At 51.1% G+C, this 114,388-nt stretch carries 109 protein-coding genes, 2 tRNA genes, 1 other RNA gene and 2 pseudogenes (1 of these 114 running past the window's edge); 55 read left to right on the top strand and 59 right to left on the bottom strand.

The window, feature by feature from the left end:
- The 7 genes from pyrC to J4645_RS04000 form a co-directional block, all read left to right on the top strand.
- Positions 1–981, top strand: the 3' portion of a protein-coding gene (gene pyrC, locus J4645_RS04030) for a dihydroorotase (protein WP_000126607.1). It extends 66 nt beyond the left edge of the window; the window shows 981 of its 1,047 coding nt (coding positions 67–1,047); the start codon falls outside the window, past its left edge; its stop codon occupies positions 979–981.
- Positions 982–1,054: 73 nt separating this feature from the next.
- Positions 1,055–1,300: a DNA damage-inducible protein I gene (gene dinI / locus J4645_RS04025; RefSeq protein WP_001217764.1), complete on the top strand. Its 246-nt coding sequence runs from the start codon at positions 1,055–1,057 to the stop codon at positions 1,298–1,300.
- A gap of 289 nt (positions 1,301–1,589) precedes the next feature.
- On the top strand, positions 1,590–1,844 hold the full coding sequence (gene bssS / locus J4645_RS04020; protein WP_000414441.1) for a biofilm formation regulator BssS: 255 nt from the start codon (positions 1,590–1,592) through the stop codon (positions 1,842–1,844).
- 112 nt (positions 1,845–1,956) lie between these two features.
- On the top strand, positions 1,957–3,075 hold the full coding sequence (gene solA / locus J4645_RS04015; protein WP_023214771.1) for an N-methyl-L-tryptophan oxidase: 1,119 nt from the start codon (positions 1,957–1,959) through the stop codon (positions 3,073–3,075).
- A gap of 40 nt (positions 3,076–3,115) precedes the next feature.
- A complete protein-coding gene (locus tag J4645_RS04010) occupies positions 3,116–3,229 on the top strand; it encodes a YceO family protein (RefSeq protein ID WP_001253282.1) in 114 nt (37 codons plus the stop codon).
- 261 nt (positions 3,230–3,490) lie between these two features.
- Positions 3,491–4,063, top strand: coding sequence for a cytochrome b (locus tag J4645_RS04005; RefSeq protein ID WP_001159782.1), 573 nt, complete (start codon positions 3,491–3,493; stop codon positions 4,061–4,063).
- Complete coding sequence (locus J4645_RS04000; RefSeq protein ID WP_000739886.1) at positions 4,060–4,635, top strand: YceI family protein; 576 nt, start codon at positions 4,060–4,062, stop codon at positions 4,633–4,635. Before J4645_RS04005 ends, J4645_RS04000 begins: the two co-directional genes overlap by 4 nt.
- Positions 4,636–4,686: 51 nt before the next feature.
- Here J4645_RS04000 and J4645_RS03995 read toward each other — a convergent pair whose 3' ends face one another.
- On the bottom strand, positions 4,687–5,739 hold the full coding sequence (locus J4645_RS03995) for a rhodanese-related sulfurtransferase (protein WP_001144628.1): 1,053 nt from the start codon (positions 5,737–5,739) through the stop codon (positions 4,687–4,689).
- A gap of 219 nt (positions 5,740–5,958) precedes the next feature.
- Between J4645_RS03995 and J4645_RS03990 the strand changes: the two genes are divergently transcribed.
- The 3 genes from J4645_RS03990 (at position 5,959) to J4645_RS03980 (ending at position 8,704) form a co-directional block, all read left to right on the top strand.
- The gene (locus J4645_RS03990; RefSeq protein ID WP_000163973.1) at positions 5,959–6,879 is read left to right on the top strand and encodes a Kdo(2)-lipid IV(A) acyltransferase; all 921 of its coding nucleotides are present in this window, start codon (positions 5,959–5,961) and stop codon (positions 6,877–6,879) included.
- A 154-nt stretch (positions 6,880–7,033) separates the two neighbouring features.
- A complete protein-coding gene (gene mdtG, locus J4645_RS03985) occupies positions 7,034–8,248 on the top strand; it encodes a multidrug efflux MFS transporter MdtG (RefSeq protein WP_000075053.1) in 1,215 nt (404 codons plus the stop codon).
- An 81-nt stretch (positions 8,249–8,329) separates the two neighbouring features.
- Entirely contained in the window at positions 8,330–8,704 is a 375-nt protein-coding gene (locus J4645_RS03980; protein ID WP_000180050.1) for a MysB family protein, read from the top strand.
- On the opposite strand, the gene J4645_RS03975 is transcribed toward J4645_RS03980, so the two are convergent.
- The 3 genes from J4645_RS03975 to mdoG form a co-directional block, all read right to left on the bottom strand.
- A complete protein-coding gene (locus tag J4645_RS03975) occupies positions 8,705–8,932 on the bottom strand; it encodes a YceK/YidQ family lipoprotein (protein WP_001217832.1) in 228 nt (75 codons plus the stop codon).
- 73 nt (positions 8,933–9,005) lie between these two features.
- Positions 9,006–11,549, bottom strand: coding sequence for a glucans biosynthesis glucosyltransferase MdoH (gene mdoH, locus J4645_RS03970; protein WP_001044607.1), 2,544 nt, complete (start codon positions 11,547–11,549; stop codon positions 9,006–9,008).
- Entirely contained in the window at positions 11,542–13,077 is a 1,536-nt protein-coding gene (gene mdoG, locus J4645_RS03965; protein ID WP_001562609.1) for a glucans biosynthesis protein MdoG, read from the bottom strand. The genes mdoH and mdoG overlap by 8 nt, the downstream gene beginning before the upstream one ends.
- Before the next feature lie 271 nt (positions 13,078–13,348).
- Between mdoG and mdoC the strand changes: the two genes are divergently transcribed.
- On the top strand, positions 13,349–14,503 hold the full coding sequence (mdoC, locus tag J4645_RS03960) for a glucans biosynthesis protein MdoC (RefSeq protein WP_023376851.1): 1,155 nt from the start codon (positions 13,349–13,351) through the stop codon (positions 14,501–14,503).
- A gap of 16 nt (positions 14,504–14,519) precedes the next feature.
- Here the strand turns inward: mdoC and J4645_RS03955 are convergent, their stop codons facing one another.
- The 6 genes from J4645_RS03955 to csgB form a co-directional block, all read right to left on the bottom strand.
- Positions 14,520–16,007, bottom strand: a complete 1,488-nt coding sequence (locus J4645_RS03955; RefSeq protein ID WP_000976323.1) for a phospholipase D family protein — start codon at positions 16,005–16,007, stop codon at positions 14,520–14,522.
- Entirely contained in the window at positions 15,943–16,482 is a 540-nt protein-coding gene (gene ymdB, locus J4645_RS03950; protein WP_000203944.1) for an O-acetyl-ADP-ribose deacetylase, read from the bottom strand. The genes J4645_RS03955 and ymdB overlap by 65 nt, the downstream gene beginning before the upstream one ends.
- An 85-nt stretch (positions 16,483–16,567) precedes the next feature.
- Positions 16,568–16,888, bottom strand: a complete 321-nt coding sequence (locus J4645_RS03945) for a type 1 fimbrial protein (protein ID WP_000111254.1) — start codon at positions 16,886–16,888, stop codon at positions 16,568–16,570.
- 130 nt (positions 16,889–17,018) lie between these two features.
- Positions 17,019–17,345 (bottom strand): curli assembly chaperone CsgC, encoded by a 327-nt coding sequence (gene csgC, locus J4645_RS03940; protein ID WP_000557256.1) that lies wholly within the window; start codon positions 17,343–17,345, stop codon positions 17,019–17,021.
- Positions 17,346–17,406: 61 nt separating this feature from the next.
- Entirely contained in the window at positions 17,407–17,862 is a 456-nt protein-coding gene (csgA, locus tag J4645_RS03935) for a curli major subunit CsgA (RefSeq protein ID WP_000771416.1), read from the bottom strand.
- Positions 17,863–17,903: 41 nt separating this feature from the next.
- On the bottom strand, positions 17,904–18,359 hold the full coding sequence (gene csgB, locus J4645_RS03930; protein ID WP_000791656.1) for a curli minor subunit CsgB: 456 nt from the start codon (positions 18,357–18,359) through the stop codon (positions 17,904–17,906).
- A gap of 754 nt (positions 18,360–19,113) precedes the next feature.
- Between csgB and csgD the strand changes: the two genes are divergently transcribed.
- Genes csgD through csgG form a run of 4 tightly spaced genes read left to right on the top strand, consistent with a single transcriptional unit; the run spans position 19,114 to position 21,467 of the window.
- Complete coding sequence (csgD, locus tag J4645_RS03925) at positions 19,114–19,764, top strand: biofilm master transcriptional regulator CsgD (protein ID WP_000481517.1); 651 nt, start codon at positions 19,114–19,116, stop codon at positions 19,762–19,764.
- Between the two features lie 4 nt (positions 19,765–19,768).
- A complete protein-coding gene (gene csgE, locus J4645_RS03920) occupies positions 19,769–20,164 on the top strand; it encodes a curli production assembly/transport protein CsgE (RefSeq protein ID WP_000833305.1) in 396 nt (131 codons plus the stop codon).
- A 26-nt stretch (positions 20,165–20,190) separates the two neighbouring features.
- Positions 20,191–20,607 (top strand): curli production assembly/transport protein CsgF, encoded by a 417-nt coding sequence (gene csgF, locus J4645_RS03915; RefSeq protein ID WP_001264073.1) that lies wholly within the window; start codon positions 20,191–20,193, stop codon positions 20,605–20,607.
- Positions 20,608–20,633: 26 nt separating this feature from the next.
- Entirely contained in the window at positions 20,634–21,467 is an 834-nt protein-coding gene (csgG, locus tag J4645_RS03910) for a curli production assembly/transport protein CsgG (protein WP_001137620.1), read from the top strand.
- 38 nt (positions 21,468–21,505) lie between these two features.
- Here csgG and J4645_RS03905 read toward each other — a convergent pair whose 3' ends face one another.
- The 4 genes from J4645_RS03905 to ghrA all read right to left on the bottom strand — a co-directional run bounded on the left by J4645_RS03905 (position 21,506) and on the right by ghrA (position 24,427).
- Entirely contained in the window at positions 21,506–21,988 is a 483-nt protein-coding gene (locus J4645_RS03905; RefSeq protein ID WP_001546652.1) for a DUF1097 domain-containing protein, read from the bottom strand.
- A 100-nt stretch (positions 21,989–22,088) separates the two neighbouring features.
- Entirely contained in the window at positions 22,089–22,643 is a 555-nt protein-coding gene (locus tag J4645_RS03900) for a molecular chaperone (RefSeq protein WP_023214769.1), read from the bottom strand.
- A gap of 23 nt (positions 22,644–22,666) precedes the next feature.
- Positions 22,667–23,404 (bottom strand): phosphatase, encoded by a 738-nt coding sequence (locus J4645_RS03895; protein ID WP_023214768.1) that lies wholly within the window; start codon positions 23,402–23,404, stop codon positions 22,667–22,669.
- A gap of 84 nt (positions 23,405–23,488) precedes the next feature.
- On the bottom strand, positions 23,489–24,427 hold the full coding sequence (ghrA, locus tag J4645_RS03890) for a glyoxylate/hydroxypyruvate reductase GhrA (RefSeq protein WP_023214767.1): 939 nt from the start codon (positions 24,425–24,427) through the stop codon (positions 23,489–23,491).
- Between the two features lie 235 nt (positions 24,428–24,662).
- On the opposite strand from ghrA, the gene J4645_RS03885 reads away from it, so the two are divergent.
- Positions 24,663–24,750: transfer RNA gene (locus J4645_RS03885), tRNA-Ser, on the top strand.
- Between the two features lie 48 nt (positions 24,751–24,798).
- A non-coding RNA gene (locus J4645_RS03880) (RtT sRNA) lies at positions 24,799–24,934 on the top strand.
- 149 nt (positions 24,935–25,083) lie between these two features.
- On the opposite strand, the gene J4645_RS03875 is transcribed toward J4645_RS03880, so the two are convergent.
- The 4 genes from J4645_RS03875 to J4645_RS03860 form a co-directional block, all read right to left on the bottom strand.
- Positions 25,084–26,190 carry a Gfo/Idh/MocA family oxidoreductase gene (locus J4645_RS03875; protein WP_077911093.1) on the bottom strand — a complete coding sequence of 369 codons (1,107 nt, stop codon included), beginning with the start codon at positions 26,188–26,190 and terminating at the stop codon, positions 25,084–25,086.
- 10 nt (positions 26,191–26,200) lie between these two features.
- A complete protein-coding gene (locus J4645_RS03870; protein WP_023214765.1) occupies positions 26,201–27,481 on the bottom strand; it encodes an MFS transporter in 1,281 nt (426 codons plus the stop codon).
- Positions 27,482–27,763: 282 nt separating this feature from the next.
- Entirely contained in the window at positions 27,764–28,456 is a 693-nt protein-coding gene (locus J4645_RS03865) for an oligogalacturonate-specific porin KdgM family protein (RefSeq protein ID WP_023215386.1), read from the bottom strand.
- A 44-nt stretch (positions 28,457–28,500) separates the two neighbouring features.
- Positions 28,501–29,661, bottom strand: a complete 1,161-nt coding sequence (locus J4645_RS03860; protein WP_000525757.1) for an N-acetylneuraminate epimerase — start codon at positions 29,659–29,661, stop codon at positions 28,501–28,503.
- A 506-nt stretch (positions 29,662–30,167) separates the two neighbouring features.
- Here J4645_RS03860 and J4645_RS03855 point away from each other — a divergent pair.
- From J4645_RS03855 to J4645_RS03845, 3 genes are all read left to right on the top strand, one after another.
- A complete protein-coding gene (locus J4645_RS03855) occupies positions 30,168–30,848 on the top strand; it encodes an N-acetylmannosamine-6-phosphate 2-epimerase (RefSeq protein WP_023214761.1) in 681 nt (226 codons plus the stop codon).
- A gap of 336 nt (positions 30,849–31,184) precedes the next feature.
- Positions 31,185–32,681, top strand: coding sequence for a sodium:solute symporter (locus tag J4645_RS03850; protein WP_000628085.1), 1,497 nt, complete (start codon positions 31,185–31,187; stop codon positions 32,679–32,681).
- Positions 32,682–32,966: 285 nt separating this feature from the next.
- Positions 32,967–33,848 carry a MurR/RpiR family transcriptional regulator gene (locus J4645_RS03845; protein WP_000433674.1) on the top strand — a complete coding sequence of 294 codons (882 nt, stop codon included), beginning with the start codon at positions 32,967–32,969 and terminating at the stop codon, positions 33,846–33,848.
- 105 nt (positions 33,849–33,953) lie between these two features.
- Here the strand turns inward: J4645_RS03845 and phoH are convergent, their stop codons facing one another.
- Both phoH and putP read right to left on the bottom strand, forming a co-directional pair.
- Positions 33,954–34,742: a phosphate starvation-inducible protein PhoH gene (gene phoH, locus J4645_RS03840; protein WP_000533527.1), complete on the bottom strand. Its 789-nt coding sequence runs from the start codon at positions 34,740–34,742 to the stop codon at positions 33,954–33,956.
- Positions 34,743–35,634: 892 nt separating this feature from the next.
- Positions 35,635–37,143: a sodium/proline symporter PutP gene (gene putP, locus J4645_RS03835; protein WP_001018467.1), complete on the bottom strand. Its 1,509-nt coding sequence runs from the start codon at positions 37,141–37,143 to the stop codon at positions 35,635–35,637.
- 421 nt (positions 37,144–37,564) lie between these two features.
- Between putP and putA the strand changes: the two genes are divergently transcribed.
- Both putA and J4645_RS03825 read left to right on the top strand, forming a co-directional pair.
- Complete coding sequence (putA, locus tag J4645_RS03830) at positions 37,565–41,527, top strand: trifunctional transcriptional regulator/proline dehydrogenase/L-glutamate gamma-semialdehyde dehydrogenase (RefSeq protein ID WP_023204328.1); 3,963 nt, start codon at positions 37,565–37,567, stop codon at positions 41,525–41,527.
- A gap of 58 nt (positions 41,528–41,585) precedes the next feature.
- The gene (locus tag J4645_RS03825; RefSeq protein ID WP_000821064.1) at positions 41,586–41,981 is read left to right on the top strand and encodes a lysozyme inhibitor LprI family protein; all 396 of its coding nucleotides are present in this window, start codon (positions 41,586–41,588) and stop codon (positions 41,979–41,981) included.
- On the opposite strand, the gene rutR is transcribed toward J4645_RS03825, so the two are convergent.
- Positions 41,978–42,616 (bottom strand): HTH-type transcriptional regulator RutR, encoded by a 639-nt coding sequence (rutR, locus tag J4645_RS03820; RefSeq protein WP_000083128.1) that lies wholly within the window; start codon positions 42,614–42,616, stop codon positions 41,978–41,980. The genes J4645_RS03825 and rutR overlap by 4 nt on opposite strands.
- A 136-nt stretch (positions 42,617–42,752) precedes the next feature.
- A complete protein-coding gene (locus tag J4645_RS03815) occupies positions 42,753–42,920 on the bottom strand; it encodes a general stress protein (protein ID WP_001273663.1) in 168 nt (55 codons plus the stop codon).
- Positions 42,921–43,304: 384 nt separating this feature from the next.
- Here J4645_RS03815 and wrbA point away from each other — a divergent pair, with 384 nt between their 5' ends.
- Positions 43,305–43,901: an NAD(P)H:quinone oxidoreductase gene (gene wrbA, locus J4645_RS03810; protein ID WP_001062898.1), complete on the top strand. Its 597-nt coding sequence runs from the start codon at positions 43,305–43,307 to the stop codon at positions 43,899–43,901.
- Between the two features lie 20 nt (positions 43,902–43,921).
- Positions 43,922–44,149, top strand: a complete 228-nt coding sequence (locus tag J4645_RS03805; RefSeq protein ID WP_001143125.1) for a YccJ family protein — start codon at positions 43,922–43,924, stop codon at positions 44,147–44,149.
- Between the two features lie 33 nt (positions 44,150–44,182).
- On the opposite strand, the gene agp is transcribed toward J4645_RS03805, so the two are convergent.
- The 5 genes from agp to J4645_RS03780 form a co-directional block, all read right to left on the bottom strand.
- The gene (gene agp, locus J4645_RS03800) at positions 44,183–45,424 is read right to left on the bottom strand and encodes a bifunctional glucose-1-phosphatase/inositol phosphatase (protein ID WP_017440948.1); all 1,242 of its coding nucleotides are present in this window, start codon (positions 45,422–45,424) and stop codon (positions 44,183–44,185) included.
- Between the two features lie 132 nt (positions 45,425–45,556).
- Positions 45,557–46,063: a protein disulfide oxidoreductase gene (locus tag J4645_RS03795; protein ID WP_000907523.1), complete on the bottom strand. Its 507-nt coding sequence runs from the start codon at positions 46,061–46,063 to the stop codon at positions 45,557–45,559.
- On the bottom strand, positions 46,053–46,676 hold the full coding sequence (locus tag J4645_RS03790; RefSeq protein WP_000876690.1) for a DsbA family protein: 624 nt from the start codon (positions 46,674–46,676) through the stop codon (positions 46,053–46,055). Before J4645_RS03790 ends, J4645_RS03795 begins: the two co-directional genes overlap by 11 nt.
- Positions 46,673–48,559 carry a protein-disulfide reductase DsbD domain-containing protein gene (locus J4645_RS03785; RefSeq protein WP_023214759.1) on the bottom strand — a complete coding sequence of 629 codons (1,887 nt, stop codon included), beginning with the start codon at positions 48,557–48,559 and terminating at the stop codon, positions 46,673–46,675. The genes J4645_RS03790 and J4645_RS03785 overlap by 4 nt, the downstream gene beginning before the upstream one ends.
- Before the next feature lie 48 nt (positions 48,560–48,607).
- A complete protein-coding gene (locus J4645_RS03780; RefSeq protein WP_001118902.1) occupies positions 48,608–48,970 on the bottom strand; it encodes a copper resistance protein in 363 nt (120 codons plus the stop codon).
- A gap of 235 nt (positions 48,971–49,205) precedes the next feature.
- Here J4645_RS03780 and cbpA point away from each other — a divergent pair, with 235 nt between their 5' ends.
- The 3 genes from cbpA (at position 49,206) to J4645_RS03765 (ending at position 51,447) form a co-directional block, all read left to right on the top strand.
- Positions 49,206–50,126, top strand: a complete 921-nt coding sequence (gene cbpA, locus J4645_RS03775) for a curved DNA-binding protein (protein WP_000420603.1) — start codon at positions 49,206–49,208, stop codon at positions 50,124–50,126.
- Positions 50,126–50,431: a chaperone modulator CbpM gene (cbpM, locus tag J4645_RS03770; protein WP_023214758.1), complete on the top strand. Its 306-nt coding sequence runs from the start codon at positions 50,126–50,128 to the stop codon at positions 50,429–50,431. Before cbpA ends, cbpM begins: the two co-directional genes overlap by 1 nt.
- 653 nt (positions 50,432–51,084) lie before the next feature.
- A complete protein-coding gene (locus tag J4645_RS03765; protein WP_001537781.1) occupies positions 51,085–51,447 on the top strand; it encodes an anti-adapter protein IraM in 363 nt (120 codons plus the stop codon).
- Between the two features lie 407 nt (positions 51,448–51,854).
- Here J4645_RS03765 and J4645_RS03760 read toward each other — a convergent pair whose 3' ends face one another.
- From J4645_RS03760 to hpaG, 9 genes are all read right to left on the bottom strand, one after another.
- Complete coding sequence (locus J4645_RS03760) at positions 51,855–52,793, bottom strand: MBL fold metallo-hydrolase (RefSeq protein WP_000976558.1); 939 nt, start codon at positions 52,791–52,793, stop codon at positions 51,855–51,857.
- Between the two features lie 13 nt (positions 52,794–52,806).
- Entirely contained in the window at positions 52,807–53,703 is an 897-nt protein-coding gene (hpaA, locus tag J4645_RS03755) for a 4-hydroxyphenylacetate catabolism regulatory protein HpaA (RefSeq protein ID WP_000336602.1), read from the bottom strand.
- A 9-nt stretch (positions 53,704–53,712) separates the two neighbouring features.
- On the bottom strand, positions 53,713–55,089 hold the full coding sequence (gene hpaX, locus J4645_RS03750; RefSeq protein ID WP_001285803.1) for a 4-hydroxyphenylacetate permease: 1,377 nt from the start codon (positions 55,087–55,089) through the stop codon (positions 53,713–53,715).
- Between the two features lie 72 nt (positions 55,090–55,161).
- Positions 55,162–55,953: a 4-hydroxy-2-oxoheptanedioate aldolase gene (gene hpaI / locus J4645_RS03745; RefSeq protein ID WP_000785061.1), complete on the bottom strand. Its 792-nt coding sequence runs from the start codon at positions 55,951–55,953 to the stop codon at positions 55,162–55,164.
- A 10-nt stretch (positions 55,954–55,963) separates the two neighbouring features.
- Entirely contained in the window at positions 55,964–56,767 is an 804-nt protein-coding gene (hpaH, locus tag J4645_RS03740) for a 2-oxo-hept-4-ene-1,7-dioate hydratase (RefSeq protein ID WP_000884795.1), read from the bottom strand.
- A gap of 144 nt (positions 56,768–56,911) precedes the next feature.
- The gene (locus J4645_RS03735) at positions 56,912–57,292 is read right to left on the bottom strand and encodes a 5-carboxymethyl-2-hydroxymuconate Delta-isomerase (RefSeq protein WP_001119849.1); all 381 of its coding nucleotides are present in this window, start codon (positions 57,290–57,292) and stop codon (positions 56,912–56,914) included.
- Between the two features lie 9 nt (positions 57,293–57,301).
- A complete protein-coding gene (gene hpaD / locus J4645_RS03730; protein ID WP_000516978.1) occupies positions 57,302–58,153 on the bottom strand; it encodes a 3,4-dihydroxyphenylacetate 2,3-dioxygenase in 852 nt (283 codons plus the stop codon).
- A gap of 1 nt (position 58,154) precedes the next feature.
- Positions 58,155–59,621 (bottom strand): 5-carboxymethyl-2-hydroxymuconate semialdehyde dehydrogenase, encoded by a 1,467-nt coding sequence (gene hpaE, locus J4645_RS03725; RefSeq protein ID WP_000723524.1) that lies wholly within the window; start codon positions 59,619–59,621, stop codon positions 58,155–58,157.
- Complete coding sequence (gene hpaG, locus J4645_RS03720; RefSeq protein ID WP_000679210.1) at positions 59,618–60,907, bottom strand: 4-hydroxyphenylacetate degradation bifunctional isomerase/decarboxylase; 1,290 nt, start codon at positions 60,905–60,907, stop codon at positions 59,618–59,620. The genes hpaE and hpaG overlap by 4 nt, the downstream gene beginning before the upstream one ends.
- 274 nt (positions 60,908–61,181) lie before the next feature.
- Between hpaG and hpaR the strand changes: the two genes are divergently transcribed.
- From hpaR to J4645_RS03705, 3 genes are all read left to right on the top strand, one after another.
- Positions 61,182–61,622, top strand: coding sequence for a homoprotocatechuate degradation operon regulator HpaR (gene hpaR, locus J4645_RS03715; RefSeq protein WP_000543922.1), 441 nt, complete (start codon positions 61,182–61,184; stop codon positions 61,620–61,622).
- A gap of 217 nt (positions 61,623–61,839) precedes the next feature.
- A complete protein-coding gene (hpaB, locus tag J4645_RS03710) occupies positions 61,840–63,402 on the top strand; it encodes a 4-hydroxyphenylacetate 3-monooxygenase, oxygenase component (RefSeq protein ID WP_000801496.1) in 1,563 nt (520 codons plus the stop codon).
- A 17-nt stretch (positions 63,403–63,419) separates the two neighbouring features.
- Positions 63,420–63,932: a 4-hydroxyphenylacetate 3-monooxygenase reductase subunit gene (locus J4645_RS03705; protein ID WP_001195556.1), complete on the top strand. Its 513-nt coding sequence runs from the start codon at positions 63,420–63,422 to the stop codon at positions 63,930–63,932.
- Between the two features lie 332 nt (positions 63,933–64,264).
- Here the strand turns inward: J4645_RS03705 and hiuH are convergent, their stop codons facing one another.
- Positions 64,265–64,675, bottom strand: a complete 411-nt coding sequence (gene hiuH, locus J4645_RS03700; RefSeq protein WP_000833182.1) for a hydroxyisourate hydrolase — start codon at positions 64,673–64,675, stop codon at positions 64,265–64,267.
- A 135-nt stretch (positions 64,676–64,810) separates the two neighbouring features.
- Between hiuH and hprR the strand changes: the two genes are divergently transcribed.
- From hprR to J4645_RS03680, 4 genes are all read left to right on the top strand, one after another.
- Positions 64,811–65,491: a response regulator transcription factor HprR gene (hprR, locus tag J4645_RS03695; protein WP_000698217.1), complete on the top strand. Its 681-nt coding sequence runs from the start codon at positions 64,811–64,813 to the stop codon at positions 65,489–65,491.
- Complete coding sequence (locus J4645_RS03690; RefSeq protein ID WP_001529185.1) at positions 65,484–66,848, top strand: heavy metal sensor histidine kinase; 1,365 nt, start codon at positions 65,484–65,486, stop codon at positions 66,846–66,848. The genes hprR and J4645_RS03690 overlap by 8 nt, the downstream gene beginning before the upstream one ends.
- 172 nt (positions 66,849–67,020) lie before the next feature.
- Positions 67,021–68,490 carry a C69 family dipeptidase gene (locus J4645_RS03685; protein ID WP_000760232.1) on the top strand — a complete coding sequence of 490 codons (1,470 nt, stop codon included), beginning with the start codon at positions 67,021–67,023 and terminating at the stop codon, positions 68,488–68,490.
- Positions 68,491–68,598: 108 nt separating this feature from the next.
- Positions 68,599–68,709, top strand: coding sequence for a hypothetical protein (locus J4645_RS03680; protein WP_000174814.1), 111 nt, complete (start codon positions 68,599–68,601; stop codon positions 68,707–68,709).
- Here J4645_RS03680 and J4645_RS03675 read toward each other — a convergent pair whose 3' ends face one another.
- Positions 68,710–68,880: a YlcI/YnfO family protein gene (locus J4645_RS03675; protein ID WP_001111006.1), complete on the bottom strand. Its 171-nt coding sequence runs from the start codon at positions 68,878–68,880 to the stop codon at positions 68,710–68,712.
- Between the two features lie 331 nt (positions 68,881–69,211).
- Between J4645_RS03675 and sopB the strand changes: the two genes are divergently transcribed.
- On the top strand, positions 69,212–70,897 hold the full coding sequence (sopB, locus tag J4645_RS03670) for an SPI-1 type III secretion system effector inositol phosphate phosphatase SopB (protein ID WP_001166958.1): 1,686 nt from the start codon (positions 69,212–69,214) through the stop codon (positions 70,895–70,897).
- 16 nt (positions 70,898–70,913) lie between these two features.
- Positions 70,914–71,255 (top strand): type III secretion system chaperone SigE, encoded by a 342-nt coding sequence (gene sigE, locus J4645_RS03665; RefSeq protein ID WP_000444724.1) that lies wholly within the window; start codon positions 70,914–70,916, stop codon positions 71,253–71,255.
- A gap of 9 nt (positions 71,256–71,264) precedes the next feature.
- On the opposite strand, the pseudogene J4645_RS22155 reads toward sigE, so the two are convergent.
- Positions 71,265–71,586: pseudogene (locus J4645_RS22155) on the bottom strand (hypothetical protein).
- Between the two features lie 217 nt (positions 71,587–71,803).
- Here J4645_RS22155 and pipB point away from each other — a divergent pair.
- Both pipB and J4645_RS03655 read left to right on the top strand, forming a co-directional pair.
- A complete protein-coding gene (pipB, locus tag J4645_RS03660; protein WP_001629034.1) occupies positions 71,804–72,679 on the top strand; it encodes an SPI-2 type III secretion system effector PipB in 876 nt (291 codons plus the stop codon).
- Between the two features lie 169 nt (positions 72,680–72,848).
- Positions 72,849–73,349 (top strand): annotated as a pseudogene (locus J4645_RS03655) (PipA/GogA/GtgA family type III secretion system effector); the annotation flags it as partial.
- 135 nt (positions 73,350–73,484) lie between these two features.
- Here J4645_RS03655 and J4645_RS03650 read toward each other — a convergent pair.
- Positions 73,485–73,572: transfer RNA gene (locus J4645_RS03650), tRNA-Ser, on the bottom strand.
- A gap of 394 nt (positions 73,573–73,966) precedes the next feature.
- On the opposite strand from J4645_RS03650, the gene yccA reads away from it, so the two are divergent.
- The gene (gene yccA / locus J4645_RS03645; protein WP_000374046.1) at positions 73,967–74,626 is read left to right on the top strand and encodes an FtsH protease modulator YccA; all 660 of its coding nucleotides are present in this window, start codon (positions 73,967–73,969) and stop codon (positions 74,624–74,626) included.
- 86 nt (positions 74,627–74,712) lie between these two features.
- Positions 74,713–75,042, top strand: a complete 330-nt coding sequence (gene tusE / locus J4645_RS03640) for a sulfurtransferase TusE (protein WP_000904446.1) — start codon at positions 74,713–74,715, stop codon at positions 75,040–75,042.
- On the opposite strand, the gene yccX is transcribed toward tusE, so the two are convergent.
- The 3 genes from yccX to J4645_RS03625 are packed head-to-tail and all read right to left on the bottom strand — an operon-like array spanning position 75,039 to position 76,722.
- The gene (gene yccX, locus J4645_RS03635) at positions 75,039–75,320 is read right to left on the bottom strand and encodes an acylphosphatase (RefSeq protein ID WP_000072884.1); all 282 of its coding nucleotides are present in this window, start codon (positions 75,318–75,320) and stop codon (positions 75,039–75,041) included. The genes tusE and yccX overlap by 4 nt on opposite strands.
- Before the next feature lie 48 nt (positions 75,321–75,368).
- Positions 75,369–76,148, bottom strand: coding sequence for an AraC family transcriptional regulator (locus J4645_RS03630; RefSeq protein ID WP_000548087.1), 780 nt, complete (start codon positions 76,146–76,148; stop codon positions 75,369–75,371).
- A gap of 25 nt (positions 76,149–76,173) precedes the next feature.
- Positions 76,174–76,722 carry a YbhB/YbcL family Raf kinase inhibitor-like protein gene (locus J4645_RS03625; protein WP_000859426.1) on the bottom strand — a complete coding sequence of 183 codons (549 nt, stop codon included), beginning with the start codon at positions 76,720–76,722 and terminating at the stop codon, positions 76,174–76,176.
- A gap of 214 nt (positions 76,723–76,936) precedes the next feature.
- Here J4645_RS03625 and rlmI point away from each other — a divergent pair, with 214 nt between their 5' ends.
- Both rlmI and hspQ read left to right on the top strand, forming a co-directional pair.
- A complete protein-coding gene (gene rlmI / locus J4645_RS03620; protein ID WP_000140480.1) occupies positions 76,937–78,148 on the top strand; it encodes a 23S rRNA (cytosine(1962)-C(5))-methyltransferase RlmI in 1,212 nt (403 codons plus the stop codon).
- 57 nt (positions 78,149–78,205) lie between these two features.
- Positions 78,206–78,523 carry a heat shock protein HspQ gene (gene hspQ, locus J4645_RS03615; RefSeq protein WP_000561983.1) on the top strand — a complete coding sequence of 106 codons (318 nt, stop codon included), beginning with the start codon at positions 78,206–78,208 and terminating at the stop codon, positions 78,521–78,523.
- A 44-nt stretch (positions 78,524–78,567) separates the two neighbouring features.
- Here the strand turns inward: hspQ and J4645_RS03610 are convergent, their stop codons facing one another.
- Entirely contained in the window at positions 78,568–78,981 is a 414-nt protein-coding gene (locus tag J4645_RS03610; protein ID WP_023207201.1) for a CoA-binding protein, read from the bottom strand.
- 173 nt (positions 78,982–79,154) lie between these two features.
- On the opposite strand from J4645_RS03610, the gene J4645_RS03605 reads away from it, so the two are divergent.
- Together J4645_RS03605 and mgsA are read left to right on the top strand one after the other, a co-directional pair.
- Positions 79,155–79,817 carry a DUF2057 family protein gene (locus tag J4645_RS03605; protein ID WP_000847729.1) on the top strand — a complete coding sequence of 221 codons (663 nt, stop codon included), beginning with the start codon at positions 79,155–79,157 and terminating at the stop codon, positions 79,815–79,817.
- 94 nt (positions 79,818–79,911) lie between these two features.
- Positions 79,912–80,370, top strand: a complete 459-nt coding sequence (gene mgsA, locus J4645_RS03600; protein WP_000424187.1) for a methylglyoxal synthase — start codon at positions 79,912–79,914, stop codon at positions 80,368–80,370.
- Positions 80,371–80,405: 35 nt separating this feature from the next.
- Here the strand turns inward: mgsA and helD are convergent, their stop codons facing one another.
- On the bottom strand, positions 80,406–82,460 hold the full coding sequence (helD, locus tag J4645_RS03595) for a DNA helicase IV (RefSeq protein WP_023215049.1): 2,055 nt from the start codon (positions 82,458–82,460) through the stop codon (positions 80,406–80,408).
- A gap of 123 nt (positions 82,461–82,583) precedes the next feature.
- Here helD and J4645_RS03590 point away from each other — a divergent pair, with 123 nt between their 5' ends.
- Together J4645_RS03590 and yccS are read left to right on the top strand one after the other, a co-directional pair.
- Positions 82,584–83,030: a YccF domain-containing protein gene (locus tag J4645_RS03590; RefSeq protein WP_001261222.1), complete on the top strand. Its 447-nt coding sequence runs from the start codon at positions 82,584–82,586 to the stop codon at positions 83,028–83,030.
- 18 nt (positions 83,031–83,048) lie between these two features.
- Positions 83,049–85,202, top strand: coding sequence for a YccS family putative transporter (gene yccS / locus J4645_RS03585; RefSeq protein ID WP_023215050.1), 2,154 nt, complete (start codon positions 83,049–83,051; stop codon positions 85,200–85,202).
- Here yccS and J4645_RS03580 read toward each other — a convergent pair.
- The gene (locus J4645_RS03580; RefSeq protein WP_001202375.1) at positions 85,189–85,794 is read right to left on the bottom strand and encodes a TfoX/Sxy family DNA transformation protein; all 606 of its coding nucleotides are present in this window, start codon (positions 85,792–85,794) and stop codon (positions 85,189–85,191) included. The two genes, yccS and J4645_RS03580, sit on opposite strands and share 14 nt — an antisense overlap.
- Positions 85,795–86,010: 216 nt before the next feature.
- Here J4645_RS03580 and sulA point away from each other — a divergent pair, with 216 nt between their 5' ends.
- Positions 86,011–86,520, top strand: a complete 510-nt coding sequence (sulA, locus tag J4645_RS03575; RefSeq protein WP_000288730.1) for an SOS-induced cell division inhibitor SulA — start codon at positions 86,011–86,013, stop codon at positions 86,518–86,520.
- Between the two features lie 356 nt (positions 86,521–86,876).
- Positions 86,877–87,929, top strand: coding sequence for a porin OmpA (gene ompA / locus J4645_RS03570; RefSeq protein WP_001562588.1), 1,053 nt, complete (start codon positions 86,877–86,879; stop codon positions 87,927–87,929).
- A gap of 71 nt (positions 87,930–88,000) precedes the next feature.
- On the opposite strand, the gene matP is transcribed toward ompA, so the two are convergent.
- Positions 88,001–88,453, bottom strand: coding sequence for a macrodomain Ter protein MatP (gene matP / locus J4645_RS03565; protein WP_000877172.1), 453 nt, complete (start codon positions 88,451–88,453; stop codon positions 88,001–88,003).
- Between the two features lie 185 nt (positions 88,454–88,638).
- Between matP and J4645_RS03560 the strand changes: the two genes are divergently transcribed.
- On the top strand, positions 88,639–90,399 hold the full coding sequence (locus tag J4645_RS03560; protein ID WP_000156458.1) for a Lon protease family protein: 1,761 nt from the start codon (positions 88,639–88,641) through the stop codon (positions 90,397–90,399).
- Positions 90,400–90,467: 68 nt separating this feature from the next.
- Complete coding sequence (gene fabA, locus J4645_RS03555) at positions 90,468–90,986, top strand: bifunctional 3-hydroxydecanoyl-ACP dehydratase/trans-2-decenoyl-ACP isomerase (protein WP_000227928.1); 519 nt, start codon at positions 90,468–90,470, stop codon at positions 90,984–90,986.
- Positions 90,987–91,085: 99 nt separating this feature from the next.
- Here the strand turns inward: fabA and rmf are convergent, their stop codons facing one another.
- The 6 genes from rmf to rlmKL form a co-directional block, all read right to left on the bottom strand.
- Positions 91,086–91,253, bottom strand: coding sequence for a ribosome modulation factor (gene rmf / locus J4645_RS03550; protein ID WP_001537784.1), 168 nt, complete (start codon positions 91,251–91,253; stop codon positions 91,086–91,088).
- A gap of 255 nt (positions 91,254–91,508) precedes the next feature.
- Positions 91,509–92,072, bottom strand: coding sequence for a membrane integrity-associated transporter subunit PqiC (gene pqiC / locus J4645_RS03545; RefSeq protein ID WP_000759136.1), 564 nt, complete (start codon positions 92,070–92,072; stop codon positions 91,509–91,511).
- Entirely contained in the window at positions 92,069–93,709 is a 1,641-nt protein-coding gene (gene pqiB, locus J4645_RS03540) for an intermembrane transport protein PqiB (RefSeq protein WP_000433412.1), read from the bottom strand. The genes pqiC and pqiB overlap by 4 nt, the downstream gene beginning before the upstream one ends.
- 4 nt (positions 93,710–93,713) lie before the next feature.
- Positions 93,714–94,967 (bottom strand): membrane integrity-associated transporter subunit PqiA, encoded by a 1,254-nt coding sequence (gene pqiA, locus J4645_RS03535; RefSeq protein ID WP_024147082.1) that lies wholly within the window; start codon positions 94,965–94,967, stop codon positions 93,714–93,716.
- A gap of 14 nt (positions 94,968–94,981) precedes the next feature.
- Positions 94,982–96,889 carry an ABC transporter ATP-binding protein gene (locus J4645_RS03530; protein ID WP_023215390.1) on the bottom strand — a complete coding sequence of 636 codons (1,908 nt, stop codon included), beginning with the start codon at positions 96,887–96,889 and terminating at the stop codon, positions 94,982–94,984.
- Positions 96,890–96,901: 12 nt separating this feature from the next.
- Positions 96,902–99,010, bottom strand: coding sequence for a bifunctional 23S rRNA (guanine(2069)-N(7))-methyltransferase RlmK/23S rRNA (guanine(2445)-N(2))-methyltransferase RlmL (gene rlmKL / locus J4645_RS03525; protein ID WP_001086481.1), 2,109 nt, complete (start codon positions 99,008–99,010; stop codon positions 96,902–96,904).
- Positions 99,011–99,108: 98 nt separating this feature from the next.
- Here rlmKL and J4645_RS03520 point away from each other — a divergent pair, with 98 nt between their 5' ends.
- Positions 99,109–100,218 carry a YcbX family protein gene (locus tag J4645_RS03520; RefSeq protein ID WP_000224062.1) on the top strand — a complete coding sequence of 370 codons (1,110 nt, stop codon included), beginning with the start codon at positions 99,109–99,111 and terminating at the stop codon, positions 100,216–100,218.
- Here J4645_RS03520 and zapC read toward each other — a convergent pair.
- From zapC to pepN, 3 genes are all read right to left on the bottom strand, one after another.
- A complete protein-coding gene (gene zapC, locus J4645_RS03515) occupies positions 100,215–100,757 on the bottom strand; it encodes a cell division protein ZapC (RefSeq protein ID WP_001220671.1) in 543 nt (180 codons plus the stop codon). The two genes, J4645_RS03520 and zapC, sit on opposite strands and share 4 nt — an antisense overlap.
- A 165-nt stretch (positions 100,758–100,922) precedes the next feature.
- Entirely contained in the window at positions 100,923–101,933 is a 1,011-nt protein-coding gene (pyrD, locus tag J4645_RS03510) for a quinone-dependent dihydroorotate dehydrogenase (protein WP_000291723.1), read from the bottom strand.
- Between the two features lie 207 nt (positions 101,934–102,140).
- Complete coding sequence (gene pepN, locus J4645_RS03505; protein WP_023215054.1) at positions 102,141–104,753, bottom strand: aminopeptidase N; 2,613 nt, start codon at positions 104,751–104,753, stop codon at positions 102,141–102,143.
- Positions 104,754–105,019: 266 nt separating this feature from the next.
- Between pepN and pncB the strand changes: the two genes are divergently transcribed.
- The 4 genes from pncB to aspC all read left to right on the top strand — a co-directional run bounded on the left by pncB (position 105,020) and on the right by aspC (position 110,864).
- A complete protein-coding gene (pncB, locus tag J4645_RS03500; RefSeq protein WP_000191405.1) occupies positions 105,020–106,222 on the top strand; it encodes a nicotinate phosphoribosyltransferase in 1,203 nt (400 codons plus the stop codon).
- A gap of 168 nt (positions 106,223–106,390) precedes the next feature.
- Complete coding sequence (asnS, locus tag J4645_RS03495) at positions 106,391–107,791, top strand: asparagine--tRNA ligase (RefSeq protein WP_000117870.1); 1,401 nt, start codon at positions 106,391–106,393, stop codon at positions 107,789–107,791.
- 606 nt (positions 107,792–108,397) lie between these two features.
- On the top strand, positions 108,398–109,489 hold the full coding sequence (gene ompF, locus J4645_RS03490; protein ID WP_023215055.1) for a porin OmpF: 1,092 nt from the start codon (positions 108,398–108,400) through the stop codon (positions 109,487–109,489).
- 184 nt (positions 109,490–109,673) lie between these two features.
- The gene (aspC, locus tag J4645_RS03485; RefSeq protein ID WP_000462656.1) at positions 109,674–110,864 is read left to right on the top strand and encodes an aspartate transaminase; all 1,191 of its coding nucleotides are present in this window, start codon (positions 109,674–109,676) and stop codon (positions 110,862–110,864) included.
- Between the two features lie 61 nt (positions 110,865–110,925).
- Here aspC and J4645_RS03480 read toward each other — a convergent pair whose 3' ends face one another.
- The 3 genes from J4645_RS03480 to ldtD all read right to left on the bottom strand — a co-directional run bounded on the left by J4645_RS03480 (position 110,926) and on the right by ldtD (position 114,257).
- Positions 110,926–111,573 (bottom strand): MBL fold metallo-hydrolase, encoded by a 648-nt coding sequence (locus J4645_RS03480; RefSeq protein WP_001109471.1) that lies wholly within the window; start codon positions 111,571–111,573, stop codon positions 110,926–110,928.
- Between the two features lie 27 nt (positions 111,574–111,600).
- Positions 111,601–112,149, bottom strand: coding sequence for a YcbK family protein (locus J4645_RS03475; protein ID WP_000357052.1), 549 nt, complete (start codon positions 112,147–112,149; stop codon positions 111,601–111,603).
- Between the two features lie 260 nt (positions 112,150–112,409).
- Positions 112,410–114,257: a L,D-transpeptidase gene (ldtD, locus tag J4645_RS03470; protein ID WP_023215057.1), complete on the bottom strand. Its 1,848-nt coding sequence runs from the start codon at positions 114,255–114,257 to the stop codon at positions 112,410–112,412.
- Positions 114,258–114,388: the final 131 nt, after the last annotated feature.

Here is a 114,388-nt window from a genome sequence, read left to right as displayed (position 1 = left end):
GGCGACATGTTAAAAACGGTCGTACCCTATACCAGCGAAATTTATGGTCGCGCTATCGTGATGCCGAACCTGGCGTCCCCCATCACGACCGTTGATGCAGCGATCGCCTACCGCCAGCGTATTCTCGATGCGGTGCCCGCCGGGCATGATTTCACGCCGTTAATGACCTGCTATTTAACGGATTCGCTCGATGCCGATGAACTGGAGCGTGGTTTCCATGAAGGCGTATTTACTGCGGCTAAGCTTTACCCGGCCAATGCCACCACTAACTCCAGTCATGGCGTAACGTCAGTCGACGCTATCATGCCGGTACTGGAGCGGATGGAAAAACTCGGAATGCCATTGCTGGTCCACGGTGAGGTGACCCATGCGGAGGTTGATATCTTCGATCGCGAAGCGCGTTTTATCGACACCGTAATGGAACCGCTACGCCAGCGTCTGACCACGCTTAAAGTGGTCTTTGAACACATCACGACCAAAGATGCCGCGCAATATGTCCGTGACGGCAACGACTACCTGGCGGCTACCATTACGCCTCAACATTTAATGTTTAACCGTAATGATATGCTGGTTGGCGGCATTCGTCCTCACCTGTACTGTCTGCCGATTCTGAAACGCAATATTCACCAGCAGGCGTTACGCGACCTGGTCGCCAGTGGTTTTACGCGCGCCTTCCTGGGGACGGATTCAGCGCCGCATTCACGTCATCGTAAAGAGACCAGTTGCGGCTGCGCCGGTTGTTTCAACGCACCCTCCGCCCTTGGCAGTTATGCCGCCGTGTTTGAGGAAATGAACGCGCTGGCGCACTTTGAAGCGTTCTGTTCACTGAATGGCCCGCAATTCTATGGCCTGCCGGTGAATACGGGGTGGGTGGAACTGGTTCGCGATGAACAACAGGTACCGGAAAATATCGCGCTGGCTGATGATTCGCTGGTGCCTTTTTTAGCGGGTGAAACAGTACGCTGGTCAGTAAAAAAATAAAAAATGCACTTACCTGTTGCTATATATTGGATTCAACTGTATATATATCCAGTATATTCAACAGGGGGCCATTATGCGTATTGAAGTCACTATAGCCAAAACGTCACCTCTGCCTGCCGGTGCGATTGATGCGCTGGCGGGCGAACTCTCCCGTCGTATTAGCCATCATTTTCCTGAGAACTTGGGTAACGTCACCGTGCGTTACGCTACCGCCAACAACTTGTCCGTCATTGGCGCATCAAAAGAGGAAAAAGAACGCATTAGCGAGATTCTCCAGGAGACCTGGGAGAGCGCTGATGACTGGTTCATCAATGAATAAAAAATGATATGCAGTGATGTATGTTTGCCGGGTCGCCCCGGCTTTTTTATTTGCGCAACTGATGAATATTTCGCCTGACCCTCAAAATAATTGCACAACATCCTAAAAAAATATGAATGAACTGCCGCTTTATTGTTCATATAATTCTTAAAAAGAGAAATTTATCCTCCGGTCTCTTTAAAAACGCAGTGAATAGCCTTATTAATTGGTATACTGAAGTTGCTTCAGAAGAAAAACACGCATTGAACCTCGAGAACCGTTGTCTTATAACACGTACCAGGGGGGCATGATGGAAAAGAATAATGAAGTCATTCAGACCCATCCGCTTGTAGGATGGGACATCAGCACCGTCGATAGCTATGATGCGCTGATGCTGCGTTTGCACTACCAGACCCCAAATCGTCCGGAACCGGAAGGGACTGAAGTTGGTCAAACGCTCTGGTTAACGACAGATGTAGCCAGGCAATTTATTTCAATATTAGAAGCCGGCATCGCCAAAATAGAATCAGGTGATTACCAGGAAAACGAGTATCGTCGCCATTAGCGTGACGCGCTCCCCCTCTCTCAGGCACCGTAAGGTGCCTCACTTATTTCTGGCTTGTATATCTCAGCGCAGTTATTTACCCTGAAATCATCGCGATAGCAGAGAGAAGCTGATGAAATACGACCTTATTATTATCGGCAGCGGTTCGGTTGGCGCCGCCGCTGGTTATTACGCCACCCGCGCCGGGCTAAAGGTCCTGATGACCGATGCGCATATGCCGCCTCATCAACAGGGCAGCCATCACGGCGATACCCGACTTATCCGCCACGCTTATGGTGAAGGCGAAAAATATGTCCCACTGGTGCTTCGCGCCCAGGCGCTTTGGGATGAACTCTCCACACACAATGAAGAGCCTATTTTTGTCCGCTCCGGCGTCGTTAACCTCGGCCCGGCCGACTCCGCTTTCTTAGCCAACGTCGCACGAAGCGCGCAACAGTGGCAATTAAACGTCGAGCGCCTGGACGCGACGGCCCTCGTGACGCGCTGGCCGGAAATTCGCGTGCCCGATAATTATATCGGGCTGTTTGAAGCTGACTCCGGTTTCCTGCGCAGCGAATTAGCCATTACCACATGGCTTCGTCTGGCCCGAGAAGCAGGCTGCGCACAGCTATTCAACAGCCCGGTAAGCCATATTCACCATGATGATAACGGTGTGACGATAGAGACGAGTGAAGGCTGCTACCACGCCAGCAAAGCGCTGATTAGCGCGGGCACCTGGGTCAAAGCGCTGGTACCGGAGCTGCCCGTTCAGCCCGTACGTAAAGTTTTTGCCTGGTTTAAGGCGGATGGACGTTACAGCACTAAAAACCGCTTTCCGGCCTTTACCGGCGAAATGCCCAACGGCGATCAATATTACGGTTTCCCGGCGGAGAACGACGAGTTAAAAATCGGCAAACACAATGGCGGACAGCTAATACAGGCTCCGGAAGAGCGCAAGCCCTTTGCCGCCGTTGCCAGCGATGGCGCGGAAGCATTTCCTTTCTTGCGTAATGTACTGCCGGGTATCGGCGGTTGTTTACATGGGGCGGCATGTACCTATGATTATTCGCCGGACGAGGATTTTATTATCGATACGCTGCCTGGCCATGAGAATACGCTTGTCATCACTGGACTCAGCGGACATGGTTTTAAATTCGCCCCGGTGTTAGGAGAAATCGCTGCGGATTTTGCGTTGGGAAAAACGCCCTCCTTTGATCTGACGCCGTTCCGGCTTTCCCGTTTTAGCCAATAATTTGTCGGCCCCGTAAAGGGGCTGTTTATTAAGGTAAGCTATGCGTCGTCTCTTTCATTTTCTGATGAATAATATTCGCGAACATTTCATGCTTTACGTTATTCTTTGGTCGCTGCTGGCGGTGATGGATATTGTTTATCTCCTTTTCTTTTGATTGCTTTTCATTGACGTTAACTGACACTTCCTGAAAGTTCCTCGCTTTTTATTTCATAACGTTAAGCACGGCAATAATGCCAGTTCCTGCCGTTGCGCGGTTATCAGGGGGAAATATCTCGAAACTTCTGAAGCTGAACCGCAAACAACATCAAAATTATTGAAATAAAAATAAATATCATTCAAATTCTTATTTATAAGTTGCATTCGGCGCTTTTCCACGCCATTTTCATTCTCTCGTGAAATATTGATTGGTGTGTTTATGCAATTTAAAAATACTCCACAGCGTTATGGCGTGGTTTCCGCCGCGCTCCACTGGCTGACCGCCCTGGTGGTCTATGGCATGTTTGCGTTGGGTTTATGGATGGTCACGCTCAGTTATTACGACGGCTGGTATCACCAGGCACCGGAAATACATAAAAGTATTGGCATATTACTGATGATGGCGCTGATCGTGCGTATTATCTGGCGGCTTTATTCTCCGCCGCCCATTGCGTTGACCAGCTATTCCCGTTTAACGCGCGCTGGCGCCGCCGCAGGTCATCTCCTCCTGTATCTCCTGCTCTTTGCGATAATCATTAGCGGCTACCTGATTTCCACCGCCGACGGTAAACCGATTAGCGTCTTTGGCTGGTTTGAGATTCCGGCCACGCTTACGGACGCGGGCGCGCAGGCTGACATCGCCGGAACGCTGCATCTGTGGTTTGCCTGGTCGCTGGTCATTATCTCGCTCTCGCATGGGGTTATGGCGCTAAAACACCATTTCATCGATAAAGACGACACACTGAAACGTATGACAGGAATGTCGTCATCTGACTATGGAGCTCAAAAATGAAAAAAAACCTGCTGGGATTCACCCTCGCATCCTTGTTATTCACGACCGGTTCCGCCGTGGCGGCGGAGTATAAAATTGATAAAGAAGGCCAACATGCGTTCGTCAATTTCCGCATCCAGCATCTGGGCTACAGCTGGCTGTACGGCACCTTTAAAGATTTCGACGGCACGTTTACTTTTGATGAAAAAAATCCGTCGGCAGACAAAGTGAACGTGACCATTAACACCAATAGCGTCGACACTAACCATGCCGAACGTGACAAACACCTGCGTAGCGCGGAATTTCTTAATGTTGCGAAATTCCCGCAGGCAACCTTCACCTCTACCAGCGTGAAAAAAGAGGGCGATGAACTGGATATTACCGGCAATCTGACGCTCAATGGCGTGACTAAACCGGTGACGCTGGAAGCAAAGCTGATGGGCCAGGGCGACGATCCGTGGGGCGGTAAGCGCGCGGGCTTTGAGGCCGAAGGAAAAATTAAGCTGAAGGACTTCAATATAACTACCGATCTCGGCCCGGCCTCACAAGAGGTTGAGCTTATCATCTCAGTAGAAGGCGTTCAGCAGAAGTAACGCCTGGCGAAATGCCGGATAGCGGCCTTTACGCTGCTATCCGGCAAAATATTACTCAGCCGGATCGGGAATGCTCAGTTTGCTATTAAGCCGACCACGCGATTTATTAAAAATTTTGTTGCCGTTCTCGCGACCCGCGCGACGTCGGCGCTGTTCTTCCTCCGGCAAGGCCAACTCTTCACAGCATTGTTCACTACAGCAGCCGTTAAATTTACTGGCGCACTGCGGACACTGAATAAACAGCAGATGGCAACCGTCGTTTTTGCAGTTGGTATGGCTATCGCAGGGCGCGCCGCACTGATGGCAATGCGCGATAATATCATCCGAGATTCGTTCGCCCATTCGTTCATCAAATACAAAGTTTTTGCCGATAAAGCGAACGGGAAGCCCCTGCTCGCGCGCGCGACGGGCGTACTCAATGATGCCACCCTCAATATGCCAGACTTTATTGAAACCGTTGTGTTTCATCCAGGCGCTGGCTTTCTCACAACGAATACCGCCGGTACAGTACATCACTATCTTTTTATCTGCATGTTCCCGCAGCATTTCAACCGCTTTTGGCAACTGTTCACGAAACGTATCCGCCGGGATTTCCAGAGCATTTTCGAAATGGCCGACTTCATACTCATAGTGGTTGCGCATATCAATAAAGACCGCGTCAGGATCGTCCAGCATCGCATTCACATCTGCCGCCTTCAGATAATCGCCGACATTACTGGCGTCAAAAGTCGGATCGTCAATACCGTCAGCGACGATACGGTCGCGAACTTTCATACGCAGCACCCAAAATGACTTTCCGTCATCCTCCAGCGCGATATTTAAACGCAGCCCGTCCAGCGCGGGGTCGAACGTATAAAGCTGTTGACGAAACGTCTCGAGCTTGCTTTGCGGCACGCTGATTTGCGCATTGATGCCTTCATGCGCCAGGTAAACGCGACCAAAAACGTCCAACGCCGTAAACACCTGATACAACGCGTCCCGCGTCTGTTGCGGCGAGGCGATAGTGAAATATTTATAAAAAGAAATTGTCGTACGCGGCTCGCTTTCCGCCAGCATTTTGGCTTTCAGCTCGTCATTAGAGATGCGGTTGTGTAACACTGGCATGGTGTACGTATCCTGCAATCAGCAAAAAATAAAGTGGGCAGGCATGATAAGGCAAGTCTCGCCAATTTACATCCACACATTTTGCGCTACATTTCCTGCTTTACACTAAATAATTAACAACAATTGTCGATTTAATCGCCACTCTCCTGCTACATATTTTTGCTCAACGCAAAAAGATGCGAGAATACGGGGAATTGTTCGTTGAAAGACAGGATAGAAATGACGAAGTTGCCTAAGTTCTCCGTGGCCTTACTGCACCCGCGCTATTGGTTAACCTGGTTGGGTATAGGCGCGCTTTGGTTGGTCGTGCAACTCCCCTACCCGGTCATCTATAAATTGGGTTGCGCATTGGGCCACCTGGCGCGACGCGTAATGAAACGCCGCGCAAAAATCGCCTATCGCAACCTTGAATTATGCTTTCCGGAAATGAGCGCGCAGGAACGCCACACCATGGTGGTCAAAAACTTTGAATCCGTCGGTATGGGCGTGATGGAAACCGGCATGGCCTGGTTCTGGCCCGATCGGCGAGTGAACCGCTGGATGGAAGCGAGCGGTCTGGAGCATATCCGTGAAGTTAAGGCGCAGGGACTGGGGTTCATTCTGGTAGGAATACATTTCCTTACCCTTGAGTTTGGCGCCCGCATGTTTGGTATGCATAACCCGGGTATTGGAGTTTATCGCCCGAATGATAATCCGTTGCTCGACTGGTTACAGACCTGGGGACGCTTACGCTCCAATAAATCGATGTTGGATCGCAAAGATCTGAAAGGCATGGTTAAGGCATTGAAAAGCGGCGAATTGATCTGGTATGCGCCGGATCACGATTATGGCCCGCGCGCCAGCGTTTTTGTACCATTATTCGCTGTCGACCAGGCTGCCACGACCTCCGGTACCTGGATGCTCGCGCGCATGTCTAAAGCCTGTATTATCCCCTTCGTGCCTCGCCGTAAACCCGATGGGAAAGGCTACGAACTGATCATTCTTCCTGCGGAATATTCGCCTCCGCTGGAGAGCGCAGAAGCGACTGCCGCATGGATGAATAAAATTGTCGAGCAGTGCATTATGATGGCACCAGAGCAGTATATGTGGCTGCATCGCCGCTTTAAAACTCGCCCTGAAGGCGTACCATCGCGCTATTGACAGGATTGCAGCCGTCAGGCTGCAATTTTTCCCCTCTTTTAGCTTTAAAAGCTCCCCACATTGCGAGGCTGGTAAGGTCGGCGCATAATTATAATTAGTACGCTCATAATTAAATTGATGATAGCGCAAACCGCGCATCATACTGTGGAACGCTATGTCACCCTCTGATGTCCCCATAAACTGGAAACGCAATCTAACCGTTACCTGGCTGGGCTGTTTTTTAACCGGCGCGGCATTCAGTCTGGTCATGCCTTTTCTCCCTCTCTACGTTGAGCAACTCGGCGTAACAGGCCATAGCGCGCTCAACATGTGGTCCGGGCTGGTCTTTAGTATTACGTTCCTCTTTTCAGCTATCGCTTCCCCTTTTTGGGGCGGTCTGGCGGATCGTAAAGGGCGTAAGATTATGCTGTTGCGTTCCGCTCTCGGCATGGCCATTGTGATGCTGTTAATGGGCATGGCGCAAAATATCTGGCAATTTCTGATCCTCCGCGCGTTATTAGGCCTGCTGGGCGGATTTATTCCCAACGCCAATGCGCTCATCGCCACTCAGGTGCCGCGCCATAAAAGCGGCTGGGCGTTAGGGACGCTCTCTACTGGCGGCGTCAGCGGCGCTCTGCTTGGCCCACTTGCGGGCGGTCTGCTCGCCGACCATTACGGCCTTCGCCCGGTCTTTTTTATTACCGCCAGCGTGTTGTTTATCTGTTTTCTGCTCACCTTCTTTTTTATTCGCGAGAATTTCCTGCCGGTGAGCAAAAAAGAGATGCTTCACGTTCGGGAAGTGGTCGCCTCGTTAAAAAATCCCCGCCTGGTGTTAAGCCTGTTTGTCACCACGCTGATTATTCAGGTGGCGACGGGGTCTATTGCGCCCATCCTGACGCTCTATGTGCGCGAACTCGCGGGAAATGTCAGTAATATTGCGTTCATTAGCGGGATGATAGCGTCCGTTCCCGGCGTGGCGGCATTACTTAGCGCCCCCCGACTAGGCAAGCTCGGCGACAGAATTGGCCCGGAAAAGATCCTTATCGTCGCGCTGATTATTTCCGTACTGCTGCTGATTCCAATGTCTTTTGTGCAAACGCCGTGGCAGCTCGCGCTATTGCGGTTTCTGCTTGGCGCGGCGGATGGCGCGCTGCTGCCAGCCGTCCAAACTCTGCTGGTTTACAACTCTACCAACCAGATAGCCGGGCGCATATTCAGTTACAACCAATCTTTCCGCGATATCGGCAACGTCACCGGCCCTCTCATGGGCGCCGCAATTTCCGCGAGCTATGGCTTCCGCGCCGTCTTCTGCGTCACGGCAGGCGTGGTATTGTTCAATGCTATCTATTCATGGAACAGCTTACGACGGCGCAGACTGGCAATAGAATGATTTTTGCGCTTTCATACTTGCAATATCACAGAATCAGCTATTCTTTCCCTAAATACCTCGTCAAATCAAAGGGAGACACTGATGACCATGTATGCCACGCTGGAAGAAGCTATCGATGCAGCCCGGGAAGAATTTCTGGCTGACCATCCAGGCCTCGAACAAGATGAAGCGAATGTGCAGCAGTTCAACGTTCAGAAATATGTACTGCAGGATGGGGACATCATGTGGCAGGTCGAATTTTTCGCCGATGAAGGTGAAGATGGCGAATGTCTGCCGATGCTGAGTGGTGAAGCCGCGCAGAGCGTGTTTGACGGCGATTATGATGAGATAGAGATCCGCCAGGAATGGCAGGAAGAGAATACCTTGCATGAATGGGATGAAGGGGAATTCCAGCTTGAACCCCCGCTTGATACCGAGGAAGGCCGTACTGCGGCAGACGAATGGGATGAGCGTTAATTACTCATAAGGCCCGTGGTGAATATCGAGCGGCAGCAGCAATGTATCGAAGATCAGTGAGAAGGGCAGATCGAGGATCGTGATATAGCGCCATGCGGAATCACGCATATCCCACTGCACGCCAGGGTAATACTGGTTGCCGTGTCCTTGTCCGGGGATCGTTCTGCTGATAATACTGCCGCAGCCGCTCAGGGTAATCACCATTATGCTCACCGCGAATATACGCACCTGATACCTCATTTCACTATAAAAATACCGGCATCACGCCGGTATTTTTCACCTCACTCCAGACCTGAAGACCTTATCCCGCTGACGATGCTCGTCCCTGCAACGCCTGCGGATTCAGGACGAGAGACTGATAATGGTTTACCCAGGAAGAGTATCTCTCTGGCGCATTCCAGACCCGATAGTGTAAACGCGCCATCGTCACCGGATCGCTGAGCAAAACCAGACGCCGATCGCGGTTCAGTTTCTCCGGCGTTTCGTTTAGCGCCTGCTCCACATGACGATCGCGGGCTATTTCCAGCACCTTACTGGCGCGGTGACGCGCGGTGGCCATCGCGGTCGCCAGCGCATTCAGCGACGGGTTAAATACCGCATGCATAAAGCCATCGTCCAGAATACGGCGGCGATTCATCTCCAGATATTTATCGGTATCGACCAACACCTGAGGCGGCGAATACTCTTCCGGGATCAGGAACAGCTTCCAGCGTTTGGTGCGTAATCCTACCGTTGAACGACTGGAGATCACCGAAACAAATGGCGACAGAATCAGCGAAAAGACAATCGGCGCCAGCCAGAACAGAAAGCGTAAATCCAGCCACGCCATACCCACCGCCCAGACCAGCCCCAGCAGCAGTTGAGAGCCGTGACGCATAAAGGCTTCTCCCCACGGCGTAGAATCATCGTCGCGTTGCGGTGAGTTCCAGACCACTTCCCAGCCGAGAAACGCACTGACCACAAACACGGTATGAAACAGCATACGCACCGGCGCCAGCAACACGGAGAACAGCACTTCCAGCAACAGCGACAGCGTAACGCGCCAGAAACCGCCATACTCTTTGGTGCCTTTACACCAGATCAGCATAATACTGAGCAGCTTCGGCAGGAACAGCAGCACCATCGTTGACGCAAACAGCGCGATTGCCAGTTCCGGACGCCACTGCGGCCAGACCGGAAAAAGCTGGCGCGGCTGAAGGAAATATTGCGGCTCTGTTAACGCATGAACGACCTGCAGCGCGGTAGAAAGCGCGAGGAACATAAACCATAACGGCGCGGACAGGTATGACATTACCCCGGTCAGGAACACGGCGCGATGCACCGGGTGCATTCCTTTCACCAGGAACAGACGAAAGTTCATCAGGTTGCCGTGACACCAGCGGCGGTCGCGTTTAAGCTCATCCAGCAGGTTTGGCGGCAGTTCTTCATAGGAGCCGGGGAGATCGTAGGCAATCCAGACGCCCCACCCTGCCCGACGCATTAGCGCCGCCTCCACAAAGTCGTGGGAAAGAATCGATCCGGCGAACGAACCTTCTCCCGGCAGCGGCGCCAGCGCGCAGTGCTCGATAAACGGTTTCACGCGGATAATGGCATTGTGCCCCCAGTAGTGCGACTCTCCCAACTGCCAGAAGTGCAGCCCGGCGGTAAACAGCGGCCCATAAACACGGGTCGCGAACTGTTGGCAGCGGGCATACAGAGTATCCATCCCCGACGCTTTCGGCGAAGACTGGATAATTCCGGCGTTAGGGTTCGCTTCCATCAGGCGCACCAGACCGCTCAGACACTCGCCGCTCATCACTGAGTCCGCGTCCAGCACCACCATATAGCTGTACTGATTGCCCCAGCGGCGGCAAAAATCGTCAATATTGCCGCTTTTGCGTTTCATACGGCGGCGGCGGCGGCGGTAAAAAATTTGGCCTTCGCCCTGCACTTCCGCGATAAGCTCCATCCACGCCTTTTGCTCCGCCACGCAGATATCCGGGTTATAACTGTCGCTAAGGATATAGACGTCAAAATGCGCGGCGTTGCCTGTGGCTTTAACGGACTCCCAGGTCGCGCGCAGACCGGCGAAAACGCGGCTAACGTCTTCATTACAGATAGGCATGATCAGCGCCGTCCGGTGTTCCGGATTGAGGGGTTCATCGCCAACCGTAGACGCGGAGATGCTGTACTTATCGCGCCCGATAAGCAGTTGCAGGAAGCCCATCAGCGCCGTCCAGAATCCGGCTGACACCCAGCAGAACAGCACGGCAAACAGAATCAGGATACCGGTTTGCAGCATGTAGGGCAGGAGCTGCATAAAAGAGACCCAAATATCCTGCCCCACCATATCCATAGGATTGATGAGCGCCCATCCCTGATAAGGCAGAATGGTCTTCATATACCAGGTCGCGACGACGGTTTGCGCCAGAGTCAAAATTAACAAAATATAGCGGCGTATAGTGCCGACGGTACGCCATTTTTGCTCGCTCGCCTGCTCTTCTTTTGTCAGACGAGAAACATAGCGCGGCGTTACATCCCGCCCACGCAGGCGATCCCAGAAACGGCCAACCGGGTTGGTTCGCCAGGGATCGGGAAACATCGAAGAGCGCGTCGCTTTTGGCATAGCCTGCAACTGATCACGCCCTTCATCATCTTTAATTAACTGCCCCTTCGCCAATGAATCCGGCCAGGCGTGTTCAAGGCGGGCTTTTACGGAACCCTGCGGTGAATCGTCTTCTCGCGAGTAAGTCCGATGCTCGGCATCCAGCGCCTGATGTACGGCGCGGATGTCAGTTTTCGGCAATGCCGCTTTCTCACGTTCAGAAAGCAGCAGTGCGTCAATATACTCAGTTGTTTTATTCATTGGCAGGTAACTGGTAGCTCCAGGTTTCACTTAGCGTCTGATCGGCATTCACCAATGCGGCACGCATTTCCGTGGTTTTCTTCGCGTCTTTGACTTTCACGCGCAGCATTAAACGCCAGCCTTTAGTGACTGGGTTATAGCGTACATTACTGTCAACGATTTCACCGTTATCGCCAATGCTGGTTTGCGCAGCGACAGGCGTATCCGGCGGCAGTTTTTTCATGTCGGCGCCAACGAAATCCACCACAAAGGCAATAGTGCCGTCGGGCTGGCGAATCAGATTTGACTGTTTAACGTCGCCCGTTGAGCGGCGTGTTTGCAGCACCCAGGCATTATCCGGCGCATGAAGTTTATCTTCATCGCGGCTGAAGGTCAGAGTGTACTTGAAGTTCATCTCTTTACCCGGTTCCGGCAGTTGATCCGGAGTCCAGTAAGCGACAATGTTATCGTTGGTTTCATCATTGGTCGGAATTTCAACCAGTTCAACCTTACCTTTGCCCCAGTCGCCTTTCGGGGTAATCCAGGCGCTTGGACGCAGGTCGTAGCGATCGTCTAAATCTTCAAAGCGCGAGAACTCGCGACCACGCTGCAACAGGCCGAATCCCTGAGGGTTTTCCATCGCATAACTGCTCACCGCGAGGTGTTTTGGATTGTTCAGCGGACGCCAAATCCACTCGCCATTACCCGCATGAATGGATAAGCCGTTCGAGTCATGCAGTTCCGGACGATAGTTGGTCGTCGGCGACGGCTGGTTTGGCCCAAACAGGAACATACTGGTTAATGGCGCAACGCCCAGCTTGCCTACTTTATCGCGCAGATAGACTTTTGACTGCACGTCCACCACGGTATCGCGGCCAGGAATGATCACAAAACGGTAAGCGCCGGTCGCGCGCGGAGAATCGAGTAATGCATAGACGGTCAAACGCTTATCGGTGGGTTTTGGACGCTCAATCCAGAACTCGCGAAAGCGGGGAAACTCTTCACCAGATGGTAAGGCGGTATCAATCGCAAGGCCGCGCGCAGATAAGCCATATACCTGGCCTGCGCCGATCACGCGGAAATAGCTGGCGCCAAGCATACTGACGATTTCGTCGTTCTTATCTTTACTGTTGATGGGGTACAGAACTTTGAACCCGGCGAAGCCTAAATCTTTTACCGTGTCTTTATCGTGCTGAACATTGCCAAAATTGAAGTAATCCGGGCTGTATTTGATTCTTTTTACCGTCGTCGCCGTCACTTCGTTAATCTTGACCGGCGTATCGAAGTACATCCCCTGATGGTAAAATTCGAGCTTAAAAGGGGTCTTTAAGTTGTTCCAGTAGGCTTTATCGCTATTAAACTGGATCTGCTGATAATCCGCATATTTCATGTCGCGGAAAACGGAGGGCAAGTTGCTTTTAGGCGCCTCATAGCCTTTCCCGGCTAAAGATTGAGCTTGTTTTGCCACGTCATCAATACTGAACGCCCAGCTCGATGATGCGTAAAGCGTTAACATAATAGCTGCGCCCAACCAACGCATTTTCATCATTTGTCGTTTATGTTTCATAATAAGTAAGCACTTCCCCCTTTGTGTGCTTATATCGATCCGATCCATTTTAATGGATAATCAGGCATTACGACAACTGAATCCAGGCTTTGTTCAGCGCGCTGGCTCATGGATTAAGCACCTCCCGCGCCTGTTTTCACTTTGCGTGCTTATCCTGGAGACAGGTTGTCGGAGTTGGTGTAGGGTTGCTACCGAATGTAACTATAATTCGCCTTATGGATAAGGTGAAAAATCTGAGAATACGTGACCTTATATGAGCTCTGTACCCGCGCCGCGCGAATATTTTCTTGACTCTATCCGCGCATGGCTGATGTTGTTAGGGATTCCCTTTCATATCTCGTTGATCTATTCCACTCACAGTTGGCATGTCAATAGCGCCACGCCATCATGGTGGCTAACCCTGTTTAACGATTTTATCCACGCTTTTCGTATGCAGGTGTTTTTTGTTATTTCTGGTTATTTTTCGTACATGTTGTTTTTACGTTATCCGTTAAAACGCTGGTGGAAAGTACGGGTAGAACGTGTGGGTATTCCCATGCTTACCGCAATCCCTTTGCTTACCTTGCCGCAATTTATCCTGTTGCAATATGTCAAAGAGAAAACAGAGAACTGGCCTACACTCTCTGCCTATGAAAAATATAATACGTTAGCGTGGGAACTCATTTCACATCTGTGGTTTTTACTGGTGCTGGTGATATTAACCACAGTCAGCATCGGGATTTTTACCTGGTTCCAAAAAAGGCAGGAAACAAGCAAGCCTCGTCCCGCCGCTATTTCACTGGCCAAACTTTCGCTTATTTTTTTCCTGCTGGGGATGGCTTACGCCGCTATCAGGCGCATTATTTTCATCGTATATCCGGCAATCCTCAGTGACGGCATGTTCAATTTTATTGTGATGCAAACGCTATTTTATGTGCCTTTTTTTATTCTCGGCGCGCTGACCTTCATTCACCCCGATCTGAAAGCGCGCTTCACCACGCCCTCACGCGGATGCACTTTAGGCGCTGCCGTTGCTTTTATCGCGTATCTGCTGAATCAACGTTATGGGAGCGGTGATGCCTGGATGTACGAAACCGAATCTGTGATTACGATGGTCATGGGGCTGTGGATGGTGAACGTAGTATTTTCACTGGGGCATCGCTTGTTAAACTTCCAGTCCGCGCGTGTCACCTATTTCGTGAATGCTTCGCTGTTTATCTATCTGGTGCATCATCCCTTAACGCTTTTCTTTGGCGCGTATATTACGCCGCATATCTCCTCCAACCTGATCGGGTTCTTGTGCGGGCTGATATTTGTTATGGGTATTGCGTTAATTCTGTATGAAATTCATTTACGCATCCCGCTCCTGAAATTTCTCTTTTCAGGTAAACCGCCGGTAAAACAAGAAAGCCGCGCCGCGATCGGGTAGTTTTCCGCGCGCGGGTTCACAGCAACCATTCCACAGGTAAAATTGCCGCCAACCGTACCAGAACTCGCTGCCAGAAACGCGTAGCGGGTTCTTTCTTTAACACCTTTTCCTCTTCTTGCTGACGATCGATCCAGTTAATTCGTCCCCAGCGATCCAGCCGCAGTTGCCAGGCCGCATCGCGTTGGCTCTGCGTAAAACGCTTATGAATAAGCGTCGCCAGCGTTTCACTTTCAATGACAAAGCCCATTTCGGTATTTAAAAGCGTTGAACGGGGATCAAAATTAAGCGATCCGATAAACACCTTACTACCATCAATACTGAACGTTTTAGCATGTAAGCTGGAACCTGAGTTCCCGGTGAGTCCGCGATCATGTACGGCGGTTTCATGTTCGCGGGTCGGTTTCAGTTCGTAGAGCTCCACGCCATAGCGCAGTAATTTCTTTCGCCAGCGCGCGTACCCTGCGTGAACGACCGCCACATCGTTGGCCGCCAGAGAGTTAGTTAAGATGGCGATCTTCACGCCCTTCCTGACCAGATTAAGCAACTGCGCCACGCCTGCGCGCGTAGGGACAAAGTAAGCGGAAATAATGTCGATACGCTCCGTCGGCGACCCCATCACGTCAAATAATCGCTGCGGAAGAAGCGAATGGCGCTGCGCCTTCCCCTCGCCTTTAGAAGGGTCATCGCTAAGCAAGCGTGTTTTTGCCCAAATCAGCGGCAACGTTCCGCGATCGAGATCCGCCATAAACTGGCTGGTTTCCAGCTTATGCAGATAACGGCGGGTGATCTCATCGTTATACCAGGATTCGGGAAGTTCGATACGCTGCGTCAGTTCCTGCTCAGAAAGGGATAATACTTGCTGCAATGTCGACACTGAACTACAGCGCCAGTAACGTTCAAAATCATTAGCGACATCATTGACCACCGGGCCAATGGCCATCACGTCCAGATCGGAAAATAGCGGCTCCTCGCCAGCGCCGAAATAGGCATCGCCGATGTTGCGCCCACCGACCAGCGTCACTACGCCGTCGGCAGTGTAACTTTTATTGTGCATCCGCCGATTCAGCCGCGCAAAATCCGTCAAATATCCCAGCGCGCGTAGCGTACGAAAAGAGAAAGGATTAAACAGACGAACTTCGATATTAGGATGGCTATCCAGCAAGCGCAACGTATCATCCAGACCAGGCGTATTGTTATCATCCAGCAGCAGACGAACATGAACGCCGCGCTTCGCCGCCGACAGCAGTACCGAAAAGAGCAGCCGCCCGGACATATCGTCTTCCCAAATATAATACTGCACATCCAGCGTCCGCGCCGCCATTTCGGTCAGGCGGTAGCGAGCGGCAAAAGCGTCCAGACTGTTATCCAGCGCCAGAATGCCGCACTCTCCGGGATGGCGCGCGCATAGCGGTTCAACGGCACGCTCCAGGCGTGTTTTATCAGGCAGGGTCGTCGCCTTGCTGAGTAAGTAATCTTGCGTAAAGCCGGGCAGTTTCTTCATCATAACAGACAAAGTATACCTGTTCAGGCAGAGCGTAACGGGTAATAAAATCTGAAACCGTCCTGACGGCGACTTCAGCGGCCTGGGCGCGTGGATAGCCATAAACGCCGGTACTGATTGCCGGAAAAGCGATGGAACGAAAGTGATTCGCCTCGGCAAGCAGCAAACAATTCCGGTATGCCTCTTCGAGTAGCTCAGCTTCCTGGTGTTCGCCGCCTCGCCAGACGGGCCCCACTGTGTGAATAACCGCCTTTGCCGAAAGCTTGCCAGCAGGCGTGATAACCGCATGTCCCGTCTGACATTCGCCCTGTTGCTGGCGGATGAGTTTACAGGCGTCCAGCAATGCCGGCCCCGCCGCGCGATGAATCGCGCCGTCTACGCCGCCGCCGCCCATTAATGATGCGTTAGCGGCATTCACAATCGCATCGACGCTAAGTTGAGTGATATCACCTTGTATGACCTGAAGACGTGATGTCATAACCCCCCCTTTGTCTCACCTTATCTGCAAAGTGTACAGCAGGGCTTTCAATAGAGTCGCTCTTTTTATATCTATGACACCGCCGTTAACGGTACTCAATATTCATCACCGCCAGGCTTTTTTGCGCATCGAGATAATGCAGCCGCACCGTCGCAATGGACTGAATATCCTGCGGTAATCCAGATGCCTGCCGAAGGTCAATCCGGTGCATTTGCTTTTTACCTTCACGTAGGCAGGTTAAATCAATATTTTCGGCGTGAGTAGAAATATCGCACAGTGGCTCAACAATCGCGCCGCGAAAATGGATAACGCCGCCCTGTACCGTTTGTTGCCCTACCGCAGAATGGATAAAAAAAGCGCAGATACACAGACCTATGGCAGGGATATTTTTCTTGATTACGGACATGTTAACTCCTCAATGATTAGTCATCCTCGAGGGTTCGGCGTTACCTTTTAGCGACATGCCGAGACGATGAGACGCTTTTATCGCCTCTTTATACCCAGGTCAGCCAATCCATTTCCGCCACCATCAAAAACTACTGTGCAGAAGGCGGCCATTGTTGTGATAAATGCAGTGATTGTCCGTCCGAAACAGTAACAATAATTTTAACCGAGTCCTCTGAAGATATATTTACACTAAGACGAGACAACTCAATCGGTTGATTAGCAGGTAAAGATAGCGTTTGTTTTTGCTGTGTATGGCTTTGTCCCCCGACGCCGTCGCGCACAGAGAGAATTTGCACCTGACAGACGCAGGGTTCGTTTAATGTGACTTGAGGGATCACCGTGTAAATATCGCCTTGCTGAGTTGTGGTAAACGTAATCTGATTTGAAAGTGCGGCAAGGAGCAATAAAGTATGCATAATTTCCTCCCGAAAAAAAACAGGGCTTACGCCCTGTTTTTTTATTAGCGCAGACGCTAAATTAATACTGGTTAGCCGTGGCGTTGTTGCCAAAACCAACCTGACGCACCATTACGCTGGAATCAGATGCGGTCTGATTAACCAGCGCGGCGTTATTACCGCCGTATTGGCCGACAGTAATATCGGAGTTTTTAGCGTTCCACTGGTCGATGGTGGCATTGTTTCTGAAACCATTCTGAGTCAGTTCAATAGTACTATTATCCGCACCCTGGCCTACATCGGCGCCGTTACCATAACCGCTCTGGGTAATGGTCGTTTCAGATTTACGGGCATCGCTTTGCAGAGCAAGCGCAGCGTTAGCGGAACCGTACTGATAAATGCTCAACGTTGAGTCCGGGCCGGAACTATTGCCGCCGCCGTTATGATTACCGCCGCCGCCCCATTGTGGAACGACGCCTGCCAGAGCACTGCCAGAAACTACGATTGCTGCGAATGCTGCCACTTTTAAAAGTTTCATGGTAAAACCCCCATCGGATTGATTTAAAAGTCGTAACGGTATTAGCGTTGGGTGACGCGAATAGCCATCTGCGACTGTTTCTGCACTACAACTGCTGTTTTCTGCGTACCGTACTGGGTAATATTGGCCTTATTTCCAGAGCCTTTCTGGATAATAGCCGCACTATTACCGTAAGCGCTTTGCGATATACTGGCATCGTTGGCATTGCCCGTTTGCTCAATATACGCAAAGTTATAATTCCCTGCCTGGTCGACTTTCGCCCGATTATTTCCTCCTTCTTGTGAAATAACGGACAATAGTTTTGATCCTTCCTGGCGTACTCTGGCACTATTATCCGTGCCGACTTGACCAATAATGGCCGCCTGATTAAATGAAGACTTGCTTAATTCATTTACCGCAAAATTATATTCTGAACGAGCCAGATCATAATTTGTCGCGGTTGCAATCCCAGGCGCACCCAGTATTGTCAACATCATAAATAACAATTTGTTTTTCATGCTGTCACCCTGGACCTGGTCGTACATAGCGAAAACTATCTATTGTTTTGTTAGCGACATGCGTTTTTTGTTAACGCGTCGTTACGATGAAGAGTATGTCCGTGGAAACATTTTTAATAACTCACCCACGCGTGGTATTTTGTTATTTAAGCTCATACCAAAGTGCTAATAAAACGATAGCCATGTGATTTTTTATAATTGATTTTTGGCCACAGAAGAGAGTGTATCGCGCACCCAAAAAATGAAGTGTTGGTGTGTGTTATGCCACCATGGGGATGTTCTTATGCTTCCCATGGGGGGCAATACGCACAAGACGTGACACACTTCGTTTTTTTTGTCTTTGTGCTGTCCAGGTTAATGCCACGTCTCAAATTTTAAGAAAAAATAAAATCAAAACATGACTTACAATAATTAAAATGATTAAAAATCAATGAATTATTATAATTTGTATGATTTTTTAAATCTATGCAATAACAGCTAAATGTACAACTTTACTATCAAATCTAAACTTCAAAAAAACCCAAAAACAACATTTTAATATATATTTTTACATCTTGTTACAAGTTTAACACTTGCTTTAAGATTTGTAATGGCTAGATTGAAAACAGTTAAAAGTATTTTCGTAAATATTTTTCTCTTTCTGGATAATGGGCTATTTCAACCCACAGCAGTGCAACATCTGTCAGTACTTCTGGTGCCTTTATTTTATGGGGGCAGCTGTCAGATGTGCGATTAAAAAAAGTGGAGTTTCATCATGTTTAATGAAGTCCATAGTAGTCATGGTCATACACTATTGTTGATCACAAAGCCATCTCTGCAAGCTACGGCATTATTGCAACATTTAAAGCAATCGCTGGCCATAACCGGAAAACTGCATAATATTCAACGTTCTCTGGAAGATATCTCAGCCGGTTGCATTGTTTTAATGGATATGATGGAAGCGGATAAGAAGCTTATCCACTATTGGCAGGATAATTTAAGCCGCAAAAACAATAATATAAAAACATTATTGTTAAATACCCCTGACGATTATCCCTACCGTGAAATTGAAAACTGGCCTCATATTAACGGCGTGTTTTACGCCACTGAAGACCAGGAACACGTGGTCAGCGGATTACAGGGTATTCTGCGCGGCGAATGCTATTTTTCACAAAAATTAGCCAGTTACCTGATTACACACTCAGGAAATTACCGCTACAACAGCACCGAGTCCGCATTACTCACTCATCGCGAAAAAGAGATCCTCAATAAGTTACGTATTGGTGCCTCTAATAATGAAATCGCCAGGTCGCTATTTATCAGCGAGAATACGGTTAAGACACATCTTTATAATCTTTTCAAAAAGATAGCTGTCAAAAATCGCACCCAGGCAGTTTCATGGGCAAACGATAATCTCAGGCGGTAAGGCCATGAAACGCTATCTGACCTGGATTGTAGCAGCAGAGTTACTGTTCGCTACCGGAAACCTGCATGCCAATGAAGTTGAAGTCGAGGTTCCCGGATTGTTAACCGACCATACCGTCTCTTCGATAGGACATGAATTCTATCGTGCATTCAGCGACAAATGGGAAAGCGACTACACCGGCAATCTGACCATTAATGAAAGACCCAGTGCGCGTTGGGGAAGCTGGATCACCATAACGGTAAATCAGGACGTTATTTTCCAGACTTTTTTATTTCCAATGAAAAGAGACTTCGAGAAAACCGTCGTCTTCGCATTAGCGCAAACAGAGGAAGCATTAAATCGCCGACAAATAGATCAAACGCTATTAAGTACGAGTGATTTAGCGCGTGATGAATTCTAAAACATGATTTTTATCCGGAGGCTGTCATGCGTGTTAAACATGCAGTAGTGCTGCTCATGCTTTTTTCGCCATTAACCTGGGCTGGAAATATGACGTTCCAGTTCCGTAATCCTAACTTTGGTGGAAACCCCAATAACGGTTCCTTTTTATTGAATAGCGCCCAGGCGCAAAATTCATATAAAGACCCCGCTTATGATAACGATTTTGGTATCGAAACCCCCTCAGCGTTGGATAACTTTACGCAGGCTATTCAATCGCAAATTCTGGGCGGCTTGTTGACCAATATTAATACCGGGAAACCAGGACGTATGGTGACCAACGATTTTATTATCGATATCGCTAATCGCGACGGACAGCTCCAGCTCAACGTCACGGACAGAAAAACGGGAAGAACCTCGACCATCGAAGTGTCAGGTTTACAAACTCAGTCAACCGATTTTTAAGCTACAGTCACTAAAGGATATAAATCATGCCGCGCTTACTTATTTTGGTTGCCGTTTTATTGTTGAGCGGATGCTTAACTGCCCCGCCGAAACAAGCTGCGAAACCGACATTAATGCCCCGCGCACAAAGTTACAAAGATTTGACGCACTTACCTGCTCCCACCGGTAAGATCTTTGTTTCGGTATATAACATTCAGGATGAAACGGGCCAATTTAAACCTTACCCGGCAAGTAACTTTTCCACGGCTGTGCCGCAGAGCGCCACCGCTATGTTGGTCACCGCGCTGAAAGATTCGCGCTGGTTTATCCCGCTGGAACGACAAGGCTTACAGAATCTTTTGAATGAACGGAAAATTATTCGCGCAGCCCAGGAAAACGGCACCGTGGCGATGAATAACCGTATCCCGCTTCAGTCGCTGACGGCGGCAAATATTATGGTGGAAGGTTCTATTATTGGTTATGAAAGTAACGTCAAATCCGGCGGGGTCGGCGCAAGATATTTCGGTATTGGCGCCGATACGCAGTATCAGCTGGATCAGATTGCTGTCAACCTGCGCGTGGTTAACGTCAGTACGGGCGAGATCCTTTCTTCGGTGAACACCAGTAAAACGATCCTTTCCTATGAAGTACAGGCAGGCGTGTTCCGTTTTATTGATTACCAGCGCTTACTGGAAGGCGAAATCGGCTATACCTCGAACGAACCGGTGATGCTGTGTCTGATGTCAGCCATTGAAACCGGCGTTATCTTCCTCATTAATGATGGTATCGATCGCGGACTGTGGGATTTGCAGAATAAAGCGGACAGGCAAAATGATATTCTGGTGAAATACCGTGAGCTGTCAGTACCGCCAGAATCCTGATCAATACGACAAAGCGTGGGGAAGAACCCCACGCTTTTTTATTTTGTGACCGCCGTATTCGCTGAATGTTGCTCGCGGCGTGATGCCAGCCATAGCCCACTATTTTTCATGGCATAGCCAAAGATTAGCCCCAGCGCCAGCGACGGTAATACCAACCGCCAGTCACCCTGCCCTGCAAATGTCGCGCAGGCGCCGATAAATGTTCCCGGAACAAAAGAAAGCAATAGCTGCTTTGCCTGGATACACATCAGGAATGCCACGATCCCCGTCAACACGTAACTGACAATTTCCAGATGCGGCGCCAGCGCGCTACCGTGAATAATGACCAGCGCCCACACCATACCGCTTAACAGCGTACAGGCGGAAATCAACAATCCCTTAAAGCCGCCCTGCGGACAGGCGAAATAAGCCGTACAGCCTAAAAAACCGGCCCAGCTTAGTAACCCCAGGGAGACGGCCACCCATCCCCATATTCCAGAAAGGATGCCCGTCGTGATAGCAATAGAAAGAAGTATGTTCATGGCGCGCATCATAACAGAAAAGCGGCACATTAATGAGATCACGCACACATTTTATGCAATGATGTAAAACCAGTTGCAGTTAAAAGTGATTTACATCACATTATTCTTCATCTTCTTCCTGAAGTTCATCCCACATGGCCCCTATCGCATCACGCGTTAGCGGCGCCAAAGTGCGCCAGAATGGCGTAACGGCATGGGCTTCAACTTTACCGAGGAAGGTATTGCACCAGGGAAGCAGATAATCGGCAAATAAGGTTTCCAGCGCTTCACTTTCATCTTCGGCAGCCTGATCTTCCAGCCAGGAGGCCGCGAGCAATAAAGTACCAATGTGATCGGCAGGCGTATCGGCCAGCGGCATCCCTCGCGACGTTAAAAAAGCGCGCACCTCAGACTCTTCCGCGCCTTCGACCCACGCACTGCGGTATGGCGCTACCGCGCACTCTTCCCCAACAAATAACGCATTGTAATCAGTGGAAATCTGCGTGATATCGCAGCTTTTCTGTAAACGCGCCAGCATCTCATCCTGCTCCAGCGGCCAGTTTGCCGCCAGTTTACCTTCACGGATTAACGTAAACAGCGGAACCAGTAAAGGATCTTGCGGTTGGCGGTAATACAACGATCCCAGCACACGGCACAGGATTGAAAACTCATTCATTGATATCTTCCCGTAAATAACGATTAAAGTTCGGCAAATTCCGGTACAGGCGCCATACCGCGTGATTCGAGAAAGGCCAGTAAGCGCTGCGGCGAGACGTTCAGGATTCGATCTTCCGGAAAATTCACCGCATCCAGAATTTTCCGGCATTCGGTGAAATCGCCAAGCGTAAAGGCCGTATGGGAATCAGAGCCTAACGCTACCCAGCCTCCCGCATCGCGTACGGCGGCAGCGACCGCGCGGCAATTATCTTCGCTTCCTTTACGCGAATGCAGAAAAGAAGAGTTGTTGATTTCCAGCGCTACATGGTGTTTCGCCGCCGCCTGCGCGATGGCTTCAACCTCCACTGGATACTTTGGATTTCCGGGGTGACTAATTATATGCACCTTGCCGCTGGCGATGGTCGCGATCATCGCCTGGGTATTGGTTTCTTTATCATGCGGCGCAAAAACGGGCTCATGAAAGCCTGCGATAATCAGATCCAGCGAGTCGAACATCTTTCCGGAACAATCAATTTCACCGTTAATGTTCTTGATATTCGCCTCAATGCCACGCAGTATCCCCACGCCGTCAACCAGACGCGGCCAGATGCGCATGTTAATAAAATGCCAGTGATGCGGCGCATCTTCCATGTCCGGACCATGATCGGTAATCGCAAAAAGTTTAATGCCTTTGCGTTTGGCTTCCGCGATATAATCACTCAGAGTACTGTAGGCATGAGTGCTGGCGACGGTATGCATATGCAGGTCAACGGGATACATTGCTCTCTCCTGTAGTCATTTCCGACAAGGATAGCAGGTATCGCCAGCGTTTTTTAGCGAAACCCGGCCCGCGCCGGGTTGATGTCAATATCCTCTCGCCCGATCCACCTGCCCCGTCACCGGCTCTCCCTTCTCCAGTTGGGTAATGGTGCGGCTAATATAATCGATGGCTTCCGCCGGACGGGTGACTGCCGCAATGTGCGGCGTCATGGCGACTCGCGGATGGCGCCATAATGGACTTTCCTGCGGTAACGGTTCCTGGCTAAAGACATCCAACATCGCGCCTTTTAGCTTACCGCTATCAAGCGCAGCCAGCAGATCCGCCTCCTGAACATGAACGCCGCGCGCGAGATTCAGCACGTAGGCGCCATCCGGCAATTGATCCAACAATTCGCTATTAATAATTCCTACCGTTTGGGCCGTATTCGGCAGCAGATTAATCAGCACCCGCGTCTGGCTCAGGAAAGCGCGCAGCTCTTCACGCCCCACATAACTTTCCACGCCAGGCCAGGATTTGCGGCTACGACTCCAGCAACGTAACGGGAACCCCCACGCCTGTAGACTTTCTGCCACTTTTGCGCCCAGCACCCCTGCGCCCATGATACCGACGCTAAATTCTTCGCGGGTATATTCCGGCAGCGGTTTCCATAGCGCCTGATTCTTCAGCGCCTGATAATCATCGAAACGACGGAACCAGTGTAATACCTGGCTGACGGCATACTCCTGCATTTGCAGGCCCATTCCGGTATCTTCCAGACGGAATAGAGGAATGGAGGCGTCCAGCATTTCCGGATGCGCATTTAATTTACTCAGAATTGCATCCACCCCCGCGCCCAGCGCAAAGACGGCTTTTAAGCGTCTTCCGGCCAGCATTTCAACCGGGGGCTGCCATACAAGCGCATAGTCTGCGGGGTTGTTATCACCGACCTTCCATTCACGAACGCGCGCATGTGGGAGAGCCTTCTCCAGCGCATTTACCCACCAGGCGGCGTTAAATGTCGGGTGATAAAAAATTATCTCCATGTTATCTCCTGAGCAGTATGGTGCGGAATGTGATTGCGCCTGTTATCAGCGTTTTCAACGGGATGTGCAGCATAGCAAATTTCCCGGCGCGGGCAAAAAAAGCAGTTTTCGCTTATTAAAGCCACAGATTGGTGGAAGTTTGTATAAACGCGCTTTTTTTTGAAAAAGTTGATTGACGTAGAAAGGATATTTCCCTACATTAGCGCCCGTTCCAGTAATGCTGGAGCGACAATTTGGTGAGGTGTCCGAGTGGCTGAAGGAGCACGCCTGGAAAGTGTGTATACGGCAACGTATCGGGGGTTCGAATCCCCCCCTCACCGCCATATTCAAGTTGAGAGCCTGTACAGAAGTACGGGCTTTTTGCTTATATGTATCCCCCAAACCAAGGGGGGATGAGAACCACCGACCGGGGTTCGACAACTGGCGCAGCCAGTTGGACAGACGACGAGCTTGCGAGGAGACTGCCCGAAGGGCGAGCGCAGCGAGTCAATCCCCCCCTCACCGCCATATTCAAGAAAGAGCTCGTACGAAAGTACGGGCTTTTTTCGCATTAAGCCCCCGTCCATTGCCGGATGGCGCATAGTTCACAGGTGCCTTATCCGGTCTACATAAGCGCAGCGCCACCGGGTAATAACACCACCATCCGGCTTTCAATTTTAGCCAAGAATTTCAGTGAGTTTTACTTTGCGCCCCTCGTTTGAGGAAAGCGTCGCAGCATCAGCGGTAGCAATGGCATTTGTCGCCGCTTCTCCTGTTAGCAATTTAGCAAACTCCTCGCCTGGCTCCAGACCGTTTATCACATCATGCAAGTACTGCATCTCCAGTTTCATAATTGATGAGAGCCACATCGGCGTACGTTTACCGGGTTTACCATAAGCGATTGCGCCATCCATCTCGCTGGATATGTTACCGTTGCGACGATCGTCATCCTCCGCCTGGCTTTCATGCACAAGAAAGTGTGTTTTTTTGCCCGCTTTTATTAGATAACCAGCCGTATTTTGCATATCAATGAGAATTGCACCTGTCGTGCCCTCAATTAATACATAGTGCTCAGGGTAGTGGAACGATGATCCCCACTGAAGTGTCGCGAAACGACCGCTTTCGAACTCAAGAGTGATTAGGACAACATCATCTTCATCACCAAATTTTTCACCTTTGTGCGCAACATTCCCCGCCGCCATTGAAACCAGGGATGGGGTTTCATCCATGATGAACAGTGTACAATCTAGCTCGTGAATGTGATGGTACAGATGCCCGCCTGACTTTGCGCGAATCTTCTTCCATGAGATCTCATCCTGCACGTCTTCAAAACCATTACGTTTAGTGTGAACTTGTGTAACTTCACCGATTTCACCGGCTTTGATGAGCGCTTTAGCGTGGCGAACCCCATGAAAAAAGTTCATAACGTGACCCGCCATAAAGGTAACACCAGCTTCTTTGCAGGCATCAACCATATCCTTACAATCCTGGTAATTTAAGGCGATAGGTTTTTCACAAAACACGTGTTTACCCGCTTTAGCCGCCGCAATGACCGGCGCTTTATGTAAGTAATTTGGTGAAGCAATAATTACGCAATCCACATCAGGATGGGTACAAAGCGCCTCTATCGTTGCAGTGGCGACACAGTTCAGCTCTTTCGCTATCGGATCCGCATTTACCGGATCGTAAATCGCAGTGATTTTCGCCCCTTCAACCTTAGACATAAATCGCGCCAGTTCAGCGCCAAAATAACCCGTACCTACAACACCGTATTTCGTCATCATTTATCCTCTATTAAAATTCTTTTGTTGACTGAAACCTTTCACGACGTGCTTTTAGCCTATCCGGAATGGATAAGCCAATAATGAGTAGAATTGTTGCGGTCCAGAAAGCAACAATGAACGTTAGCGCAACGCCTAGCCCCATTGTTATTCCAAGCCAGGTCGCCGCCATTGAATTGAATGTGCCTGATGTCGCAGCAAGATTGTAAATCAGCCCGGTACCCAAACCACGAACCTCAAGAGGAAAGTAGTCGTAGAGAAATTTGGGAACCAGCCCGCCAACACCTACGTTAGTCGCCATTAAACCGAATAAACATGCGCCCAGCACTAAATAATTATCTTGCGGAATTCTGAATAACGGGAAAATGAATAAAAAGGACATGAGAAGACCAATGCTGAACGTTTTCTTCAAACCAATTCTATCTGCGCACAGACCCCAAACGATATTTCCCAATACAGTGCCGAATGCCGCCGCCGTCATTAAATTAGAGACCACGCCCGTATCAAAGCCCTCTCCCGCCAAATATGTAGGCAGTAGACCAAAGATCGGCCAGTTTGCGCCGAAAATAGAGAACAGAACAATAAATACACATAATGTCAGTGGAAATTGAGCTCGATTAAATAGCCCTTTCATTGACAAAGAGAAAACTGACCAGGCACTTTGTGAGTGCTTTCCGAGACCACTGAGTTTGGCTTCTTCCCACTCTTTAGATTCAGGAGCCCTGGCCCGGATGTAGATTACTAAAAGAACGGGTAGCAAACCGACAAAAAAAGCAGCACGCCAACCATACGCTTCGGCAAATGAAGGCATAAAGTAGGCTGCTATGATGTTACCAATACCGAAACCTGAAACCAGAAATGCGCTCGCTTTAGATTTTAAATGCTTTGGCCAACTTTCCACGGCATAAGTAGAAGCGCAAGCATACTCCCCCGCCATCCCCATACCGACAATGAAACGACTAAGCGTCAGCATAATTACACCGGAAGCCAGGCCACTTAACCCTGTACCTACAGAATAGGCAACTATCGACCACATCATTAACGGCTTACGGCCAAATTTATCTGCCAGCAGACCAAATAGCGCCCCGCCAAATGGTCGCCCAATAAAGGCCGCTGTGGCAAGGAATGCGCCCTCCATATCTGTCAATCCTAAGTCAGCCTTGATCAGATACATAATGTAGAAAATCAGCATAAAGTCGAAGCCATCAAAAACGTAACCCAGCCATGCTGAAAATAAAGCATTTTTTTGTGGACGTGTTATCTCGCTATACCACGGGAAGAATTTTGCTATCACAATAAAACCCTTATTTGCTGTTACCGTCTGAAATGCTTACGGAATTAATTTTTAAGTCATATCAATTGCCGAATAAGACACTATCAACCGGCACTTTCCGACAACCGCCTGAGATCGTAGCTATGTAAAGCGTATATTCATTGTTTATCATCCTTATTCGTAGCTACGTTAAGGACGTGAATACTCAAGACAAAGTCTAACGTTCTGTAACGTAGCTACGGGCTATAAGATTATCGATATGAATACTAAGCAAAGATTAGTACAGTAACTCTTTAACCTTTCTCAAAAGTGGTATTGTAATCCAACGCGATAACGGGTCTGTCTCTCATCGGTATTATTTCTCACCGCTACATTTCCAACCTCAACGTATGGTGTAAATGACTTATTCAGTTTCCAGGCTAAAGCCACATTATGCTCATAGTTTGTTTTTTTGTTATCAAATTTAATTTGATCGCTATCCATCCAGGTAAAGTTATATTCTAATTTCAACTCATCAAAAACATAACCTATATAAGTATCAAATCTATTCGTTTTCTCATCATCATTGTAGTTAGCTGTCTTTCTTGCATAGTCATAGCGGTAACGACCAGCCATATAAATACCAGAATCAAAATTATATTGCACCCTTAAATAAGGCTTATAAATTGAAGTGTCTGGACCGCTTTCAAATATAAATCCCGGCTGCAAAACAAAATGGCCCGTAACTTTATAATTATAACTTACGCCCAGTTCTATAGCGTTTGCGACGAGATCGCTTAAATGCTTATCCTGCTCACCATCTACTCCTCCCGATTTAACGCTGGCATCGACATAAAAACCAATGCCGTTAGGAAGTTTTTCAATTATAGCAATACGGTCTTTATTAATTCTGGTTCTATCAGCATATTCATGCCGATAATCAATGGTTGCCGCTTGTAGATATGATGAAAATGCTATAAACGAAACCATACCCAGAAGATATCTGTTGATTTTCATAAAATACTCCGCTTATCAATTAACTTTGTTTTTGTATTTAAAAATTATTTTATTAATAAATTACCATCACGCATGGTAAAGGAGGTTACAGACGAAACAGGTTTCCCTTTAGCATTTTCACCACCGATAAGGAAAACTTCATCACCATAACTTACTGATACACCATAGCCGAGAGGTTGTTTCATTTTACCCATATATTGCCAATGGCCATTAACCAAACCATAGACTTCATCTCGCCATTTTTTATTTATTCCTTCGTGGGAATAAAACTTTCCATTGGTATAATTTTGTTTTGCTCCCGGAAAATTCGCGCCACCACCGACAAGCAGGACACCGTGACTATAGCCCGAAAATGCTCCGGCCAACCCTTCTTGCTGTTGTTCTCCAGGCGAGGGCGGTAACTGGCTGTTCTTCAACCATGTTAGCTTGTCGTTATCCCACATGGCGCGGTAAATCACATCGGTACGTAAACCCGGTTTGAGCTCACCATTAATCAGCATCAGGAAATTATTTTCCATTACCGATGACGATCCTGCCGTCCCCGCGCCTGGCAGCTCACCGGCATTCTTCCATGTGTTCTCTTTAGCATTGTAGATAAATACGATTTTATTAAAAAAATAATCTTTGGCAGGTTTATTAAAATAATTATAGATGACTTTATTTTTTTCACTTTCATCCGCAGCCGCAGCCGCTATATCAATAAAATACTTATCAAAGATATGCTCATTAACCCCTCCGGTAATAAGTACCATCGTTTCGTTTAATTTTACTCCCGTATGCCCTGTTAATCCAACTGGAGATATAGTGTCAACTTTTTGCCATGTATTTTTCACCGGTGAGTATTTGTACACATCGCTATAAACCTGCAACGGTGATTCACTGTTTTTTTTCCCTACGCCACCAAAAACATAAAGCTCATCATTTAAAAATACCGACACGGATTGCTCACGAGCTCCACCAGGAAACGACTTTATACGCTCCCAGTCTTTATGTTGCTTTTTAAGATCAATTTTATACCAGGATGTCCCTGCGGTACCTAAGCCGACATAAATCACGCCATTATTATCAATAGCGCCAGTACCATTTTTCAGTGGTTCTGGTATATCAGGAAGCGTCGTTGCATATCCTGATGTGGTGATAGCGACTGATAAACATAGCGCCATTAGCGTCATCATTTTCTTAAAGTTTTTCATCTGCATCCCCATGCGAAGAAATACAATTGGAGTAAAGCTTCATCATTAGTGATCTTATGGCGCATAATTTCAACAATGATAATGACAAAATGTGACCAAGCGCTAAAAATAATTACATGGGGTTATCATGTGCGAGGTAAAAGCACCCCATGGTGATGTTAGAAGTGATTATGGGTGACCTGTTATGGCCAAACTCATTAGTGATAGCATTCTGAATAAATACAACAAGAATTATGTGATGCATTTCATACTGGCTATCCCGTGGCGTATAAGCTCCTTCTGAGCATTTTATCTTTATGCCGGAAGCAGTTAATAAAATACAGCATGCTGCCGTCAGAATGAATTGTATTTGTCTTGTAGCTTCAGGTTATAGCCTCAAATCCGCTGGCGCAGTAATTGAATAACAAACATACCTTATGACTGTGTTCACATTTTTCTATCTTTTTGCTTGATGCAGCAACACTCCACAACATAACATAAAACGGAGCAAAACTTCAAAATATATAAGGCGGAACTGGATGTCACTATTAGCCAGGCTGGAACAAAGTGTACACGAAAACGGTGGGCTGATTGTCTCATGCCAACCGGTACCAGGCAGCCCTATGGATAAACCTGAAATTGTGGCTGCAATGGCACAGGCAGCGGCTTCGGCGGGTGCGGTCGCTGTGCGCATTGAAGGCATTGAGAATCTGCGGACTGTTCGTTCCCATCTTTCTGTTCCAATTATTGGGATAATTAAACGTGACCTTACAGGGTCGCCAGTCCGTATCACTCCCTATTTACAGGATGTTGACGCCCTGGCGCAGGCAGGTGCCGATATTATCGCTTTTGATGCCTCATTCCGCTCTCGCCCGGTTGATATTGATAGTTTACTGACACGTATTCGCCTGCATGGATTACTGGCGATGGCAGACTGTTCAACCGTGAATGAAGGCATAAGTTGCCATCAGAAAGGAATCGAATTCATTGGTACAACATTGTCTGGCTATACCGGCCCCATCACGCCGGTTGAGCCAGATTTGGCAATGGTGACGCAACTGAGCCATGCAGGTTGTCGTGTTATTGCCGAGGGGCGCTATAACACGCCTGCACTGGCGGCCAATGCTATTGAGCATGGTGCCTGGGCAGTTACCGTTGGTTCCGCTATCACCCGTATCGAGCATATCTGTCAGTGGTTCAGTCATGCAGTAAGACGCTGAACAGGAAAAGAAAATGAACACGCTTACTATTGATATTTATGTCTCAGAGAATGATCCGACGTTAATAATGCTATCGGCAAATACGATACCCAGGCCTGAAACCTGTTTGAACGCAATATCGGATAGCTGCTATTTCAGGTATCCGGCAGGACATACGTCTGGGCATCACCATTGGTGGAGCATAAATGTTCTGCCTTTTACATCTCATGATTACCGTCATTGAGATTAACAAAAACTATTACTTGATCTGAATATCGTATCGTCTGAATGATGGGAAGATAAAAATACACAGACGATGACCGCAACTCTACTCAAAACCATAAGCAGGAAAGAACTATGATTACACATTCTTTCGGCATCGTTAATTATCTTGTATTATTTGGCTACCTCCTGGCCATGATGTTAGTCGGTGTCTATTTTTCCAGACGGCAAAAAACAGCAGACGATTATTTTCGCGGTGGTGGCCGGGTTCCTGGTTGGGCGGCTGGGGTCAGTGTATTTGCTACTACGTTAAGCTCAATTACATTTATGTCAATTCCTGCCAAAGCGTTTACTTCCGACTGGACGTTTATCATTGGTCAGTATCTGGCTATCGCAATTTTACCGCTGGTTTTTTATTTCTATATTCCGTTTTTTCGGAAATTGAAAGTCACATCAGCCTATGAATATCTCGAAGCACGGTTCGATGTGCGCTGCCGTCTATTCGCCAGCATGTCATTTATGTTGTTTCATATCGGACGTATCGCCATTATCACTTTCCTCACCGTGCTGGCCTTGCGCCCCTTCATCGCTATAGACCCGGTGATTTTGGTACTGTTGATTAGCGTGATGTGTATCATTTATACCTGGATGGGTGGAATTGAAGGAGTAATATGGACTGATGTTATTCAAGGCCTCTTACTTTCTGGCAGCGCGATACTGATTTTTATAGTGATATGTCTCAAAGTCCAGGGCGGCATTGGTGAAATTTTTACGGTGACGCAGCAGGCGGATAAATTCTTTCCGGCTACGCAGTTCCACTGGAGCTGGACGGAAAGCACAGTACCTGTATTGATGATTGGTTTTCTGTTTGCCAATATTCAGCAATTTACTGCCAGTCAGGATGTGGTCCAACGCTATATCGTGACTGACTCCATAGAGGAAACGAAGAAAACATTACTTACAAATGCCAAACTGGTTGCTGTGATCCCTGTTTTCTTTTTTGCTATCGGCTCGGCATTGTTTGTCTACTATCAGCAACATCCACAATTATTACCGGCGGGATTCAACACTGGCGGCATTTTACCCTTATTCGTGGTCACCGAAATGCCAGTCGGCATTGCAGGGTTGATAATCGCCGCTATTTTCGCTGCCGCGCAGTCCAGCATCTCCAGCAGCTTAAACAGCATTTCCAGTTGTTTTAATTCCGATATCTATCAGCGTTTGAGTCATAAAAAAAGAACGCCAGAAAACCGTATGAAAATAGCTAAGTTAGTTATTCTGGTCGCGGGCCTGATAAGTAGCGCAGCCTCGGTATGGCTGGTCATGGCCGATGAATCAGAAATCTGGGATGCATTTAATAGTCTGATAGGTCTGATGGGAGGGCCAATGACCGGTCTGTTCATGCTGGGCATTTTCTTTAAACGAGCAAATGCCGGGAGTGCGGTTTTAGGAATTATTATCAGCGTCATTACCGTGCTGGGCGCACGCTATGCCACTGACCTTAACTTCTTCTTTTATGGGGTCATTGGCTCGCTAAGCGTGGTGATCAGCGGCGTTATTTTCGCCCCGTTATTTGCCCCGGCACCGCCATTGACGCTGGATGAAAAACCTGAACCAAAGGTGACATTATGATTTCATGATACCACGCTATACCGACACAGCACACGGTGACGCCAACGCCCGGGGCGACAATACCGGGCCAGGTATAAACCATCCGTCAAATGGCGCGCTATAAACACCGTAAGAGCAAACAGATTACTCTCCAGTGATGTTCTGTCATAAGTTGGCAACGCGATGTAAATATTCCCCCTCCTTTACTTACATCGCGCTTTTTTTCATGCCGCAGACTTGATAGGCTCTGCTCTGTTCGATATTGCAGGCTTTGTGCCGCAATCAGCCCTCAAGAGCAGGAACTATATGGAGCCTCAACCCCCACGTCTTAAACCCGGAAAAATCCTTGATACTCTGGGTGCTATGCAAAAAAGCCTGACACGTGCCTCCCAGCGTATTGCGCAATATATTTTAGCCTTCCCCAGACAGGTGACACAGTCATCTATTGCCGATTTGTCGCGCGAAACACAGGCCGGAGAAGCCACGGTTATTCGCTTTTGTCGCACCCTGGGCTATAAAGGTTTTCAGGATTTTAAAATGGACCTGGCCATTGAACTTGCCACTACCGAGTCTGATGACAGTAGTCCTCTACTGGATGCCGAAGTTAGCGAATCCGACGATGCCCACGCCATTGGTTTAAAATTGCAGAACACCATTAGTAATGTATTATCTGAAACGCTAAATCTGCTTGATATGCAACAGGTTCTCGGTGTCGTGGACGCCCTACGTCACTGTCACTCAGTTTATATCTTTGGTGTGGGCTCATCGGGGATCACGGCGCTGGATATGAAACACAAGCTAATGCGTATTGGTTTACGGGGCGATGCGGTAAGCAATAACCATTTTATGTACATGCAGGCTACGCTATTAAAAGCAGGCGATGTCGCGATGGGTGTCAGTCACTCGGGCACATCGCCAGAAACAGTGCATTCACTCCGATTGGCCCGACAGGCTGGCGCCACCACAGTCGCCATTACCCATAATCTGGGTTCTCCATTATGTGAAGAGGCCGATTTTTGCCTGATCAATGGTAATCGGCAAGGAATGTTGCAGGGTGACTCGATCGGTACGAAAGCCGCGCAGCTTTTCGTCTTTGACCTGCTCTATACCCTTCTTGTACAGTCCTCGCCGGAACAGGCCCGAGAAAGCAAATTACGGACAATGAATGCCCTGGACATGACAAAATAATTCCTTTCCCGTACAGGCGTCATTTTCCTTTTTTGTCCATGAGTCTGCTGGATGCTTTATAGATAACAAAGCCCGGTTTCCCGGGCTCTGAAAGTCAATGCTATATTAGCTGTATGCGTGAAGCGTTCGCTGACAAAGCGCCGAGCGCACGCAGTCGTCTTTGTTGAAATGCACAATCCCTACCATTTCATCTTCTTCAAAGCGTTCCAACGCATCGCTCAACCCGGAACGCACGCCGCGCGGCAGGTCGCATTGCGTAATATCGCCATTGACAATGACCGTGACATTTTCGCCTAATCGCGTCAAAAACATTTTCATTTGCGCCGCAGTCACATTTTGCGCCTCATCGAGGATCACGACCGCATTTTCAAAAGTACGCCCACGCATATAGGCGAACGGGGCAATTTCAACCTTACCGATTTCCGGGCGCAAACAATATTGCATAAAGGACGCGCCCAACCGTTTAAGCAGGACATCGTAGACGGGACGAAAATAAGGCGCGAATTTTTCAGCGATATCACCGGGCAAAAAACCAAGGTCTTCATCAGCTTGCAATACCGGACGCGTCACAATGATCCTCTCGACGTCCTTATGAATCAATGCTTCTGCCGCCTTTGCCGCACTGATCCATGTTTTCCCGCAGCCGGCTTCGCCGGTCGCAAAAATAAGCTGTTTACTGTCGATAGCGTTCAGATAATGCGCCTGTGCTTCATTTCGCGCCTTAACAGGCGAGGTATCGCGACTATCGCGCGCCATGCCAATGGCTTCTACTCCGCCCATCTGTACCAGTGACGTGACCGATTCTTCTTCACGTTGCTTATGACTACGCGAATCTCGTCTCAACACACGCTTTGCTTCACGACGAGCTTTGATCACTGCTTTTTGTCTTCCCATGGATAGCACCTTGAGTTGTAGGTATACATCACCCGCGTTCTCTTGAACGCGATTATGCGCACACACATCTGAGGGTTGGCTTCCTTGTAAGCCTTAGCTTGCTTTTTGAAACGACGCCACACACGGCTACGCGCACCACATATGACGTCATGGGTATGGACAGTAAGAGAAATGATGAGAGCTTTTAAGATGACAAGACCACCACCGGAGAGAGAATGTCCGTACAGGGTGTTGTAACTACTGTAAACAATGTGTCCTGGTGCGGACATTACCATTCGCGATCTCCATAGTGAGTGACCATCACTGCCGGGGAACTACCGCTATTACTACTAAGTACAACACAAAACATCAATAATGCAACAATATATTCACCAAATATTAACCAAACATTATTGCGTCATTGTCAGTCTCTTACAGAAAGATTACACGATTATTTCATCGGCAGGAGACTAAAAAAGATAATCATTAGCTACTGCGGGTATTAATGCTGAAAACATCCATAACCCATTGAATATTGAACATATATAAGGTTAAAATGGAATAATTAACGTGTCCTCTCTCCCATCGCTAAAACGGCATTATTTATGCAAAATTTTGTGCGGCATACTTACGCCAGTAACGCTGACTTGTTTTAATTTTTGTCATTATTCTATTGCGTCAAGGCTATTGGTACCATTAACAGGCGATTTCATATATGGCTAGTTAGTGATTACTCGAGATGTATTACGCCCGCGTTAACGGCGCTCAAGGGCTAAAAATAGTTTGAGAGTGCGTCCTCATTTACCTGAACATCTTCAGTCAATCGGTCCGGGACTTATCAGAGGACCAGGCGGGCGTATAACGCCGCCTGGTAAAATATGTCCGATGGCAATAATGCTATCGGACATGTCGGTTATTCCGCCTGTAGCTTCGACGGCGGCGCGGAATGATAATGCGCGTCCGCTTTTGCAAAGCGTTCCTGCATCGCTGCTGTCGGCGCTTTGCCAAGCAGGCTAAAGATTACGATCCCCAGGCTGCCGAAAATGAAGCCAGGGATGATCTCATACAGATCCAGCCAGCCATATTGTTTCCAGACGATAACCGTCACCGCGCCAATAATCATTCCCGCCAGCGCGCCGTTACGTGTCATACGCGACCACATCACAGAAAACAGGACAACAGGTCCAAATGCCGCGCCGAATCCAGCCCAGGCGTAGCTCACCAGCCCCAGCACACGGTTATCGGGATTCGCCGCCAGCGCAATGGCGATCAGCGCTACCACCAGCACCATCACTCGCCCTACCCATACCAGCTCTTGCTGGCTGGCGCTTTTACGCAGAAAAGCCTTATATAAATCTTCCGTAATCGCGCTGGAGCATACCAGCAACTGACAGCTCAACGTCGACATCACCGCCGCCAGGATAGCAGACAGCAGAACACCGGCAATCCACGGGTTAAACAGGATCTGCGCCAGTTCAATAAATACGCGCTCTGAGTTTTGGTTCACCGCCCCGGCCAGCGCGGGGTTATTGTTAAAGTACGCAATGCCAAAGAAGCCCACCGCCACCGCGCCCGCCAGACACAGAATCATCCAGGTCATACTGATACGACGCGCATGAACAATGCTGTGATGGGAGTCCGCCGCCATAAAGCGCGCCAGGATATGCGGCTGACCGAAGTAACCCAGTCCCCAGCCCATCAGGGAAATAATGGCGACAAAATTCAGCCCCTTGAGCATGTCGACATTCTCGATGCTCTTTTGCTTGATCACCTCCAGCGACTCGCTAAAACCGCCTACGCCGACAATAACCATCACCGGCGTCAGGATTAACGCAAAAATCATCAGGCTGGCCTGAACGGTATCCGTCCAGCTAACGGCAAGAAACCCGCCGATAAAGGTATAAATAATGGTTGCCGCGGCCCCCGCCCACAGTGCGGTTTCATAGCTCATACCGAAGGTGCTTTCGAACAGTCGTGCTCCAGCGACAATACCTGACGCGCAATAGATAGTGAAAAACAGCAGAATGACCAGCGCGGAAATAATACGCAGGACTCGGCTCTTATCCTCAAACCGACCGGTAAAATAGTCCGGCAACGTGAGCGCGTTATTGTTAAATTCGGTATGCACGCGCAGGCGCCCGGCCACCAGCTTCCAGTTAATCCATGCGCCTAACGTCAGGCCAATGGCGATCCAGCTTTCAGAGATCCCCGACAGAAAGATAGCGCCAGGCAGCCCCATTAACAGCCAGCCGCTCATATCCGACGCGCCGGCTGATAAAGCCGTAACAAACGGCCCCAGGCTGCGACCGCCAAGAATATAGTCATCAAAGTTTTTGGTTGAGCGCCAGGCGATAAACCCAATCAATATCATGCCAAAAATATAGACACAGAATGTCACCAACATCGGTGTGCTAATAGCCATCAAGGTTCTCCAAATTTATTTATTGGCACTACCGTAGCGTGCCGTTTTGTACCCTGCCGGAACGTGGCAAGGGTGTTATGTTTACCAGGGCGACCGTATCCTGCCGGAAGCGGTGGTTATTCACAATCGATTTAACACACCATTTACATCAAATTTGATTGCAGAGGGATACTATTTTTCTCCAGGTTGCACTCTCTCACATTTTTTGCGGTTGCACCTTTTAAAAGTGTTAACTACCGCAGAGAAAATAAATCCAGATGGTTTTCCCCGTCAGACTCCCACTTTCTTTTTTTAACAATTTATTCATTTTTAAGCTTGCAACGCAGGTCACATTTAACGCGGTTGCACAAAGTTGCAACATAGTGGATATTTTCCGCTAACTATTGGTTAGCAGATAGAGCGAATAACAGGAGTAGAGGGTATGGGAACCACCACGATGGGGGTTAAGCTGGACGACGCCACGCGCGAACGGATCAAAATGGCCGCCTCGCGTATCGATCGCACGCCGCACTGGTTAATAAAACAGGCAATCTTTAGCTATCTGGACAAGCTGGAAAATAGCGATACGCTACCGGAGCTACCTGCGCTGTTTGCCGGCGCGGCAAATGAAAGCGAGGAGCCGGTCGCGCCGCAGGATGAGCCGCATCAGCCCTTTCTGGAGTTTGCCGAACAGATTCTTCCCCAATCCGTCTCTCGCGCCGCCATCACTGCCGCCTGGCGCCGCCCGGAGACCGATGCGGTGTCAATGCTAATGGAACAGGCGCGCCTGTCGCCGCCTGTCGCTGAGCAGGCGCATAAACTGGCGTATCAACTGGCGGAGAAATTGCGCAATCAAAAATCCGCCAGCGGTCGCGCGGGTATGGTGCAAGGCCTGTTGCAGGAGTTTTCCCTCTCTTCGCAAGAAGGCGTAGCGCTGATGTGTCTGGCGGAAGCGCTGCTGCGTATTCCCGACAAAGCTACGCGCGATGCGTTAATTCGCGACAAAATCAGTAATGGCAACTGGCAGTCGCATATTGGCCGTAGCCCGTCGCTGTTTGTAAACGCCGCCACCTGGGGGCTGCTCTTTACCGGCCGCCTGGTCTCAACGCATAACGAAGCCAATCTTTCGCGCTCGCTGAACCGCATTATCGGCAAGAGCGGCGAACCGTTAATCCGCAAAGGCGTCGACATGGCGATGCGTTTAATGGGCGAGCAGTTCGTGACTGGCGAAACCATTGCTCAGGCGCTGGCGAATGCCCGAAAACTGGAAGAGAAAGGGTTCCGCTATTCTTACGATATGCTGGGCGAAGCCGCGTTAACCGCCGCCGATGCGCAGGCCTATATGGTTTCTTACCAGCAAGCGATTCATGCCATCGGCAAAGCGTCTAACGGTCGCGGTATTTACGAAGGGCCAGGCATCTCGATTAAGCTGTCCGCCCTGCATCCACGCTATAGTCGCGCGCAATACGATCGGGTAATGGAGGAGCTTTATCCGCGCCTGAAATCCCTGACGCTGCTGGCGCGCCAGTATGATATCGGTCTCAATATCGACGCCGAAGAGGCGGATCGTCTGGAGATCTCGCTCGATCTGCTGGAAAAACTCTGCTTCGAACCCGAACTGGCGGGCTGGAACGGCATTGGCTTTGTGATCCAGGCTTACCAGAAACGCTGCCCGCTGGTCATTGATTATTTAGTCGATCTGGCCTCCCGTAGCCGCCGTCGGCTGATGATTCGTCTGGTGAAAGGCGCCTACTGGGATAGCGAGATCAAACGCGCGCAAATGGAAGGGCTGGAGGGTTATCCGGTTTATACCCGCAAAGTGTATACCGATGTCTCTTATCTGGCCTGTGCGAAAAAATTGCTCGCCGTCCCTAATCTGATCTACCCGCAGTTCGCGACCCATAACGCACACACACTGGCGGCGATTTATCATCTGGCCGGGCAAAATTACTATCCGGGTCAGTACGAATTCCAGTGCCTGCACGGCATGGGCGAACCGCTGTATGAACAGGTCACCGGTAAAGTAGCGGACGGAAAACTTAACCGTCCCTGCCGTATTTACGCGCCGGTGGGAACACACGAAACCCTGCTGGCCTATCTGGTACGACGCCTGCTGGAAAACGGCGCCAACACCTCTTTTGTCAACCGCATCGCCGATGCCACCCTACCGCTCGATGAACTGGTGGCCGACCCGGTCGAGGCCGTGGAAAAACTGGCGCAGCAGGAAGGTCAGGCTGGCATACCGCATCCGAAAATTCCGCTGCCGCGCGATCTGTACGGCGAAGGTCGGATAAACTCCGCCGGACTTGATTTAGCGAATGAACATCGCCTCGCCTCGCTTTCTTCTGCCCTGTTAAGCAACGCCATGCAGAAATGGCAGGCCAAACCTGTGCTGGAACAACCGGTGGCCGACGGTGAGATGACGCCGGTTATCAACCCGGCGGAACCGAAAGATATTGTCGGCTGGGGACGCGAAGCGACAGAAAGCGAGGTTGAACAGGCATTGCAAAACGCGGTCAATCAGGCGCCGGTTTGGTTTGCGACGCCGCCGCAAGAACGCGCCGCCATTTTGCAGCGGGCGGCGGTATTGATGGAAGACCAAATGCAGCAGTTGATTGGCCTGTTGGTGCGCGAAGCGGGGAAAACGTTCAGCAACGCCATTGCCGAAGTGCGCGAAGCGGTAGACTTCCTCCATTATTATGCCGGTCAAGTGCGTGACGATTTCGATAACGAAACGCATCGCCCGTTAGGGCCGGTGGTCTGTATCAGTCCGTGGAACTTCCCGCTGGCCATTTTCACCGGCCAAATCGCCGCCGCGCTGGCGGCAGGTAACAGCGTTCTGGCGAAACCGGCAGAGCAGACATCGCTGATTGCCGCCCAGGGCATTGCCATTTTGCTGGAAGCGGGCGTACCGCCGGGCGTCGTGCAACTGTTGCCGGGACGGGGAGAAACCGTCGGCGCCCAGCTTACCGCCGATGCGCGTGTACGCGGCGTGATGTTTACCGGTTCCACGGAGGTCGCGACGTTGTTGCAGCGCAACATCGCCACGCGTCTTGACGCCCAGGGCCGCCCTATTCCGTTGATTGCGGAAACTGGCGGTATGAACGCTATGATTGTCGACTCTTCCGCGCTCACCGAGCAGGTGGTCGTGGATGTGCTGGCTTCCGCTTTCGACAGCGCCGGACAACGCTGTTCCGCGCTCCGCGTGCTGTGTTTGCAGGACGATATCGCCGAACATACGCTGAAAATGTTACGCGGCGCGATGGCGGAGTGTCGGATGGGGAATCCAGGCCGTCTGACGACCGATATCGGGCCGGTGATTGATAGCGAGGCCAAAGCCAACATCGAGCGTCATATCCAGACGATGCGCGCCAAAGGCCGCCCGGTTTTCCAGGCCGCGCGTGAAAACAACGATGACGCGCAGGAATGGCAGACCGGTACGTTTGTTATGCCCACGCTTATTGAGTTGGAAAACTTCGCAGAACTGGAAAAAGAGGTCTTCGGGCCCGTGCTGCATGTCGTGCGTTATAACCGTAACCAACTGGCGGAGCTTATCGAACAGATTAACGCTTCCGGCTACGGGCTAACGCTGGGCGTACATACCCGTATTGATGAAACCATTGCGCAAGTCACCGGTTCCGCCCATGTCGGCAACCTGTACGTTAACCGTAATATGGTGGGCGCGGTTGTCGGCGTCCAGCCGTTTGGCGGCGAAGGCCTGTCCGGTACCGGGCCAAAAGCGGGGGGGCCGCTCTACCTCTACCGCCTGCTGGCACACCGCCCGCCCAATGCGCTCAATACGACGCTAACTCGTCAGGATGCGCGTTACCCGGTGGATGCGCAGCTTAAAACCACGCTACTCGCGCCGTTGACCGCCCTGACGCAATGGGCGGCGGATCGCCCGGCGCTACAGACGCTCTGCCGACAATTCGCCGATCTGGCGCAGGCCGGCACGCAGCGCCTGCTACCGGGGCCGACCGGCGAGCGCAATACCTGGACGTTGTTGCCGCGTGAACGGGTATTATGCCTGGCTGATGACGAACAGGACGCGCTGACGCAGCTTGCCGCCGTTCTCGCCGTCGGCAGTCAGGCGCTATGGTCAGACGACGCCTTCCACCGCGATCTGGCGAAACGTCTCCCCGCCGCCGTTGCGGCGCGTGTCCAGTTTGCGAAAGCGGAAACGCTGATGGCGCAGCCGTTTGACGCGGTGATTTTCCACGGCGACTCCGACAAGCTGCGAACCGTGTGCGAAGCCGTCGCCGCCCGCGAAGGCGCAATAGTGTCGGTACAGGGGTTCGCCCGCGGCGAAAGCAATATGCTGCTGGAACGGCTCTATATTGAACGTTCGCTGAGCGTAAACACTGCTGCCGCTGGCGGTAATGCCAGCCTGATGACAATTGGCTAATACTGTGGTTAATTAAGGCTCCGTCAATGGAGCCTTTTTACTCGCGTCAGAGGAGCGTATGAAACGAATTTTCCTTACCTGCGCGGCGTTGTTGTTCAGCAGCCAGGCGTTGGCCGATGAGTGTGCCAGCGCCAGTACGCAGCTGGAAATGAATCGCTGCGCCGCCGCGCAATACCAGGCGGCAGATAAAAAGCTGAACGAAACCTATCAAAGCGCGCTTAAGCGTGCGCAACCGCCGCAGCGCGAGCTGTTGCAAAAAGCGCAGGTGGCATGGATTGCCCTGCGGGACGCCGATTGCGCTCTGATTCGCTCAGGTACGGAGGGCGGCAGCGTGCAACCCATGATCGCCAGCCAGTGCCTGACCGATAAAACGAACGAACGCGAAGCGTTTTTAGCCTCGCTGCTGCAATGTGAAGAGGGGGATTTGAGCTGCCCACTGCCGCCAGCCGGTTAACGCACGCGAATCCCTTCAATAATAATGCGCTGAACGCTTTCGACCGTTTGGTTGAAAAAGGCTTCATCGCGAAGCGTCGCGCCGGTTACCGCCTCAACCTGAGGGGCAAAATCGGCGTAATGTTGCGTGGCGGCCCAAATCATGAAGATCAAATGGTGCGGGGAGACAGGCGCCAGTTTCCCGCTGTGCACCCATCCGGCAATCAGCGCGGATTTTTCATCTATCAACGCTTTTAGATCGCCGGTCAGTTCCTCCATTAAGAGCGGCGCGCCCGCCAGCATCTCCATGCAGAAGAGCCGCGACGCCTGCGGATAATCACGCGAAACCTCCAGCTTGAGACGGATATACTCTTTGATGGCCTCCAGAGGGGAAAATTCTGCGCGAAACGCCTTGAGCGGCGCCAGCCAGACATCCAGGATCTGTCGCATTACCGCGACATACAGCGCCTCTTTCGAGGGATAATAATAAAGCAGATTGGTTTTGGAGACGCCTGCCCGCTCGGCGACCTGCTCAAGACGCGCGCCATGAATGCCATACTGGGAAAAAACAGCAAGCGCGGCGGTTAAGATAAGCTGCCGTTTTGCACCGGTGGCCTGCGAGCGTTTCCCGATTTTTTTCTCTGTGCGTTGCGACATGCGCCCTCTCCTTTTTGTCAAGACGCAAGCATACCAAATCCGGCTTATAAACAAAAAAACCGCCGGAAATCCGGCGGCGGTGGCGCATGACGCTTTTTAGCGCGAAACGCTCAGCGTCTTGCTGTTGTGACGCAGGCTAGCTATTACGGTTACTGCTTTTGCCCCCTTTTTTGCCTGCTTCGGATGCACGCTGCGGGTCATTCTTAAAATTGCCCCCGCTGTGCTGACCACCTTTACGACCTGCTTCTGATGCTCTTTCGCGGTCTTCCGCAAAATTACCGGAACCGCCACGATGGTTTGCCATTACTGACCTCCGTCATAGATTAGACATCATATTGCATAGGTAATGAGGAGTATCTCCTCGCGCAGCGTATGAACGATATCATCAGTAACGCCGCGTAAAATTAAGCATAGTGAAAAACGCCGTGGTAGGCCGCTTACCGAAATATTCTGCAACATCGGAAGCCGAATACGCAGAATAATAACCATAAGAAATAAATAAGTTATTCTTATATTTAGAAAAATCAAAGCGCTTAAAAATGTATCATTTTGCAACAAAGATCGCCAAATTAATTATTGTTATAAATCAAAGAAATGGCGCTGAAATTTGCACTCTTCACAGGAGAGCATATCTTTAAATAGACGTAGCGAATCGCTACACACCTGATTAATCTGAGGAGTAGTACAAATGGCAAAGATTCTGGTGCTCTATTATTCCATGTACGGACACATTGAAACCATGGCGCATGCGGTGGCGGAAGGGGCAAAGAAAGTCGACGGCGCAGAGGTCATTATAAAGCGTGTGCCAGAAACAATGCCGCCTGAAATCTTCGCAAAAGCTGGCGGTAAAACACAAAACGCACCGGTTGCCACCCCACAGGAGCTGGCGGATTACGATGCCATTATTTTTGGTACGCCAACCCGGTTTGGCAATATGTCAGGCCAGATGCGTACCTTCCTGGACCAAACCGGCGGACTGTGGGCATCCGGCGCGCTATACGGCAAGCTCGGCAGCGTGTTCAGTTCTACCGGAACGGGCGGCGGCCAGGAGCAGACCATCACCTCGACCTGGACTACGCTTGCCCATCATGGGATGGTGATTGTCCCGATAGGCTATGCCGCACAGGAACTGTTTGACGTCTCCCAGGTTCGCGGCGGCACGCCTTATGGCGCAACGACTATCGCCGGAGGCGACGGTTCACGTCAACCAAGCCAGGAGGAACTCTCTATCGCTCGCTATCAGGGGGAATACGTCGCCGGTCTGGCAGTCAAACTCAACGGCTAATCTTCAACAGGAGGATTCGAATGCCAACTCAAGAAGCAAAAGCGCACCGCGTCGGCGAATGGGCAAGCCTGCGTAATACGTCGCCGGAAATTGCCGAAGCCATTTTTGAAGTCGCTCACTATGACGAGAAACTGGCAGAAAAAATATGGGAAGAAGGTAGCGATGAGGTGCTGATCAAAGCCTTTGAGAAAACGGACAAAGACTCGCTCTTCTGGGGCGAACAAATCATCGAACGTAAGAACGTATAACACAAACGCCCCCGCCTGCGCGGGGGCATACGGCTATTTTGCGGCAGTGTTCATGACGTTATCGAATTTATCCAGCGGACAGAAGCCGTTCGCATCCACCGGACATCCTTTCAGTTCCAGGGTTACCCTTTGCGCGGGCGATTTGAGCGTTAACGCTTCCGCGTTACGTAACTGCCGGGCGCTCTGGTAGACATACTCGATTTTCATCAAATCCCGGTTGGCGTTGCCGTCATGCCAGCGTTGGAAGACAAGCTGACCGCCAATCGGCGTTCTCTCATACTGGTCATGGAGCTGATAGGGTTTAAAATCCAGCGCCGTCAGCAGCGACGCGATATTGGAATCATGCCCCACCAGCACGGTCACCTTCGGCGCGCTAACGCGATCGGCAACCAGCACCTTATCGATATATTTCACCAGCGGCGCAGCGACATTGCGCGCCACCGTGGGTGAGGTAAACAGGCTGTCCTGGTAGCCGTTTTTCAGTTTTGACAGCACCTTCCACTGCCGATCGGTGTGGATGCCGCCCCAGGCGACCTGATCCATCGGAAACCCTTCGTAATATTGCAGGGTAAACGCATCCACCAGCGAGTTCCCTACTTTCAGCGGCCCCTGCACGCCAGGCTCTTGCTGATAGTTCGCGCTGAAGGTATCTTTCGCGTCGATTAGCGAACACTGATGCTTCTCTTTGCAGGACGGCGAGTCCTGATAATGCGTTATCTGCTCAAGCAGTTTATAACTCTCATCAAGATGTAGCTGACTACGCGCCTTTTCCATCGCCTGTACGGCCTGTTGCCGGAACGCGGCGGAATCATCGGTAATTACTGGATTGAAGGTAGGGTCCATAGTGCCCATTTTTTCCTGATGATGAACAGGAATATCACAGCCGGGGAAAGCGCCAGTAATGAAAAATTGCGCGGTGGCGACGGTGCGCTGCAAACTATTCGCATAGGCATATACCGTGTCGGGCGCCGGACATTCTCCCGACGGTATCAGCCTCTGCGCGACCAGCCATTCACGTGTGTAGTGTCCCATATAGACTTCCAGCACGCCGCCTTTCGTCGTCAGCTGCCCACCGGGAACGTCCCACGCCGGCCAGGCGTTCGGCGTCGACTGCGCCAGTACGCTGCCATTATTCGCCAGCGGCGCCCGCAGATTATGGCGGCTCATCATCAGCACCTGTTGTAATTGATAACCCTCCGGCGTTGTCTGCGCCTGTACGGCGGATGACAACAAAACAGCCCCTGCCACAGCAACAGCGAGTAATGATTTTTTCATCCCTATGACCTCTTGTTGTTATCAAATCGTTCTGAGTGTGACAGAAATGGATCATTTTTCCGGGAACGATTTCGCAAAACGGGGGTTTTTCTTACAGTAAACGCGTTAGCGCCGGGAAACCCCGGCGCATATTCAGAACGTTTTTGCCCACCATAGCCGAAGCTTCATGCCCCAATAGCTGGTCCAGCCGCTGGTGGTGAACACAACCCGACCTTGTGAAACCACCACCAGCGTTGGCGTCACGCTGATTTCCCAGCCAGCGGATAAGGCGCCATTAGCATCATTGACGACCGGAAAGTCAACGCCCTTGCGCGCCAGCCAGCGGGCAACCTCAGCGTCATCGCCGGAGCGGAGCGCAACGGTCATGACGTTTTCCCCTTCCGCCGCCAGGCGAGCGACCGCAGGCGTAGTAAAGCGGCATACCCCGCACCAGCTGGCCCAAAAATAGAGCAGTACGGGGCGTTCTTCGCTCAATGTCGCCAGCGTTGTCGACTCTCCCGTCAGCGTATGTAACGGTGTCGCGGCAAACGCCGGAGGCGCCTGCGGCGCGCGCCAGACGTCCATGACCACCATTATCGCGATGAGGAGCGCCAGAAAAACCGCGGCTTCGCGCAGCCAACGCCGCAGTTTACCCGCCATTGGCAGCCGCCAGTTTTTCTTTCACCACCGCTTCCAGCGTATCCCAGGGCACCGCGCCCGGAATCAGCTCGTCGCCAATGATCGTCGCTGGCGTTCCTTGCACGCCGACCAGCCTTGCCAACTGCAAATTAGTGCGTATCGTTTCCATGCTTTTTTCATCCAGAGTCACTGGCGTAGCCCCTGCTTTCTGCTGGGCCTGTTTAATACTGTCATCCGTATGGTAACCGCGCTTTTGCATGAGTTTTTCATGTAGCGCGAGGAACTGTTGCGGATGCTCGCGCCAGGTGGTCAGCGCAATACGCGCCGCCAGTACGGAACTCTCTCCTTTGAATGGTAGCGGTTTAATAATGACCGCAACGTCAGGATATTTCTGCACAATCTTTTCCAGCATCGGATCGAGCTGTTTGCAGTACGGGCAGTTGTAATCCGTAAAGTTCACCAGCGTCAGCTTAGGGTGTTTAGCGCCTATCCGCGGGCTGGCAGGATCGTTAAACAACGCCGCATGGATCAGATTTTCAATCTGCTTTTCCTGATCCGGCGTAAAAGGAGCGGTTTCTTGCGCGATGCTCAGCGTCGAAAACAGCGCCAGCAGCAAAACAATCATGTATTTCATTGGGTTATTCCTTTCGCTTTTTTCAACGTTTGTAATACCGCATCGCGGGTCAGCAAAGTGGGCAGTGCCTCCCCTTCCGGCAAGCCGGGGCCATATACCTGATTAAACGGCACGGCGACCTGGCCACGCGTTTTCAGAAAATCTGTAATGGCATCGGACGGCAGCGTCCAGTCTCCCCGCAGCGCCACAACATCCGGCTGTTGCAAGGCGGCCTGCACATCCTCTTTTTGCAGGACGTTGTATTTATTCACTTTACAGGTAATACACCAGTCCGCAGTGACATCGACAAATACCCGCTTATGCTGCGCCAGCGCCGACTGAATTGCCTGTTCACTCAACGGTTGCCACTGAACAGTATCTTGCGCGCTCTTTGACGCAGTGAAGCCGAAATGCGGCAGGAGTAACGTCGCCAGCCAGATAGCCGACCCCAGCATCATCAGACCGAGGATCCTGCGCAGGACATTCATCCAGCGCCCGGGGCGCGGTAAACGTAGCGCAAGCCCTGGTCGTATCGCGACCAGTAGCCACGGCGCGCTCATTCCCAGGCCAAGCGCAAGGAACAGCCCCCACAGCGTCGGCAGCGACGCCGTGAGCGCCACGGCGACCGCCGTGCCCAGAAACGGCGCGCTACAAGGCGTCGCCAGCAGCGTGGCGAATGCCCCCTGCCAGAAATGTCCCGACATACCGTTACCGCCGTAAGTGGCCAGTTTCGTGGTCATAGATGAGGGAAGCCTGAACTCAAAAAGCCCGAACAGGCTGGCGCTAAACAACAACATCACCAGCGCCATAAAACCAATAAACCATGCATTCTGGAACTGAACTCCCCAGGCCAGCGCATGGTTTGACAGGCGAAGGAGGGTCATAAACGCCGCCAGCGCCATAAATGACGCAATGATACCGGCGACCGAAGCCAAAAATTGTCGCCTGATGTGAGAGCGGCTTTTTTCCTCTACCAATAAAATAGAGCCAAGTTTCATGCCCAGAACCGGCAGTACGCAGGGCATTAAATTAAGAATCAGTCCGCCGATCAGCGCCATCATTACAACTTGCCAGAAAGGTAGCGCCGCATTGTCCGGCGTTTGCGCTGGCGCAGCGCCAATGGTTTGCGTGCTCTCCTGGGCGATAGCGCCATCGGCTAACACGAGGGTCAGCGATTTGTTGCGCAAATCGGGCGCCTTTTCGCCCCAACTGTCCGTCACCGGCACCGTCGCCTGTAACCTGTCGCCCTCTACGCGCAGGCGAGGCTTCGCAAAATCGACGTCATCTATGGTGTCAAGATAGAGCCCGGGCGATGACCAGCCCGCCGCTCGCGTAGCAGTGACCACCAGTTCTCCCGGGCGATAGCCGACGTCAAGCGAGTCCGTTAGCCCACTGCGGAGCGGAACTTTACCCATCGCCCGCGCATAGTCATGGGCAAAATCGGCATTCTGCACAGTGGGCGTCACGGAAAAGGGGTAATCGGTCAACAGACAAACATTGCTGCAGGTTGATAACGTCAACACGCCGCTCAAGGTCGCCGGCGGCGTACCGCGCACGATCATCGGAAAGGTCACCTCGTCGTGATATCCCTGGGTGGTGATATTCGCCACATCAAAGCGCGAGGGGGTTGGCCAGAACCAGTTTACCTCAGGCATGTCGCCTTTCCAGGCGATAGAGGGCGCCACGCCCCCTTCCCCCGGCGCGCGCCAGTAGGTTTTCCAGCCGTTTTCCAGTTTGACATCCAGCAACAGCCGGGTCTCACCGTTAGCGGACGTATCGGCACGTAGCCGTATGCTGGCATGGTCGTTATCGGGCGAACGCAGCCAGCCGCTTTCCGCCGCCCAGGAGACGGGCAGCCAAAGCCATAACAGGCAGAACAGTATCCGCCTGAACAAAATCATCATATTTTTTCTCCGTGAATGAGTAAGTAACCGTTAGCAATAACCGGTCTGTCATTCACGGAAGACACAAAATCGTAGATGTACCCGTAATGTGGGCGGCGAAATAGCCCGTGGAGGCGAAAACGGCAGGCGCATGACCCGGACAGGCGCCAGTAAGGAAAGCAGTAGACAAAGCGCAAGGATAGCGCCTTCAAAGAGTACCGGAGGCGCCGCCAGCAGCGACTTGGCGCTTAATTCACAGGGAGTGACCGGCGAGCCGTCATCTGTAGAAGAGGGAGCGCTGACCACCGCAGCAGAGGCCGTCGCCTGCATCTGCAAGGCGTGCAGGCCCGCCATGCGTTGCGCGGTACAAACCATTACCACGACACATGCAAGGCAAAGAAACCACCAGCCCATCCGTTGTTGTTTCGCCATTGCGCCCTCACTGTTTAACGCGAGTTATCTTAGCCACTGGCGCGGTTTTGGCAACCTTTCCCCTGTAAAGTTATGTCGGCGCGCTGCGCAACCTTCTGATAGTCGAACAGCGTAATTTATTCTTACTAATGATATAACTGGTGTTTTCATACGCACTTTTCAGGTTTACCCTACACTTAGTGGAGAAACCTTTTTGGGGTCCCTTCTGTATGTATTGATTTAGCGAGATGATGCTATGGAACTTAAGGATTATTACGCCATTATGGGCGTGAAACCGACGGACGATCTCAAGACGATTAAGACCGCCTATCGCCGACTGGCCCGCAAGTACCATCCAGATGTCAGCAAAGAACCCGATGCCGAAGCCCGTTTCAAAGAGGTTGCTGAAGCATGGGAAGTGCTGAGTGATGAGCAACGGCGCGCCGAGTATGACCAGTTATGGCAACACCGTAACGATCCACAATTTAATCGCCAGTTCCAGCAACACGAAGGCCAACCGTATAACGCCGAAGATTTTGATGATATTTTCTCGTCTATTTTTGGTCAGCACGGTCGCCATTCGCACCACCGCCACGCCGCACGCGGTCATGATATCGAAATTGAAGTGGCGGTATTCCTGGAAGAAACGCTGGAAGAGCACCAGCGTACGATTAGCTATTCCGTCCCCGTTTATAACGCGTTCGGTCTGGTGGAGCGGGAAATTCCCAAAACATTGAATGTGAAAATCCCGGCTGGCGTCAGCAACGGGCAACGAATCAGACTGAAAGGCCAGGGCACGCCGGGGGAAAACGGCGGACCTAATGGCGATTTATGGCTCGTTATCCATATTGCCCCGCATCCGCTCTTTGATATCGTCAATCAGGATCTGGAAGTCGTCCTTCCGCTTGCCCCATGGGAGGCGGCGCTCGGCGCTAAGGTGTCTGTACCAACGCTTAAAGAGCGTATTTTGCTGACCATTCCCCCCGGCAGCCAGGCAGGTCAGCGGCTGCGTATCAAAGGAAAAGGATTAGCCAGTAAAAAGCACACTGGCGATCTCTATGCCATCATCAAAATCGTTATGCCGCCGAAACCTGACGAGAAAACAGCTGCCCTGTGGCAACAACTGGCGGACGCGCAGTCGTCCTTTGACCCACGCCAGCAATGGGGGAAAGCATAATGGCTAACATCACTGTCACCTTTACCATCACCGAATTTTGTTTGCACACCGGCGTGACGGAAGAGGAGCTAAACGAAATCGTCGGACTTGGCGTAATTGAGCCTTACGAAGACGATCACGCCGACTGGCAATTCGACGATCGCGCAGCGAGCGTGGTACAACGCGCGCTACGCTTACGCGAGGAGCTGGCGCTCGACTGGCCTGGGATCGCGGTCGCGTTAACGCTGCTGGAAGAGAATTCACGGCTGCGCGAAGAAAACCGGTTACTGCTGCAACGCCTTTCTCGCTTTATCTCGCATCCCTAATCCACGATAAAGGCAATAAACCGAGGGTGGGCTTTCTGCCCGCCCCGGATTTACATGCACCCGGTATAATACCAGAATGCCTCTGACATACTTCCCCCAACGGAAGAAATATAGCCTTTCACCGCGCACAACCCGATCAACGAACCGCCAATGTCAGCCATTAATGCGCCATTGCGAAGATCATCGTTTAAATAAAGACCAGCCACAAGTTCACATTTTTTAGATACGTCGGTTATTTTTACACGTTAGCGATCATTTATTGCCTGAAGAATATATTCTTTCACTGTTTTGTACTCTCTGGTTGATACGTACCTTCTCCCTGTCAATACCGGGTAAAATGTACCGCTGCGCTTACAGGTTGCAGTATTTATAAATAAGAAATACAACAGTCACTTACAGTTTAATAATTGAGCGTTATAACATCCACTGCCGCCCAATATTTACACCACGTATAAAATACAAAAATGTAATAGAATGTAAACAAAATAAGAGCATAAAATAAATAACTTATTAAAAAATCAATATAAATAGAGTGGTCAATAAAAAACGATCGTTTTCAACGAGTTATGTTTCTCAGATTTTCATCTATCCTGAATAGGCTTGCGGAAAATGTAATTTACACCATTGACTATTTCACTTAAAAGGTTTCTGTAATGGAATGGAAGGTCGTTGATACAGTTATAAGTCCCTCTACCGGAGTATCGTTCTCATGCATACATAGCCTAAAAAATCTTAGATTGACCTTATGGTATCAGGCAGATGTTTACATGCCTCCAGGTAGCATTATCATCCCCTTTAATAAGGGGGTCTTAATAAACGATAAACTTTATCCCGTTACTGTTTACAACGTTACCAGGTTTAATCCTGTTCTATGGAAATCGCTTAAAGAAAATAGCCACTGTCCTGGTAACTGCAATCCTAAACCAGAAGCCTGCAGTTATCCTTTCGAGTGTCTGGTATCCGTTTGTCCATTTGGTTTAACCAGAAATATTCAAATAGATAATAAGAAAGTTTAGGAAATAAAGTATGCATTAGCCATACTACTGATTAAGTGTATTCGCGCACGTTTGCAGTATTTTGCAGTTAAATATGTTTGATATAAAAATTGTACAGTTCGGATATTTTTTGATTCGTTTAATCTAACCTTCACTTTGGCAACGAGGAGCCGGTACAGAGGATATTACTGATGGCCGGCAGACAAAGAAACGCATTGCTTTTAACACTGTATAAATTCCATCCGTGACATTCTTATTTAGTAATATTTCACCAGAGCAATCATCTTACCTTTATTGTGCATAAAAATCAGCAAGTAGTGTTTAGAAAAAATAATGTTTTAGACAAAAGCTCTGCGTGTCATGCTGATCGCCAAAAGCATAACAGGCTGACATCATGTCAGCCCGTGGGTTTACCCCTGCCCTGATACTTACGGTACGCTTATCGTCATATTGTCATGACCGACAATGACAGGGCCCGGGTAATTTTTCATGGCTTCCTGTTGCCAGACGTCATCCGCAACCGTCGCAGGCACCAGATGACTTAACACCAGTTTTTTCACGTGGGCCTCGCGAGCAATCTTACCGACATCTTCAATCGTGGTGTGATGCGACGCAATCGCTTCAGCCAGCGTTTTTCCGTTGCCAATACTATTAGCCAGTTTTGCTACCGAAGGGACATGTACCGCCTCATGTACCAGGATATCCGCCCCCTGGGCAAACGTTGCAAGCGGCGGAAACCAGGACGTATCGCCAGAGAAGACGATTCGCTTACCCTGGGTATCAAAACGGTAAGCAAACGCTTCACCGTCCGGGAAAGGGGAATGAGGCACTTTCAGCGCGCTTATTGTAACCAGTTCATCTTTATAGATGACGCCCTGGCTAATATCGGTCGCCTTAACCAGGTTGCGCGGATCGGGTTTCCCCTCTTCTTCCATGCGTAGCGTGATATCCCTGTCAAAGACCTTCCAGCTAGCCTTCGTCATCGCCTGGGTTCCCGGCGGGCCATACACCTGTATGGTATGGTCTTTCAGACCACTTGCCCAGGCATTCATCAGCAAGGAAGGATAATCCAGTATGTGGTCGCTGTGCAGATGGGTGAGCAAAATAGTATTGATGTTGCGCAGTGGAATGCCGTTTTTCACCAGTTGCAGACTGGCGCCGTAGCCGGCATCTATCAGCCATATTTTATCGCCGATAGTGAGCGCCGTCGCTTGCGGTAGTCTGGCTGTATTGAGCAAAGAAGGCCCGCCTTTGGTGCCCAGTAAAACAATGTTGATCTCTTGAGGCGCAGGAGCACCAGCAGCAATAGCAAGGTGGCTTTGCGCCAGCATACAAACCGCCAGCATAGCGACGCTTTTTTTCATCATGTTTTTACTCTTCTTAGTTGAGAAAAGAGGGAACTTCACGTTGGCGAAACTGCGAAGGAGAACAGCCAGCAAGGCGATTAAAGAAACGGGCGAAATAAGCCGGATCTTTAAAACCTAATTGCCAGGCGATCTCGTTGACAGCATTGTCGGAAAAAAGCAGCAGTCGTTTCGCCTCGCGTAATTGCCGATCAAAAATCAGGCGTTTAGGCGGGCGATTAGCAAAACGTCGGCAAATATCGGTCAAACGAGATTCGGTAATATGCAACTCGCAGGCATAATCGGGCACCGTCCAGTGCTGATGGAAGTGGTTGTCAATTAACAGGGTAAAGCGCTGAAAAAGTTTCAGTTCACCGCGCATCCCGGTTGCGGCGTGATCGTCCAGCTTCGCATTACGCAACAGCAAGGTAAATACCGCCTGCGCCAGTAGCACCAGGGTATGTTCGCAGCCAGCCAGTTGTTCCGTGGACTCCCGCTCAATTAGCTGCCAGTAATGTTTGAGCGCCGCCAGCTCGTTGGGTTTATCCGCCAGCGACAGACAGATCCCCGGCAAGCCGAAGGCCTCTCTGGTGCCGGGATAAAGCACTTCCAGCAGCGGCCAAACCAGCTCTTCGCGTACCGTCAGAACATGGCCATCGCTATCCGATTCGGTAATAAAAGCATGCGGCACCGAGGGCGGCGTAAGCACAAATAGCGGCGCCTGCACCGAATAGCGATGATCGTCGAGCTGTAGCTCAATCTGCCCGGTATCAAGAAAGTGCATTTGAAAAAACTGGTCGTGGCGATGCGCCTGCATATCACGACCAAAGAAATCCGCCATACGAGCAAACGACTGATAATGCACATCGTTACTGCCCATGCTTTCGTCATACTCTTTGCTGATATCAATATTGGCGATCGCACGTTGGCACATAGTTTCTCCTCAAGGGGTGGCGCGCGGACGCGATGCTTTCATGGGAATGAGCCAGATAATGGCAGCGCCGACGACTAACAGAGAAGCGACAAACCAGAGTCCGCTATTGAAGCTACCGGTGATATCTTTTAGCCAGCCAATCATAAACGGGCTAAGCGCGGAGCCAATATTGCCGGTGGCATTGATGACCGCAATGCCTATCGCCCTGGCGCGTAAACTGATCGACTGATCCGGCGTGGTCCAGAAGATCGCCATCGCGCTAAAGGAACCCGTGGATGCCATCACGATCCCCAGGAGCTGGATCAGGTTATGGTCGGTCGCCGACGCCAGCAGCCAGCCCGCGGCGGCAAACAGGAACGGCAACGCCGTGTGATGTTTACGCTCCTGATGTTTGTCCGAATGGCGGCTCCAGTAAATCATGCCCAGAATAGTACAAATCTGCGGGATCGCCGCCAGCAGGCCGATGGTGATATTGCTGCTGCCTTCATTAAAACTTTTCAGGATTTGCGGCGTCCAGATACTAATGGCGCTAAGCGTATTGGTAAGGCAAAAATAGGCCAGCGTATACATCAGTACAATTGGCGTGAATACTTCGCGCCACAGACTACGCTGCTGCATGGCGTTATGGCTGATGGCCCCCTCCGGCTGAACCAGCGTCAGGCGGTCATTATCCATCATCTCCTGCAAACATTTTTTATCCTCTGCCGTCAGCCATTTGGCTTTTGCCGGGGTATCATCCAGGTAAAACCACACCATAATGCCTAACAAAACTGACGGAAATCCTTCCAACAGGAATAACCACTGCCATCCATGCAGATTGAATATGCCGTCCAGCGATAAAATATAGCCGGAGACAATCGACCCCAATGCGGTGGTGGCCGGCATGGCAATCATAAATAATGCGTTGGCGCGAGCGCGGAAAAACGCCGGAAACCAGTAAGTTAAATAGAGCAATATTCCTGGCAAAAAGCCCGCTTCAGTAATGCCCACCAGCATTCGCAGCACATACAGGCTTTTCGGTCCCACCGCGAACATCGTGGCGGTAGATGCAATGCCCCATAGCACCATAATGGTCGCAATCCAGCGGCGGGCGCCGACGATGCTCAACATCACGTTGCTGGGAATGCCGAAAATGACGTAGGTGGCGTAAAACAGCGTCGTGGCAAGGCCAAACATGGTGGCGCTTAACCCCAGATCCTGCCCCATCGTCAACCCGGCAAAACCGATGTTGATACGGTCTAAAAACGAGAAGATAAACAACACGAATAAAAATACGATCAGTCGGCGGAACAATTTATTTATGACGGTTTGTTGACCCGTGCTGAGCGCGTTGTGCGAACTGACAGACTCAGGGCTTTCCGGAAGTGCAGATGATGTGTCGCTCATTTTTTTTCCTCTGATGGGAATTTTTGTAGGGTACTACGGTTGCCCGGTAGCGCTGCGCTTACCGGGCCAGGCTTAATAGACGCCGGACGCACCGGACAGCTTTTTTTCTGCGCCAAAGCGCGCCGCCAGCGCCTCCGCGCCGCGCGCCAGCAGCGTGGTGTCAACGCCGACGGCGACAAATAGCGCCCCCAGTTCCAGATAACGTTTCGCCAGTGCTTCATTGGCCATCAGAATCCCCGGCGCTTTCCCCGCCGCGCGTATCTGCACGATGGCGTTCTCAATCGCCGCCTGCACTTCCGGGTGCTGCGGATTGCCGGCAAAGCCCATATCGGCGCTAAGATCCGCCGGGCCAATAAACACGCCGTCAATGCCATCCACGTCGAGAATTGACGCCAGATTGCTCATCGCCTCACGCGTTTCAATCTGCACCAGTACGCACATGGCGTCGTTGGCCTGGTGGAGATAGTCCGGAATGCGATTCCAGCGCGATGCCCGCGCCAGCGCGCTGCCCACGCCGCGAATACCGGCAGGCGGATAACGCGTAGCCGCCACGGCGTTTCGCGCTTCATCGGCATTCTGCACCATCGGTATCAGCAGCGTTTGCGCGCCGACGTCGAGCAGTTGCTTAATCTGTACTGGATCGTTCCATGACGGACGCACCACCGGCTGGCTGGGATAAGGCGCAATCGCCTGCAACTGGGTCAACACCGTCTGCACGTTGTTTGGCGCGTGTTCGCCGTCAATCAGTAGCCAGTCGAAGCCGGCGCCCGCTAACAGTTCAGCGCTGTAACTGTTGGCAAGCCCCAGCCACAAACCGATTTGCGGGCGCCCCGCTTTTAACGCGTCTTTGAAAGCATTTTTCATCGTTTTTTCCTTACACAAACCGGCAACTGATCGCGCCCATGTTGCCGTAATCGACATGGAAGGTGTCGCCCTTGCGCGCCGGCACCGGGCGGGTGAACGAGCCGCCGAGGATGATCTGCCCGGCTTCAAGCTGGACATCGTAGGGGGCAAGCTTGTTCGCCAGCCACGCTACGCCGTTGGCCGGATGATTCAGCACGCCTGCGGCGACGCCGGTTTCTTCGATCACGCCGTTGCGATAGAGCAGCGCGGAGATCCAGCGCAGATCCAGCTCGTCTGGTTTGATGGGACGACCACCGAGGATCACCCCGGCGTTGGCGGCGTTGTCGGAAATGGTGTCGAACACTTTGCGCGGACGCTGGGTTTCCGGGTCGATGTTGTGGCTGCGGGCGTCAATCAGTTCCAGCGCCGGAATCACATAATCCGTGGCGTTGTAGACGTCGAACAGCGTGCAGTGAGGGCCGCGCAGCGGTTTCGCCAGCACGAACGCCAGCTCCACTTCAATACGCGGGACGATAAAACGGTCGGTGGGGATATCGCCGCCGTCATGGAAGAACATATCGTCAAGCAGCGCGCCGTAATCCGGTTCGCTGATTTGCGAGCTGGCCTGCATCGCTTTTGAGGTCAGGCCGATTTTGTGGCCTTTGAGCGTGCGCCCTTCGGCGATCTTGATATTGACCCATTCACGCTGTACGGCATAGGCATCTTCAATAGTGATGTTGGGATAATCCAGCGACACTGCGCGAATCTGTTCACGCTGTTTTTCAGCCTGATTAAGTCGCTGGGCGATCAGGGTATGGGTCTGTTTATCGAGCATAGTTGCTTCCTGTTACGTCATGCGGTGCTGCTGCGCCGGGTGGCGACGCGGGTGCGTCTTACCCGGCCTACGGTTCGGTATTGCTTCGCGCATCGTTTTTTTTGTAGGCCCGGTCAGCGCAGCGCCACCGGGCGAAAGAGTGTGCTATTTAAATAACGCGTGTACGTTGTTTTGTTTGTAATTGAGCGTTGGATGTAACTCGGCAATCTCAAACGACAGCGCCAGATAGCGGTTCTCCATCAGGTCGGCGAAGTGGGCTTTAATCAGCCCAAACAGCATTTCGCCAACTTCCTGGCGGCTCTCCAGGCTGCGCCCGGCGCCGATTTTCAGCGTCATATGCACAAACGCGTAATCATGCTTACCGTCAGCCATCTGCCAGGTATCCAGCCAGTGGGCGCGACTGCGGATACCGCCGATGGGGAAAATCCCGCTGGCGGCCAGCGCCTCGTTTACCTTGCTGAACAGGCCGGGTAAATCAGCCTGCTCGCGAATATTTTCAGTACATTCAGCAATAAAGTGCGGCATAAACACCCCTTACGCAGGCAGCGGGAAAACAGCGTTCACCTGGCCAGTACCGGAGCTGGCGAACAGATCGGTGATGAACTCCACCTTGCCGTCGTATTTGTCCCAACCCAGCATTCCCAGCAGCATGACCGTGTCGTGCATGTTGCCTTCGCCGTAGCAGTAGTCGGCGTACTCCGGCAACATGGTGCAAAACTCCTTGAATTTGCCTTCGCGCCACAGCTTGACCACGCGCTCGTCCATCTGATGATCGAACTCGCGGGTGTAGCTGTTCATCCCCTCTTCCGCCCGTTGGTCGTCAATAAAACGGTGTGACAGAGAACCACTGGCGAATACCGCTACGGTACCGTCATATTTCTCAATCGCCTTGAGAATGGCTTCACCCAGTCTGCGGCTGTCGGCAAAATCATGCACAGTGCAGAACGCCGAGATGGAGACCACTTTGAAGTGCTTGTCGCTGTTCATGTAGCGCATCGGCACCAGCGTGCCATACTCCAGCTTCAGGCTCGGGATGTTATGCGCTTTAGCGCGCACGCCCAGTTTGACTGCCTCGTCGGCGATCAGGTGGCCGAGCTCCGGATTACCGTCATAGTCATAGGTCATGTCGCGAATAAAGTGCGGCAATTCGTTGCTGGTATAGACGCCCTGGAAATGGTCGGCACAATTAATGTGGTAAGCGCTATTCACCAGCCAGTGGGTGTCGAATACGATAATGGTGTCAACGCCCATTTCGCGGCAACGCTTGCCTATTTCAATATGCCCATCAATGGCTGCCTGACGACAACCGTGATTTTTTCCCGGCAGTTCAGAAAGATACATCGACGGCACGTGGGTAATTTTTGCTGCTAACGCTAACTTGCCCATATCAAACTCCCCATTTTGGGATAGGATGGTCGCCCATTGAGATGCAGACGTTTTTCATTTCCGCAAACACTTCGAAGCTATATTCGCCGCCTTCGCGCCCGGTACCGGAGGCTTTCACGCCGCCGAACGGCTGGCGCAGGTCGCGGACGTTCTGGGTGTTGACGAAGACCATGCCGGCTTCAATCCCACGCGCCAGGCGCAACACTTTGCTCACGTCCTGGGTCCAGATGTAAGAGGCCAGACCGTATTCCACGTCGTTCGCCAGGCGTAACCCTTCCGCCTCGTCTTTGAATGGCAGCAGACAGGCGACTGGCCCAAAGATCTCTTCCTGCGCGACGCGCATACGGTTGTCGACATCGGCCAGCACGGTTGGGCGCAGGAAGTTACCGCCTTTCAGATGCGCAGGCAGGTCAGTGGGTTTTTCCGCACCGCCCGCCAGCAGCGTTGCGCCCTCTTCAATGCCGAGGCGAATATAGCCAGAGACTTTTTCCCAGTGCTGTTGGCTAATCAGCGCGCCGACCTGGGTGTTCGGGTCGGTCGGATCGCCGACACGCAGGCGATTCGCGCGTTCGGCAAAGCGCTTCACGAACTCAGGGTAAATGCTCTGCTGGATAAAGATGCGCGACCCGGCGGTGCAGCGTTCGCCGTTGATCGAGAAGATGGTGAACAGCGCGGCGTCCAGCGCGCGTTCAATGTCGGCATCTTCAAAAATCAGCACCGGCGATTTGCCGCCCAGCTCCATCGAGTATTTTTTCAGGCCGGCATTTTTCATGATATTGCGACCGGTGGCGGTACCGCCGGTAAACGACACCGCACGCACATCATGGTGGCGTACCAGCGCATCGCCCGCCGTCGCGCCGTAGCCCTGCACCACGTTCAGCACGCCTGCCGGAATTCCTGCCTCCAGCGCCAGCTCGCCCAGCCTGTCGGCAGTCAACGGCGACAGCTCGGACATTTTGAGCACCGCGGTGTTACCCAGCGCCAGGCACGGCGCGACTTTCCAGGTCGCGGTCATAAACGGCACGTTCCACGGCGACACCAGCGCGCAGACGCCGACGGGCTGCACCAGCGTATAATTGAGCATTTTATCGTCAACCGGATAGGTCTTGCCGTTCATCTGCTGGCACACTTCGGCGAAGAATTCGAAGTTATGCGAGGCGCGCGGAATCAGCACGTTTTTAGTCTGGTGAATAGGCAGGCCGGTGTCGGCGGTTTCCATCGCCGCGATTTCCGGCACATGCTGGTCAATCAGGTCGCCAAGGCGGCGCATCAGGCGCGCACGCTCTTTCATCGGCAGGTTGGCCCATTTCGGGAACGCCTCTTTGGCCGCCGCGACAGCCTGGTTCACTTCTGCTTCACCGCCGGAGGCCACTTCCGCCAGCACGTCACCAGTCGCCGGGTTAGTGGTTTGGAAGTAGTCGTTACCTGCAACATTTTTGCCGTTAATCCAATGATTTATTTTCTTCATTTTGCGCTCTCCTCACTGACGATTCGGTTAACCAGGCGACCCACGCCTTCTACTTCCACGACAACTTCATCCCCCGGCACCACATCGGACAACCCTTTCGGCGTACCGGTGGCAATCATGTCGCCCGGTTGCAACGTCATAAATTCGCTCAGATAAGAAATCAGGAACGGGATGCTGAAGATCAGATCGGCGGTCGTCCCTTCCTGCCGCAGCTCACCGTTGACAAAGGTGCGTAACGTCAGGTTATGCGGATCAGAAACCGCCTCTTTATCCACAATCCACGGGCCTATCGGCGTCAGGCCGTCGCGGCTTTTTACCCGCAGATTTGGACGGTAGTAGTTTTCCAGATAGTCGCGGATCGCGTAGTCGTTACAGACGGTGTAACCGGCCACATACTCCATGGCTTCGGCTTCGCTCACCTTACGCGCCGTTTTGCCAATTACCACGACCAGTTCGGCTTCATAGTGCATATATTCGACGTTGTTCGGGCGCACCGACGTTTGATGATGTTCGGTAAAGGTGTTTGGCGCTTTGATAAATACCAGCGGCTCTTTCGGCGGCGTAAATGCCAGCTCGCTGGCATGATCGGCGTAGTTCAACCCCAGCGCAAATAGCGTTCCCGTTGCTGACAACGGCCACGTAAACGTCTGGTGGCGGGCGAATTCATCTTCTGCGACAACCGGATTTTCCAGAGCGGGTAAACCTTTCGCCAGAATACGCACCCGATCGCCGGGACGCAGCGCAACGCGATTCTGCGGCGTACCGAGTAAGATCGCATCGCCAGGGTTAAGCGTAGCGAACTCACTTAACGCGCTAAGCAGCTGTGCGGCGCTACGCTGTAAATCGGCAGTATTCCAGTGGTCCGCTTCTCGTCCGTTGATTTCAGTGATAATGGTGAGGTTATCCACATCACTCAGCGGCGCCATTTCACCCAGAGGGCAAAAGCCATCGCGACATTTCGCTTTAATCGCCGGGCGATAAAAGCTTTCTTCCGGCAGGCTGACCTCGTTAGCCAGCGCATACCCGGCGATATAGTCCGCCGCCGCTTCAGGGCGTATCCGGCTGGCGGTTTTCCCCACAATGAGCGCCACTGTCGCGCCGCTCAGTACCTTTTCTCCCTGCGGATAAGGAATGGGTTCGCCGTGACGAATCACCGTATTACGCGGCTTGATGAACCACACTGCGGTTTTAGGCGGCGCATTATAGGGAGGCTGAGAGAAAGCCTCTTGCCAGGCATCAAGCTGGCTGCGATGGTTTAACGCAACGGCGAAAACAGTACCCTTCATACATAAACTCCTCAGGCCGATTTAACGGGCTGTGATTTCATTAATATATTAATGATTAGATTTATGCTTTCGCTGTACATTTAGCAAGCTGAAGTAAAGTATTTGTGATGTGATTAACAATATTTTCACAAAATAATAATTAAATACAAATATATCAAATAGTTAAATAAAACCCCTTGTTTCTGTTAAACTTTGGACATAAAACAGATGTCATAGCTCACATCGGTAAACACGATTATTCAGGTATTAATAATTCTGCAAAAGAGAAACGCTTATGCATGATTCATTAACCATCGCATTGCTTCAGGCGCGCGAAGCGGCAATGACCTATTTCCGCCCCATCGTTAAAAGCCACAATCTGACCGACCAGCAATGGCGCATTGTGCGAATTCTGGCCGATAGCCCCTCTATGGATTTTCACGAGCTGGCATTTCGTACCTGTATTTTGCGTCCAAGTCTGACCGGAATATTGACGCGCATGGAGCGAGACGGACTGGTGTTGCGACTCAAGCCGGTTAACGATCAGCGTAAGTTATATGTCATGTTGACGGAGCAGGGACAAACGTTGTACGCCCGTGCCCGGAGCCAGGTAGAAGAGGCTTATCGAAAAATTGAGGCCGATTTCACGCCCGAAAAAACACAGCAATTGATGCTGCTGCTGGACGATCTTATTGCCCTGGGACGCCAGCATCCTGATAGCGAAGCGGAAGCATAGTATTCTTACCTTCCCTCGCCGCCGACACGGGAATCCCCTCCCGCTTACAACGTTGACGGCGATCGCATTTTACTCTTCTTCTTCGACGTTCATCTGAAAAGTACCCGCCGTTGTCCTGAAAGTCTCTTCACAGTTTACGCTTCTGCCTATTCAATTAAACAACAAATAAGAAACATATTATTAACAAAACATTCCGATTAACGAGGAAGAGGCCGCAATGAAACCTGAAGATTTTCGTACTGATAACAAGCGTCCGTTAACGGGCGAAGAGTATTTAAAAAGCCTGCAGGACGGGCGGGAAATTTATATTTACGGTGAACGCGTTAAAGATGTTACGACACATCCGGCATTCCGCAATGCCGCAGCCTCTGTCGCACAACTGTATGACGCATTACATAAACCGTCGATGCAAGATACCCTGTGCTGGAATACCGATACCGGCAGCGGCGGTTATACGCATAAATTTTTCCGCGTGGCGAAAAGCGCAGACGATCTGCGCCAACAGCGTGATGCTATCGCCGAGTGGTCACGCCTGAGTTACGGCTGGATGGGACGCACACCGGATTACAAAGCCGCCTTTGGCTGCGCTCTGGGCGCTAACCCAGCTTTCTACGGCCAGTTTGAGCAGAACGCCCGTAACTGGTACACCCGTATTCAGGAGACCGGCCTGTACTTTAACCATGCTATCGTCAACCCGCCCATTGACCGCCACAAACCTGCCGACGAAGTGAAAGACGTCTATATCAAGCTGGAGAAAGAGACGGACGCCGGGATTATTGTCAGCGGGGCGAAAGTTGTCGCCACTAACTCCGCCCTGACTCACTACAACATGATTGGTTTCGGCTCAGCCCAGGTGATGGGCGAAAACCCGGATTTTGCTCTGATGTTTGTCGCGCCAATGGATGCCGAAGGCGTAAAACTTATTTCGCGCGCCTCGTATGAAATGGTCGCGGGCGCGACGGGCTCGCCGTTTGATTATCCCCTCTCCAGCCGCTTTGATGAAAACGATGCCATTCTGGTGATGGACAAGGTGCTGATCCCGTGGGAAAACGTGTTGATTTACCGTGATTTCGATCGTTGCCGTCGCTGGACGATGGAAGGCGGCTTTGCCCGTATGTATCCACTGCAAGCCTGTGTTCGTCTGGCGGTTAAACTTGATTTCATTACCGCGCTGCTGAAAAAATCGCTCGAATGTACGGGTACCGTAGAGTTCCGTGGCGTGCAGGCCGATCTCGGCGAAGTCGTGGCCTGGCGCAATATGTTCTGGGCATTGAGCGATTCTATGTGTTCTGAAGCAACCCCGTGGGTAAACGGCGCCTGGCTACCGGACCACGCCGCGCTGCAAACCTATCGTGTGATGGCCCCAATGGCCTACGCGAAAATTAAAAATATTATTGAACGTAACGTTACCAGCGGCCTGATTTACCTGCCTTCCAGCGCCCGCGATCTGAATAATCCGCAAATCGACCAGTACCTGGCGAAATACGTACGTGGCTCTAACGGAATGGACCATGTTGAACGTATCAAAATTCTTAAATTGATGTGGGATGCCATCGGCAGCGAGTTTGGCGGTCGCCATGAGCTGTACGAGATTAACTACTCGGGCAGCCAGGATGAAATTCGTCTGCAGTGCCTGCGTCAGGCCCAGAGCTCCGGCAATATGGATAAGATGATGGCAATGGTCGATCGCTGCCTCTCCGAATACGATCAGAATGGCTGGACGGTTTCGCATTTGCACAATAACGACGACATCAATCAACTGGATAAGCTGCTGAAATAACGCGGCAGGAGGTTCTCATGCAAGTAGATGAACAACGTCTGCGTTTTCGCGATGCGATGGCAAGTCTGGCGGCAGCGGTCAATATCGTAACCACGGCGGGTCACGCCGGACGCTGCGGTATCACCGCAACAGCGGTCTGTTCCGTCACCGATACGCCGCCCTCCGTGATGGTATGTATTAATGCCAATAGCGCCATGAACCCCGTCTTTCAGGGCAACGGCAGGCTGTGCATTAATGTACTTAACCATGAGCAGGAGCTGATGGCGCGCCACTTTGCCGGTATGACGGGGATGGCGATGGAGGAGCGTTTTCACCAGCCATGTTGGCAAAACGGACCGTTGGGCCAGCCGGTACTTAACGGCGCGCTGGCCGGTCTTGAAGGCGAGATCAGCGAGGTACAAACCATTGGCACGCATCTGGTGTATCTGGTGGCGATCAAAAATATTATCCTTAGCCAGGATGGGCATGGCCTGATTTATTTCAAACGCCGTTTTCATCCGGTCAGACTTGAGATGGAAGCGCCTGTTTAACCGTCACTCATGCCCACAAGCGGGATAACCACCGCTTGTGGGAGAAGAGTCGATACGCTGAAGATTTTTATTCCCGCCGCGATGTTTGATCGCCATAAATCGCGGCGATTAATACAATCTAAGAGCCTATCCCACCAGGCGTTATTGGCGCAGCCAGTTTGGACACGGACAGCGCGCAAAAACCGGAGCGTACACGTAGTACGTGAGGTTTGACTCGCTACGCTCGCCCTTCGAGTCGCCGCTAGCGGCGTTCAAAACGCTAGCGCGTTTTGGCGAGCACTGCCCAGGTCCAAAATGGCAAGTAAAATAGCCCTAATGGGATAGGCTCTAAATTAGCTCCCGCGATAGGTTGAATAACCATACTGACTTAATAACAGCGGCACATGATAGTGCTCATTCGTTTTGCTGATATGAAACTCGACGGGAATCTCCGGGAAAAACGTATCCAGTTTTTTACTTTCAAAATACTGGCCGGTTTTAAAAATAACGCGATAATCCCCCGGCGCGGCAGCTTTTTCAGGCCACAGTGCTTTAATACGTCCATCCTGGTCGGTATGCCCGGTATTTAATTGCGTCCATCCGTTATCCTTTTTCTGCTCCAGTACCACCTCCACGCCGGGCGCCGGTTTGCCTGTTTGCTGATCGAGAATATGTACGCTGAGAATATTGTTGCCAGCGGCCAGCGCCATTGCCGGGGCTGCAACAAGAGATGCTATCGCGGTAGCCAGTATATATCGTTTCATGCTTCACTCCTTTACGGTATTGATGCAGGAAAATATATCTGGCGCGTCCAGGATTAACCTTACACGGACATGACAATTATGTCATCTTGTTGGAGATTTACGGATTCGCTACCAAGCCTATGGCATACTGCGTCGATGAAGATTTTATTGATTGAAGATAACCAGAAAACCATTCAGTGGGTACGTCAGGGACTCACGGAGGCAGGCTATGTGGTTGATTATGCCTGTGATGGACGAGACGGATTACACCTGGCCCTTCAGGAACATTATTCTTTGATTATTCTTGATATTATGCTGCCGGGGCTTGATGGATGGCAGGTTTTACGCGCGTTACGCACTGCGCATCAATCCCCTGTTATTTGCCTGACGGCGCGCGACTCGGTTGAGGATCGCGTCAAAGGTCTTGAGGCGGGCGCTAATGATTACCTTGTTAAGCCTTTTTCCTTCGCCGAACTGCTGGCCCGGGTGAGAGCTCAACTCAGACAGCACGTCCCGGTCTTTACCCGACTGACGATCAATGGTCTGGACATGGATGCCACAAAGCAATCGGTGTCACGAAATGGCAAACCGATTTCCCTGACCCGCAAAGAATTCCTGCTCCTCTGGTTACTGGCCTCCCGGGCAGGAGAAATTGTGCCCCGAACCGCGATCGCCAGCGAAGTTTGGGGAATTAACTTTGATAGTGAAACCAACACCGTTGATGTCGCGATTCGTCGGCTGCGCGCCAAAGTAGACGATCCATTTGAAAAGAAGCTCATTATGACCGTCCGGGGGATGGGTTATCGATTACAGGCGGAAACGTCGCAGAATGGTTAAGTTATCAATGACGCTGCGCCTGACAATTTCTTTTATCGCCATACTTATCCTCGCCTGTACCGGCATTAGCTGGACGCTCTATAACGCGCTGAGCAAAGAATTAACGTATCGGGATGATATGACGCTAATAAATCGGGCGGCGCAAATGCAGCAACTGTTACTGGATGGCGCCAGGCCGGAAAATCTGCCGCTCTATTTCAATCGGATGGTGGATACGAAGCAGGATATCTTATTGATCCATTCAGCAACAGGCCACAATGTTGCGATTAATCATAGCGGCATCCCCGACCAACGCTTTAACGAGATTCCGCTGGCTAAAAACATCACCCGCGAAACCTTATTTCGCCAGGCGGTACAAGGCACGGAGCTGACCGCGGTACGAGTAAACGCCAGAAGCGGCGATGACCCGCTGACCCTTACTATTGCCAGGCTGGCGACGGAAAGGCGGCAAATGCTGACGCAATATCGCCGCAACAGTTTGCTGATTAGCCTTATCGCGATCCTCGTCTGTTCGGCGCTCAGTCCATTAGTCATCAGAAACGGGCTGCGGGCCATTACGTCGCTCAGCCGACTCACCGCGGCGACAGATAGCGGCACACTTCGCCAGCCGCTGGCGGAACAGGCGTTACCCGTCGAGCTCAGGCCGCTTGGACAAGCGCTAAATACCATGCGCCAGAAGCTTTCCGACGATTTTGAACGCCTGAACCAATTTGCTGACGATCTGGCGCATGAGCTGCGCACGCCGATTAATATTTTACTGGGGAAGAATCAGGTGATGCTGAGTCAGGAACGCAGCGCCGAAGAGTATCAACAAGCCCTTGTCGATAATATTGAAGAGCTGGAGGGACTGTCGCGACTGACAGAAAATATTCTCTTTCTGGCACGCGCGGAGCACCAGAATATAGCGGTAAAAAAACAGCCTGTTTCGCTCAATGCGCTGGTCGAAAATATGCTGGATTATCTTAGCCCCCTTGCCGAGGAGAAGCGCATCTGTTTTATAAATCAATGTCAGGGAACGGTATGGGCTGACGAAATATTATTACAAAGAGTGCTCTCAAACCTGCTGACGAATGCCATCCGTTATTCTGATGAAAACGCCGTGATACGTATTGAAAGCGCTTATGATGATAACGTTGCAGAAATTCGGGTCGCTAATCCGGGCAGCCACCCCGCCGATGCGGATAAGCTTTTCCGGCGTTTTTGGCGAGGAGATAATGCCCGCCACACTGCCGGTTTCGGCCTGGGGTTATCGTTAGTTAACGCGATTGCTCTATTACACGGTGGTTCGGCATCTTACCGCTATGCCGATGAACATAATATCTTTTCGGTTCGTCTGCCTGATAGCGGTGATAGCTAAGGTCAGTACAGGTTCTGTTCCCCTTCCCTGCCACAGGGCTGTGGTTATCAATACAACCTCAATAAAGAGAAAATAAAGGATGCCGGCAAAGAATATTGCTGGCTCGATCACTTTCTCGGTTTCCAATCCAGGGTCAATTCATCCCATAACGCGTTATTCAGTGGGAACATTTATGAAAAAGTATCTTGCATTCGCCGTTACGCTGCTGGGTATGGGTAAAGTCATCGCCTGTACTACCCTTTTGGTAGGCAATCAGGCTTCGGCTGACGGCTCCTTTATTATCGCGCGCAACGAGGATGGCTCGGCAAATAACGCCAAGCATAAGGTTATTCATCCCGTCGCGTTTCATCAACAAGGCGAGTATAAAGCACATCGGAACAATTTTAGCTGGCCGCTTCCGGAGACAGCGATGCGCTATACGGCGATTCATGACTTTGATACTAACGATAACGCCATGGGTGAAGCCGGTTTCAATTCGGCGGGCGTCGGAATGAGCGCAACGGAAACCATTTATAACGGCAGAGCGGCGCTGGCTGCCGATCCTTACGTGACAAAAACGGGAATCACGGAAGACGCCATTGAGTCCGTGATCCTGCCAGTGGCGCAATCGGCGCGTCAGGGCGCCAAATTACTGGGAGACATTATTGAACAAAAAGGCGCTGGCGAAGGTTTCGGCGTCGCGTTTATTGATAGCAAAGAGATATGGTATCTGGAGACGGGAAGCGGTCATCAATGGCTGGCAGTACGACTTCCGGCAGATAGCTATTTCGTTTCCGCCAATCAGGGACGTTTACGCCATTACGATCCGAATGATAACGCGAATTATATGGCGTCACCAACGTTAGTAAGCTTTGCGAAAAAGCAGGGATTATATGATCCGGCCCGCGGCGAATTCGACTTTCATCAAGCCTATTCGCAGGATAACAAAAACGATACCACCTATAATTATCCGCGCGTCTGGACGCTACAACATCAGTTTAATCCGCATCTGGATACGGCCGTTAGCGAAGGAGAAACATTTCCTGTTTTTTTAACGCCAATAACGAAAATTAGCGTGGCGGCAGTAAAAAACGCGTTACGCAATCACTATCAGGGAACGTCGCACGACCCTTATGCCAGTCATAATCCACAAGAACCATGGCGACCTATATCCGTTTTTCGTACCCAGGAGTCACATATTTTACAGGTCAGACCGAAATTACCGCAGGCTATCGGCAACGTAGAATACATCGCCTATGGAATGCCATCTCTTAGCGTCTATCTCCCCTATTATCAGGGAATGCGTCATTATCAACCCGGAGATGATAAAGGAACCGATCGGGCGAGCAACGACTCTACCTACTGGACATTCCGCACGCTGCAAACGCTGGTTATGCAGGACTACAATGCGTTTGCGCCAGATGTGCAACACGCCTGGAAAACATTTGAACAGCAAACAGCTAAGCAGCAGTATAAGATGGAGCAGAGCTATCTGAGATTATATGCGTCGCATCCGAAAGAAGCGCAACGCTTACTGCAAAATTTTGAAGATAAAACGATGCAAAATGCGCAGACGCTCGCCCGTCGCCTGACCAATAATATTATTACGACAATGACTTACCGCACAGATATGAAATATCACTTTTCAAGTACGCAACCATAAATTTAATGACAATCTATTAGCCACTCATACACAATAAGATAAAGCGGCACCAGAATTAGCCAGATATAAAAGACAATAATTATTATGGATTCATAGAGAGGATAGTTTATGACACTCCAGGCAAATATCAGCAGAGAGACAAAAGCGGCAAAAACCCAGGAGGTATATAAGCACGTTGTTCTTTTCAAAATGGCCGCCTCCTCTCACATAAAACGATAACTACAGCTTATGTCCCGTGTTACATAACTTTTCCCGACAGGCCTCTTTTACCCATGCTGAAAAATTCCGCGTCTTTTCAGATTTCAACGCGAATTCTATCTGTTCAAGCATGGAATAGGAAAAACGAATATTTTTCGTCACGGTCTTACTTGTCCGGGGCTTTGCTGGCATACACACACCTGTATAACATTTGATGTAACGCCGTTACTTTACGCAGGAGTAAATCGGTGAATTTGATCTGAGTCAAGAAGGTGGGTTTTCAATAAAAGTTGTGCCCTAAATTGTGAAGTTTGTAGATTTTATGAACATTTGATGCGCCGTTCCCCCCCATGATCGCCACTACGTATGCACGTCAGGACACCTCCCCGCCTGATCAGAAGCGTTTCCTCATTAAAAAGGACATTTTTTTAAAGTTCCTGGCGCATAAAAGTCACATTCTTTTAAAGGGTTGTTAACCCTGTTGAATGTTCCCACTCCCCTATTCAGGAATATTAAAAACGCTATGCAAATACAGAGCTTCTATCACTCAGCTTCACTAAAAACCCAGGAGGCTTTTAAAAGCCTACAAAAAACCTTATACAACGGAATGCAGATTCTCTCAGGCCAGGGCAAAGCGCCGGCTAAAGCGCCCGACGTTCGCCCGGAAATTATTGTCCTGCGAGAACCCGGCGCGACATGGGGGAATTATCTACAGCATCAGAAGACGTCTAACCACTCGCTGCATAACCTCTATAACTTACAGCGCGATCTTCTTACCGTCGCGGCAACCGTTCTGGGTAAACAAGACCCGGTTCTAACGTCAATGGCAAACCAAATGGAGTTAGCCAAAGTTAAAGCGGACCGGCCAGCAACAAAACAAGAAGAAGCTGCGGCAAAAGCATTGAAGAAAAATCTTATCGAACTTATTGCAGCACGCACTCAGCAGCAAAATGGCCTACCTGCAAAAGAAGCTCATCGCTTTGCGGCAGTAGCGTTTAGAGACGCTCAGGTCAAGCAGCTTAATAACCAGCCCTGGCAAACCATAAAAAATACACTCACGCATAACGGGCATCACTATACCAACACGCAGCTCCCTGCCGCAGAGATGAAAATTGGCGCAAAAGATATCTTTCCCAGTGCTTATCAGGGAAAGGGCGTATGCAGTTGGGATACCAGGAATATTCATCACGCCAACAATTTGTGGATGTCCACGGTGAGTGTGCATGAGGACGGTAAAGATAAAACGCTCTTTTGCGGGATACGTCATGGCGTGCTTTCCCCCTATCATGAAAAAGATCCGCTTCTGCGTCAGGTCGGCGCTGAAAACAAAGCCAAAGAAGTATTAACTGCGGCACTTTTTAGTAAACCTGAGTTGCTTAACAGAGCCTTAGAGGGCGAAGCGGTAAGCCTGAAACTGGTATCCGTCGGGTTACTCACCGCGTCGAATATTTTCGGCAAAGAGGGAACGATGGTCGAGGATCAAATGCGCGCATGGCAATCGTTGACCCAGCCGGGAAAAATGATTCATTTAAAAATCCGCAATAAAGATGGCGATCTACAGACGGTAAAAATAAAACCAGACGTCGCCGCATTTAATGTGGGTGTTAATGAGCTGGCGCTCAAGCTCGGCTTTGGCCTTAAGGCATCGGATAGATATAATGCCGAAGCGCTACATCAGTTATTAGGCAATGATTTACGCCCTGAAGCCAGACCTGGTGGCTGGGTTGGCGAATGGCTGGCGCAATACCCGGATAATTATGAGGTCGTCAATACATTAGCGCGCCAGATTAAGGATATCTGGAAAAATAACCTACATCATAAAGATGGCGGTGAACCCTATAAACTCGCACAACGCCTTGCCATGTTAGCCCATGAAATTGACGCGGTGCCCGCCTGGAATTGTAAAAGCGGCAAAGATCGTACAGGGATGATGGATTCAGAAATCAAGCGAGAGCACATTTCTTTACATCAGACCCATATGTTAAGTGCGCCTGGTAGTCTTCCGGATAGCGGTGGACAGAAAATTTTCCAAAAAGTATTACTGAATAGCGGCAACCTGGAGATTCAGAAACAAAATACGGGCGGGGCGGGAAACAAAGTAATGAAAAATTTATCGCCAGAGGTGCTCAATCTTTCCTATCAAAAACGAGTTGGGGATGAAAATATTTGGCAGTCAGTAAAAGGCATTTCTTCATTAATCACATCTTGAGTCTTGAGGTAACTATATGGAAAGTCTATTAAATCGTTTATATGACGCGTTAGGCCTGGATGCGCCAGAAGATGAGCCACTGCTTATCATTGATGATGGGATACAGGTTTATTTTAATGAATCCGATCATACACTGGAAATGTGCTGTCCCTTTATGCCATTGCCTGACGACATCCTGACTTTGCAGCATTTTTTACGTCTTAACTACACGAGCGCCGTCACTATCGGCGCTGACGCAGACAATACTGCTTTAGTGGCGCTTTATCGCTTGCCGCAAACCAGTACCGAAGAAGAGGCGCTCACTGGTTTTGAATTATTCATTTCAAACGTGAAGCAATTGAAAGAGCATTATGCTTAATTTAATACGTCAACATACTTTCTTAATGAGATAAAACGCGATACGTATGCCCTTTACAAGAGACAAAACCAGAATCTTTGGTGGAAATGTAAGGGGCAAACGTTCCTCTTTCTCATTTTGCTCTGTTTGCGGGAGCATTTTTAGTGTGTAAGTATTTCTGCTCGTCAGGTTTTTACGCCATCTACGCACATTTATTCTGCTATAAGTTGAAATACTGCAAAAAAATATTAAGGCTTATTATTTTTTCTTTAGGTAAATTTTCGCTCAACAAACTTAATTGTTTATTCATTGATGATGAAGCGTAAGCTATGCTGGAAATGAAGGAAGTCAATAGTAAGGATAATCTTATTATTCACGGGTGATATTATTTCTGCTTCACCGTTATGGCAGATATCATCGCCTCTTGTCAGATGCCAGACACCTACTCATACCCAACCAAAGCTCTAAATACAAAAATCACCTTATATCTTTTTTTATTATTCCTTGTATAAATGTGACTTGACTCACACCTATAAGGAATCGACTCACTTCCATAAGAAGGAATCAAAATGCCAATAACTAACGCGTCCCCAGAAAATATATTAAGATATTTGCATGCGGCCGGTACCGGTACGAAAGAAGCAATGAAAAGTGCAACTTCACCACGCGGTATACTGGAATGGTTTGTCAATTTTTTTACCTGTGGTGGAGTAAGAAGAAGCAATGAAAGATGCTTTCAGGAGGTAATTGGAAAACTGACCACATCATTATTATATGTAAATAAAGATGCTTTCTTCGATGGTAATAAAATATTTCTGGAGGATGTCAACGGGTGTACTATATGTCTGTCATGTGGAGCAGCATCCGAAAATACGGATCCCATGGTCATTATTGAAGTGAACAAAAATGGAAAAACTGTAACGGATAACGTTGATAGTGAGAGATTTTGGAATGTATGTCGAATGTTAAAGCTGATGAGTAAACATAATATACAACAGCCTGATTCACTTATAACCGAGGATGGTTTTCTGAACCTGCGCGGAGTAAACCTGGCTCATAAAGATTTCCAGGGGGAAGATTTGTCAGAAATAGATGCTTCTAATGCAGATTTCCGTGAAACAACCCTTTCTAATGTAAATTTAGTCGGTGCAAATTTGTGTTGTGCAAATCTACACGCTGTAAATCTAATGGGTTCAAACATGACTAAAGCAAACCTGACTCACGCAGACCTGACTTGCGCTAACATGTCCGGTGTAAACTTAACCGCTGCAATTCTATTCGGCTCAGACTTAACTGACACCAAACTAAATGGTGCAAAATTAGATAAGATAGCTCTAACTTTAGCGAAAGCATTAACAGGAGCCGATCTGACAGGTAGTCAACATACCCCTACTCCACTCCCGGATTACAATGATAAAACGCTTTTCCCCAATCCAATATTTTAGTCGAGATAAAGGGATTTTATAAACAAGAAGTATTCAAACAGAAGCCCCCTTGTTTTATTAAATAAACCCCGCCCCTAAGTTTCATTATAAATAACATTTTCAGCGTATTTTTACATTGTTGATATGAGAGCGTAGCAGAATAAGCTCTTTGATTAAAAATATCCAGGCTGTGGAGTACCTTATCTCAGGCGCGGGTGGAATAGACCCTGATACAGAAATTGATGACGACACTTATGACGAATGCTACGATGAACTATCCTCCGTACTTCAAAATGCGTATACCCAAAGCGAAACATTCCGCAGACTGATGAATTACGCATATGAAAAAGAACTACATGATGTGGAGCAGCGCTGGCTATCGGGGGCAGGCGAAGCCTTTGAAACTACCGTGGCTCAGGAACACTTCAAACTTTCAGAAGGCAGGAACGTTATTTGTCTCAATCTGGACGATTCTGATGATTCATATACCGAACATTATGAAAGTAACGAAGGACCACAACTTTTTGACATAAAACGTTCATTTATTCATGAAGTTGTACATGCACTGAGCCATCTTCAGGATAAAGAAAAAAATCATCCAGGAGACCCTGTTGTCGAATATACCAACATTATTCTGAAAGAGATGGGGCATCCTTCACCTCCTGGAATGGCCTACATCTTCAATAAATAGACACATCAGGAAACGAAAAGAAACTAAAGACCTGCGTAGTCCGTTTTTTCGGGAAATATTCTAGCAGTATTTTCTAACTATATTCTAAGCGCCTAAAAAAAAAGGGGCTACCTTTCGGTAACCCCTTGTTTAATCTGGCGGAAGCGCAGAGATTCGAACTCTGGAACCCTTTCGGGTCGCCGGTTTTCAAGACCGGTGCCTTCAACCGCTCGGCCACACTTCCGGAATGAGGCGCACTATAAACATCCCGGTGCGTCATGTAAAGACCGAATGTGTTCGTTTGCGTGAAAAACAGGCAAAATTTCGTTAATTGCCTGAAATAGCGGCACATTGACCATTTCTTCAACACAAAAACTGGCTTAATACGTGTTGATCGTCCCCACTGTTTTACCTCTGTGATTATCAATTTTTTATCGGTAGCGCGTAGTTGGCGCTGCCGCCTGTTTTATGGCGTAGCGCCAGGCATGAGCAGACCGTTTTAACGACGGTAATCACCTGAAATCTCTTAAGGAAACTAAACGTAAACGAATGCGTAAAGATGGGTAAAACCACTGGGTGACAGTGACTGTTTTTATTATTCTCCTTTATTAATTACATCTGTCATAAGAGAGTGACTAATGGATCGTATCATTACATCATCGCGTGATCGTAGCTCGCTACTGAGTACGCACAAAGTACTGCGCAACACCTATTTTCTGTTGAGCCTGACGCTGGCTTTCTCCGCAATTACCGCGACAGCCAGTACGGTACTGATGCTGCCCTCCCCCGGCCTGATTCTGACGCTGGTCGGTATGTATGGGCTGATGTTCCTGACCTATAAAACCGCCAATAAGCCGGTCGGTATCCTGTCTGCTTTTGCGTTTACCGGCTTCCTCGGCTATATCCTGGGCCCGATTCTTAACGCCTATCTGTCAGCAGGCATGGGCGATGTCATTGGCCTGGCGCTGGGTGGTACCGCGTTAGTATTTTTCTGCTGCTCCGCTTACGTTCTGACTACCCGTAAGGATATGTCTTTCCTGGGCGGTATGTTAATGGCCGGGATCGTCGTCGTGCTGATTGGTATGGTGGCGAATATTTTCCTGCAACTGCCTGCATTGCACCTGGCGATTAGCGCGGTGTTTATCCTGATTTCCTCGGGCGCTATCCTGTATGAAACCAGTAACATCATTCACGGCGGTGAAACCAACTATATTCGTGCGACCGTCAGTCTGTACGTTTCGCTGTACAACATCTTTGTCAGCCTGCTCAGCATTCTGGGCTTCGCCAGCCGCGACTAATCGACATTCCCCTCTTCCAGCCCTGCTTATGCAGGGCTTTATTTTTTGCTACACTGCCGTCCGTGTTGATTACGCAGTGAAACGTTATGTTGATCTTTGAAGGTAAAGAAATCAGTACTGATAGCGAAGGCTATCTGAAAGAGACGACGCAGTGGAGTGAAGCGCTGGCAGTCGCTATCGCCGCCAATGAAGGCATTGAGCTCTCTGCGGAACACTGGGAAGTCGTGCGCTTCGTGCGCGAATTTTACCTGGAGTTTAATACCTCTCCCGCCATCCGAATGCTGGTAAAGGCGATGGCGAATAAGTTCGGCGAAGAAAAAGGCAACAGCCGCTATCTGTATCGTCTGTTCCCGAAAGGCCCGGCAAAGCAAGCGACCAAAATCGCCGGTCTGCCCAAGCCGGTAAAATGTATTTAATACCGAATACTAAAGCCTGTTAGCGTCTCGCGAGGGCTGTGCGGTTCAGTAAGGATTTTGTCCACACGAGCAGAGCGCGGCCCGCCCTCTTTCAGCCACTTGATGAGCTTTTCTACCTGCGCCGCGTCGCCACAGGCCACCACTTCTACGCTTCCGTCATCCATATTCTTCGCATAGCCGGTTAACCCCAGCCGCTGCGCCTCATGCTGCGTGGTATAGCGAAACCCGACGCCCTGAACGCGACCATAAACCCAGGCGATAATGCAGACGTTCGACATGATGGTTCTCCTTTCATAATCAGTGGTGGAGGCTCATACAGGACATACTTAACGTACCTGACTGGGCAGACACCCATAATGTTGGCGGAATCTGGCCGTAAATCTCGACCCCGACAGGTAGCCGCACCGTAGCGCTATTTCGCCGATCGGCAGCGTCGTCGATTGCAGTTGAGAAAGCGCGCAGGACATGCGCACCTCTTCAACAATTTGTCGATAACTCTGCGATTCGCGCTGCAAACGTCGACGCAGCGTCGATGTTCCCATAGCAAGGCGGCGGGCTATCTCCTGGGCTGTCCATAGCTTAGCAGGTGAGAGCATAATCAGTTGCCGCACCTGCTCCGTGAGGGTGTAACGCCGTTCAATAAGCAGCGGTCCCGCCGCGCCATCATGTAAAAGCGCTAACAGTAACCCCATCGCCTGATGTTCCTGTAGCCCAACGGGTAAACCCTGGCGCACAGCATCCAACACGTTCTCCCACATAAATGTCAGGCTACGGCTCATCGGGGTACACAGCGATGTCAGGTTTGCCGGTGGATAATCCTGAACGTACATCGTTTTAAAGCGAGCAATAATCTCCGGTGAAAGTAACAACAGGTCGGAGCGAAAACCGCTCTGCGCAGGCTGATTAATAATCTCCAGCGGCGTGTTCGCCGGGATAATAATCAACTCACCCGGCCCGGCGACAAGGCGGCTATCATCCTGAATGATGACTTTACTGCCCTGCGTAATATGGCAAATAGCGGCGGAAAAAAGCGTAACACGATGCAAACGGTGCAGATGACTGGAACGCACCTCTGCCGTCGTAAGATCCTGATGTCGAATATGCATCTCCTGCACCGTGCCGTCCTCTGTTTTACCTTCCGTATGTGGCCGTGAATTTTGCTTTCGCAATCACATGCGCGTTAAGCATAAACCCTACCAACGCGCCACTCGACTCACTGTCGAGCGGCAGTGTTGCCGTATTCAGCGCCCACACAGTAAACTGATAGCGATGAGGCTTATCGCCCGGCGGCGGACAGGCGCCGCCAAAGCCAGCATAACCGAAATCATTACGTCCCTGCACCACTCCAGCGGGTAACGTTTTTTTATCAGCCCCCGTCGGCAGGTCGTGAATCTGCGCAGGAATATTCACCATCGTCCAGTGCCACCAGCCGCTTCCGGTGGGCGCATCAGGATCGAAGACGGTAATAGCGTAGCTTTTGGTTCCGGCAGGCGGATTACGCCAGCTCAGCTGCGGCGAAATATTTTCTCCGCTACAACCAAATCCTTTAAAGACGTGCTGTTGCGTTAAACGAAAATCCGCCGGAATATCCGCGCTACTGAGGCTAAACGCCGATGCGGCAGATACGCTGCCACTCAATGCCATCATTGCGGCTGCGGTCAAAGAGAAGACTGTTTTCATTGTATTTCCTTCTTCATGTAAAGAAATAACACTATAAAAAGCGCCCACTGAAGAAACTGTGCCTTTACGATTCTATTTTGTGCAGAAACGCTCACCGCCATACGCTGGTGATTGCCTCTCTCATCTGTGCTACCCTACGCGCCATTTCGTTTTCACGGTCCCTGGCTGGAGCTATCATCCGGCTCGCGTCACTGTTTGTGAGAGGTTACTCCGCATGACTGAATCTACATTTCCGCAATATCCCCGTTTAGTCCTCAGCAAAGGGCGAGAAAAATCTTTACTCCGCCGCCACCCATGGGTCTTTTCCGGCGCCGTCTCCCGTCTGGAAGGCAAAGCCAACCTCGGTGAAACTATCGATATCGTCGACCATCAGGGAAAGTGGTTAGCACGCGGCGCCTGGTCGCCAGCATCCCAGATCCGCGCGCGCGTCTGGACATTTGATAAAGCAGAATCCATTGATATTGCGTTTTTCACCCGCCGCCTGCGCCAGGCGCAGCAGTGGCGCGACTGGCTGGCGAAAAAAGACGGCCTGGATAGCTATCGTCTGATCGCCGGTGAGTCCGATGGCCTGCCTGGCGTCACTATCGATCGTTTTGGTCATTTTTTGGTGCTGCAACTGCTCAGCGCCGGGGCCGAATATCAACGCGCCGCATTAATTAGCGCTCTGCAAACATGCTATCCGGATTGCGCTATTTACGATCGCAGCGACGTCGCCGTGCGGAAAAAAGAAGGGATGGCGCTGACGCAAGGCCCGGTCACTGGAGAACTGCCGCCTGCGCTTCTGCCAATTGAAGAACACGGTATGAAATTGCTGGTCGATATCCAGGGCGGCCACAAAACCGGTTATTATCTTGATCAGCGCGACAGTCGTCTGGCGACGCGCCGCTACGTGGAAAATCAGCGGGTACTGAACTGCTTCTCTTATACCGGCGGTTTTGCCGTGTCGGCATTAATGGGCGGTTGTCGCCAGGTTGTCAGCGTGGATACCTCACAGGATGCGCTGGATATCGCCAGGCAAAACGTTGAACTGAACCAACTGGATTTGAGCAAAGCCGAATTCGTGCGCGATGACGTGTTTAAGTTGCTGCGCGCTTACCGTGAACACGGCGAAAAATTCGACGTCATCATCATGGACCCGCCCAAATTCGTCGAAAATAAAAGCCAGTTAATGGGTGCCTGCCGGGGCTATAAAGACATTAACATGTTAGCGATTCAACTGCTCAATCCGGGCGGCATACTGCTGACATTCTCTTGCTCCGGACTGATGACCAGCGATTTATTTCAGAAAATCATTGCCGATGCCGCAATAGATGCCGGTCGTGATGTACAATTTATAGAGCAGTTCCGTCAGGCCGCCGATCACCCGGTGATCGCCACCTACCCGGAAGGGCTGTATCTGAAAGGGTTTGCCTGTCGCGTCATGTAACTTGAAAAGTGGAATAGTATCCTCATATAAAGGGTATCTATTTCCCGGGAGGTGACTATGATAGCCAGCAAATTCGGTATCGGCCAACAGGTCCGCCATTCCCTGTTAGGTTACCTCGGAGTGGTCGTCGATATCGACCCGGAATATTCGCTTGATGAGCCGTCGCCTGATGAACTGGCGGTTAACGACGAACTTCGCGCTGCTCCGTGGTACCACGTGGTAATGGAAGATGATGATGGTCAGCCAGTGCATACTTATCTGGCCGAGGCCCAGTTGCGAAGCGAAATGCGGGACGAGCATCCAGAACAGCCATCGATGGATGAACTGGCGCGAACCATTCGCAAGCAGCTTCAGGCACCGCGACTACGTAACTGATTGTATTTAAAAGGCCGGAGAGCGATATCCGGCCTTTTAAACTTTTATTTCGCCAGCCCCAGGCGAGGGATCTCAATCGCCGGACAACGATCCATCACCACGGTCATGCCTGCATCCCGCGCCAGTACCGCCGCCTGTTCGTTGATCACGCCAAGCTGTAGCCACAGCGTTTTTGCGCCGATGGCGATAGCTTCCTGTGCGACGCCCCATGCAGCTTCAGAGTTGCGAAAAACATCCACCATATCGACTTTTTCGGGAATGTCCGTCAGCGTGGCATACCCCTGTTGCCCCAGCAATGTCTTACCCGCGACTTTTGGCGCAACCGGAATCACATGGTAGCCCTGTTCAAGCAGGTATTTCATTACCCGATAACTTGGACGATCGGGTTTATCGCTCGCACCTACCAGCGCGATAGTGCGAGTGGACGTCAAAACATCAGCAATATCGGTCTCTTTCATCATCTTTCTCCTGGCTGTTTTGCAAAGTGTACGACAAACCTGACATAGCAACCATTCATCCCATACCGATGTATGAGAGCAAAACGCCAAAATATGTCTATATGTTAGTAAACATGATCTAAGAAAAATTTCGATACATTATTAGCCAGACGGCCTTTGGACAGGAGAACCTTATGAAAACCGGCGCGCTAACCACCTTCCTTGCTCTCTGTTTGCCGGTGACTGTTTTTGCCACAACGCTCCGTCTGTCGAATGAGGTTGATCTGCTGGTGCTGGACGGCAAAAAGGTGTCCAGCTCTTTATTACGCGGCGCAGAGAGCATCGAACTGGAAAACGGGCCGCATCAACTCGTTTTCCGGGTGGAAAAAACCATCCGCCTGCCCGGTAATGAAGAGCGGCTTTATATTTCTCCGCCGCTGGTGATAAGTTTCGATACCCAACTGATAAATCAGGTCAATTTCCAGCTCCCACGGCTGGAAAACGAGCGCGAAGCCTCGCATTTTAACGCGGCGCCGCGTCTGGCGCTTTTGGACGGCGACGCCATGCCCATTCCGGTAAAACTCGATATTCTGGCCATTACTTCTACGGCTAAAGTGGTCGATTATGAAATAGAGACCGAGCGTTATAATAAATCGGCGAAACGCGCCTCGCTTCCTCAGTTCGCCACGATGATGGCAGACGACAGCACATTACTTTCTGACGTCTCAGAGCTTGATACCGTACCGCCGCAATCACAAACTCTGACAGAACAGCGGCTGAAATATTGGTTCCGACTGGCCGACCCGCAGACACGCCATCATTTTCTGCAATGGGCGGAAAAACAGCCGCCCTCTTGATATGAGTTGTCCCAGCGCGCAATTTTTTTGTCTTTCTCTTGCAGCATCAAGCGCTTCCAGTAATCTGTAGACAGGTTAATTACGGAATCGAATTATGGAACTGACGACTCGCACCTTGCCGACGCGCAAACATATCGCGTTGGTTGCTCACGACCACTGCAAACAGATGTTAATGAACTGGGTGGAACGCCATCAGCCGTTGCTGGAAAAACACGTTCTTTATGCAACCGGCACCACGGGGAATCTGATCCAGCGCGCAACCGGTATGGACGTTAATGCGATGCTGAGCGGCCCGATGGGCGGCGACCAGCAGGTTGGCGCGCTCATTTCAGAAGGGAAAATCGACGTGTTGATTTTCTTCTGGGACCCGCTTAACGCGGTACCGCACGACCCCGATGTCAAAGCGCTATTGCGTCTGGCCACCGTATGGAATATCCCTGTCGCCACTAACGTCTCAACGGCGGACTTTATCATCCAGTCCCCGCATTTTAATGACGCTGTAGATATTCTTATTCCGGATTATGCGCGTTATCTGGCCGAGCGCCTGAAATAACCGCTACGCGGGCGGGATGCTGTACCGCCCGCGCTTTAGGGCTTCCTCGCCACCGGCACATCCAGCTGTTTAAGCGCCTCCACAAAGCGCGAGGGATTATCTTTATTGAAAAGCAGCCAGACCCGCGCGCGCGCGCGCGTCAACGCCACATATAACAAACGCCGCTCTTCAGCGTCCGGAAAATCCTCAACCTGAGGAAGAAGCGCACTTTCCATAATGGATTCTCGCGCCGGGGCGGGGAAACCGTCGTTACCCTCCTGCAATCCGACAAGAATCACGTAATCGGCCTGTTGGCCTTTGCTGGCATGGATAGTCATGAAGTCTATCTGTAACTTCGGCCAGCGAGTCGCCGCTTTTTGTAGACTCACGGGTTTCAGATGATGATAGCGCGCCAGCACCAGGATACGTTCATCTTCCTTCGCATAGCCGGATAATTTATCCAGTAACGCGTCCAACTGGCTTTCATCCAATAACGTCACCGCTTTTTTATCGCCTGGGGTCAGACTATTTAACGGTTTTTTAAGCTGGTGCGGATTCTGCTGTACAAAGCGATTGGCAATATCGCCAATCCGACTGTTAAAGCGGTACGTGGTGTCCAGGTGGCAATGCTCGCCCTCGCCGAACGTCTGATGAAACGCCGTCGTTAAGGAGAGCTGCGCCCCGCTAAAACGGTAAATCGCCTGCCAGTCATCGCCAACGGCAAACAGCGTAGTCTGGCTATTCTGCTTGCGCAGCGCCTCTAACAGCGCCGCCCGTTGTGGGGAAATATCCTGAAATTCATCGACCAGAATATGCTTCCACGGGCTGATAAAACGCCCTTTTTCGAGGATCACCATTGCCTGATGGATCAGCCCGGAGAAATCAACGGCATTTTCCGCTTTCAACGCGCTTTTCCAGGACTTCAGCAGCGGCGCCATCAGCTTAATGCGTTTGCCAAACAGCTCGCGGCACTCCTCTGGCGCGCCAGCGATCATTTCTGCCTGCGCGCCGCCGTGCATACGCATCAAGCTGACCCAACGATCCAGACGAGGGGCCAGACGCCGCTGCAATGTCTCATCGTCCCAGAAATTACCTTCCGGCACCGCCCACTGCATCTCCTCTTCCAGCCACTGACGCCAGCCTTTGGCCTGCGCTTTTTTCTCGCTACACTGCTGACGCCAGGTGTGCAGAAATAGCTGATGCCGCGCGGTGGCGTCACTTACCAGCTTACTGACAACCGGCGCTTTTTTACTGCCTTGCTGAATAATATATAGCGCCAGCGAATGGAACGTACGGGCAGTAATCTCTTCCGTATGTAAGCGCTCGCGGATACGCTCATCCATCTCCTCTGCCGCCTTGCGGCCAAACGCCAGTAAAAGAATTTGCCCCGCATCGGCTTGTCCGCGCGCCAACAGCCAACCCGCGCGCGCCACCAGCACCGAGGTTTTGCCGCTTCCCGCCCCCGCCAGTACCAGTAACGATGATTCGCCATTAACCACCGCCCTGGCCTGGGAGGGATTAAGCGGAGAGGATTCTATCTGCGTAAAAAAGTCGGCATGCGCTTCCAGCATGGCATCAGCATACGCCTGATTATGCTGCTGCCGACTTCCCTCGCTATCCTGTAACCAGGCCAGACACTTACGCCATATCTCGCGACAGTGAGCAAACTCCTCCAGACGTGAGACCGGTAGCGGCAAGGCGGCAAACGTCTGGCGAATTTCGTGTTCCAGCCCCCGAACGCGTTCACGGGTAAGCCATTGGTTTTCGCCCGTTCGCTCACTAATACGCGCCCATTGCTCTTGTAATGCCTGCGCGGCGACATCACTCATCTCCTGGCTCCAGCGACGCCAGTGCGCGTCCAGATAGCGATGGAATTGCTGGGTTTCCGACCACTCGGTACCGTGCAAACGCACGACTTTATCCTCCGGCAGGACAAACTCCAGCTCGCCCCATACCAGCCCACGCTTACAGTGAATCGCCAATAACTGATTGAATGGAATAAGATATTCATGCCTGTCGCCAGACACTTTCACCCCAGCGTTGAGGATCTCGGCACGATCATACGGGTGTTGCGCCAGACGTTTTCCAAGAGAAGTTGCTTTCAGTTCCATGACTCAGCGAATCCAGACGTAAAGATGTGCTTATCAGTGTAACCGCCAGAGAAAACGTGCTCCAGTCTAAAAAAACGTTACAATTGCCCGCAGTGATAGAAAACCGGAATGAACTGAGGGTTTATGCGTACCGTTCTGAATATTTTAAACTTTGTACTGGGCGGCTTTGCCACTACGCTGGCCTGGCTGCTGGCGACGCTGGTCAGTATTGTGCTTATTTTCACCCTGCCGTTGACCCGCTCCTGCTGGGAGATAACCAAACTGTCCCTGTTCCCTTACGGTAATGAAGCCATTCACGTTGACGAACTTAATCCGGCGGCGAAAAGCGTATTAATGAATACTGGCGGTACTTTGCTGAATATTTTCTGGTTACTTTTTTTCGGCTGGTGGCTATGCCTGATGCACATTGCCTCCGGTATCGCGCAGTGTGTCACTATCATCGGGATACCTGTCGGTATTGCGAACTTTAAAATTGCCGCGATTGCGCTTTGGCCTGTCGGTCGCCGCGTCGTCTCTGTAGAAACCGCTCGCGCCGCGCGAGAAGCTAACGCGCGCCGCCGTTTTGAATGATCGGGACAAATAGCCTTTATGTTAAGTCCGTTGATTCGCCGTTATACCTGGAACAGTGCCTGGCTGTATTACATCCGCATTTTTATCGCTCTGTGCGGCACCACCGCCCTGCCCTGGTGGCTGGGCGACGTCAAACTGACCATCCCGCTCACGCTCGGTATGGTTGCCGCAGCGCTAACCGATCTCGACGACCGCCTTGCCGGACGCTTGCGTAATTTAATCATTACCTTAATTTGCTTTTTTATCGCGTCGGCTTCTGTGGAGCTGCTCTTTCCCTGGCCGTGGCTATTTGCGTTGGGCTTAACGTTATCCACCAGCGGATTTATTCTGTTGGGAGGATTAGGGCAACGCTATGCTACCATCGCGTTCGGCGCGTTACTCATTGCCATCTATACGATGCTGGGTACCTCTTTATACGATCACTGGTATCAGCAACCACTGCTCCTGCTGGCAGGCGCAGTATGGTATAACCTACTGACGCTAACCGGGCATCTGCTATTTCCGATCCGTCCGTTGCAGGATAATCTGGCACGCAGTTACGAACAGTTAGCGCACTATCTGGAACTGAAATCACGTCTGTTTGATCCTGATATTGAAGATGAAAGCCAGGCGCCGCTCTATGATTTAGCGTTAGCGAACGGGCAGTTAATGGCGACGCTGAACCAAACGAAAGTGTCGTTGTTGACTCGCCTGCGCGGCGATCGCGGTCAACGCGGTACGCGCCGCACCCTCCATTACTATTTTGTGGCGCAGGATATTCATGAACGCGCCAGTTCTTCGCATATTCAATACCAGACGCTGCGCGATTATTTTCGCCATAGCGACGTCATGTTCCGCTTTCAACGTCTGATGTCGATGCAGGCGCAGGCCTGTACGCAGCTGGCGCGCTGTATCTTACTGCGTACGCCGTACCAGCATGATCCGCGTTTTGAACGCGCCTTTACCCACATTGACGCCGCGCTTGAACGTATGCGCGCCAGCGGCGCTTCTTTAGAGCTGTTAAATACGCTTGGGTTCTTATTAACCAACCTACGCGCCATTGATGCGCAACTGGCGACGATCGAGTCGGAGCAGGCCCAGGCAATGCCGCGCAATGAGTCAGAAAACCAGTTGGCTGATGATAGCCTGCACGGGTTTAGCGACATCTGGCTGCGTCTGAGCCGTAATTTTACCCCGGAGTCCGCTCTCTTTCGCCATGCGGTACGCATGTCGCTGGTATTGTGCATCGGTTATGCTCTCATCCAAATTACCGGGATGCGCCACGGGTACTGGATATTGCTCACCAGCCTGTTCGTTTGTCAGCCTAACTATAACGCGACCCGCCATCGCCTTGCGCTCAGGATTATCGGTACGTTGGTAGGCGTTGCGATCGGCCTGCCGATTTTATGGTTTGTCCCTTCGCTTGAAGGACAGTTAGTTCTGCTGGTGATTACCGGCGTGCTTTTCTTCGCATTCCGTAATGTGCAGTATGCCCATGCGACGATGTTCATCACCCTGCTGGTATTACTCTGCTTTAACCTCCTGGGCGAAGGCTTTGAGGTAGCGTTACCGCGCGTCGTCGACACGTTAATTGGCTGCGCTATCGCCTGGGCTGCGGTCAGCTTTATTTGGCCGGACTGGCGCTTTCGCAACCTTCCCCGGGTACTCCAGCGCGCCACCGATGCTAATTGCCGCTACCTTGATGCGATCCTTGAGCAATATCACCAGGGACGGGATAACCGCCTGGCCTATCGCATTGCCAGACGCGACGCGCACAACCGCGATGCAGAACTGGCATCCGTGGTTTCTAATATGTCGAGCGAACCCGACGTCACGGCCGAAACCCGGGAGGCGGCGTTCAGGCTGCTTTGCCTCAATCACACTTTTACCAGCTATATCTCCGCCCTCGGCGCGCACCGCGAAAAGCTCAGTAATCCGGACGTGTTGGGGCTTCTGGATGACGCGGTCTGCTACGTTGATGATGCGCTTCATCATCAACCTGAAGACGAACAGCGCGTACACCAGGCGCTGGAGGGTTTAAAGCAGCGAGTTCAGTCGCTGGAAACACGTCCGGACAGCAAAGAACCTCTGGTTGTTCAACAAATTGGTTTGCTCATTGCCTTACTGCCCGAGATTGGACGCTTGCAACGGCAAATTTCACCGCCGACTTCTACATTAATTACCCAGCCGTAAGCGAATGAGCCCAGTCGGCAAGCTCCTGGCGACGACTCGCCGGGAGCGCCGCTTCATGTACGCCGACAATTGCGCCTTCCAGGGCATACAAAACTTTCACCGTCAGCAAGGGATTGCTTTGTCGCAACCTTAGCCAGCACATTTTCGCGCCCAGTATGCGTAACATATTTTCGTCCTTTATCCCTGACTCATTGAGCAATGTTTCCAGATGGAAGGTCATATTGGGGAGATCTTTGAGTCTGTGCTGTAAAATACGGCTGTGTTTTTCCTTCATTGCCGCGTCAAGAGAATACTTCGATAAACGTACCAGCTGCTGCTGATCGCGCCACAGGCTTTCATCCACCCGGTAATAGTTGAGCATAACGGGACGTCCACATTTCATAAACATGAGCCAGGCGGGAGGATGCTTCACACAGTAGGGTACGCTTTCTTCACAGGCGCGGAGATAAAGCTCGCCATTAGCCACCATCGCAAAGACGGTATCCTCCACGGTCAGACTATAGCTACCGAATAAAGATCGATACTGGATCGTCCCCAAAGAGGCCAAATATTCTTGCGATTTATAGATCCTGTCATAAGAGAGTGCTCTCATAAAATTCCTTTTAAATCATAAAGTAAAAGAATAATTTGCAGTAACGGATCCGTTAATGACGAAAATAGGCAACTTATACTCCGCGAGCAAGATGATTTTTATTTTTGACGCCACTAAGAATAAAAATTGCGAGACAGTTTCCGAAAATAGAGTTGATCTTTCATCGCCACAGGGGTACTGTATGAATATACAGTAACTCACAGGGCTGGATTGATTATGTACACTTCAGGTTATGCAAATCGTTCTTCGTCATTTCCTACCACTACCCACAACGCAGCGCGCACCGCTACGGAAAATGCCGCGGCAGGACTGGTCAGTGAAGTTGTCTACCACGAAGACCAGCCCATGATGGCGCAGCTCCTGCTTTTGCCTTTACTCCGTCAGTTAGGCCAACAATCACGCTGGCAGCTCTGGCTCACGCCGCAGCAAAAGCTCAGCCGTGAATGGGTACAGTCTTCAGGTTTGCCATTAACGAAAGTGATGCAAATTAGCCAGCTTGCGCCTCGTCATACGCTGGAGTCGATGATCCGCGCTTTGCGTACAGGAAATTACAGCGTGGTAATTGGTTGGTTGACTGAAGAACTGACAGAAGAAGAACATGCCAGCCTGGTTGAAGCAGCGAAGGTAGGTAATGCGGTAGGGTTTATCATGCGCCCTGTACGTGCGCACGCTTTACCCAGGAGACAGCATTCCGGGCTAAAAATTCACTCTAATTTGTATCATTAAGTAAAATTAGGATTTATCCTGGACTTTTTTTTACGCGAACGCATCTCCTTTGAGTGGTAACGTTTTTTTTGCGAGAAAGCTTGCCAGAAGCGGTTTCCGCAATTTTTGCTGTACGATTTATCATCTGAAACTGTTAAATGATGTGTATATCCAGCATGTTTTTTTCACATGTCTGACGGAGTTCACACTTGTAAGTTTCCAACTACGTTGTAGACTTTACATCGCCAGGGGTGCTCAGCATAAGCCGTAGATATCGGTAGAGTAACTATTGAGCAGATCCCCCGGTGAAGGATTTAACCGTGTTATCTCGTTGGAGATATTCATGGCGTATTTTGGATGATAACGAGGCGCAAAAAATGAAAAAGACAGCTATCGCGATTGCAGTGGCACTGGCTGGTTTCGCTACCGTAGCGCAGGCCGCTCCGAAAGATAACACCTGGTACGCTGGTGCTAAACTGGGCTGGTCTCAGTACCATGACACCGGCTTCATTAACAATGATGGCCCGACTCATGAAAACCAACTGGGCGCAGGTGCTTTTGGTGGTTACCAGGTTAACCCGTACGTTGGCTTTGAAATGGGCTACGACTGGTTAGGCCGTATGCCGTACAAAGGCGACAACATCAATGGCGCTTATAAAGCTCAGGGCGTTCAGTTGACCGCTAAACTGGGTTATCCAATCACTGACGATCTGGACGTTTATACCCGTCTGGGTGGTATGGTATGGCGTGCAGACACCAAGTCTAACGTCCCTGGCGGCGCGTCTACTAAAGACCACGACACCGGCGTTTCCCCGGTATTCGCGGGCGGTATCGAGTATGCCATCACCCCTGAAATCGCAACCCGTCTGGAATACCAGTGGACTAACAACATCGGTGATGCCAACACCATCGGCACCCGTCCGGACAACGGCCTGCTGAGCGTAGGTGTTTCCTACCGTTTCGGCCAGCAAGAAGCTGCTCCGGTAGTAGCTCCGGCACCGGCTCCGGCTCCGGAAGTACAGACCAAGCACTTCACTCTGAAGTCTGACGTACTGTTCAACTTCAACAAAGCAACTCTGAAACCAGAAGGCCAGCAGGCTCTGGATCAGCTGTACAGCCAGCTGAGCAACCTGGATCCGAAAGACGGTTCCGTCGTCGTTCTGGGCTTCACTGACCGTATCGGTTCTGACGCTTACAACCAGGGTCTGTCCGAGAAACGTGCTCAGTCTGTTGTTGATTACCTGATCTCCAAAGGTATTCCGTCTGACAAAATCTCCGCACGTGGTATGGGCGAATCTAACCCGGTTACCGGCAACACATGTGACAACGTGAAACCTCGCGCTGCCCTGATCGATTGCCTGGCTCCGGATCGTCGCGTAGAGATCGAAGTTAAAGGCGTTAAAGACGTGGTAACTCAGCCGCAGGCTTAAGTTTCCGTCTGATAAAAAACCCCGCGTCGCGGGGTTTTTTGCTCTGGTCTGGATGACAACGCCTTTCAGCGTTACTTCTTGCCTAATAACGCCTGTAAATCCTGCTTTAACGTGGTCATTTGCGTGGCATATTTCTCTTTATGCTCCGCGTCTTCTATCAGTTGCACTATCGTTTCGGATAATGTTTTACCGCGTCGCTGCGCAAGGCCTGCCAGACGCTGCCAGACCATAAACTCTAAATCGATAGATTTTTTGCGCGTATGCTGATGTTCCGCATTGAAGTGTCGTTTGCGTCTTGCCCGAATGGTTTGTTTCATCCGATTAAGCAAGGCAGGATTCATATGCCTGTCTATCCAGACATTTACCCGCACCGGTTCATTTTCGAGGGCCAACAACAAATTGACGGCTTCCTGGGCAGCACTGGCTTCCACGTAGCGGGTGATCAACTCCCCTTCGCGGTGCTTTTTCACCAGATATTTCCATTTCCAACCGCTTTCAAGATTTTCAAGTTGTTGATATTTCATTGCGATCCCAACGTTACCGTGTAACTGTTATCAGAATATCAGTTTTTTAGCCATCTGAAGAAAAGAATCTCGAACCTGTGAATGGTTACACGTCTTCATATTACTTTGCATTCGCTTTCCGCGTGTGCAGCGTGACGGGTTAGGCTATAATCCCCCCTTTTACAACAGACTAAAAAACCTCAACTTTGACCATTACGAAACTTGCATGGCGTGATCTGGTTCCGGATAGCGAAAGCTATCAGGAGATATTTGCACAGCCACACGCGACTGACGAAAACGACACCTTACTCAGTGATACTCAGCCACGACTGCAATTTGCGCTTGAGCAGCTTATTCAGCCGTGGAGCTCATCCTCTTTTATGCTGACTAAAGCGCCTGAAGAGCAAGAGTATCTCACTTTACTTTCAGATGCCGTCCGCGCTCTGCAAACCGATGCCGGACAATTAACCGGCGGACATTATGACGTTTCCGGGCATACTGTTCATTACCGCGCCGCGCAGAATGCGCAAGACAACTTTGCCACCGTCACACAAGTCGTCAGCGCGGACTGGGTCGAAGCCGAACAGCTCTTTGGTTGCCTGCGGCAGTATAACGGCGACATTACCCTGCAGCCGGGACTGGTTCATCAGGCGAACGGCGGCGTGCTGATTATTTCCTTACGAACCCTTCTGGCGCAGCCGTTACTGTGGATGCGTCTGAAAGCCATCGTTAGCCGCGAGCGTTTTGACTGGGTGGCGTTTGACGAGTCGCGTCCATTACCGGTCTCCGTGCCATCAATGCCGCTCAAACTGAAGGTGATTCTGGTTGGCGAACGTGAATCACTGGCTGATTTTCAGGAGATGGAACCGGAGCTCGCGGAACAGGCTATCTACAGTGAATTTGAAGACAATTTACAGATAGCGGACGCAGAAGCTATGACCCTGTGGTGTCAATGGGTGACGCGTATCGCTTTACGCGATAATTTGCCCCCTCCGGCACCGGACGCCTGGCCCGTCCTGATACGCGAGGCTGTGCGCTATACCGGCGAACAGGATACGCTGCCTCTTTGCCCACTGTGGATAGCCCGCCAGTTTAAGGAGGCGTCGCCTTTATGCGAAGGCGATACCTGCGGCGCAGAAGCGCTCAGCCTGATGCTTGCCCGACGCGAATGGCGAGAAGGCTTTCTGGCGGAGCGGATGCAGGATGAGATTCTGCAAGAGCAGATCCTGATTGAAACCGAAGGCGAACGCGTTGGACAAATCAATGCGCTTTCCGTCATTGAGTTTCCCGGGCATCCGCGCGCCTTTGGCGAACCGTCGCGAATTAGCTGTGTTGTGCATATCGGCGATGGCGAATTTAACGATATTGAGCGCAAGGCCGAACTTGGCGGAAATATCCACGCTAAGGGAATGATGATTATGCAGGCCTTCCTGATGTCGGAGTTGCAGCTGGAGCAACAAATTCCCTTCTCTGCCTCGTTAACCTTTGAGCAGTCCTACAGCGAAGTGGATGGCGATAGCGCCTCAATGGCGGAATTATGTGCGCTCATCAGCGCGCTGGCCAATGTGCCAGTGAATCAAAACATTGCGATTACCGGCTCGGTCGATCAGTTTGGTCGCGCGCAACCGGTGGGCGGGCTAAACGAAAAAATTGAAGGTTTCTTCGCCATCTGCGAGCAGCGGGAATTAAACGGTAAACAGGGCGTAATTATCCCTGCCGCCAACGTCCGCCATCTCAGTCTTAAATCTGAACTGCTGCAAGCGGTTAAAGAAGAGAAGTTCACTATCTGGGCGGTAGACGACGTGACCGACGCCTTACCGCTACTGTTAAATCTGGTGTGGGATGGCGAAGGTCAAACGACGTTGATGCAGACTATCCAGGAGCGTATCGCGCAGGCGACGCAACAGGAAGGCCGTCATCGTTTCCCGTGGCCATTACGTTGGCTGAACGCTTTTATTCCGAACTGATCGGACTTGTTCAGCGTACACGTGTTAGCTATCCTGCGTGCTTCAATAAAATAAGGTTTACATAAAACATGGTAGATAAACGCGAATCCTATACAAAAGAAGACCTTCTTGCCTCTGGTCGTGGTGAACTGTTTGGCGCTAAAGGGCCGCAACTCCCTGCGCCGAACATGCTGATGATGGACCGCGTCGTTAAGATGACCGAAACGGGCGGCAATTTCGACAAAGGCTATGTCGAAGCCGAGCTGGATATCAATCCGGATCTATGGTTCTTCGGATGCCACTTTATCGGCGATCCGGTGATGCCCGGTTGTCTGGGTCTGGATGCTATGTGGCAATTGGTGGGATTCTACCTGGGCTGGTTGGGCGGCGAAGGCAAAGGCCGCGCTCTGGGCGTGGGCGAAGTGAAATTTACCGGCCAGGTTCTGCCGACAGCCAGGAAAGTCACCTATCGTATTCATTTCAAACGTATCGTAAACCGTCGCCTGATCATGGGCCTGGCGGACGGTGAGGTTCTGGTGGATGGTCGTCTGATCTATACCGCACACGATTTGAAAGTCGGTTTGTTCCAGGATACTTCCGCGTTCTAAGTGTTGAATTGATATTCCGCGCTATCGGTATCATGCTTGCAAAGCCCATAAAGGCGAAACCTCCGCAGTGCGGAGGTTTCTTTTTCTAAAGAGACAGAATCAGGCCATTACCGCCCTGTCCTCCATGGCTTGTCGCCAACCTCCCAACCAGTATGACCGTTGATTCAGCGTCTGATAGGGACACATTTCTTTTGATCGTCCGGCGATGCCGGCCTGATATCCACGTTGATGTGCCCGTTCCAGGCGATCTCGTTTTTGTCTCTTCATGCCTCGTTTCCCTCATATTTGTATCTGGTGGAAAAGAAAACAGTGATTACAAAATGTGCAATCACACTACACGAATACCTCTAAATGGATCGCCCGTCAATGCGCAAAATTCACACCAATGTCATATTTGTGAGCTATACGGTAAATCATTTGTACAAAAAATGTGAGCCATAACAACTATTTTTCCGGCGTCAAAAATAAAAAAACCGCCTCAGGCGCACGACCTGAAGCGGTTAAATTTACATTACTTTTATCTCAGGGAAGGCGCTTTATCTCATCTGCGATAGCGGCTGCTTCCTGACTCCATGCGCTTGCCAGTACTTTGACCATCTCATCATAGCCATCTTTCTGCTGACTGGCTTCGATATGGAAAGGCCGCTTAATCAGCTGTCCATTGTGGTTTAATAACCACTCCCCGCTGACGATGACCTTACCATCGTAGCGTCCATGGAATCCGGTTACGGTAACGTTTAACGTATCCTGGGTGGTTCCCAACGGCTGGGAAGCGACGACCCAGCCAGGAAGCCGGGCGCTAAGATTCGCCACCAGCGTGTTACGTAATTGCTGATCCAGCGGGCTGGCCCACAGATTGTTATTGGCAATCACATACTGAACATCACTGGTTTGATACACCACGCCGTTACCTGCCAGATAGTCAGGTACGGAAACCTGCTCTACCCATAAGAGACGGTTGCCCTGGCTTGCGGTGCTTTGCACACCGCTTTGCGCTATCGGGAGCTGATAATAGCTTTTATTCTCTCCGCCGGAGCTACATGACGCCAGCCAGAACGCCATTATCACGACTAGCCATTTTTTCATTGTTTCGCCCTCTTAGGCTCAGGATCTTTTTTATCCTTCGCTTCAAATACCAGCGCGTTGCTCTTCTCGTTCAGAGTTTTCAACACCGGTTGTAACTCACGAAGCACCTGATCGAGACGCTGCATATCCGCCACCATTTTGTTATACGCCGCCGATCCAGGCTGGAAGCCTTGCATACTGCGGTTAAGTTCGCGTAACGTCGTTTGCATATCCGCCGGAAGCTGCTGCATCGACTGACTGGAGGTAATCTTGTTCATATTATCCAGCGTGGTTTGCAGCCGACGCATAGTACGCTGGCTTTCAGACAGCGTATTGGTCGCTTGTTCAATCATCGGATTCAGCGGCAGGTTGTTGATCTTATCCAACGTTTCCACCAGTCGCTGTTGAATTTGCGCCAGGCCGCTGCTGACGGTGGGAATAATTTCATAACCATCAAATTCGCGTAGCCCGGTAATCGGCGGTTCCTTAGGATAAAAGTCCAGATCGACATACAGCGCTCCGGTCACCAGGTTACCGGTTTTAAGCGATGCACGCAGACCGCGCTTAAGCAGCTCCGCCAAATGCGCGGCAACATCCGCATTTTCTCCCAGTTGCGCTTTCAGACGCTCCGGTTCAATGCGCACCAGCACAGGAATACGGTAATCATCGTTAAATACCTGGCGCATTTTAGACGCAAAGAAAGGCACTTTGCTTACCGTCCCCAGACGAATACCGCGGAACTCCAGCGGCGCGCCAGGTTGTAATCCGCGCACCGAATCTTTAAAGAACATCAGGTAATCGATATGATCGGTGTACAGCGAATCCTGAATACTTTTTTGATCGTCGTAGAGATTAAACGCCGTTTTTTCGGCGACGGGTTGCCCCTGCTCAAGTCCTTCCGGCACATCAAAACTCACGCCGCCGCCAAACAACGTCGTCAACGATCCCATTTCCACGCGCATTCCCGCCGATGTCAGATCCACAGCGATACCGCTATCTTTCCAGAATCGGACATTACTGGTGACCAATCGATCGTTTGGCGCCTTAATGAACAACTGATAACTCATTGTCCGTTTTTGCGGATCGAAAGAGCTGGTTTCAACGGATCCTACCCGATAGCCCCGGAACAGAACGGGATCGCCAGGACTGAGCTGACCGGCCTTTTTGCTGTCCAGAATCACACGAATACCTTTGGCATCGGGCGGCGCCAACGGCGGTGAGTCAAGAAGCTGATAGCTTTCCGGCTGACTGCCCTTACTTCCTGGTTGTAGTTCAATATACGCGCCTGATAGCAGCGTCCCAAGCCCGCTGATGCCTTCACGCCCCACCTGCGGTTTTACGACCCAAAATACCGAGTCTTTATGCAGCAACTTTTCCATGCCGGAATGAAGCCGCGCTTTGATTTGTACATGGGTCAGATCGTCAGTCAGCGTCGCGCTTTCAACCACGCCGACATCCACGCTGCGACTTTTGATCGTCGTTTTTCCGCCTTCAATACCTTCCGCATTGGTGGTAATTAAGGTAACTTCCGGTCCCTGGTGGCTGTAGTGATAAAACAGAATCCAGGCTCCGATAAGCGCAGTAACAATCGGGAATATCCAGACAGGCGACCAATTTTTCACCTTTTGTACTTTGGCTTCCCCTTTTTTAGGTTCCATGCTATCAGGACTCCTCATGGCCTGGTTCGTATTCACGATCCCACGACAGACGCGGATCAAAGGTCATCGCAGAAAACATTGTCATTATGACGACTAAAGCAAACATCAACGCACCCATCGCAGGATAAATATTCATTAACCCTCCCATGCGCACCAGCGCAGAGAGTACAGCAATGACAAAGACATCAATCATTGACCAGCGTCCCACAAACTCCACTACTTCATAAATAAAATGCATCCGTTCACTGTCGCGTTTACCGTGGCCTTTCGCATCCCAACAAAGCCAGGCAATGGCGATCATTTTTAGCGTCGGCACCATAATACTGGCGAGAAAGATAACCGCCGCCACCGGATAAGACCCCTCGCTCCACAGCAAAATCACGCCAGCCAGAATGGTCGACGGCATTTTAGAGCCCAGTAAGTCGGTAATCATAATCGGCAAAATATTGGCGGGCAGATAAAGCATGATCGAGGTAAATAATAACGCCAGCGTCCACTGCAAACTGTTTTTACGCCGGACATAGCCTTTCGTATGGCAACGCGGACAGACGAGACTCTCCGCAGGCAGGATCGCCGTGCAGCAGGCGCAAGAACGCAAAGACTGCCGGATACCGGTAATCCCCGGCGTTAACGGCTGCGCCAGTGCAGGCTGCGGGGCGATATCATCCCACAACCAGCGGCGATCGACACACTGGAACGCCCGCAGTTGAACGAGACAAAATAAGCACCAGGGAATAAAACTGCTGCCGATGCCGATATCGCCGTAGGCCATCAGCTTAACAAAACTGACCAACACCCCGGCGAGAAATATTTCCGCCATTCCCCACGATTTGAGGAGGAAAAAGATCCTTGCCAGCGTTTTTTTTACCGACAACGGCAGATTGGCGCGGTTGACAAGTAATAGAATGGTCACCAGGCAAAATGCCGGCACCAGTTGGACAAATAATAAAAAGAACGTGCCGAGGCTGGCGTAATCTTCAGAAAACATGACGCCGGGGATTTCCAGAAGCGTGACTTCGCTGGTGACGCCCGCGACATTCATATTCACGAAGGGAAAAAGGTTAGAAAGCAGCAACATAAATAGTGCCGCTAACGCATAGGCGGTAGGACGCTGCCGGGGCGAGTCCCACTCGGTCGTTAACGTTGCGCCGCATCGTGGACATGCTGCTTTTTGCCCATGCGAGAGGCGGGGTAAAGCCACCAGCATGTCGCATTGCGGGCACAATATGTGCTTCGCAGCATGGTGATGTTCACACATAGGCGCTCCTTTCGTTATGCCCCGTTTTTCAGGCCTTCAAGATACTCCCAACGTTCGAAGGCTTGCTCAAGTTCTTGCTCCGCCTGACTTAAATCGGCCAGAACTTTTTGCGTTTGCTCATGGGGTTGGCTAAAAAAGGCCGCATCCGCAACCTGCGCCTGTAGCGCTTCCAGCTTCGCTTCCAGGTCTTCAAGCTGACCGGGTAACAGCTCCAGCTCGCGCTGCAGTTTATAGCTTAGTTTGCTACTGCCACGTTTTACAATTTCTGCTTTAGGGGCAATAACTTCCTCATTTTTTTTCGCCATCGGCTGTTTCGTCGCCAGATGCTGCTCTTGCTGCGCACGCGCATCATGGTAGCCGCCGATATAACGTCCGATTTTGCCGCCGCCCTCGAAAATCCAGCATTCCGTCACGGTATTATCGACAAATTGCCGATCGTGGCTGACCAGTAGTACCGTGCCCTGATAGCCATCAATTAATTCTTCTAATAGTTCCAGCGTTTCGACGTCAAGATCGTTCGTTGGTTCATCGAGAATTAAAAGATTGCTCGGCTTGAGGAACAGTCGCGCCAGCAGCAGACGGTTACGTTCGCCGCCGGAAAGCGCGCGAACGGGCGTCATCGCCCGTTTGGGATGAAACAGGAAGTCCTGCAAATAGCCCAGTACATGGCGCGGCTTACCGTTTACCATCACCTCTTGCTTGCCTTCCGCAAGGTTATCCATCACGGTTTTTTCCGGATCCAGTTCGGCGCGATGCTGATCGAAGTAGGCGACTTCCAGCTTCGTTCCTACGTGGATGCGCCCGCTGTCAGCCTGAAGCTGTCCCAGCATCAGTTTCAGTAGCGTGGTTTTACCGCAGCCGTTCGGGCCAATTAACGCAATCTTGTCGCCGCGCTGCACCTGAGCGGAGAAATCTTTTACCAGTTGTTTTCCTTCTACCTGGTAATCGACATTCTCCATCTCAAAAACGATTTTACCGGAGCGCGTCGCCTCTTCGACCTGCATCTTCGCCGTGCCCATCACTTCCCGGCGCTCGCTGCGTTCACGACGCATCGCTTTTAACGCCCGCACGCGCCCTTCATTACGGGTGCGGCGCGCCTTGATACCCTGGCGAATCCAGACTTCTTCCTGCGCCAGTTTGCGATCAAATTCCGCGTTTTGTAATTCTTCTACGCGCAGCGCTTCTTCTTTCTCCAGCAGGTATTGATCGTAATTTCCCGGATAGGTGACCAGTTTGCCACGATCGAGATCGACAATGCGGGTTGCCATATTGCGAATAAACGAACGATCGTGAGAGATAAAAATAATCGTTCCGTTAAAGGTTTTCAGAAACCCTTCCAGCCAGTCGATAGTTTCGATATCCAGATGGTTAGTCGGTTCATCCAGTAACAATACGCGCGGATTGCTGACCAGCGCCCGACCCAGCGCGGCTTTACGCAGCCAGCCGCCGGAGAGCGACGACAGCGCGGCGTTAGGATCGAGTCCAAGCTGCGCCAGCACTTCATTAATACGGTTTTCCAGCTGCCACAGATTATGATGATCGAGCTGTTCCTGTACGCACGCCATTTCATTGAGGTTTTTCTCGCTGGGATCGGTCATCACCAGACGGGAAATCTCATGATAGCGCTTGAGGTATTCCGCTTGTTCTTCGATACCTTCGGCGACAAAGTCATAGACGCTGCCCGCAATATTACGGGGCGGGTCCTGTTGCAGACGCGCGACGATCAGATCCTGCTCATAAATAATACGCCCATCGTCCAGACCCTGTTCGCGGTTGAGGATCTTCATCAAGGTGGATTTCCCGGCGCCGTTACGCCCCACCAGACAGACGCGTTCGTTATCTTCGATATGCAACTCTGCGTTATCGAGAAGCGGCGCGTCGCTGAACGACAGCCATGCGCCATGCATACTGATTAATGACATTTACTTTTCCTTTCAGGCGGCGCGGATCAGCCAACAGTTATGAATCTGACGGTTACGGGCAAAATCCGGGGAAAGCGTTTTTTGCGTAATTTCTTGTGCGGTAAGCCCCAGCTCAGCCAGCCCTTCCAGATCCATACGGAATCCGCGCTTATTATTTGAGAACATGATGGTGCCGCCTTTACGCAGCAGGCGTTTTAAATCTTTCATTAACGCAACATGATCGCGCTGAACATCAAACGACTCTTCCATACGTTTTGAGTTAGAGAACGTTGGCGGATCGATAAAGATCAAATCGAACTGTTCATTCGCCTCGCGCAGCCAGCCCAGGCAGTCGGCCTGAATCAGGCGATGCGCGCGGCCACTCAGTCCGTTCAGACGCAAATTACGTTCGGCCCACTCCAGATAGGTGCGGGACATATCCACCGTTGTGGTGCTGCGCGCGCCGCCCAGCCCCGCATGTACGCTGGCGCTGCCGGTATAAGAAAAGAGATTCAGGAAATCTTTGCCTTTGCTCATTTCTCCCAGCATTCTGCGGGCAATACGGTGATCGAGGAACAGACCGGTGTCGAGATAATCCGTCAGATTTACCCATAAGCGCGCATTATATTCGCTGACCTCAAGGAACTCGCCCTTCTCGCTCATTTTCTGATACTGGTTTTTTCCTTTTTGTCGTTCACGGGTTTTTAACACCAGTTTATTCGGCGGAATACCGAGCACTGACAAGGTTGCCGCAATAATATCGAACAGACGTTGCCGCGCTTTTTGCGCATCCACCGTTTTCGGCGGCGCATATTCCTGAATCACTGCCCAGTCGCCGTAACGGTCTACCGCCACGTTATATTCCGGCAGGTCGGCATCATACAAGCGATAGCATTCAATCCCTTCCTGGCGCGCCCATTTCTCCAGCTTTTTAAGATTTTTACGCAGGCGATTAGCGTAATCTTCCGCCACCGTCGCCGGTTTACTGTCCGCCGTGGTTTCCGCAATATGATAGTTTTTCTGCACGCAGTCCAGCGGGCCATTCTTGGCTTTAAACTGTTTGTCGGCACGTAATTGCAGGCTGCCCAGCAAATCGGGCGAAGCGCTGAACAGCGACAGGTTCCAGCCGCCAAACTGATTTTTCATGGTACGGCCCAGCAGGCTGTGCAACGCAATCAGCGCCGGTTCGCTGTCCAGACGTTCGCCGTAAGGCGGGTTACTGATCACCGTACCATACGGGCCTTTCGGCAATGGATTACTCAGTTGCGCCACATCTTTCACTTCAAAGGTGATAAGCTCCCCGATACCGGCGCGACGGGCGTTGCTGCGCGCCCGCTCAATGACGCGCGCATCGCTGTCGGAACCGTAGAAATGAGAGGAATACTCCGCCAGTCCCTTACGCGCCCGGGTCTGCGCTTCGGCTTTCACTTCCTGCCAGATAGCCTCGTCATGCTGCGCCCAGCCGCTAAATCCCCAGTGACCACGGTGCAGGCCCGGCGCGCGATCGGTCGCCCACATCGCGGCCTCAATCAATAGTGTCCCCGAACCACACATAGGGTCGAGCAGCGGCGTACCTGGTTGCCAGCCGGAACGCATAACAATCGCTGCCGCCAGCGTCTCTTTAATTGGCGCCAGCCCGGTGCGATCGCGATAACCGCGCAGGTGCAGGCCATCACCACTGAGATCCAGCGCAATGCTGGCAGTTTCTTTATTCAGCCAGACATTAATACGGAGGTCCGGCGATTCGCGGTCCACATTTGGACGCGGAAGATTTTTCCGCGTAAACGCATCGACAATCGCGTCTTTAACTTTCATCGCGCCATACTGGCTATTACGGATGGTGTCGTTCAGGCCGCTGAAATGCACCGCAAACGTCGCGCCAGGATTAAAAATCTCTGTCCAGTTTATCGCCTGAACGCCGAGGTAAAGATCGAGATCGCTGTAGACCTTGCACTCACCCATCGGCAGGATAATACGCGAGGCCAGGCGGCTCCACATCAGGCTCTGGTAAATAAGCCGCGTGTCGCCCTGAAAATGGACCCCACCCTGAACAACCTGACACCCTACGGCGCCCAGTTTTTCCAGTTCAGTTTTTAACAGCTCTTCCAGCCCGCGGGCCGTACTGGCAAACAGAGAATTCATATTGTCACTTTTACGCTAAGAAAATTGTTGCGCATTATAGCTAATCTCACGCCCATGTCATAAAGTTGAAGGCTTATTTTCATTTGAGGGACTGTACGGTGGCGACGTTATCACGGCTCTTTATTCATCCGGTCAAATCCATGCGCGGCATTGGTCTGACTCATGCGCTGGCAGATATCAGCGGCCTGGCTTTTGATCGCATCTTCATGATAACCGAGCCTGACGGCACATTTATCACCGCCCGCCAGTTTCCACAAATGGTACGTTTTACCCCCTCCCCCTTACACGACGGCCTTCATTTGACCGCGCCAGACGGCAGTAGCGCGCTGGTTCGCTTTACGGATTTCACCCCGCAGGATGCGCCGACCGAGGTCTGGGGAAACCATTTTACCGCTCGCGTCGCCCCGACGGCGATTAATCAATGGTTGAGCGGCTTTTTCTCCCGCGATGTCCAGTTGCGCTGGGTTGGGCCGCAGTTGACGCGCCGGGTTAAACGGCATAACGCGGTGCCGCTGGGATTTGCCGATGGCTACCCGTATTTATTAACCAACGAAGCCTCGCTGCGCGATCTGCAACAGCGTTGTCCGGCAGGCGTACAAATGGAACAATTCCGCCCAAACTTAGTGGTTTCCGGCGTAGCGGCCTGGGAGGAAGATAGCTGGAAAGTGCTTCGCATTGGCGATGTGATTTTTGACGTCGTGAAACCCTGTAGCCGCTGTATTTTTACGACCGTCAGCCCTGAAAAGGGGCAAAAACATCCTTCCGGAGAACCGCTGGCGACACTGCAAGCTTTTCGTACCGCCCAGGACAATGGCGATGTGGATTTCGGTCAGAATCTGATTGCCCGCAATAGCGGCGTCATTCGCGTCGGCGATGAAGTGGAGATTCTGGCGACAGCCCCGGCAAAAGCTTATGGCGCCACAACGGTCGACGACAGCGTTACGCCAGATAAACACCCGGACGCGAGTGTAACCATCGACTGGCAGGGGCAAACCTTCTGTGGGAATAATCAACAGGTACTACTGGAACAGTTGGAGAATCAGGGAATTCGTATTCCGTATTCTTGCCGGGCAGGTATCTGTGGTTGCTGCCGGATACGTTTGCTGGAAGGCGAAGTAAGTCCGCTGAAAAAATCGGCTATGGGTGACGATGGTACGATTCTGAGCTGTAGCTGCGTGCCTAAGACCGCGTTACGACTGGAAAATTAAACCGCTTGTTCAAGGCTGAAACTGTGACAGTGAACCTGCGGTTTCAGCCTGTCGTTCATAATTTTAATCGCATCGCCAAGCTGCATGGTTCGGCCTGCTATCACCACGCCCGGCTGGGCCAGCAGACACAACGCGGCATTTTCTCCCGGCTCAACGACCAGCAAATTAACCTGTTCCGCCGTATCGCTTAACCAGACGCTTGCGGCATCGCCCGTTCCCGGGGTCCACATTTCGCCATGCGCCACAAAATGCCAGCTTTTTGGCATCTGCGGTTTGAGATAGCGAATCGCCACCAGCGCATTCAACACCAGCTCCGCGCGTTGCTCTTTAGTTAATTCGAAATCCCGGCATTTTTCTTCAAAGGAAAAATAGAGCGCGGCATCATCCACACAAAAACCGGTCGGGCAAAACGCGTCCGGCGTAAGCATTTTACGAGAGAAGCGCGAGCGAAAAAGCATACCATTGGCGAGATCGAGCATCATACGATCGTGCTCTTCATCATAATACCAGCGCCAGTTATCGTCAGGTTTAATTCGCATTACCTCTCTCCCGCTTTTAAGCAACTCGTAACAGCATTGTCCTTTCGCCGCTTCGTTTATTACCCCAATAATAAAAGCCTAAAATGTCTAAATAAGCAACAGTGGAGAAATATAAAACAACCAGCGCCGGAAATAAAGCCCTGGTTGTCTGATAAAGGGTAAAGTTTAGATGTGCGTTACGATTTCTTTAATCAATGGCGGGCCTTTAAAAATAAAGCCGGAATAAATTTGTACCAGCGTAGCTCCTGCCGCTATCTTCTCGCGCGCGGCGATAACTGAGTCAATGCCGCCGACGCCGATAATAGGCAATTGTCCTTTTAACTCCTGGGATAAACGGCGAATAATTTCTGTGCTTTTTAATTGTAATGGCCGGCCACTTAATCCCCCCGTTTGCTGGCAATTTTTCATTCCTTGTACCAGAGAACGATCGAGGGTGGTATTTGTCGCAATCACCCCATCAATATTATGACGAAGCAGGCTATCGGCAACCTGGATCAATTCTTCTTCACAAAGATCCGGCGCGATCTTTACTGCCACCGGCACATATTTATGGTGGATCGCCTGAAGATCGTTTTGCTTATTTTTAATGGCAGTTAACAGATCGTCCAGCGCATCGCCATACTGGAGCGTACGTAGCCCTGGCGTATTCGGCGAAGAAATATTAATGGCGATATAACCCGCATAAGCATAGACTTTTTCCATACAAATCAGGTAGTCATCTTTGCCATTTTCGACAGGCGTATCTTTATTTTTACCGATGTTAATTCCCAGAATACCATCAAAATGGGCTTTTTTAACATTCTCGACCAGGTTATCGACGCCCAGATTATTAAAGCCCATCCGATTGATCAGACCTTCAGCATCCACCAGACGAAAAAGACGCGGCTTATCGTTACCCGGCTGTGGGCGCGGCGTCACGGTGCCGATTTCCAGGGAGCCAAACCCCATCGCGCCTAACGCGTCGATGCACTCCCCGTCTTTATCCAGACCGGCAGCCAGCCCCAGTGGATTTTTAAAGGTAAGTCCCATGCAGGTAACCGGCTTTGTCGGTACTTTCTGGCGCACCAGCGCTTCCAGCGGCGTACCTGTAATGCGGCGTAATTGTTGAAATGTAAATTCATGAGCGCGCTCTGGATCGAGCTGGAAAAGGGCTTTACGAACGAAGGGATAGTACATGAACTCTCCTGGATTCCCGGTGTGCAAACCGGGGGCGTATTATGGGCGATAACAAAGCAAAAGGGAATTGACCTACGGCAATAAATAGCAATCGTTTTCCTTCATTCTCACTTCACGTTTCGCCAGCGAGCGTCATCGTCCGGCAAAAAAATGCCCGGCAGCGCTAACGCTTACCGGGCATGTCTTACCTCTTTATAGCAGATACTGTCAGGCTAACGCTTTAGTTATCTTCTCGTACAGATCGCCGGAAAGATTCTCCAGTCCTTTTAACTGCTCCAGCGCCGCGCGCATTTTCTCCTGACGCTTATCATCATAACGTTTCAGACGAATCAGCGGTTCAATGAGGCGAGATGCTACCTGCGGGTTACGGCTATTCAGATCGGTCAGCATCTCGACCAGGAACTGGTATCCGCTACCGTCTTGCGCATGGAACGCCGCCGGGTTGCTGCCAGCAAATGCGCCAATTAATGAACGGATGCGGTTCGGGTTGCTCATACTGAAAGAACGGTGTTTGAGCAGGCCGCGTACGGTTTCCAGTACATTTTCCGCCGGGCTTGTGGATTGCAGGATAAACCATTTATCCATCACCAGGCCGTCCTGATGCCACTTATCGTCATACTCCTGCATCAGCATATCGCGGCACGGCAACTGCGCCGCCACCGCAGCAGACAGGGCCGCCAGCGCATCGGTCATATTATTGGCGTCGCGATACTGTTTGCTGACCAGCGTATTAGCCAGCTCCGTCTCACCAAACGCCAGGAAGCGCAGGCAAGCATTGCGCAGCGTGCGCTTACCGATATCGCCGTGATCAACACGATACTCATCCAGATGATTGGCGTTATAGATAGCCAGGAACTCATCCGCCAGTTCTGCCGCCAGCGTACGCGTTAGCGCTTCACGAACTTGCGCAATGGCGATCGGGTCAATGACCTCAAACAGCTCCGCAATTTCATTGGCCGAAGGCAGCGTTAAAATTTCTGCGGCCAACGCCGGATCGATTTTCTCATCCAACAGTACTGCACGGAACGCATCAGCGACATGCACCGGAAGCGATAGCGGTTGCCCCTGCTGATGACGCGCCACATTCAGTTTAATGTATGTGGCCAGCAGGCTTTGCGCCGCATCCCAACGGGAGAAATCATTGCGCGCATGGCGCATCAGGAACGTCAACTGCTGATCGCTCCATTTATATTCCAGTTTCACCGGCGCTGAAAACTCGCACAGCAAGGCCGGAACAGGCTGGAAGTAGACATTATCGAAGGTAAATGTCTGCTCCGCCTGCGTGACGTTCAGCACGGCATTGACCGGGTGACCGCCTTTTTGCAACGGAATGACGTTGCCTTCGTTATCGTACAGTTCAATGGCGAATGGAATATGCAGCGGCTGCTTCTCCGCCTGATCCGCCGTCGCCGGAGTACGCTGGCTGATGGTCAACGTGTACTGCTCGGTTTCCGGATTATAATCATCTTTTACCGTTACAATCGGCGTGCCGGACTGACTGTACCAGCGGCGGAAATGGGACAAATCGACATTAGAAGCATCTTCCATCGCCTGTACGAAGTCATCACACGTCGCGGCGCTGCCGTCATGGCGCTCAAAATAAAGCTGCATCCCCTTCTGGAAATTTTCCTCACCCAGCAACGTGTGGATCATGCGAATGACTTCCGCACCCTTTTCATAAACGGTGAGGGTGTAGAAGTTATTCATTTCGATTACTTTATCCGGGCGGATAGGATGCGCCATCGGGCTGGCGTCTTCCGCGAATTGTAAACCGCGCATGGTACGCACGTTACTGATGCGGTTCACCGCGCGTGACCCCAAATCAGAGCTAAACTCCTGATCGCGGAACACGGTTAGCCCCTCTTTCAGGCTCAACTGGAACCAGTCGCGGCAGGTGACGCGGTTGCCGGTCCAGTTGTGGAAATACTCATGACCTATCACGCGCTCAATATCGAGATAATCTTTATCCGTCGCGGTATCGGTTCGCGCCAGCACGTATTTGGAGTTAAAGATATTGAGACCTTTATTCTCCATCGCGCCCATATTAAAGAAATCCACCGCGACAATCATATAGATGTCGAGGTCATATTCGAGCCCAAAACGCGTTTCATCCCATTTCATGGAATTTTTCAGCGAGGTCATTGCCCACGGCGCGCGATCCAGATTGCCACGGTCAACGTACAGTTCTAACGCGACTTCACGCCCGGAGCGGGTGGTAAAGGTATCGCGCAGCACGTCAAAATCACCGGCCACCAGCGCAAACAGATAACACGGTTTCGGGAACGGATCTTGCCACTGAACCCAGTGACGGCCATTCTCCAGTTCGCCCTGCGCAACACGGTTGCCATTGGAGAGCAGGAAGGGATATTTGCTTTTATCGGCAATAATTTTGGTGGTAAATCGCGCCAGTACGTCCGGGCGGTCAAGATACCAGGTAATATGGCGGAAGCCCTCCGCTTCACACTGGGTACAGAGCGCATCGCCGGACTGGTACAATCCTTCCAGCGCCGTATTCGCCGCCGGACTTACCTCGTTGACAATGCGTAACGTAAAACGCTCTGGCAGGTCGCTGATGATAAGCGCGCCCTCTTCTTCTTTATATGCTGTCCACGGCGCATCGTTGACGTGGATAGATACCAGCGTTAAATCTTCCCCATCAAGGCGAAGAGGCGCATCAGGCGCGCCATGACGAACAGCCCGGCTTATTGCGGTGACCACGGTTTTTTCGGCATCGAGGTCAAAGGTCAAGTCAATATCAGTAATCTGGTAATCCGGCGCGCGATAGTCATGGCGGTATTTGGCTTGTGGCTGTTGTGTCATAAAAAACCTTTCGCATCTTTGTGTAGAGTGTCGACTCCAGTCTATTCCTGTTGCGCAAATCGCGCTACGCAGAATGTTCATCTTTTCAGGCACAAACGGCCTCTTTGCTACATTTTTATAACAGGGGGCACGAAATGCGCTCGACCCTAAAGACAGCTTATGGTGTGATCGGGGTTCAATAAATCGCTAAACAAGGTATACTCCAGCGGTTTTCTTAGTTGTTTATTGTACTAAACGCTCCCGTGAGAGGACGCAACAGCGCACCTATGACACAATTCGCTTCTCCTGTTCTGCACTCGTTGCTGGATACAGATGCTTATAAGTTGCATATGCAGCAAGCCGTTTTTCACCACTACTATGATGTGCAGGTAGCGGCTGAGTTTCGTTGCCGTGGCGACGACCTGCTGGGTATTTATGCCGATGCTATTCGCGAGCAGGTGGACGCGATGCAGCACCTGCGCCTCCAGGAGGACGAGTTCCAATGGCTCTCCGGCCTGCCCTTTTTTAAACCGGATTATCTGAACTGGTTACGCGAGTTTCGCTATAACCCAGCTCAAGTCTGTGTCACCAACGATAACGGCAAGCTGAATATTCGCTTAACCGGCCCGTGGCGTGAAGTCATTATGTGGGAAGTGCCGCTGCTGGCTGTGATCAGTGAGCTGGTTCATCACTACCGCTCGCCAAACGCGGGCGTTGATCAGGCGCTCGACGCGCTGGAAAGTAAGCTGGTTGATTTCACTGCGTTAACCGCCAATCTCGATATGTCCCGCTTCCACCTGATGGACTTCGGCACCCGCCGCCGTTTCTCTCGTGAAGTGCAGCAGGCGATAGTTAAACGTCTCCAGCAGGAGTCATGGTTCGTCGGCACCAGCAACTATGATCTCGCGCGTCGCCTGGCGCTGACGCCGATGGGCACTCAGGCGCACGAATGGTTCCAGGCGCATCAACAAATCAGTCCGGACCTGGCGACCAGCCAGCGTGCCGCGTTGGCCGCCTGGCTTAACGAATATCCGGACCAGCTTGGTATCGCATTGACAGATTGCATTACAATGGATGCGTTTTTACGCGATTTCGGCATTGAGTTCGCCAGCCGTTATCAGGGGTTACGCCACGACTCAGGAGACCCTGTCGCATGGGGCGAAAAGGCGATTGCCCATTATGAAAAGCTGGGGATTGATCCGCTGACAAAAACGCTGGTCTTTTCAGATAACCTTGATCTGCAAAAGGCGGTCGAGCTCTATCGCCATTTCGCCTCTCGCGTGCAGTTAAGCTTCGGCATCGGTACCCGCCTGACCTGCGATATCCCTCAGGTAAAACCGCTCAATATCGTGATCAAGCTTGTGGAGTGTAACGGAAAGCCGGTGGCTAAACTTTCCGACAGCCCCGGTAAAACGATCTGTCATGATAAAGCGTTTGTACGCGCGCTGCGTAAAGCCTTTGATCTCCCGCAGATCCGCAAAGCTAGTTAATTCTTTCCAGGGAGCCTGCCTGGGCTCCTTTTTCAGGTTTATTTCCGAAATCTTTCACTTCAGCTGCGATTTCTACTTGTCTGATTGCAGATGCCAGGTAACATAGGAATACCCCCATTTCGGGTGGACAAGTGTTTATTTTTTCCGACTATTAACAGAGAGAATATTATGAGCGTTGTGCCTGTAGCCGACGTACTCCAGGGCCGTGTAGCCGTTGACCAAGAAGTCACCGTGCGCGGATGGGTGCGTACCCGCCGAGATTCAAAAGCTGGCATCTCCTTCCTCGCCGTTTATGACGGCTCCTGCTTTGATCCTGTACAGGCTGTCATTAATAATTCTCTGCCCAATTATAATGAAGAAGTATTACACCTGACGACAGGCTGCTCCGTGGTAGTAACAGGTAAGGTTGTCGCGTCGCCGGGACAGGGGCAAAGTTTCGAAATCCAGGCTACGAAAGTAGAGGTCGCAGGCTGGGTGGAAGATCCGGATACCTACCCGATGGCGGCAAAACGCCATAGCATTGAGTATCTGCGTGAGGTCGCGCATCTGCGCCCGCGCACTAACCTGATTGGCGCGGTAGCGCGCGTCCGCCATACTCTGGCGCAGGCGCTGCATCGCTTCTTCGATGAGCAGGGTTTCTTTTGGGTCTCTACCCCGCTGATTACCGCTTCCGATACCGAAGGCGCTGGTGAAATGTTCCGCGTCTCAACGTTGGATCTGGAAAACCTGCCGCGTAACGACCAGGGCAGGGTAGATTTTGACAAAGACTTTTTTGGCAAAGAATCATTCCTGACCGTTTCCGGCCAGCTCAACGGTGAAACGTATGCCTGTGCGCTGTCCAAAATCTATACTTTTGGGCCGACCTTCCGCGCGGAAAATTCCAACACCAGCCGTCACCTGGCGGAGTTCTGGATGCTGGAGCCGGAAGTGGCGTTCGCCGATCTGGAAGACAACGCCCGTCTGGCGGAAGCCATGCTGAAATATGTCTTCAACGCGGTTCTGGAAGAGCGTGCGGATGACATGAAGTTCTTTGCCGAACGCGTGGATAAAGACGCTATCGCTCGTCTGGAGCGTTTTGTCTCTACCGACTTCGCTCAGGTGGATTACACCGATGCGGTCGCCATTCTGGAACGCTGTGGTAAGACATTTGAAAATCCGGTGTTCTGGGGCGTCGACCTCTCTTCCGAACACGAACGCTATCTGGCGGAAGAGCATTTCAAAGCGCCGGTAGTGGTGAAAAACTATCCGAAGGAAATTAAAGCGTTTTACATGCGCCTTAACGAAGATGGCAAAACCGTGGCGGCCATGGATGTGCTGGCGCCGGGAATCGGCGAAATCATCGGTGGTTCCCAGCGTGAAGAGCGTCTGGATGTGCTGGATGCCCGTATGGCCGAAATGGGGCTGAATAAAGAAGATTACTGGTGGTATCGCGACTTGCGTCGCTACGGTACTGTACCGCATTCCGGCTTTGGCCTGGGCTTTGAACGCCTTATCGCTTACGTCACGGGTGTGCAAAACGTGCGCGATGTTATTCCGTTCCCACGGACCCCACGCAACGCCAGCTTCTGATTTTTACGTCACACTCAAGGCCAGCTATGCTGGCCTTTTTTTTCGCCTGAATGTCAGTTTTATTATCAATAAGTAAATAAATTTAATTACAACCCTCTGAATTACCACATCTTGTTACTGTATATTTCACGAAAATATTTACACATAAAAATTAATCCTTAATTTTATTGCGGATTAGATTTTTCTGCTCTAATAGCACAATTTTTCACCACAATTTCGGACATTAAGACTTCTAAATGGCTATTTTTGTGAAATAGCTCGTCTGCTGCTTTTTCAGGCACAACGGTGTTGCAAACAAATAAACGCAATAAAATCATAGCGATAAAATAAAAACGATCAAATCAAAGCGAGAACTCAGGGGAAGTTTGACGTTGTTCACAAAGTTCCGAAAAAATAACATTTGTTTACATATTTTTTCCTTTTGAAACTAAATCTTTATATTTGTATCACTTTCACGGTAGCGAAACGTTAGTTTGAATGGAAAGATGCCTGTCAGACACATAAAGACACCAAACTCTCATCAATATTTCTGTAAAGTTTTATTGACGGAATTTATTGACGGCAGTGGCAGGTGTCATATAAAAAAACCAATGAGGGTAATAAATAATGATGAAGCGCAAAATCCTGGCAGCGGTGATCCCTGCCCTGCTGGCTGCTGCAACCGCAAACGCAGCAGAAATTTATAATAAAGATGGTAATAAGCTGGATCTGTACGGTAAAGCCGTGGGTCGTCACGTATGGACAACGACCGGCGATAGCAAAAATGCCGACCAGACTTATGCCCAGATTGGTTTTAAAGGGGAAACGCAGATTAACACCGATCTGACCGGTTTCGGTCAGTGGGAATACCGTACTAAAGCAGACCGCGCTGAAGGCGAACAGCAGAACTCGAATCTGGTCCGTCTGGCTTTCGCGGGTTTGAAATACGCGGAAGTGGGTTCAATCGATTATGGTCGTAACTACGGTATCGTTTACGATGTTGAATCCTATACCGATATGGCCCCCTACTTCTCCGGCGAAACCTGGGGCGGCGCCTATACCGATAACTACATGACCAGCCGTGCTGGCGGTTTGTTGACCTACCGTAACTCTGACTTCTTTGGTCTGGTGGACGGTCTCTCTTTCGGTATCCAGTATCAGGGTAAAAATCAGGACAACCACAGCATTAACTCTCAGAATGGCGATGGCGTAGGTTACACCATGGCATATGAGTTCGACGGCTTTGGCGTCACCGCAGCATACAGCAACAGCAAGCGTACTAACGATCAGCAGGATCGCGATGGTAATGGCGATCGCGCAGAATCGTGGGCCGTTGGCGCGAAATATGATGCAAACAACATCTACCTGGCTGCCGTATATGCTGAAACCCGCAATATGAGCATTGTTGAAAATACGGTTACCGATACCGTGGAAATGGCAAACAAAACGCAGAACCTGGAAGTGGTCGCTCAGTACCAGTTTGACTTCGGCCTGCGTCCGGCAATCTCGTATGTGCAGAGTAAAGGTAAGCAGTTGAACGGCGCCGACGGCTCGGCCGATCTGGCGAAATATATTCAGGCGGGCGCGACTTACTACTTCAACAAAAACATGAACGTATGGGTTGACTACCGTTTCAACCTGCTGGACGAAAACGACTATAGCTCCAGCTACGTTGGCACCGACGATCAGGCGGCTGTCGGTATTACTTACCAGTTCTGATCAGCAGACCCCTTTGTTTTATGCCTCAAAAACAGGACTTCGGTCCTGTTTTTTTATCTTTCTTAGAGAAAATGTGCGTCTTTCAAAAACAGGCGGGCTTTTTAGCGCTAACGGTTGGCATTTTGTAAATCTGCCGTTAACCTGATAGCGGATTTCCCTTCTGTAACTATAATGGAACCTCGTCATGTTTGAGAACATAACCGCCGCTCCTGCCGACCCAATTTTGGGCCTGGCCGATCTGTTTCGCGCCGATGACCGTCCAGGGAAAATTAACCTTGGCATTGGCGTATATAAAGATGAAACCGGCAAAACACCGGTGCTCACCAGCGTTAAAAAAGCCGAGCAGTATTTACTGGAAAATGAAACGACGAAAAACTATCTCGGCATTGACGGGATTCCGGAATTTGCTCGCTGTACTCAGGAACTGCTGTTCGGCAAAGGCAGCGCGCTGATTAACGATAAGCGCGCACGCACGGCGCAAACGCCGGGCGGTACCGGCGCGTTACGCATTGCCGCCGACTTTTTGGCAAAAAATACTCCGGTAAAACGGGTGTGGGTGAGCAACCCCAGCTGGCCGAACCACAAGAGCGTGTTTAACGCTGCCGGCCTGGAAGTTCGGGAGTACGCTTACTACGATGCGGAAAATCACACGCTGGATTTTGAAGCGCTACAAGCCAGCCTGAGCGAAGCACAGGCCGGCGATGTGGTTCTGTTCCACGGTTGCTGTCATAACCCAACCGGCATTGACCCTACTCTGGAACAGTGGCAGGTTCTGGCTGAGCTTTCCGTTGAAAAAGGGTGGCTGCCGCTATTCGATTTCGCTTACCAGGGCTTTGCCCGCGGCCTGGAAGAAGATGCGGAAGGTCTGCGCGCCTTTGCCGCGCTGCATAAAGAGCTTATTGTCGCCAGCTCCTACTCCAAAAACTTCGGCTTATATAATGAACGCGTCGGTGCCTGCACCCTCGTGGCTGCCGATGTGGAAACCGTGGATCGCGCTTTTAGCCAGATGAAATCCGCCATTCGCGCTAACTACTCCAACCCACCAGCGCACGGCGCGTCCATCGTCGCGACTATCCTGAGTAATGACGCCCTGCGCGCTATCTGGGAACAGGAACTGACGGACATGCGCCAGCGTATCCAGCGTATGCGTCAACTGTTCGTGAATACCTTGCAGGAAAAAGGCGCGAACCGTGACTTCAGCTTTATTATCAAGCAGAACGGGATGTTCTCATTCAGCGGACTGACCAAAGAGCAGGTGCTGCGTCTGCGTGAAGAGTTTGGCGTTTATGCCGTGGCTTCTGGTCGCGTGAACGTGGCGGGCATGACCCCGGATAATATGGCGCCGCTGTGCGAAGCCATTGTCGCGGTACTGTAAAAAGCTGCCGACTGGCGTGACCGATAAAAAAGCCTGCACATTGCAGGCTTTTTCATTCTGCTTACCAGACCGGCATCTCATCTTGCAAGAAGGGATTATGCAGCCGCTCGTACCCGAGCGTAGAGAGCGGGCCGTGGCCAGGAATAAAGGTCACATCATCGCCAAGCGGCAACAATTTACGCTTAATGGCGTCAATCAACTGGGTATGATCGCCGCGAGGAAAATCGCTGCGCCCGACGCCACCTTTGAAAATCACATCGCCGGAGATCAGCAGTTGCGACTGTTCATCAAAGAAAACCACGTGTCCCGGCGTGTGTCCCGGACAATGTAACACCTGTAACGTCACATTCCCTACGCTGACGCGATCGCCGTCGTTCAACCAGCGATCAGGCGTCAGCGGCTGACACTCATCCAGACCAAACATGCGGCTTTGCGCCGGCAGTCCTTGCAGCCAGAACTCATCTTCTTTTTCCGGACCGATAACAGGAACGCCGTAATGCTGCGCCAGTTCACTCGCCGCGCCGACATGATCGAGATGCCCATGCGTGAGTAAAATTTGCATCAACGTCACGCCGCTGGCGTCCACTTCCTGTTTAATTTTTTCCGCGTCGCCGCCCGGATCGACCAGCGCCGCCAGCCGGGTTTGTTCGCACCAGATTAATGAACAGTTCTGGGAGAACGCGGTGACCGGAATAATACGATAGTTCATACTGCTCCTTTGATTAAGCCTCGCTGATTACCAGTGCCGCGCCGGCCCGGTATCAATATGCACAAAGTTACTACGTGGGTAATATCCTACACCACCTGCGCGCATAGATAACGCCGCTTTGCGAATATTGCTCAGCGCCACGCCCTCAATATGAAAATCCATCGCCTGCCCTTTTGTATGGTAGCTTTTTTTCGCTACGCCGCTGCTACGGGCGCGTAATTCATTATTGGTATCAAGAGAACGGTAGCCCGAGATGAGCTGCACAGGTTTACGCGTCCCTAACAGCCCCTGAAGTCGGTAAAGTTGGTCAAACAGGCGGGGATCGATTGATCGGACTTTATTCGCGCGATAGTCACGGAAAAAATGGTTTAACTTTGCTAATTCATCCTGAATGTAGGCTCTTCCATCGAAAAACTCCGCCTTGATTGACTCTCCGGTATGGAGATTGTTTAACGTCAAAATGCGCGGGCGTGGGGTCGAGAGTGTGGCAAACGCTGGCGCGGGCAGGATGGCGGCGCCGAGAGCGACACCACCAAGCGCCAGCAGCTTGCGGCGATTAGCGTCAAATTTGTCCATGATAATCAGGTCTACAGGTCAATGTTATCGTTAATACACTTCTACCTTTAAGCAGACATGATACCGGCTGGCACAGACTTCTGAACGGCCCGGTCGACTTAAAGGTTGTTGTATATGCACTTCTGGCGCACGAAAGGCACCTTAACTGCCGATAAAGCCCGCGTCAAGATGGCCCTCCCCCAGCCACAACGGGGGGTCTACAGCGAAACGCCCCGTTGAAGCCAAACATTAGGACAACATATTTACCAGAACTTCTTCATTTACCTGATTAATTGTTCAACCTTTGGCACAATTTGTGCGCTGGATCGCGCTGTGAGATCGTAATTGTAAATATCTGTACGATATTGCATACGTCCATCTGCGCCGACAAACGCGGTCAGATAGTAAAGATTTACTGGAATGTTCTGCCGGATATTGACATACCGCGTGTCGCCTTGCTTCAGGGCGCCTGAGATCCGCGCATCGTTCCAGCCAGCATCCTGCAAGAGCATATTCGCCAGTTCAGAGGCCTTATTGACCCGCACGCAGCCGGAACTTAACGCCCTGGCGTCACGCTGAAAGAGATTATGGTTGGGCGTATCGTGCAGATAGATAGCATCTGAACTCGGCATATTAAATTTATAACGCCCCAGCGAATTGTGCGCGCCTGGCGCCTGCTGGAAACGGAACGGAAGATTCGATGGCGTAATGGTGGCCCAGTCAACCTGCCACGGATCGATCGCTTCTTTGCTGTTCCAGCCGCGCATCACGGTGTAGCCATGGCGCTCCAGATAGCCTGGGTCATTCCACACCTTCGGTAAAATGTCTTTACGCGCAAGCGTGGGCGGAACGTTCCACGGCGGGTTCACCACCACATTATTCAGCGCGCTGCTCATCATCGGCGTTTTACGGTCAGGACGCCCGACGATCACCCTCGAAGCCAGCACCTGGTTGCCATTCTGATAGTAGACCAGCGAATAAGCGGGAATGTTTACCATAATACCGGTAGAGAGTTCCGCCGGCAGCAGGCGTAAACGTTGGATATTCAGTGCCAGTACGCCTGCGCGTTGCGCGGGGGTCATATTAAGCCAGTTACGCGTCGCCGGGCCAATAACGCCATCCGCCCCCAGCCCTTGCCATGCCTGAAAACGCTTTACCGCCTCGACCAGTTCACGATCGTAGGCGCGTGCCGCCGGAGCCGACTTACTACGGCGGGCCGTTGGTTCGTCGACCGGCTGCGCCACCGATGTTTCGACTACCGCGGCGGAGGGGCTGACGACGGCGCTATCAGCAGTGTTATCGCCGGGTAAGGCTATCTTTGGACCGCCATCCAGCATCCCCGTACGCTGTAATATTTCGCGCAGCGCAGGCACATCGTTACTCCATTGCCCCGGGCGCAGCGTCGCGGTATTGGTCAACTGCGGCCACGGGCGAGAGTCCGCCACCAGCTTCAGCAGCGCGTCATGCATGGGCGCATACTGTGGATGCTGCGGCGCCAGGCTGGCGACAAACATCGGCAACTGCCCCTCTTCCAGCGCGATTTGCCACTGGTTAATCACCGAGACTGGCGGCGTCGCCAATGCGTAAGGTTTGTTGCTATATAACCAGCGCTGGCCTTTGACGGGGATATTCGCAATGAAATGGAGATAGCCCATCATGGCGTCTGACAACACAACATCGCGCGCCATACCGTTTACGGCGGGATCGGTCAACAATGCCACCCAGGCGGTAAACTGCGGCTGGAATCCGGCAATCGCCACCTCCGCCAACTGTTGCTGGAAGGCTTTCACCGCATCGCGATTATCCCACATGGGCTTCATGTCGCGCGCGGCATACAGCAATGTCAGCTGGCTCATATAGACCGGCGTATAGCCGGAAGGAAGCTGCGACTGTAAATCAGCCCGGACTTTCTCGGCTGAAACGCCCTCCGGCAGCGGCTGAATCCCGGCCATAATCGCCGTCGCGGCGGATTGCTTCTGCGGCCCAGCCTGATCCGTCGCGGCAACGGCGCTATCGCCAGGTATCATTTCAGGCTCATCGGCCTGCGCATTGAACAGTGGAGCGAATGTTACGGCCAGGCATAAACTGATTGCCGACAGACAACGACCACACATCTTATTAAGCAACATCCCTTGCCCCCTGTTTTCGTTATCATACTCCGCATGACTGTGCTGCCCGCAGCGCGGGTCAACCGCAACCAATGCTTTTGTTTAGTATGACGAGTCAGCCTGCTCACTCGTCAGGCTTAACTCCAGTATAT

Source organism: Salmonella sp. 32082101201600294FB01SM01 (assembly GCF_017572865.1).
Classification (GTDB): Bacteria; Pseudomonadota; Gammaproteobacteria; order Enterobacterales; family Enterobacteriaceae; genus Salmonella; species Salmonella enterica.
The sequence above is the reverse complement of the archived record's forward strand: the minus strand, read 5'-3'. Positions and strand labels throughout refer to the sequence as shown.

Bases quoted from the DNA above. Each gene is read 5' to 3' on its own strand.
- dinI (WP_001217764.1), top strand. From the start codon at position 1,055: ATGCGTATTGAAGTCACTATAGCCAAAACGTCACCTCTGCCTGCCGGT.
- bssS (WP_000414441.1), top strand. From the start codon at position 1,590: ATGGAAAAGAATAATGAAGTCATTCAGACCCATCCGCTTGTAGGATGG.
- solA (WP_023214771.1), top strand. From the start codon at position 1,957: ATGAAATACGACCTTATTATTATCGGCAGCGGTTCGGTTGGCGCCGCC.
- J4645_RS04010 (WP_001253282.1), top strand. From the start codon at position 3,116: ATGCGTCGTCTCTTTCATTTTCTGATGAATAATATTCGCGAACATTTC.
- J4645_RS04005 (WP_001159782.1), top strand. From the start codon at position 3,491: ATGCAATTTAAAAATACTCCACAGCGTTATGGCGTGGTTTCCGCCGCG.
- J4645_RS04000 (WP_000739886.1), top strand. From the start codon at position 4,060: ATGAAAAAAAACCTGCTGGGATTCACCCTCGCATCCTTGTTATTCACG.
- J4645_RS03995 (WP_001144628.1), bottom strand. From the start codon at position 5,739: ATGCCAGTGTTACACAACCGCATCTCTAATGACGAGCTGAAAGCCAAA.
- J4645_RS03990 (WP_000163973.1), top strand. From the start codon at position 5,959: ATGACGAAGTTGCCTAAGTTCTCCGTGGCCTTACTGCACCCGCGCTAT.
- mdtG (WP_000075053.1), top strand. From the start codon at position 7,034: ATGTCACCCTCTGATGTCCCCATAAACTGGAAACGCAATCTAACCGTT.
- J4645_RS03980 (WP_000180050.1), top strand. From the start codon at position 8,330: ATGACCATGTATGCCACGCTGGAAGAAGCTATCGATGCAGCCCGGGAA.
- mdoH (WP_001044607.1), bottom strand. From the start codon at position 11,549: ATGAATAAAACAACTGAGTATATTGACGCACTGCTGCTTTCTGAACGT.
- mdoG (WP_001562609.1), bottom strand. From the start codon at position 13,077: ATGATGAAAATGCGTTGGTTGGGCGCAGCTATTATGTTAACGCTTTAC.
- mdoC (WP_023376851.1), top strand. From the start codon at position 13,349: ATGAGCTCTGTACCCGCGCCGCGCGAATATTTTCTTGACTCTATCCGC.
- J4645_RS03955 (WP_000976323.1), bottom strand. From the start codon at position 16,007: ATGATGAAGAAACTGCCCGGCTTTACGCAAGATTACTTACTCAGCAAG.
- ymdB (WP_000203944.1), bottom strand. From the start codon at position 16,482: ATGACATCACGTCTTCAGGTCATACAAGGTGATATCACTCAACTTAGC.
- J4645_RS03945 (WP_000111254.1), bottom strand. From the start codon at position 16,888: ATGTCCGTAATCAAGAAAAATATCCCTGCCATAGGTCTGTGTATCTGC.
- csgC (WP_000557256.1), bottom strand. From the start codon at position 17,345: ATGCATACTTTATTGCTCCTTGCCGCACTTTCAAATCAGATTACGTTT.
- csgA (WP_000771416.1), bottom strand. From the start codon at position 17,862: ATGAAACTTTTAAAAGTGGCAGCATTCGCAGCAATCGTAGTTTCTGGC.
- csgB (WP_000791656.1), bottom strand. From the start codon at position 18,359: ATGAAAAACAAATTGTTATTTATGATGTTGACAATACTGGGTGCGCCT.
- csgD (WP_000481517.1), top strand. From the start codon at position 19,114: ATGTTTAATGAAGTCCATAGTAGTCATGGTCATACACTATTGTTGATC.
- csgE (WP_000833305.1), top strand. From the start codon at position 19,769: ATGAAACGCTATCTGACCTGGATTGTAGCAGCAGAGTTACTGTTCGCT.
- csgF (WP_001264073.1), top strand. From the start codon at position 20,191: ATGCGTGTTAAACATGCAGTAGTGCTGCTCATGCTTTTTTCGCCATTA.
- csgG (WP_001137620.1), top strand. From the start codon at position 20,634: ATGCCGCGCTTACTTATTTTGGTTGCCGTTTTATTGTTGAGCGGATGC.
- J4645_RS03905 (WP_001546652.1), bottom strand. From the start codon at position 21,988: ATGAACATACTTCTTTCTATTGCTATCACGACGGGCATCCTTTCTGGA.
- J4645_RS03900 (WP_023214769.1), bottom strand. From the start codon at position 22,643: ATGAATGAGTTTTCAATCCTGTGCCGTGTGCTGGGATCGTTGTATTAC.
- J4645_RS03895 (WP_023214768.1), bottom strand. From the start codon at position 23,404: ATGTATCCCGTTGACCTGCATATGCATACCGTCGCCAGCACTCATGCC.
- ghrA (WP_023214767.1), bottom strand. From the start codon at position 24,427: ATGGAGATAATTTTTTATCACCCGACATTTAACGCCGCCTGGTGGGTA.
- J4645_RS03875 (WP_077911093.1), bottom strand. From the start codon at position 26,190: ATGATGACGAAATACGGTGTTGTAGGTACGGGTTATTTTGGCGCTGAA.
- J4645_RS03865 (WP_023215386.1), bottom strand. From the start codon at position 28,456: ATGAAAATCAACAGATATCTTCTGGGTATGGTTTCGTTTATAGCATTT.
- J4645_RS03860 (WP_000525757.1), bottom strand. From the start codon at position 29,661: ATGGGGATGCAGATGAAAAACTTTAAGAAAATGATGACGCTAATGGCG.
- J4645_RS03855 (WP_023214761.1), top strand. From the start codon at position 30,168: ATGTCACTATTAGCCAGGCTGGAACAAAGTGTACACGAAAACGGTGGG.
- J4645_RS03850 (WP_000628085.1), top strand. From the start codon at position 31,185: ATGATTACACATTCTTTCGGCATCGTTAATTATCTTGTATTATTTGGC.
- J4645_RS03845 (WP_000433674.1), top strand. From the start codon at position 32,967: ATGGAGCCTCAACCCCCACGTCTTAAACCCGGAAAAATCCTTGATACT.
- phoH (WP_000533527.1), bottom strand. From the start codon at position 34,742: ATGGGAAGACAAAAAGCAGTGATCAAAGCTCGTCGTGAAGCAAAGCGT.
- putP (WP_001018467.1), bottom strand. From the start codon at position 37,143: ATGGCTATTAGCACACCGATGTTGGTGACATTCTGTGTCTATATTTTT.
- putA (WP_023204328.1), top strand. From the start codon at position 37,565: ATGGGAACCACCACGATGGGGGTTAAGCTGGACGACGCCACGCGCGAA.
- J4645_RS03825 (WP_000821064.1), top strand. From the start codon at position 41,586: ATGAAACGAATTTTCCTTACCTGCGCGGCGTTGTTGTTCAGCAGCCAG.
- rutR (WP_000083128.1), bottom strand. From the start codon at position 42,616: ATGTCGCAACGCACAGAGAAAAAAATCGGGAAACGCTCGCAGGCCACC.
- J4645_RS03815 (WP_001273663.1), bottom strand. From the start codon at position 42,920: ATGGCAAACCATCGTGGCGGTTCCGGTAATTTTGCGGAAGACCGCGAA.
- wrbA (WP_001062898.1), top strand. From the start codon at position 43,305: ATGGCAAAGATTCTGGTGCTCTATTATTCCATGTACGGACACATTGAA.
- J4645_RS03805 (WP_001143125.1), top strand. From the start codon at position 43,922: ATGCCAACTCAAGAAGCAAAAGCGCACCGCGTCGGCGAATGGGCAAGC.
- agp (WP_017440948.1), bottom strand. From the start codon at position 45,424: ATGAAAAAATCATTACTCGCTGTTGCTGTGGCAGGGGCTGTTTTGTTG.
- J4645_RS03795 (WP_000907523.1), bottom strand. From the start codon at position 46,063: ATGGCGGGTAAACTGCGGCGTTGGCTGCGCGAAGCCGCGGTTTTTCTG.
- J4645_RS03790 (WP_000876690.1), bottom strand. From the start codon at position 46,676: ATGAAATACATGATTGTTTTGCTGCTGGCGCTGTTTTCGACGCTGAGC.
- J4645_RS03785 (WP_023214759.1), bottom strand. From the start codon at position 48,559: ATGATGATTTTGTTCAGGCGGATACTGTTCTGCCTGTTATGGCTTTGG.
- J4645_RS03780 (WP_001118902.1), bottom strand. From the start codon at position 48,970: ATGGCGAAACAACAACGGATGGGCTGGTGGTTTCTTTGCCTTGCATGT.
- cbpA (WP_000420603.1), top strand. From the start codon at position 49,206: ATGGAACTTAAGGATTATTACGCCATTATGGGCGTGAAACCGACGGAC.
- cbpM (WP_023214758.1), top strand. From the start codon at position 50,126: ATGGCTAACATCACTGTCACCTTTACCATCACCGAATTTTGTTTGCAC.
- J4645_RS03765 (WP_001537781.1), top strand. From the start codon at position 51,085: ATGGAATGGAAGGTCGTTGATACAGTTATAAGTCCCTCTACCGGAGTA.
- J4645_RS03760 (WP_000976558.1), bottom strand. From the start codon at position 52,793: ATGATGAAAAAAAGCGTCGCTATGCTGGCGGTTTGTATGCTGGCGCAA.
- hpaA (WP_000336602.1), bottom strand. From the start codon at position 53,703: ATGTGCCAACGTGCGATCGCCAATATTGATATCAGCAAAGAGTATGAC.
- hpaX (WP_001285803.1), bottom strand. From the start codon at position 55,089: ATGAGCGACACATCATCTGCACTTCCGGAAAGCCCTGAGTCTGTCAGT.
- hpaI (WP_000785061.1), bottom strand. From the start codon at position 55,953: ATGAAAAATGCTTTCAAAGACGCGTTAAAAGCGGGGCGCCCGCAAATC.
- hpaH (WP_000884795.1), bottom strand. From the start codon at position 56,767: ATGCTCGATAAACAGACCCATACCCTGATCGCCCAGCGACTTAATCAG.
- J4645_RS03735 (WP_001119849.1), bottom strand. From the start codon at position 57,292: ATGCCGCACTTTATTGCTGAATGTACTGAAAATATTCGCGAGCAGGCT.
- hpaD (WP_000516978.1), bottom strand. From the start codon at position 58,153: ATGGGCAAGTTAGCGTTAGCAGCAAAAATTACCCACGTGCCGTCGATG.
- hpaE (WP_000723524.1), bottom strand. From the start codon at position 59,621: ATGAAGAAAATAAATCATTGGATTAACGGCAAAAATGTTGCAGGTAAC.
- hpaG (WP_000679210.1), bottom strand. From the start codon at position 60,907: ATGAAGGGTACTGTTTTCGCCGTTGCGTTAAACCATCGCAGCCAGCTT.
- hpaR (WP_000543922.1), top strand. From the start codon at position 61,182: ATGCATGATTCATTAACCATCGCATTGCTTCAGGCGCGCGAAGCGGCA.
- hpaB (WP_000801496.1), top strand. From the start codon at position 61,840: ATGAAACCTGAAGATTTTCGTACTGATAACAAGCGTCCGTTAACGGGC.
- J4645_RS03705 (WP_001195556.1), top strand. From the start codon at position 63,420: ATGCAAGTAGATGAACAACGTCTGCGTTTTCGCGATGCGATGGCAAGT.
- hiuH (WP_000833182.1), bottom strand. From the start codon at position 64,675: ATGAAACGATATATACTGGCTACCGCGATAGCATCTCTTGTTGCAGCC.
- hprR (WP_000698217.1), top strand. From the start codon at position 64,811: ATGAAGATTTTATTGATTGAAGATAACCAGAAAACCATTCAGTGGGTA.
- J4645_RS03690 (WP_001529185.1), top strand. From the start codon at position 65,484: ATGGTTAAGTTATCAATGACGCTGCGCCTGACAATTTCTTTTATCGCC.
- J4645_RS03685 (WP_000760232.1), top strand. From the start codon at position 67,021: ATGAAAAAGTATCTTGCATTCGCCGTTACGCTGCTGGGTATGGGTAAA.
- J4645_RS03680 (WP_000174814.1), top strand. From the start codon at position 68,599: ATGACACTCCAGGCAAATATCAGCAGAGAGACAAAAGCGGCAAAAACC.
- J4645_RS03675 (WP_001111006.1), bottom strand. From the start codon at position 68,880: ATGCCAGCAAAGCCCCGGACAAGTAAGACCGTGACGAAAAATATTCGT.
- sopB (WP_001166958.1), top strand. From the start codon at position 69,212: ATGCAAATACAGAGCTTCTATCACTCAGCTTCACTAAAAACCCAGGAG.
- sigE (WP_000444724.1), top strand. From the start codon at position 70,914: ATGGAAAGTCTATTAAATCGTTTATATGACGCGTTAGGCCTGGATGCG.
- pipB (WP_001629034.1), top strand. From the start codon at position 71,804: ATGCCAATAACTAACGCGTCCCCAGAAAATATATTAAGATATTTGCAT.
- yccA (WP_000374046.1), top strand. From the start codon at position 73,967: ATGGATCGTATCATTACATCATCGCGTGATCGTAGCTCGCTACTGAGT.
- tusE (WP_000904446.1), top strand. From the start codon at position 74,713: ATGTTGATCTTTGAAGGTAAAGAAATCAGTACTGATAGCGAAGGCTAT.
- yccX (WP_000072884.1), bottom strand. From the start codon at position 75,320: ATGTCGAACGTCTGCATTATCGCCTGGGTTTATGGTCGCGTTCAGGGC.
- J4645_RS03630 (WP_000548087.1), bottom strand. From the start codon at position 76,148: ATGCATATTCGACATCAGGATCTTACGACGGCAGAGGTGCGTTCCAGT.
- J4645_RS03625 (WP_000859426.1), bottom strand. From the start codon at position 76,722: ATGAAAACAGTCTTCTCTTTGACCGCAGCCGCAATGATGGCATTGAGT.
- rlmI (WP_000140480.1), top strand. From the start codon at position 76,937: ATGACTGAATCTACATTTCCGCAATATCCCCGTTTAGTCCTCAGCAAA.
- hspQ (WP_000561983.1), top strand. From the start codon at position 78,206: ATGATAGCCAGCAAATTCGGTATCGGCCAACAGGTCCGCCATTCCCTG.
- J4645_RS03610 (WP_023207201.1), bottom strand. From the start codon at position 78,981: ATGAAAGAGACCGATATTGCTGATGTTTTGACGTCCACTCGCACTATC.
- J4645_RS03605 (WP_000847729.1), top strand. From the start codon at position 79,155: ATGAAAACCGGCGCGCTAACCACCTTCCTTGCTCTCTGTTTGCCGGTG.
- mgsA (WP_000424187.1), top strand. From the start codon at position 79,912: ATGGAACTGACGACTCGCACCTTGCCGACGCGCAAACATATCGCGTTG.
- helD (WP_023215049.1), bottom strand. From the start codon at position 82,460: ATGGAACTGAAAGCAACTTCTCTTGGAAAACGTCTGGCGCAACACCCG.
- J4645_RS03590 (WP_001261222.1), top strand. From the start codon at position 82,584: ATGCGTACCGTTCTGAATATTTTAAACTTTGTACTGGGCGGCTTTGCC.
- yccS (WP_023215050.1), top strand. From the start codon at position 83,049: ATGTTAAGTCCGTTGATTCGCCGTTATACCTGGAACAGTGCCTGGCTG.
- J4645_RS03580 (WP_001202375.1), bottom strand. From the start codon at position 85,794: ATGAGAGCACTCTCTTATGACAGGATCTATAAATCGCAAGAATATTTG.
- sulA (WP_000288730.1), top strand. From the start codon at position 86,011: ATGTACACTTCAGGTTATGCAAATCGTTCTTCGTCATTTCCTACCACT.
- ompA (WP_001562588.1), top strand. From the start codon at position 86,877: ATGAAAAAGACAGCTATCGCGATTGCAGTGGCACTGGCTGGTTTCGCT.
- matP (WP_000877172.1), bottom strand. From the start codon at position 88,453: ATGAAATATCAACAACTTGAAAATCTTGAAAGCGGTTGGAAATGGAAA.
- fabA (WP_000227928.1), top strand. From the start codon at position 90,468: ATGGTAGATAAACGCGAATCCTATACAAAAGAAGACCTTCTTGCCTCT.
- rmf (WP_001537784.1), bottom strand. From the start codon at position 91,253: ATGAAGAGACAAAAACGAGATCGCCTGGAACGGGCACATCAACGTGGA.
- pqiC (WP_000759136.1), bottom strand. From the start codon at position 92,072: ATGAAAAAATGGCTAGTCGTGATAATGGCGTTCTGGCTGGCGTCATGT.
- pqiB (WP_000433412.1), bottom strand. From the start codon at position 93,709: ATGGAACCTAAAAAAGGGGAAGCCAAAGTACAAAAGGTGAAAAATTGG.
- pqiA (WP_024147082.1), bottom strand. From the start codon at position 94,967: ATGTGTGAACATCACCATGCTGCGAAGCACATATTGTGCCCGCAATGC.
- J4645_RS03530 (WP_023215390.1), bottom strand. From the start codon at position 96,889: ATGTCATTAATCAGTATGCATGGCGCATGGCTGTCGTTCAGCGACGCG.
- rlmKL (WP_001086481.1), bottom strand. From the start codon at position 99,010: ATGAATTCTCTGTTTGCCAGTACGGCCCGCGGGCTGGAAGAGCTGTTA.
- zapC (WP_001220671.1), bottom strand. From the start codon at position 100,757: ATGCGAATTAAACCTGACGATAACTGGCGCTGGTATTATGATGAAGAG.
- pyrD (WP_000291723.1), bottom strand. From the start codon at position 101,933: ATGTACTATCCCTTCGTTCGTAAAGCCCTTTTCCAGCTCGATCCAGAG.
- pepN (WP_023215054.1), bottom strand. From the start codon at position 104,753: ATGACACAACAGCCACAAGCCAAATACCGCCATGACTATCGCGCGCCG.
- pncB (WP_000191405.1), top strand. From the start codon at position 105,020: ATGACACAATTCGCTTCTCCTGTTCTGCACTCGTTGCTGGATACAGAT.
- asnS (WP_000117870.1), top strand. From the start codon at position 106,391: ATGAGCGTTGTGCCTGTAGCCGACGTACTCCAGGGCCGTGTAGCCGTT.
- ompF (WP_023215055.1), top strand. From the start codon at position 108,398: ATGATGAAGCGCAAAATCCTGGCAGCGGTGATCCCTGCCCTGCTGGCT.
- aspC (WP_000462656.1), top strand. From the start codon at position 109,674: ATGTTTGAGAACATAACCGCCGCTCCTGCCGACCCAATTTTGGGCCTG.
- J4645_RS03480 (WP_001109471.1), bottom strand. From the start codon at position 111,573: ATGAACTATCGTATTATTCCGGTCACCGCGTTCTCCCAGAACTGTTCA.
- J4645_RS03475 (WP_000357052.1), bottom strand. From the start codon at position 112,149: ATGGACAAATTTGACGCTAATCGCCGCAAGCTGCTGGCGCTTGGTGGT.
- ldtD (WP_023215057.1), bottom strand. From the start codon at position 114,257: ATGTTGCTTAATAAGATGTGTGGTCGTTGTCTGTCGGCAATCAGTTTA.